This is a genomic window from Aliarcobacter faecis (assembly GCF_013201705.1).
Classification (GTDB): Bacteria; Campylobacterota; Campylobacteria; order Campylobacterales; family Arcobacteraceae; genus Aliarcobacter; species Aliarcobacter faecis.
In genome coordinates this window covers 1557133-1672475 of the sequence record NZ_CP053837.1, presented here as the reverse complement: position 1 = coordinate 1672475, position 115343 = coordinate 1557133, and the positions used below count along the sequence as shown (strand labels likewise).

Annotated in this window: 114 protein-coding genes and 6 pseudogenes (2 of these 120 only partly in view); 80 read left to right on the top strand and 40 right to left on the bottom strand. The window is 27.5% G+C overall.

Going from position 1 to position 115343, the window contains the following annotated elements; genetic code table 11:
* From AFAEC_RS08455 to AFAEC_RS08430, 6 genes are all read left to right on the top strand, one after another.
* On the top strand, window positions 1-157 hold the 3' portion of the coding sequence (locus AFAEC_RS08455; RefSeq protein ID WP_148294539.1) for a hypothetical protein. 242 nt of this gene lie to the left of the window's left edge; the window shows 157 of its 399 coding nt (coding positions 243-399); its start codon lies off the left edge, out of view; the stop codon is at window positions 155-157.
* Window positions 154-528: a hypothetical protein gene (locus AFAEC_RS08450; protein ID WP_026806210.1), complete on the top strand. Its 375-nt coding sequence runs from the start codon at window positions 154-156 to the stop codon at window positions 526-528. The genes AFAEC_RS08455 and AFAEC_RS08450 overlap by 4 nt, the downstream gene beginning before the upstream one ends.
* A 19-nt stretch (window positions 529-547) precedes the next feature.
* Complete coding sequence (locus AFAEC_RS08445) at window positions 548-946, top strand: lysozyme inhibitor LprI family protein (RefSeq protein WP_051487592.1); 399 nt, start codon at window positions 548-550, stop codon at window positions 944-946.
* Between the two features lie 59 nt (window positions 947-1005).
* Entirely contained in the window at window positions 1006-1254 is a 249-nt protein-coding gene (locus tag AFAEC_RS08440) for a flagellin (RefSeq protein WP_081754522.1), read from the top strand.
* A gap of 134 nt (window positions 1255-1388) precedes the next feature.
* Complete coding sequence (locus tag AFAEC_RS08435; RefSeq protein WP_051487591.1) at window positions 1389-2687, top strand: polysaccharide deacetylase family protein; 1299 nt, start codon at window positions 1389-1391, stop codon at window positions 2685-2687.
* Window positions 2688-2704: 17 nt separating this feature from the next.
* Entirely contained in the window at window positions 2705-3385 is a 681-nt protein-coding gene (locus AFAEC_RS08430; RefSeq protein ID WP_051487589.1) for an N-acetylmuramoyl-L-alanine amidase, read from the top strand.
* A 167-nt stretch (window positions 3386-3552) separates the two neighbouring features.
* Here the strand turns inward: AFAEC_RS08430 and AFAEC_RS08425 are convergent, their stop codons facing one another.
* The gene (locus tag AFAEC_RS08425; protein WP_034216575.1) at window positions 3553-4014 is read right to left on the bottom strand and encodes a lysozyme inhibitor LprI family protein; all 462 of its coding nucleotides are present in this window, start codon (window positions 4012-4014) and stop codon (window positions 3553-3555) included.
* A 99-nt stretch (window positions 4015-4113) separates the two neighbouring features.
* On the opposite strand from AFAEC_RS08425, the gene AFAEC_RS08420 reads away from it, so the two are divergent.
* Complete coding sequence (locus AFAEC_RS08420; RefSeq protein WP_051487588.1) at window positions 4114-5115, top strand: L,D-transpeptidase; 1002 nt, start codon at window positions 4114-4116, stop codon at window positions 5113-5115.
* Window positions 5116-5238: 123 nt separating this feature from the next.
* Here AFAEC_RS08420 and AFAEC_RS08415 read toward each other — a convergent pair whose 3' ends face one another.
* From AFAEC_RS08415 to AFAEC_RS08395, 5 genes are read right to left on the bottom strand one after another with little or no spacing between them, the layout of a single operon-like run.
* Window positions 5239-7893: a phosphoethanolamine transferase gene (locus AFAEC_RS08415; protein WP_026806207.1), complete on the bottom strand. Its 2655-nt coding sequence runs from the start codon at window positions 7891-7893 to the stop codon at window positions 5239-5241.
* A gap of 9 nt (window positions 7894-7902) precedes the next feature.
* On the bottom strand, window positions 7903-8655 hold the full coding sequence (locus AFAEC_RS08410; protein ID WP_026806286.1) for a M15 family metallopeptidase: 753 nt from the start codon (window positions 8653-8655) through the stop codon (window positions 7903-7905).
* On the bottom strand, window positions 8645-9721 hold the full coding sequence (aroC, locus tag AFAEC_RS08405; protein WP_026806206.1) for a chorismate synthase: 1077 nt from the start codon (window positions 9719-9721) through the stop codon (window positions 8645-8647). The genes AFAEC_RS08410 and aroC overlap by 11 nt, the downstream gene beginning before the upstream one ends.
* Window positions 9718-10398, bottom strand: coding sequence for a ribonuclease III (rnc, locus tag AFAEC_RS08400; protein ID WP_026806205.1), 681 nt, complete (start codon window positions 10396-10398; stop codon window positions 9718-9720). The genes aroC and rnc overlap by 4 nt, the downstream gene beginning before the upstream one ends.
* A gap of 52 nt (window positions 10399-10450) precedes the next feature.
* Window positions 10451-11500 carry a tetratricopeptide repeat protein gene (locus AFAEC_RS08395; RefSeq protein WP_026806204.1) on the bottom strand — a complete coding sequence of 350 codons (1050 nt, stop codon included), beginning with the start codon at window positions 11498-11500 and terminating at the stop codon, window positions 10451-10453.
* 79 nt (window positions 11501-11579) lie between these two features.
* On the opposite strand from AFAEC_RS08395, the gene dnaG reads away from it, so the two are divergent.
* From dnaG to fmt, 6 genes are all read left to right on the top strand, one after another.
* Window positions 11580-13214 (top strand): DNA primase, encoded by a 1635-nt coding sequence (dnaG, locus tag AFAEC_RS08390; RefSeq protein ID WP_026806203.1) that lies wholly within the window; start codon window positions 11580-11582, stop codon window positions 13212-13214.
* 107 nt (window positions 13215-13321) lie between these two features.
* Entirely contained in the window at window positions 13322-13639 is a 318-nt protein-coding gene (gene rplU, locus AFAEC_RS08385) for a 50S ribosomal protein L21 (RefSeq protein WP_026806202.1), read from the top strand.
* Between the two features lie 29 nt (window positions 13640-13668).
* A complete protein-coding gene (gene rpmA / locus AFAEC_RS08380) occupies window positions 13669-13926 on the top strand; it encodes a 50S ribosomal protein L27 (RefSeq protein WP_026806201.1) in 258 nt (85 codons plus the stop codon).
* Window positions 13927-14054: 128 nt separating this feature from the next.
* The gene (gene obgE / locus AFAEC_RS08375) at window positions 14055-15140 is read left to right on the top strand and encodes a GTPase ObgE (protein WP_026806200.1); all 1086 of its coding nucleotides are present in this window, start codon (window positions 14055-14057) and stop codon (window positions 15138-15140) included.
* Entirely contained in the window at window positions 15141-15902 is a 762-nt protein-coding gene (proB, locus tag AFAEC_RS08370; protein WP_026806199.1) for a glutamate 5-kinase, read from the top strand.
* Window positions 15903-15913: 11 nt separating this feature from the next.
* The gene (gene fmt / locus AFAEC_RS08365; protein WP_026806198.1) at window positions 15914-16834 is read left to right on the top strand and encodes a methionyl-tRNA formyltransferase; all 921 of its coding nucleotides are present in this window, start codon (window positions 15914-15916) and stop codon (window positions 16832-16834) included.
* Between the two features lie 9 nt (window positions 16835-16843).
* On the opposite strand, the gene AFAEC_RS08360 is transcribed toward fmt, so the two are convergent.
* Window positions 16844-17737 carry an AEC family transporter gene (locus AFAEC_RS08360; RefSeq protein ID WP_026806197.1) on the bottom strand — a complete coding sequence of 298 codons (894 nt, stop codon included), beginning with the start codon at window positions 17735-17737 and terminating at the stop codon, window positions 16844-16846.
* Window positions 17738-17810: 73 nt separating this feature from the next.
* On the opposite strand from AFAEC_RS08360, the gene AFAEC_RS08355 reads away from it, so the two are divergent.
* From AFAEC_RS08355 to AFAEC_RS08250, 22 genes are all read left to right on the top strand, one after another.
* Window positions 17811-18446, top strand: coding sequence for a biotin--[acetyl-CoA-carboxylase] ligase (locus tag AFAEC_RS08355; RefSeq protein ID WP_026806196.1), 636 nt, complete (start codon window positions 17811-17813; stop codon window positions 18444-18446).
* Window positions 18443-19219 carry a ParA family protein gene (locus AFAEC_RS08350; RefSeq protein ID WP_026806195.1) on the top strand — a complete coding sequence of 259 codons (777 nt, stop codon included), beginning with the start codon at window positions 18443-18445 and terminating at the stop codon, window positions 19217-19219. The genes AFAEC_RS08355 and AFAEC_RS08350 overlap by 4 nt, the downstream gene beginning before the upstream one ends.
* A gap of 21 nt (window positions 19220-19240) precedes the next feature.
* The gene (locus tag AFAEC_RS08345) at window positions 19241-20095 is read left to right on the top strand and encodes a ParB/RepB/Spo0J family partition protein (protein WP_026806194.1); all 855 of its coding nucleotides are present in this window, start codon (window positions 19241-19243) and stop codon (window positions 20093-20095) included.
* A 116-nt stretch (window positions 20096-20211) separates the two neighbouring features.
* Window positions 20212-20634, top strand: a complete 423-nt coding sequence (locus AFAEC_RS08340) for a F0F1 ATP synthase subunit B family protein (RefSeq protein WP_026806193.1) — start codon at window positions 20212-20214, stop codon at window positions 20632-20634.
* A gap of 15 nt (window positions 20635-20649) precedes the next feature.
* A complete protein-coding gene (locus AFAEC_RS08335; RefSeq protein ID WP_026806192.1) occupies window positions 20650-21162 on the top strand; it encodes a F0F1 ATP synthase subunit B in 513 nt (170 codons plus the stop codon).
* On the top strand, window positions 21162-21692 hold the full coding sequence (locus AFAEC_RS08330; protein WP_026806191.1) for a F0F1 ATP synthase subunit delta: 531 nt from the start codon (window positions 21162-21164) through the stop codon (window positions 21690-21692). Before AFAEC_RS08335 ends, AFAEC_RS08330 begins: the two co-directional genes overlap by 1 nt.
* 21 nt (window positions 21693-21713) lie before the next feature.
* The gene (gene atpA, locus AFAEC_RS08325; RefSeq protein ID WP_026806190.1) at window positions 21714-23231 is read left to right on the top strand and encodes a F0F1 ATP synthase subunit alpha; all 1518 of its coding nucleotides are present in this window, start codon (window positions 21714-21716) and stop codon (window positions 23229-23231) included.
* Between the two features lie 10 nt (window positions 23232-23241).
* A complete protein-coding gene (atpG, locus tag AFAEC_RS08320) occupies window positions 23242-24126 on the top strand; it encodes an ATP synthase F1 subunit gamma (RefSeq protein ID WP_026806189.1) in 885 nt (294 codons plus the stop codon).
* A 21-nt stretch (window positions 24127-24147) separates the two neighbouring features.
* The gene (gene atpD / locus AFAEC_RS08315; RefSeq protein ID WP_024775907.1) at window positions 24148-25542 is read left to right on the top strand and encodes a F0F1 ATP synthase subunit beta; all 1395 of its coding nucleotides are present in this window, start codon (window positions 24148-24150) and stop codon (window positions 25540-25542) included.
* 20 nt (window positions 25543-25562) lie between these two features.
* The gene (atpC, locus tag AFAEC_RS08310; protein ID WP_026806188.1) at window positions 25563-25940 is read left to right on the top strand and encodes an ATP synthase F1 subunit epsilon; all 378 of its coding nucleotides are present in this window, start codon (window positions 25563-25565) and stop codon (window positions 25938-25940) included.
* Between the two features lie 6 nt (window positions 25941-25946).
* Window positions 25947-26510, top strand: coding sequence for a MotA/TolQ/ExbB proton channel family protein (locus AFAEC_RS08305; protein WP_026806187.1), 564 nt, complete (start codon window positions 25947-25949; stop codon window positions 26508-26510).
* A 5-nt stretch (window positions 26511-26515) separates the two neighbouring features.
* Window positions 26516-26905, top strand: a complete 390-nt coding sequence (locus tag AFAEC_RS08300) for a biopolymer transporter ExbD (protein ID WP_026806186.1) — start codon at window positions 26516-26518, stop codon at window positions 26903-26905.
* A 2-nt stretch (window positions 26906-26907) separates the two neighbouring features.
* Entirely contained in the window at window positions 26908-27639 is a 732-nt protein-coding gene (locus AFAEC_RS08295) for a TonB C-terminal domain-containing protein (RefSeq protein WP_026806185.1), read from the top strand.
* Between the two features lie 6 nt (window positions 27640-27645).
* On the top strand, window positions 27646-28920 hold the full coding sequence (gene tolB, locus AFAEC_RS08290; protein WP_026806184.1) for a Tol-Pal system protein TolB: 1275 nt from the start codon (window positions 27646-27648) through the stop codon (window positions 28918-28920).
* A 168-nt stretch (window positions 28921-29088) separates the two neighbouring features.
* A complete protein-coding gene (locus AFAEC_RS08285) occupies window positions 29089-29631 on the top strand; it encodes an OmpA family protein (RefSeq protein ID WP_026806183.1) in 543 nt (180 codons plus the stop codon).
* A gap of 3 nt (window positions 29632-29634) precedes the next feature.
* Window positions 29635-30612 carry a tetratricopeptide repeat protein gene (locus AFAEC_RS08280; RefSeq protein ID WP_026806182.1) on the top strand — a complete coding sequence of 326 codons (978 nt, stop codon included), beginning with the start codon at window positions 29635-29637 and terminating at the stop codon, window positions 30610-30612.
* Window positions 30613-30635: 23 nt separating this feature from the next.
* On the top strand, window positions 30636-31277 hold the full coding sequence (locus AFAEC_RS08275) for an FKBP-type peptidyl-prolyl cis-trans isomerase (RefSeq protein WP_026806181.1): 642 nt from the start codon (window positions 30636-30638) through the stop codon (window positions 31275-31277).
* An 89-nt stretch (window positions 31278-31366) separates the two neighbouring features.
* Window positions 31367-32296, top strand: a complete 930-nt coding sequence (gene fabD, locus AFAEC_RS08270) for an ACP S-malonyltransferase (RefSeq protein ID WP_026806180.1) — start codon at window positions 31367-31369, stop codon at window positions 32294-32296.
* A complete protein-coding gene (locus tag AFAEC_RS08265) occupies window positions 32289-32990 on the top strand; it encodes a 5'-methylthioadenosine/adenosylhomocysteine nucleosidase (protein WP_026806179.1) in 702 nt (233 codons plus the stop codon). The genes fabD and AFAEC_RS08265 overlap by 8 nt, the downstream gene beginning before the upstream one ends.
* A gap of 56 nt (window positions 32991-33046) precedes the next feature.
* Window positions 33047-34453 carry an aspartate ammonia-lyase gene (gene aspA / locus AFAEC_RS08260; RefSeq protein WP_026806178.1) on the top strand — a complete coding sequence of 469 codons (1407 nt, stop codon included), beginning with the start codon at window positions 33047-33049 and terminating at the stop codon, window positions 34451-34453.
* Window positions 34440-34940: an asparaginase domain-containing protein gene (locus AFAEC_RS08255; protein ID WP_034216573.1), complete on the top strand. Its 501-nt coding sequence runs from the start codon at window positions 34440-34442 to the stop codon at window positions 34938-34940. Before aspA ends, AFAEC_RS08255 begins: the two co-directional genes overlap by 14 nt.
* A 72-nt stretch (window positions 34941-35012) precedes the next feature.
* Entirely contained in the window at window positions 35013-35504 is a 492-nt protein-coding gene (locus tag AFAEC_RS08250; protein ID WP_026806176.1) for a hypothetical protein, read from the top strand.
* An 8-nt stretch (window positions 35505-35512) separates the two neighbouring features.
* On the opposite strand, the gene AFAEC_RS08245 is transcribed toward AFAEC_RS08250, so the two are convergent.
* On the bottom strand, window positions 35513-35905 hold the full coding sequence (locus AFAEC_RS08245; protein ID WP_034216571.1) for a hypothetical protein: 393 nt from the start codon (window positions 35903-35905) through the stop codon (window positions 35513-35515).
* Between the two features lie 9 nt (window positions 35906-35914).
* A complete protein-coding gene (gene ahbA / locus AFAEC_RS08240; RefSeq protein WP_026806174.1) occupies window positions 35915-36937 on the bottom strand; it encodes a siroheme decarboxylase subunit alpha in 1023 nt (340 codons plus the stop codon).
* A 121-nt stretch (window positions 36938-37058) separates the two neighbouring features.
* On the opposite strand from ahbA, the gene AFAEC_RS08235 reads away from it, so the two are divergent.
* The gene (locus AFAEC_RS08235) at window positions 37059-37628 is read left to right on the top strand and encodes a precorrin-2 dehydrogenase/sirohydrochlorin ferrochelatase family protein (protein ID WP_026806173.1); all 570 of its coding nucleotides are present in this window, start codon (window positions 37059-37061) and stop codon (window positions 37626-37628) included.
* A gap of 1 nt (window position 37629) precedes the next feature.
* On the top strand, window positions 37630-38010 hold the full coding sequence (locus tag AFAEC_RS08230) for a hypothetical protein (protein WP_034216570.1): 381 nt from the start codon (window positions 37630-37632) through the stop codon (window positions 38008-38010).
* A gap of 76 nt (window positions 38011-38086) precedes the next feature.
* On the opposite strand, the gene AFAEC_RS08225 is transcribed toward AFAEC_RS08230, so the two are convergent.
* Window positions 38087-38413 carry a cupin domain-containing protein gene (locus AFAEC_RS08225; RefSeq protein ID WP_026806171.1) on the bottom strand — a complete coding sequence of 109 codons (327 nt, stop codon included), beginning with the start codon at window positions 38411-38413 and terminating at the stop codon, window positions 38087-38089.
* 129 nt (window positions 38414-38542) lie between these two features.
* Here AFAEC_RS08225 and AFAEC_RS08220 point away from each other — a divergent pair, with 129 nt between their 5' ends.
* A complete protein-coding gene (locus AFAEC_RS08220; RefSeq protein WP_026806170.1) occupies window positions 38543-38974 on the top strand; it encodes a MarR family winged helix-turn-helix transcriptional regulator in 432 nt (143 codons plus the stop codon).
* Between the two features lie 45 nt (window positions 38975-39019).
* On the opposite strand, the gene AFAEC_RS08215 is transcribed toward AFAEC_RS08220, so the two are convergent.
* A complete protein-coding gene (locus AFAEC_RS08215; RefSeq protein WP_026806169.1) occupies window positions 39020-41635 on the bottom strand; it encodes a valine--tRNA ligase in 2616 nt (871 codons plus the stop codon).
* A gap of 130 nt (window positions 41636-41765) precedes the next feature.
* Here AFAEC_RS08215 and AFAEC_RS08210 point away from each other — a divergent pair, with 130 nt between their 5' ends.
* On the top strand, window positions 41766-42431 hold the full coding sequence (locus AFAEC_RS08210) for a rhodanese-like domain-containing protein (protein WP_026806168.1): 666 nt from the start codon (window positions 41766-41768) through the stop codon (window positions 42429-42431).
* 38 nt (window positions 42432-42469) lie between these two features.
* Here the strand turns inward: AFAEC_RS08210 and AFAEC_RS08205 are convergent, their stop codons facing one another.
* Entirely contained in the window at window positions 42470-43477 is a 1008-nt protein-coding gene (locus tag AFAEC_RS08205) for an HD-GYP domain-containing protein (RefSeq protein WP_026806167.1), read from the bottom strand.
* A gap of 88 nt (window positions 43478-43565) precedes the next feature.
* Between AFAEC_RS08205 and AFAEC_RS08200 the strand changes: the two genes are divergently transcribed.
* Window positions 43566-44483, top strand: coding sequence for an MBL fold metallo-hydrolase (locus AFAEC_RS08200; protein WP_026806166.1), 918 nt, complete (start codon window positions 43566-43568; stop codon window positions 44481-44483).
* 21 nt (window positions 44484-44504) lie between these two features.
* On the opposite strand, the gene AFAEC_RS08195 is transcribed toward AFAEC_RS08200, so the two are convergent.
* Genes AFAEC_RS08195 through AFAEC_RS08180 form a run of 4 tightly spaced genes read right to left on the bottom strand, consistent with a single transcriptional unit; the run spans window position 44505 to window position 49505 of the window.
* Window positions 44505-45260, bottom strand: a complete 756-nt coding sequence (locus AFAEC_RS08195; RefSeq protein WP_026806165.1) for an ElyC/SanA/YdcF family protein — start codon at window positions 45258-45260, stop codon at window positions 44505-44507.
* Window positions 45261-45290: 30 nt separating this feature from the next.
* On the bottom strand, window positions 45291-47507 hold the full coding sequence (locus tag AFAEC_RS08190) for an EAL domain-containing protein (RefSeq protein WP_026806164.1): 2217 nt from the start codon (window positions 47505-47507) through the stop codon (window positions 45291-45293).
* Between the two features lie 13 nt (window positions 47508-47520).
* On the bottom strand, window positions 47521-48162 hold the full coding sequence (locus tag AFAEC_RS08185; protein ID WP_026806163.1) for a transglutaminase-like cysteine peptidase: 642 nt from the start codon (window positions 48160-48162) through the stop codon (window positions 47521-47523).
* Between the two features lie 32 nt (window positions 48163-48194).
* Window positions 48195-49505, bottom strand: coding sequence for an MFS transporter (locus AFAEC_RS08180; protein ID WP_026806162.1), 1311 nt, complete (start codon window positions 49503-49505; stop codon window positions 48195-48197).
* 75 nt (window positions 49506-49580) lie between these two features.
* Between AFAEC_RS08180 and AFAEC_RS08175 the strand changes: the two genes are divergently transcribed.
* Window positions 49581-50180: a non-canonical purine NTP pyrophosphatase gene (locus AFAEC_RS08175; protein ID WP_026806161.1), complete on the top strand. Its 600-nt coding sequence runs from the start codon at window positions 49581-49583 to the stop codon at window positions 50178-50180.
* Window positions 50181-50336: 156 nt separating this feature from the next.
* Here the strand turns inward: AFAEC_RS08175 and AFAEC_RS08170 are convergent, their stop codons facing one another.
* From AFAEC_RS08170 to AFAEC_RS08155, 4 genes are read right to left on the bottom strand one after another with little or no spacing between them, the layout of a single operon-like run.
* Complete coding sequence (locus tag AFAEC_RS08170; RefSeq protein WP_154656344.1) at window positions 50337-50504, bottom strand: hypothetical protein; 168 nt, start codon at window positions 50502-50504, stop codon at window positions 50337-50339.
* On the bottom strand, window positions 50501-50866 hold the full coding sequence (locus AFAEC_RS08165; RefSeq protein ID WP_172658645.1) for a hypothetical protein: 366 nt from the start codon (window positions 50864-50866) through the stop codon (window positions 50501-50503). Before AFAEC_RS08165 ends, AFAEC_RS08170 begins: the two co-directional genes overlap by 4 nt.
* Window positions 50832-51119, bottom strand: a complete 288-nt coding sequence (locus AFAEC_RS08160) for a pilus assembly FimT family protein (protein WP_026806159.1) — start codon at window positions 51117-51119, stop codon at window positions 50832-50834. Before AFAEC_RS08160 ends, AFAEC_RS08165 begins: the two co-directional genes overlap by 35 nt.
* Window positions 51106-51870: a pyrroline-5-carboxylate reductase gene (locus tag AFAEC_RS08155; RefSeq protein WP_026806158.1), complete on the bottom strand. Its 765-nt coding sequence runs from the start codon at window positions 51868-51870 to the stop codon at window positions 51106-51108. The genes AFAEC_RS08160 and AFAEC_RS08155 overlap by 14 nt, the downstream gene beginning before the upstream one ends.
* A gap of 111 nt (window positions 51871-51981) precedes the next feature.
* Between AFAEC_RS08155 and AFAEC_RS08150 the strand changes: the two genes are divergently transcribed.
* The 14 genes from AFAEC_RS08150 (at window position 51982) to cobA (ending at window position 65869) form a co-directional block, all read left to right on the top strand.
* Window positions 51982-52635, top strand: a complete 654-nt coding sequence (locus tag AFAEC_RS08150) for an outer membrane protein assembly factor BamD (protein ID WP_026806157.1) — start codon at window positions 51982-51984, stop codon at window positions 52633-52635.
* A gap of 57 nt (window positions 52636-52692) precedes the next feature.
* The gene (lon, locus tag AFAEC_RS08145) at window positions 52693-55110 is read left to right on the top strand and encodes an endopeptidase La (protein WP_026806156.1); all 2418 of its coding nucleotides are present in this window, start codon (window positions 52693-52695) and stop codon (window positions 55108-55110) included.
* Window positions 55110-55673, top strand: a complete 564-nt coding sequence (locus AFAEC_RS08140; protein ID WP_026806155.1) for a rhomboid family intramembrane serine protease — start codon at window positions 55110-55112, stop codon at window positions 55671-55673. Before lon ends, AFAEC_RS08140 begins: the two co-directional genes overlap by 1 nt.
* Window positions 55674-55794: 121 nt before the next feature.
* Window positions 55795-56124, top strand: coding sequence for a hypothetical protein (locus AFAEC_RS08135; RefSeq protein WP_026806154.1), 330 nt, complete (start codon window positions 55795-55797; stop codon window positions 56122-56124).
* A gap of 24 nt (window positions 56125-56148) precedes the next feature.
* Window positions 56149-56820: a c-type cytochrome gene (locus AFAEC_RS08130; protein ID WP_026806153.1), complete on the top strand. Its 672-nt coding sequence runs from the start codon at window positions 56149-56151 to the stop codon at window positions 56818-56820.
* The gene (locus AFAEC_RS08125; RefSeq protein WP_026806152.1) at window positions 56810-58231 is read left to right on the top strand and encodes a cbb3-type cytochrome c oxidase subunit I; all 1422 of its coding nucleotides are present in this window, start codon (window positions 56810-56812) and stop codon (window positions 58229-58231) included. The genes AFAEC_RS08130 and AFAEC_RS08125 overlap by 11 nt, the downstream gene beginning before the upstream one ends.
* A gap of 12 nt (window positions 58232-58243) precedes the next feature.
* Window positions 58244-58408: a hypothetical protein gene (locus AFAEC_RS08120; RefSeq protein ID WP_164467006.1), complete on the top strand. Its 165-nt coding sequence runs from the start codon at window positions 58244-58246 to the stop codon at window positions 58406-58408.
* A gap of 84 nt (window positions 58409-58492) precedes the next feature.
* Complete coding sequence (locus AFAEC_RS08115) at window positions 58493-60145, top strand: nitrite reductase (protein WP_026806151.1); 1653 nt, start codon at window positions 58493-58495, stop codon at window positions 60143-60145.
* A gap of 59 nt (window positions 60146-60204) precedes the next feature.
* Window positions 60205-61779, top strand: a complete 1575-nt coding sequence (locus tag AFAEC_RS08110) for a nitrite reductase (protein WP_051487586.1) — start codon at window positions 60205-60207, stop codon at window positions 61777-61779.
* Window positions 61780-61788: 9 nt separating this feature from the next.
* A complete protein-coding gene (locus AFAEC_RS08105; protein WP_026806150.1) occupies window positions 61789-62589 on the top strand; it encodes a peptidylprolyl isomerase in 801 nt (266 codons plus the stop codon).
* Window positions 62590-62613: 24 nt separating this feature from the next.
* Window positions 62614-62922 (top strand): c-type cytochrome, encoded by a 309-nt coding sequence (locus AFAEC_RS08100; RefSeq protein ID WP_026806149.1) that lies wholly within the window; start codon window positions 62614-62616, stop codon window positions 62920-62922.
* Window positions 62922-64043 carry a radical SAM/SPASM domain-containing protein gene (locus AFAEC_RS08095; RefSeq protein WP_026806148.1) on the top strand — a complete coding sequence of 374 codons (1122 nt, stop codon included), beginning with the start codon at window positions 62922-62924 and terminating at the stop codon, window positions 64041-64043. Before AFAEC_RS08100 ends, AFAEC_RS08095 begins: the two co-directional genes overlap by 1 nt.
* Window positions 64044-64045: 2 nt before the next feature.
* Window positions 64046-65131, top strand: a complete 1086-nt coding sequence (locus tag AFAEC_RS08090; protein WP_026806147.1) for a cytochrome D1 domain-containing protein — start codon at window positions 64046-64048, stop codon at window positions 65129-65131.
* A complete protein-coding gene (gene cobA, locus AFAEC_RS08085) occupies window positions 65132-65869 on the top strand; it encodes a uroporphyrinogen-III C-methyltransferase (protein WP_026806146.1) in 738 nt (245 codons plus the stop codon).
* A 26-nt stretch (window positions 65870-65895) separates the two neighbouring features.
* Here cobA and AFAEC_RS08080 read toward each other — a convergent pair whose 3' ends face one another.
* Window positions 65896-67434, bottom strand: a complete 1539-nt coding sequence (locus tag AFAEC_RS08080) for a methyl-accepting chemotaxis protein (RefSeq protein WP_026806145.1) — start codon at window positions 67432-67434, stop codon at window positions 65896-65898.
* Between the two features lie 152 nt (window positions 67435-67586).
* Here AFAEC_RS08080 and AFAEC_RS08075 point away from each other — a divergent pair, with 152 nt between their 5' ends.
* From AFAEC_RS08075 to AFAEC_RS08065, 3 genes and pseudogenes are all read left to right on the top strand, one after another.
* A complete protein-coding gene (locus AFAEC_RS08075) occupies window positions 67587-67961 on the top strand; it encodes a PAS domain-containing protein (protein ID WP_051487584.1) in 375 nt (124 codons plus the stop codon).
* A gap of 642 nt (window positions 67962-68603) precedes the next feature.
* Window positions 68604-69239, top strand: a pseudogene (locus tag AFAEC_RS12430) (methyl-accepting chemotaxis protein); the annotation flags it as partial.
* Entirely contained in the window at window positions 69229-70683 is a 1455-nt protein-coding gene (locus tag AFAEC_RS08065; protein ID WP_026806143.1) for a protein adenylyltransferase SelO, read from the top strand. The pseudogene AFAEC_RS12430 and the gene AFAEC_RS08065, both read left to right, overlap by 11 nt.
* A gap of 56 nt (window positions 70684-70739) precedes the next feature.
* Here AFAEC_RS08065 and AFAEC_RS08060 read toward each other — a convergent pair whose 3' ends face one another.
* Window positions 70740-70976, bottom strand: coding sequence for a helix-turn-helix domain-containing protein (locus AFAEC_RS08060; RefSeq protein WP_026806142.1), 237 nt, complete (start codon window positions 70974-70976; stop codon window positions 70740-70742).
* Between the two features lie 134 nt (window positions 70977-71110).
* Here AFAEC_RS08060 and AFAEC_RS08055 point away from each other — a divergent pair, with 134 nt between their 5' ends.
* The 5 genes and pseudogenes from AFAEC_RS08055 to AFAEC_RS08035 all read left to right on the top strand — a co-directional run bounded on the left by AFAEC_RS08055 (window position 71111) and on the right by AFAEC_RS08035 (window position 75238).
* Window positions 71111-71509 (top strand): PAS domain-containing protein, encoded by a 399-nt coding sequence (locus tag AFAEC_RS08055; RefSeq protein ID WP_172658644.1) that lies wholly within the window; start codon window positions 71111-71113, stop codon window positions 71507-71509.
* A gap of 292 nt (window positions 71510-71801) precedes the next feature.
* Window positions 71802-72761 (top strand): annotated as a pseudogene (locus AFAEC_RS08050) (methyl-accepting chemotaxis protein); the annotation flags it as partial.
* Between the two features lie 10 nt (window positions 72762-72771).
* Window positions 72772-73998 carry a GGDEF domain-containing response regulator gene (locus tag AFAEC_RS08045; RefSeq protein WP_051487461.1) on the top strand — a complete coding sequence of 409 codons (1227 nt, stop codon included), beginning with the start codon at window positions 72772-72774 and terminating at the stop codon, window positions 73996-73998.
* Window positions 73999-74041: 43 nt separating this feature from the next.
* Complete coding sequence (locus AFAEC_RS08040) at window positions 74042-74266, top strand: DUF2798 domain-containing protein (RefSeq protein ID WP_026805266.1); 225 nt, start codon at window positions 74042-74044, stop codon at window positions 74264-74266.
* 99 nt (window positions 74267-74365) lie between these two features.
* On the top strand, window positions 74366-75238 hold the full coding sequence (locus AFAEC_RS08035) for a DMT family transporter (RefSeq protein ID WP_026805267.1): 873 nt from the start codon (window positions 74366-74368) through the stop codon (window positions 75236-75238).
* Window positions 75239-75275: 37 nt separating this feature from the next.
* Here AFAEC_RS08035 and AFAEC_RS08030 read toward each other — a convergent pair whose 3' ends face one another.
* From AFAEC_RS08030 to AFAEC_RS08020, 3 genes are all read right to left on the bottom strand, one after another.
* A complete protein-coding gene (locus tag AFAEC_RS08030; protein ID WP_026805268.1) occupies window positions 75276-76727 on the bottom strand; it encodes an acetyl-CoA carboxylase biotin carboxylase subunit in 1452 nt (483 codons plus the stop codon).
* Between the two features lie 136 nt (window positions 76728-76863).
* Window positions 76864-77685, bottom strand: coding sequence for an HDOD domain-containing protein (locus AFAEC_RS08025; RefSeq protein ID WP_172658642.1), 822 nt, complete (start codon window positions 77683-77685; stop codon window positions 76864-76866).
* A 168-nt stretch (window positions 77686-77853) separates the two neighbouring features.
* Window positions 77854-78678, bottom strand: coding sequence for an HDOD domain-containing protein (locus AFAEC_RS08020; RefSeq protein ID WP_172658641.1), 825 nt, complete (start codon window positions 78676-78678; stop codon window positions 77854-77856).
* A gap of 92 nt (window positions 78679-78770) precedes the next feature.
* Between AFAEC_RS08020 and AFAEC_RS08015 the strand changes: the two genes are divergently transcribed.
* Window positions 78771-79028 carry a helix-turn-helix domain-containing protein gene (locus AFAEC_RS08015; protein WP_026805271.1) on the top strand — a complete coding sequence of 86 codons (258 nt, stop codon included), beginning with the start codon at window positions 78771-78773 and terminating at the stop codon, window positions 79026-79028.
* Window positions 79029-79106: 78 nt separating this feature from the next.
* On the opposite strand, the gene AFAEC_RS08010 is transcribed toward AFAEC_RS08015, so the two are convergent.
* The 6 genes from AFAEC_RS08010 to sufB are packed head-to-tail and all read right to left on the bottom strand — an operon-like array spanning window position 79107 to window position 84296.
* Window positions 79107-79457, bottom strand: a complete 351-nt coding sequence (locus AFAEC_RS08010) for a metal-sulfur cluster assembly factor (protein WP_026805272.1) — start codon at window positions 79455-79457, stop codon at window positions 79107-79109.
* Between the two features lie 9 nt (window positions 79458-79466).
* A complete protein-coding gene (locus AFAEC_RS08005) occupies window positions 79467-79874 on the bottom strand; it encodes a SufE family protein (protein ID WP_026805273.1) in 408 nt (135 codons plus the stop codon).
* Between the two features lies 1 nt (window position 79875).
* Window positions 79876-81063 (bottom strand): aminotransferase class V-fold PLP-dependent enzyme, encoded by a 1188-nt coding sequence (locus AFAEC_RS08000; RefSeq protein ID WP_026805274.1) that lies wholly within the window; start codon window positions 81061-81063, stop codon window positions 79876-79878.
* Between the two features lie 2 nt (window positions 81064-81065).
* A complete protein-coding gene (locus AFAEC_RS07995) occupies window positions 81066-82097 on the bottom strand; it encodes a SufD family Fe-S cluster assembly protein (RefSeq protein ID WP_026805275.1) in 1032 nt (343 codons plus the stop codon).
* Window positions 82084-82857, bottom strand: a complete 774-nt coding sequence (gene sufC / locus AFAEC_RS07990; protein WP_034216132.1) for a Fe-S cluster assembly ATPase SufC — start codon at window positions 82855-82857, stop codon at window positions 82084-82086. Before sufC ends, AFAEC_RS07995 begins: the two co-directional genes overlap by 14 nt.
* Window positions 82858-82859: 2 nt before the next feature.
* Complete coding sequence (gene sufB / locus AFAEC_RS07985) at window positions 82860-84296, bottom strand: Fe-S cluster assembly protein SufB (protein WP_026805277.1); 1437 nt, start codon at window positions 84294-84296, stop codon at window positions 82860-82862.
* A gap of 224 nt (window positions 84297-84520) precedes the next feature.
* Between sufB and AFAEC_RS07980 the strand changes: the two genes are divergently transcribed.
* Together AFAEC_RS07980 and AFAEC_RS07975 are read left to right on the top strand one after the other, a co-directional pair.
* Window positions 84521-85465: a NifU family protein gene (locus AFAEC_RS07980; RefSeq protein WP_034216135.1), complete on the top strand. Its 945-nt coding sequence runs from the start codon at window positions 84521-84523 to the stop codon at window positions 85463-85465.
* Window positions 85466-85543: 78 nt separating this feature from the next.
* Window positions 85544-86179 (top strand): CBS domain-containing protein, encoded by a 636-nt coding sequence (locus tag AFAEC_RS07975; RefSeq protein ID WP_026805279.1) that lies wholly within the window; start codon window positions 85544-85546, stop codon window positions 86177-86179.
* 15 nt (window positions 86180-86194) lie between these two features.
* Here the strand turns inward: AFAEC_RS07975 and AFAEC_RS07970 are convergent, their stop codons facing one another.
* Complete coding sequence (locus tag AFAEC_RS07970) at window positions 86195-87442, bottom strand: GGDEF domain-containing protein (protein ID WP_026805280.1); 1248 nt, start codon at window positions 87440-87442, stop codon at window positions 86195-86197.
* Window positions 87443-87539: 97 nt separating this feature from the next.
* On the opposite strand from AFAEC_RS07970, the gene argH reads away from it, so the two are divergent.
* Entirely contained in the window at window positions 87540-88934 is a 1395-nt protein-coding gene (argH, locus tag AFAEC_RS07965; RefSeq protein ID WP_026805281.1) for an argininosuccinate lyase, read from the top strand.
* Between the two features lie 40 nt (window positions 88935-88974).
* Here argH and AFAEC_RS07960 read toward each other — a convergent pair whose 3' ends face one another.
* On the bottom strand, window positions 88975-89883 hold the full coding sequence (locus tag AFAEC_RS07960) for a chemotaxis protein CheV (protein WP_026805282.1): 909 nt from the start codon (window positions 89881-89883) through the stop codon (window positions 88975-88977).
* A 63-nt stretch (window positions 89884-89946) separates the two neighbouring features.
* Window positions 89947-90597, bottom strand: a complete 651-nt coding sequence (locus AFAEC_RS07955) for a tRNA threonylcarbamoyladenosine dehydratase (RefSeq protein ID WP_026805283.1) — start codon at window positions 90595-90597, stop codon at window positions 89947-89949.
* Between the two features lie 61 nt (window positions 90598-90658).
* Between AFAEC_RS07955 and greA the strand changes: the two genes are divergently transcribed.
* Both greA and AFAEC_RS07945 read left to right on the top strand, forming a co-directional pair.
* Complete coding sequence (greA, locus tag AFAEC_RS07950) at window positions 90659-91144, top strand: transcription elongation factor GreA (protein ID WP_026805284.1); 486 nt, start codon at window positions 90659-90661, stop codon at window positions 91142-91144.
* 1 nt (window position 91145) lies between these two features.
* Window positions 91146-91844 carry a UDP-2,3-diacylglucosamine diphosphatase gene (locus AFAEC_RS07945; RefSeq protein WP_026805285.1) on the top strand — a complete coding sequence of 233 codons (699 nt, stop codon included), beginning with the start codon at window positions 91146-91148 and terminating at the stop codon, window positions 91842-91844.
* Between the two features lie 4 nt (window positions 91845-91848).
* On the opposite strand, the gene AFAEC_RS07940 is transcribed toward AFAEC_RS07945, so the two are convergent.
* Complete coding sequence (locus AFAEC_RS07940) at window positions 91849-92250, bottom strand: cell division protein SepF (protein WP_026805286.1); 402 nt, start codon at window positions 92248-92250, stop codon at window positions 91849-91851.
* An 85-nt stretch (window positions 92251-92335) separates the two neighbouring features.
* Here AFAEC_RS07940 and uvrB point away from each other — a divergent pair, with 85 nt between their 5' ends.
* Window positions 92336-94309 (top strand): excinuclease ABC subunit UvrB, encoded by a 1974-nt coding sequence (uvrB, locus tag AFAEC_RS07935; protein ID WP_026805287.1) that lies wholly within the window; start codon window positions 92336-92338, stop codon window positions 94307-94309.
* A 4-nt stretch (window positions 94310-94313) separates the two neighbouring features.
* On the top strand, window positions 94314-94964 hold the full coding sequence (nth, locus tag AFAEC_RS07930) for an endonuclease III (protein WP_034216139.1): 651 nt from the start codon (window positions 94314-94316) through the stop codon (window positions 94962-94964).
* 18 nt (window positions 94965-94982) lie between these two features.
* On the opposite strand, the gene AFAEC_RS07925 is transcribed toward nth, so the two are convergent.
* Together AFAEC_RS07925 and AFAEC_RS07920 are read right to left on the bottom strand one after the other, a co-directional pair.
* The gene (locus tag AFAEC_RS07925) at window positions 94983-95393 is read right to left on the bottom strand and encodes a hypothetical protein (RefSeq protein WP_026805289.1); all 411 of its coding nucleotides are present in this window, start codon (window positions 95391-95393) and stop codon (window positions 94983-94985) included.
* A 67-nt stretch (window positions 95394-95460) separates the two neighbouring features.
* Window positions 95461-96456: a helix-turn-helix transcriptional regulator gene (locus AFAEC_RS07920; RefSeq protein WP_026805290.1), complete on the bottom strand. Its 996-nt coding sequence runs from the start codon at window positions 96454-96456 to the stop codon at window positions 95461-95463.
* Window positions 96457-96619: 163 nt separating this feature from the next.
* Between AFAEC_RS07920 and AFAEC_RS07915 the strand changes: the two genes are divergently transcribed.
* From AFAEC_RS07915 to AFAEC_RS12420, 9 genes and pseudogenes are all read left to right on the top strand, one after another.
* Complete coding sequence (locus AFAEC_RS07915) at window positions 96620-100294, top strand: GLUG motif-containing protein (RefSeq protein WP_034216144.1); 3675 nt, start codon at window positions 96620-96622, stop codon at window positions 100292-100294.
* 8 nt (window positions 100295-100302) lie between these two features.
* Window positions 100303-101979 carry a ShlB/FhaC/HecB family hemolysin secretion/activation protein gene (locus AFAEC_RS07910; protein WP_051487463.1) on the top strand — a complete coding sequence of 559 codons (1677 nt, stop codon included), beginning with the start codon at window positions 100303-100305 and terminating at the stop codon, window positions 101977-101979.
* A 102-nt stretch (window positions 101980-102081) separates the two neighbouring features.
* Window positions 102082-104025, top strand: a complete 1944-nt coding sequence (locus AFAEC_RS07905) for a TonB-dependent receptor plug domain-containing protein (RefSeq protein WP_119173157.1) — start codon at window positions 102082-102084, stop codon at window positions 104023-104025.
* Window positions 104026-104246: 221 nt separating this feature from the next.
* Window positions 104247-105695: a methyl-accepting chemotaxis protein gene (locus AFAEC_RS07900; RefSeq protein WP_051487464.1), complete on the top strand. Its 1449-nt coding sequence runs from the start codon at window positions 104247-104249 to the stop codon at window positions 105693-105695.
* A gap of 328 nt (window positions 105696-106023) precedes the next feature.
* A pseudogene (locus AFAEC_RS12495) lies at window positions 106024-106530 on the top strand (MCP four helix bundle domain-containing protein); the annotation flags it as partial.
* 168 nt (window positions 106531-106698) lie between these two features.
* A pseudogene (locus tag AFAEC_RS07895) lies at window positions 106699-108000 on the top strand (methyl-accepting chemotaxis protein); the annotation flags it as partial.
* Between the two features lie 170 nt (window positions 108001-108170).
* Window positions 108171-110495 (top strand): methyl-accepting chemotaxis protein, encoded by a 2325-nt coding sequence (locus tag AFAEC_RS07890; protein WP_225442369.1) that lies wholly within the window; start codon window positions 108171-108173, stop codon window positions 110493-110495.
* A gap of 246 nt (window positions 110496-110741) precedes the next feature.
* Window positions 110742-111134: pseudogene (locus tag AFAEC_RS12425) on the top strand (MCP four helix bundle domain-containing protein); the annotation flags it as partial.
* A 978-nt stretch (window positions 111135-112112) separates the two neighbouring features.
* Window positions 112113-113063, top strand: a pseudogene (locus AFAEC_RS12420) (methyl-accepting chemotaxis protein); the annotation flags it as partial.
* Window positions 113064-113077: 14 nt separating this feature from the next.
* Here the strand turns inward: AFAEC_RS12420 and AFAEC_RS07880 are convergent.
* The 3 genes from AFAEC_RS07880 to lepB form a co-directional block, all read right to left on the bottom strand.
* Complete coding sequence (locus tag AFAEC_RS07880) at window positions 113078-114307, bottom strand: HD domain-containing protein (protein WP_026805293.1); 1230 nt, start codon at window positions 114305-114307, stop codon at window positions 113078-113080.
* 135 nt (window positions 114308-114442) lie between these two features.
* Entirely contained in the window at window positions 114443-114898 is a 456-nt protein-coding gene (rpiB, locus tag AFAEC_RS07875) for a ribose 5-phosphate isomerase B (RefSeq protein WP_026805294.1), read from the bottom strand.
* A protein-coding gene (gene lepB, locus AFAEC_RS07870) for a signal peptidase I (protein ID WP_026805295.1) crosses the window boundary here: on the bottom strand, window positions 114899-115343 show its 3' portion. Its footprint extends 338 nt past the window's final position; 445 of the gene's 783 nt are visible here — the last part of the coding sequence; the start codon falls outside the window, past its right edge — the gene reads right to left on this strand; its stop codon occupies window positions 114899-114901.

The following is a 115343-nucleotide window of genomic DNA, read 5'->3' as shown; positions in this document are numbered from 1 at the left end:
AACTCTTTACACACAAAATCAAAATGAAGCTAAATATGTTGAGAGTTTGAAAACTGGTGATATGATAACAATAAAAGGGACTATAAATGGAATAGCTGGTATTAGAAGTATAAATATTGAACCAGCAATATTAATTTTAAATAGGAGAAATAAATGAAAAAAAATAGATGGTTTTTAGTAGGTACTTTATTGAGTTTATCACTGTTTGGGAATTTGTATGCAAATAATGAGATGCCATTTAAACTAACTTATGAACGACAAATTGAAAAATATAGTAGTTTTTATAGAATGGTTTCTTTAGTTGATAACTTAGTAGTAAATAATATACTCATAAATAAAGGTAAATGTATAACAGACCTTGCATTTTCTGATAAAATGACAAAAAGTAAAAGTTTTCCCTTTAAACTTTCTGAATATGATGTAAAAAATTTCCAACCAGCTTATGCAGTTGGTATAGTTTGTGAAAGTGTTATGAGAATAGATATTGAAACAAATTTTGGTACATACTCTTTTGATGTAGAACATTAATTTAAAATTAGGAGGAAAAATGAAAAAAAAAGTTGTATTTATAGTAACTTTATTTGCAACAATCTCTTTTGCAACTTCTCAACATTCATTAAGTTTTGAAAAATGTCTGGAAGGAAAGTGGAGAGATGCAGAAATGGCAGCGTGTACATATGAGGAAACAAAACTTGAAGATAAAAGATTAAATCAAGCTTATAAGAAAGCTATGCAAACTATAAAAAAAGATAAAAGAGATGAATTAAAAGAGGTTCAGAGAGCTTGGATAAAATATAGAGATTTGAATTGTAATTTTAATTCTTATATAACAGGTGGAACAATGGATCAACTATTTGTGGCAGAATGTTTTTTGTCTATGACAAAAGAAAGGGCTAATGAGTTAGAGTTTATAGCAGAAATCTCTAATGGTGATTTAGAAGATTAAACAATTTATTATTAAAAAAAGCAACCCTTGACCAAAGAGTTGCTTTAAGTCGGTATTTTATTCAAAAATATTTTACTATACTCTTAATCAAAGTTGGTTTAACTCAAAACCAATTAGAATCAAGTGTGAGAAATAGTATGATAAGTTATGTAAATCTTAAAAATGCAGAGAGTGTGATAAGAGATGTTGATTATGCACTTGAAAGTGCAAATTTTAATAAACTAAATTTTATTGCACGAGCTGGTTCTTTTGTTCAATCTCAAGCAAATGAAATTGAAAAAAATTTTGTAATTTCTATTTTGAAGTAAGCAATTGACAGCAGGTTATTTTAAATCTTATCAATTAAATTTAACAATTGTGAATACAAATTAACTTAAGATAGTTTATGCTAGAGTGAAAATTATATTTTAAATAATTACTTGTTTTTTAGGGGAAATCACTAATGTTTAAATACATTTTATTTATTATTTTATTTGCTTTTATAAAATTATTTGCAGATAATAATTTTTATACTATTTCTATTTGTAGTGATGAAAAATATGAGAGTTCGCTATATTGTAAAGACAATATCATAAAAGAGACTGAATTAGATATTATTATTACTAAATCAAAAGATACTTTATATAGAACAAATTATGGTAAATTTGGAACTAAAAAAGAGGCTTATTTACAGATGAAGAAATTGAGCAGAAGCACTAAGCAGTTTGGTGTTTTTGTAGTAAATATTGATAAAAACAATACAGAGTTTGAACTATTTGAAGTTCATAAAAAGAGTAATAATTTAAATAAAATATCTTCTTATAATGATAATAGTATTATAGATTTAAACCTAATAAAAAAGAATATGGAAAATTCAGAAAAGAGTGATAAATCTGAATTCTACAAAGAAAAAGTTATTAAAAAACTAGAAAAAGAAGATATTACAGAAAATGATAAGGTTGATTTTGAAACAGAGTTTAAAAAAATAGTTGAATTTGAAAATGTAGTAAAAAAAGTTTTATTAGAACACCCTGCAAAAGATGTAAAGTCGGAAAATAGTGAATCTAAACGAGATTTAGGTGTTGAAACAAAAAAAATTGCATATTTGACATTTGATGATGGGCCAATAGGTGCAACAAAAAATATTCTAAATGTTTTTGAAGAAGAAAATATTCCTGCAACACTATTTTTTATAGGTTATCAGATTAAAAACAATCCAATTATCTATGAAGATGCTTTGAATAGTAAAAATATAACTGTAGCAAATCATACATACTCTCATGCTTCAGGTGGATACCAAAGATTCTACTCAAATAGTGATGGAGTTTTAGCCGATATTGATAAAAATCAAAGACTTTTAGATAAATATATAGACAATAGCTTAAAGCCACTAAGATTTGCTGGAAGAAATGTATTTAGACTAAAAGATATAAAAACGAATGATGTTGCACTTTCTAAAGAACATACACAAAATGAACTATTAAGTTATGATAAAGTGCATAATAGTGGATATAGTATTTATGGTTGGGATGTTGAGTGGGAATTTGATGAAAATGGAAAACCAGTTCAATCTCCTGAACAAGTTCTTCAATATATGGAAACATCTTACAAAAATAGCAAAACAAAGAAAATGAATAAAGTAATTCTTTTAACTCACGATATAATGTTTAGTAATCACTATAATGGAAAAGCAAACTTAAAAAAACTAATAAAACTTCTAAAAGAAAATAATTGGAGCTTTGAGAGTATAAATCACTATTAAAATTTAAAGAAGAGTAATTGAGAACAAAACTAAAATATTTTTTACCACTACTTTTTATAAATAATCTTTTTGGATTTGATTTACTAATAGATACTGGGCATACACCAAAGAAAAATGGTGCTACAAGTTCAACTTGTATAAAAGAATATGAGTATAATAAAAGTTTGACTTACTCTATATTAGACATTTTAAAAGATGAAAATAGTTTAAATATAACTTTGAGTTCAAAGAATGAAAGTCAAGAGATAAGTTTTGAACAAAGATATGAATCTAGTAAAAATAAAGATTTATTTTTCTCTATTCATCATGATTCTGTTCAAGAACAATTTATAAAGTACAATGAAAAACCTTGTCCTCAAACAGACTATGCAAAAGGTTTTTCTATATTTGTATCTAAAAAGAATGTTGATTTTGAGAAATCTTTAATCTATGCAAAAATTTTTGCACAAGAGTTAATTAATTCTGGATTAACTCCATCTTTACACCATAATGAAAATATAAAAGGTGAGAATAGAGAACTGGTTGATGAAAAACTTGGAATTTATTATTTTGATAATTTAAAAGTTTTAAGAAATGCGAACTCACCTGCAATTTTGTTTGAAGCTGGAGTTATTGTAAATCCAGAAGATGAAAAATTTGTACAAACTAAAGAGTTTAAAAATATTGTTGCAAATGCACTAAAAAGGCTTAAAGATTAAATTAAGCCTATTTTACTTTATAATATTCACCCTCATCAAAATAGGTATTATAACCACACCATTTAAAACATCCGTCACTTTCAACTGATAAAAAAACGGTATTATTATTTATTTTGATTAGACTCATTTTACAAACTTTTTCATCCACACCAATATCATTTGTATCATCAGAATATAGTATTATTTATATTTCTGAACTTACCATCAGTAGTGCAAGTTCTTAGATTATGAGGATCAACTTTTACTATCATAAAATCATAGTTATTCTCTATAGTTAAGACTGAGTAATTTACTCTATATTCACCTTCAAATGGATTATTAAAAATCTTTTTATCATCATATTGTTTTAAAAATTCAATTCTTTTTGAATATACCTCTTTTAAGCATTGAACATTTTTGCAAGATGCTCTATCATTCTTTAGCCATGCAAATTGTATCTTTTTTAGATTTTCTTTATTTGAAACTTTAGACATAGTTTGTTTGTAAGTTGTTGCTAATATATCATCTAGTTTTGATAGTTCTGCATTATTACAAATTGTATGTTCTATAAAAGTATTTGCTGTTTTACAATTAAAACTAGCAGAGTGCAGTGATAATATAAAAACAGATATAAAAAAAATTATTTTCATAACTATTTCTTGTGAAATTTAGGATAAAATTATAGCCAAATAACCTTGTTCTTATTTAAATTTAGTAAAATATACTTAAATTTTCTAGGGGAGCTTTTTTTGAAGAAATTATTATTTTTTTCACTATTTGTAAATTCATTGTATGCAACTAATCAACACTATTCTATAGAAGTTTGTGTTACTAAAAATTTAGAAAATGCAGAGTATTGTAAGAATCATATAAAAAAAAGTATGGAAGGTGATGTTTATATTGTAGAAGAAAATAATAGATTTTATACATATTTAAATCTATTTGATGATAAAAATTTAGCATACAAAGAGTTAAGATATGTATCGGAGTTTGTGAAAAAACAGAAACCTTATGTAAAAGCTATCTCAAATTATCAATATTTAGCAATAAAATCAAATGAAAATAAAATAAATCCAAAACCTATAGAAAAAGTAGAAATAAAACCAAATATAGTTGAAGAGCTTATAGATAATGCACAATTAAATCATATCCCAACAGATGAAAATATAAACGAAGAGATTGTTGAATCTAATGGAAAATCTAATCTAGCTTTAGAAATAATAGAATCTGATACTGATAAAATAGAAGAAAATTTACCAAAAGCATTTGTTAGTAATGTTAATTTAAATGAGTTTGATAATATTCTAATAAAAGTAAATTCAAAGACAAATATTATGGAATTAAAAGGAGTAAAAAATAGTGTAGAAACACTAATTAGAACATATCTTGTAGCAACAGCAAGAGCTGGAGTAAAAAAACCTCAAGGAAAAGGAAATATCTCAGAGTTATCTTTAAATCCATATTGGTATCCAACTTCTTCAATTAGAAAAAGCTTTGCAAGAAAAGGTATAAATTTGCCTAATGTTGTTCCACCAAATCATAAATATAACTATATGGGTGCTGCTAAATTAAATCTTACTCATAGTGTAAATGGAGATACTTCATATAGAATACATGGAACTCTAAATGAGAGTACTTTAGGAAAAAATGTAAGTGCTGGATGTATTAGAATGAAGAACTCTGAAATTGTTGAATTAACAAAAGCATTTCAAAAAATTGATTTAAAGAAAATTATTGTTTATCTTTTTTAAACTATCTAGGAGTGTTAGAAATTAGATCTATTTGATAAAAGAATATCAATGATAAAAAAAGCAACCCTTGACCAAAGAGTTGCTTTAAGTTGATATTGTAGTTAAAAACTCTTTATTGCTTTCTTAATCAAAGTTTGATTTGTACTCAACTAAATAAAATTTCTTACTAAATCTAGTTATATTATTATTTTTTATCTCTTTTATAAAATTTTTATTATCAAGAGAAGTTTTGATTTTTACTATTTCACTACTATCTAAAATTAGTTTTGATTTTATATCAAATTTAGAAGATGAATTTTCAATCTCTTTTAAAATATCTTTGCTGTTTTGTGTTTCTATATATATTTTATCGATATTTCCTAAATTTATACTATTTAAAATATCTTCAAATGATAGAGAGTTATTATCTTTTATCACTAATTTATTATCGCTATCTAAAGTTAGTTTTAGTCCAAAAGATTTAAATCCAAAATATAAAACCTCACTTAGTTTTCCCAAGCTATTTATACCATTTACAATAAAATTATCACTAATATATGTATTGTTTATATAATCAAAATTTCTTTTTTGCCAATAAAAGAAGTTGTCATTTTGTGTAAATTTTATTTTTCCATGAAGTGTTGAAGCATCTTTTTCATTTATAAAATAGTTATTTGAACTCAAATCAAAATCACTTTTATATAGAGGTGTTTTAATATCTGTAAGACCTATTAAAGTATCGTACAATCTATCATTTGAGAAATATTGTTTTTGATTTTTCAAAATATTTTCATATTTAGTAGAATATTTATTTTTATAATTTTGTGAAAACCAGAATAAAAAAGGAATTTGAGTCATATTAAAGGTAAATTTCCCAGGATCATGAGCATAAGCTTTAAATACCTCTTCTGCATGGTCTGGCATATAAATCAAAGCATTAACACCTTCTTGTTTTTTAATACTTTCAATAAAAGAAGAAACTACAAAATCGTTGTAAAGTACACTATTATCATAACAATTTACAAAATTCTTAATATCTTTTTTTGAAGCTAGATTTTTTCCAAATGTTTTTTCATCTAAGTCATCATTAAAAACTCTATACTCTTGTGGAAATCTTTGGCAATATGCAAGATGGCTTCCCATTAAGTGAATAAAAATTGCTCTATTTTTTGAAGTTTTTGTCTCTAAAAATTTGTTTAGATATTTTATAAGTTCTCCATCATAGTTTTGTGTTCTTGTAGTTGTTCCTATTGAGTTATTTATACTTATTGTTTGATCTGCATTTGAAGCAATTATCGATACAAGATTATCCCAAGCTCCCAATAAATTTTGGTTTGTTAGCCAAATTGTTTCAAAATCTGCTTTTTTCAAAATATCAACAATAGATGCTGAATCAAAATATTTTTTGCTACTTCCTATATAAGCTTCTGTAAGAGCTAAAGATAGGGTACTCATAGTTAAAACATGGTTTGAAAGTACATTATCAAGTTTTAAAATCTCACCATCATTATAGAGTTTTTGCAAATTTGGAGTAGTTTGTCTTGTATAACCGTATAGTTGCATATGTCTTTTATTTAGAGATTCTCCAATCACAAAAATATAAGTCTCTCCAATTTCCTCTTTTGAAGCTTCAAAATTTGAATCAAAATTTTTCTTATTTTGAATATCTTTAAACTTTTCAAGCTCTTCTATATAAGTATTGTAATGCTCTTTTATAAAATTTGGAAGTTTCATATTATCAATATATGAAATAGCAATAATTGAAGTGCTTACAATTAAAATAAATATTGTTGTAAAATCAAAACTTTTAACTTTACTATTTCTATGCCACCAAGAGATATAAAATAAAAATAGTAGAGAGAAAATAATAAATAGTAGCGAACCAATAGGTACAAAACTAGTTATAAACTCTAAACTTTCACTTGTATTTGATTGAAAAATAGAGTATAAAGCCTCTTTTTCTAAAGGGATATTAAATGCTAATTTATATGAGATAAACATCAATGGAACAGATGCTAAAACAAAAAATAATAAAGCTGTAAATAGTGCTATGATATTTGCTATTTTTATATTTTTTGAGAAATTAAAAATTAGTGCTAAAAGTAGGCTAATTGCTATTAAAATCCCACTATTTGCTAGAAGAGATTTTATATCTATTTGATTAAATGTTGTATTTTCTGCATAAATTGATAGTAAAAATATGCTATAAACACCTAAAATTATTGCAGCTTGATTTTTTCTAAATGTTAAAAATAGAACTAAAAGCCAAAAAAATAGTGAAAATATTAGTAAAAATATATCACTAATTGCTATTTTGCCAATTCTAAGTTTTGCCCAAGCTTGATTTTCCCCATTTATTGAAGCAACAATTTTTATTTTATCATTTGGTGTAAAATAACTTTTTATTACTAGTGGTTTTTCGCCTGTTTTTATAATCTCTTTTTCTAAAAGTTTATCATTTTTAAATATTTCAAATAAAATATCTCCATCAATATAATCTTCTTGAGCAAAAAATTCTAGCTGTATAAAAGAGCTTTTTAAAAAGTTTAGATTTAAACTAACTGCTTCTTTCTCTCCAGCTTTGATATTGAAAAGTTCATCTTTTACTTGAGAAATATTTGAGTTTGTATTATCTTCATTTACTCCAAAAATCTCAAATTTGATATCATTTTTCTCAATAGTTCTAAAAGTCGTTGGACTAGTAACAAAAATAAATGTAAAAAAGATAAAAAAACTCCAAAACCCTATCCACTGCTTTGAGTATTTTTTACCTCTAGGAATATTCATATTAACTATCATTTACCTTACCTAATTTAAGAGTTCTGGTCTATATTCAAAGTGCATAGTATCGTAGTGATACCATCTACCACCCCAAATAAAACCATATTTTTCAAAAATTCTTATAATCTCTTTGGGAATTTGATTTTTATAATTTGCAATTTTATCACTTTTTTTCTCCCAAAGCCAATAATTTGAATATTTTGCATTTAAATCTATTGATATTGCAAAGCTATGAGAACTTAATCTTTGAGTTTTACTTATTTTTCTATAATTATATGTTCCTTCAATATTTGTAATATATTTTTTATACTCTTTTGGGAGGTTATCAAGTTCAAGGCTGATTTTTTCAAGTTTTTTATCAACTCCATTGATTTTATTAACTAAAATTGTTCTATTTTCTGTTTTTGGTAGCCATTTTATTTTTACTAAATTTTTCTCTATCTCTTTTTGATTTTCTCCATACATTTTTTTGAAAAAATTTTCATTCCTAAATCTTCCAGAGTCTTCATTTAGACTTGGCATATAGTTTAGATTTTCATCTATTTTAATATATTTAATACTTAGTTGCTCTTCTAATGAAGCATTATTTAGCTTCTCTTCATAAGGTCTATTTTTAATTTCACTAAAAAATGGCATTTTTGTACCATCTTTAAAAAATATGAAATTATCTTCATATTTTTCTAAAAAATCAGGATAAGCAATAATTAACTTATTTGCCATATCTTCATTGGCAAAAAGGTTTAAAGAGAGAAAAAGTAGAGATAAAAATCTATTTAGCATAGATTTTTTTGATATTTTCTACTTTTGAAGAGATATTTAAAAGCAACATATCTGCAAGAACTATTGCCATCATAGACTCTGCAACAACTGAACCTCTTACAGCTACACAAGGGTCATGTCTTCCTTTTAGTTTACAAACTACTTCTTGATTGTATATATCAATAGTCTCTTGTTCTATAAAAATAGATGGAGTTGCTTTGAAATAAACTTTTACATTTATATCATCACCATTTGAAATTCCACCTAATATTCCACCACTATGGTTTGTTTTAAATCCAGAGTTTCTTATTTGGTCATTATTATCAAACCCTAAAACTCTTGAAGCTAAGATACCATCTCCTATTTCTACAGCTTTTACAGCATTTATACTCATCATAGCATTTGCTATTTGAGCATCTAGTTTATGATAAATTGGTTCACCAAGTCCAATAGGGCAATTTTTTACATTTATAAGTGCTACACCACCAACACTATTATGAGAGTTTTTTGCAGTTAATATCGCTTTTTTTTGCTCCTCTTCTACATTTTTATCTAAAGCATAAATAGGACTATTTTTTACATTCTCAAAATCAAAGGATTTGGCTTCAATCCCATTTATTTCACAAATTCCACTTTTTATATCAATATTTAACTCTTTTAAAAGAAGTTTTGCAATAGCACCTGCTGCAACTCTTGCTGCTGTTTCTCTAGCACTACTTCTTCCTCCACCTCTATAATCTCTTAATCCATATTTATTAAAATATGTAAAATCAGCATGACCTGGACGAAACAGATCTTTTATATTTGAGTAATCACTTGATTTTTGATTTTCATTGAAAATTATCATAGCTATACTTGTTCCTGTTGTAACTCCTTCAAAAACACCACTTAATATTTCAACTACATCGCCTTCATTTCTCTTTGTTGCAAACTCATTTTGACCAGGTTTTCTTCTATTCATTTCAGCTTGAATAAACTCTTCATCTATTTTTAACCCTGCTGGAACTCCATCAACTATACAACCTAATGCTTTTCCGTGAGATTCTCCAAATGTTGTAAATCTAAATCTATGTCCAAAACTATTCAAATCTCTTCCTCTCTTAGTTTTTCTATTGCAATTTTTGCAACTGCTTGTTGTGCTAGTTTTTTACTTTTCCCACTGGCTCTTCCATAAGTTTTTCCATCTATTTTTATAGATACTTCAAACTCTTTTTTATGATCTGGTCCATAAGAGCCTTCAATGATATATTCAGGAATTGATGCAAATCTAGCTTGTGTTATCTCTTGTAAAGCAGTTTTATAATCGCTAAATAAAACATCAAGATTTATTTTGTCATAAGAGTCTTCAAGAAGTTTTAGAATAATCGGTTTTAGAGTCTCTAAACCACTTTCAAGATAGATTGCACCCATAATTGCTTCAAAAGCATCAGATAGAATAGATGATTTTGTTCTTCCTTTATTTCTCTCTTCCGCATTTGAGATAAAAATATAATCACCTAGTTTTATCTCATTTGCTAATTTAGTAAATCCTGTTTCATTTACTAAACTAGCTCTAATTTTACTTAGTTCACCCTCATTTGATTTTGGAAATTTTGTATATAAGTATTCTCCAACAATTAAGTTTAAAACAGCATCTCCTAAAAATTCTAATCTTTCATTGTTGTAAGGTTTTTTGAAACTTTTATGTGTAAGTGCTTCGATTATCAGATTTTTGTTTGTAAACTGATAATCCAAACACTTTTCTAGTTTTGAATAATCACTCAATTTTTATCCTTTATTATTTTTTACAAGATTATATCACAAAATATATTTTATCTTATTGTAAAGAGTTGTTTGAAAGTTCAAAGCCTTTTGTTATATGATGTTTTACTTCTAAACTTAAAACCGTATGACAGTTTGGACATCTTGATTCAAAAAATGGAATAGAGTGTTTACAAGAGTTACAAATAAATTCAAAATTTAGGTTTGTTTTTATCTCTTTGTTATGGTTATTTATTAAAATTAAGATATTTAAATCAAAATCACTACTAGAATTAACACTATTTATGTAACCTTTTGCACTATAGAGTTCATTTAAAAATTGGTTATTTCTTATTTTTTCAAAATCTATATCCTCTTTTCTTTGATACCATAAAATATCAATTAGTTTTTTACAATCAAACATATCAAGATGATTAAATAAAAACTCTTTGTTAAATTGAATTAAAAAAGTAGCAAAAATTCTTTGGATAATTATATTTTCTTTAAATATTTCATATAAAAGTTGAGTTCTTTTTTCATTTGATAAAACAGAATCATTTAGTATTAAAAGTGTTTCAAAATATATTTTATCTACTTTTACATCAACATTTAGTTCATATAAAGCTTCTGTTATCTCTTTTGCTTTTTTGTAATCTTTTAGCTTTTCACATACAATCATAAGGCTTTTCAAGGCATTTTTATTTCGTGGAGAGAATTTTAAAATTTTTAAAAAGATATCTTTTGATCTTTGTAAGAAACCACCCTTAAAATAAGTATTTCCTAAAAGTTCAAGTAATTCTTCTTTTTTTACTCTATCTTGAACTACTTCTAAAAGAGATAAATATACACTAATTGCTTTATTATAATCACCTTTATGTAAAAAAGTTGAAGCTAAAAGAAGTATAGAATCAAATGGAAGATTGTAAGTTTTATATAAATTTACATAGTCTGTCTCTTTTAATTTTCCAAGTTCAAATCTTAAAGATAGTTTTCTATACTCTTTTCTTGCTGTTTTTTCTTTATATAAACTATAAGAGTAAGTAATAAAAGAGATGAAAAACACAAGAAAGACAACTAAAATAACTCCTAAAAGAGGGTCTCTATATTGCAAAACCAAATTATCCAAAGACAAGCCTTTTTGATTTAATAAAATATTATCCTAACATAAAAGTTCATATAAAATAATAAAATAGTATAATCAAACTATGATAAAAAAAGAGTCAATTGAAAATTTAAAAAACTATTTAGATGTTGTAGATGTAATTTCACAATTCTTAGATTTAAAAAAATCTGGAGCAAATTTTAAAGCTTGTTGTCCTTTTCATGGAGAGGATACACCATCTTTTGTAGTAAGTCCAAGTAAACAAATCTATCACTGTTTTGGTTGTGGAGTTGGTGGAGATAGTATTAAGTTTTTGATGGAGTATGAAAAGCTTTCTTATCCTGAAACTATTGAAAAATTAGCAAGTATGTATAATTTTACTTTAGATTATGAAGCTTCTAGCGAAAAAAAAAGAGATACTAAAGTTTTAGATGATGTAAAAAGATTTTTTCAAAATAGTTTTGTTATTAATAACTCTATGAAAGAGTATATCAAAAATAGGGGAATTTCAGATTTTTCAGCAGAAAAATTTGAGATAGGATATGCTAGTAGTTCAAATGATACGATTAATTTTATAAAATCAAATCACTATAATATAAATGATGCAATAGAATTTGGAATTATAGATAATGGAGAAAATGGGTTATATTCAAGATTTATAGATAGAATAATTTTCCCTATTTACTCAATTACAGGAAAGTTAGTTGGTTTTGGTGGAAGAACAACTACAAATCATAATGCAAAATATGTAAACTCTCCACAAACTCCAATATTTAATAAATCAAAGCTTTTATATGGTTATCACTTAGCAAAAGAGAAAATTTATAAAACAAAACAAATTATAGTTTGTGAGGGATATTTAGATGTAATTATGCTTCATCAAGCACGATTTAATAATGCAGTTGCAACATTGGGAACAGCTTTAACAAAAGAGCATTTACCTCTTCTAAGAAGAGGAGAGCCAAAGGTAATTTTAGCTTATGATGGAGATAAAGCAGGACTTAATGCTGCTTTTAAAGCTTCTGTTATGCTAAGTCAAAGTGAGTTTGATGGAGGAGTTGTTATTTTTAAAGATGGGCTCGATCCTGCTGATATGGTAAAAGAGCAAAGAGTTGAAGAACTAAATAATATGTTTTTAGAACCAATTCCTTTTATACCTTTTACAATAGATTATATAGTTGAAAAATATAATATAAATGAACCAATACAAAAACAAAAAGCTTTGAATGAAGCAAATGAGTATTTACAAAGTTTATCTTTACTAAATCAAGATGAGTATAAAAGATATATTGCACAAAAACTAAATATTAGAGAAAATCTGATAAAAACAGTTCATACAAAACAAAGAGTAAATGATAAAAACAGTATAAAAATAGATATTGCAGAACTTTGTATTATAAAAGCTATTTTGGAAAATCCAAAAAGATTGGATAGAGTTTTAGATATAGTTGATGCTTCGATGTTTGAATACCATAAAGATGAGTTTAATCTACTTTTAACAGATATAAATAATACAAAATTAAATCAAATATCTTTAAATGATAAATTAGAAAATTATGATGATGAGAGATTAAATAAAGAGTTACTTATCCTTTTACATAAGTTTTATTCAAATAAGTTAATTTCATTGACATATAATAAAGATTTAGATTTTAATCAAAAAATTATGAAAATAAAAATAATAAAAGATAACCTTAAACAGTTAAAAGATGGGAAACTTGTAAGCTTTAATCTTTGACTTAAAGAAAGTTTAATAAAGTCTTGGATATTATTCCCGTTCGAAAAATGCAAATTAGTATAAAAACTAACCCTAGTTATGCTTATAAACAAGAAGAGGATGAAAAGATGTACGCAATTATCAAATGTGGTGGGAAACAATATAAAGTATCAGAAGGTGATATTATAGATATTGATTACACTGGTAAGGCTGCTAAAGAGACTTTAGAAATTACTGATGTACTTGCAGTTAATAATGGTGAATTAAAAACAGGAACTGCTGTAGCAAATGCAAAAGTTGAAGCAGTTGTTGTTTTAGATGGAACAGGTGTAAATAGAGCAAAAAAAGTTGTAATTTACAAAAAAAGAAGAAGAAAAGATTCTAAATTAAAAAGAGGTTTTAGAAAAAGCTTCACAAAAGTTAGAATTACAAAAATTGCTGCTTAAGCATTAATTAAAATTTAAGGAGAAACAAAATGGCTCACAAAAAAGGTCAGGGTAGTACTCAGAATAATAGAGATTCAGCTGGTAGAAGACTTGGTGTTAAAAAATATGGTGGTGAAGTTGTAACTGCTGGAAATATCATTATTAGACAAAGAGGAACAAGAGTTCACTTAGGAAATAATGTTGGTATGGGAAAAGATCATACAATCTACTCTTTAATTGATGGTGTTGTTAAATTTGAAATTAAAGATAAAAATAGAAAAAAAGTTTCTGTTTACGCAGCTTCGTAAATTAGAGATTTAATTTCTTTATTTAAAAGGGTGTATGCTTTTTGCATCACCCTTTTTTTATTTTAAGTGTATATATTTTAAAGTTAAATAGTTTTTGATTTTTAAATATCTATTTTATAGGAAAAATTATGTTTATTGATAGTGCAAGATTTAGTGTAAGTAGTGGAAAAGGTGGACAAGGTTGTGCATCTTTTAGAAGAGAGAAGTTTGTTGTTCAAGGTGGTCCTGATGGTGGAGATGGAGGAAAAGGAGGAGATGTTTATTTTGTTGTAGATAGTAATACAGATACTCTATCTTTTTATAAAGGGAAAAGAGTTTTTAAAGCTGATAAAGGACAACCAGGAATGGGAAGACAAAAAACAGGAAAAAGTGGTGAACATCTTGTTTTAATCGTACCACCTGGAACACAAATCATTGATGATGAGACAAATGAAGTTTTATATGACCTTTTAGAAGATGGTGAAAAGTTTTTGTTTCTTGAAGGTGGAAAAGGTGGACTTGGAAATGTTCATTTTAAAAATTCAAGAAATCAAAGACCTACATATTTTCAACCAGGACTTCCAGGTATTACAAAAAATATAAGATTAGAACTTAAACTTATTGCCGATGTTGGTCTTGTAGGGTATCCAAATGTTGGAAAATCTACTTTAATCTCGGTAACTTCAAATGCAAGTCCAGAAATAGCAAATTATGAATTTACAACTTTAACTCCAAAATTAGGGGTTGTAAATGTAGGAGAATATAACTCTTTTGTAATGGCTGATATCCCTGGTATAATTGATGGTGCAAGTGATGGAAGAGGTTTAGGATTAGAGTTTTTAAAACATATTGAAAGAACAAAAACACTTTTATTTGTAATTGATGTTGCAAATTATAGAACTATGATTGACCAATATAATGTTTTAAAAGAGGAGCTTCTTAAATTCTCACTTGAATTATCAAAAAGAGATTACGCAATAGTTTTAAGTAAAATTGATGCATATTATGGAGAAAATTTACAAACAGATATAGAAGAGTTTTTAAAAGCTTTAAACCTTGAAATTTCAAAATCAAATGAGTATAAATTTAATACAAATTTACCATATTTTGTGCAAGATTTAATTTTTGGAAAATTAGATAATAGTAAACCATATTTTGTTTTACCAATATCTTCGCTAGATAAAACAAATATTTCTCCATTAAAATATGCGCTTTATACAATGCTAGGAAAGTAGATGAAACGAATAGTAATAAAAGTAGGAACTGCTGTTTTAACACAAGGTGAAGAGTTAGCATTTGAGAGAATGAGAAATTTAGTAAAACTAATATCTACATTAAAAAATGAGAAAAATTTAGATGTTATTTTGGTAAGTTCAGGTGCTGTTGGAGCTGGATATACATCTTTAAAACTTGATAAATCAATTTTAGCAAATAAACAAACTTTAGCAGCTATTGGACAACCAAAACTTATGAAAACTTATCAAGAGATGTTTGAGGAGTTTGATATAACAGTTGCTCAAATGCTATTTATTGCGGATGATTTTGATTCAAGAAAAAGATCTAAAAATGCAAAAAATGTTATGGAAATATTACTTCAAAATAAGGTTTTACCTATAATAAATGAAAATGATGTAATTGCAACTGAGGAATTAATAGGAGATAATGACCAATTAGCAGCTTTTATAACACACTATTTTAAAGCTGATATGCTGGTTATTTTAACTGATATTGATGGATATTATGACAAAAATCCAAGGGAGTTTGCAGAGGCAAAACTTCAAAAAGTTGTAAATGAAATTAAAGAGGATGAACTTGATAAAAAACCTAGTGCAAACTCAAAATTTGCAACAGGAGGAATTGTAACAAAGCTAAAAGCAGCAGATTTTTTAATGCAAAAAAATATTCCTATGTACTTAACGAGTGGTTTTGATTTAACAAATGCTTATGATTTTTTAGTTGAAAATAGTCATAAAAGTGGAACAATTTTTAAAAAATAGAGGAAATAGTTGTGAAAAAACGAGTTTTATTTATGGGAACACCATCTTATGCTACAGAGATTTTAAAAGAGTTATTAAATAGTGCTTATGAGGTTGTAGGAATTTTTACTCAAGAGGATAAACCTGTTGGAAGAAAACAGACTTTAACTCCACCACATATAAAACAATATTGCCTTGAAAACAGTCTTGATATTCCAATTTTACAGCCAAAAAAACTAAAGGATAATTTAGTAGCATATATTACTATAAAAGAGCTAGAACCAGATTTTATAGTTGTTGCTGCTTATGGACAAATTTTGCCAAAGGAGATTTTAAATATAGCTCCTTGTATAAATCTTCATGCTTCAATTTTACCAAATTATAGGGGAGCAAGTCCTATTCAAGAAGGGCTTTTAAATAATGATGAGTATTTAGGCGTAACTTCAATGTTTATGGAAGAGGGGCTTGATTGTGGAGATATATTAGGATTTTCATATTTAAAAAATGAGGAAAATATGTTAGTTAGTGAAGCTTTTGAAAAATTATCACTTCTTGCCGCAAAACTTACGATTACAACTTTAGATAATTTTGAAAAGATAAAACCTATAAAACAAGATAACTCAAGTGCTAGTTTTTGTAAAAAGATAAAGAAAGAAGATGGTTTAGTTGATTTTTCAAATGCAAAGAAACTATTTTTAAAATATAAAGCATACTCATTTTGGCCTACTATTTTTCTAAATTCAGAGCTAAAACTAAAAGATATTGAACTTTTAGAAGAATATTCAACTAATATAGCTGGAGAGATTTTACAAATAGATAGAGATTTTATAGTTATTGGGTGTGAAAAAGGGAGTTTAAAAATAAAAACTTTACAAGCTCCTTCAAAAAAAGAGATAAACTCAGTTGAATATATAAGAGGTCAAAGATTAGAAGTTGGAGATATTTTAGCTTAAGATTTATTCTTAAGCTAAATATTGAACAAATAGAGTAATTGTAAATAAGCTTGCAATTACTCCTAAAACTAAAGAGTTTATAGCAATTTTTTCATCTAATCCACCTTTTATTGCTATTACAGCAGCCATAGTCATAGGTGGCATTGCAACTTCAATAATTGTTACTTTTACCCAAGTTTGATCTATTCCATAAAAATATTTGAAAGTAAAAAGTACGATAATTGGTACAACAACCATTTTTAAAATAACTGCTATTGAAACTATGTGTAGTCTTGCAAATATATGTTTTAATTCCAATTTCATTCCAATAGCAATCATAGCAATAGGTACAAGAGTTGAACCTAGATTTTGGCTTGTATAGATTAGAAATTTTGGTATTTCAAAATTTTTCAATAATATTGTAAGAAAAAACATAATCATAGGTGGAAATAAAAAGATAGATTTTGAAATATTACTAACACTATTTTTCTTTCCACTACCCCAAGTTATAATTAACATACCAATAGAAACTAAAAGTAAAAATGAGCCAAAAATATCATAAATTAATCCATAAACTATAAAGTCTTGACCATAAAAAGCATCAATATATGAAAAACCTATAAATGAAGTATTTCCAAAAGTTGCCATAATCATAAAAGTTGCTAAATAAAGTCTATTTAATCGTAAAATTTTACCAATTAAATATGATAAAAATAGGTTAAATAAGATAATTCCTATAAACATAAAAATTAATCCAATAACTCTTGAATCTAAAGTTAATGGATAAATTTTTGAAAATACAATAGCTGGAAGTGAAAAATAGATTATAAAATCAACTAACTGTTTTGAATTATCTTGAAATATAATTTTGAATAGATATCCAAAAATCAGATAAATTGCTATTGGTAAAACTGGGTCAAGCATTCTTTTTCCTTAATAAATAAAGCTTTGATTATAATTAATATTATCTTCTACTTTAATTATATATAATCTACAAATGAAAATTATAAGATTAAATGAAGTTGATTCAACTCAAACTTACTTAAAAAACTATATTTTAGAGTTGGGATATAAAAATCCTTTATGTATTGTCACAGATTTTCAAACTGCTGGAATAGGGAGTCGTGGAAATTCTTGGATAGGAAAAAAAGGAAATCTTTTTTTCTCTTTTGTTTTAGAGAAAAATTTACTTCCTAAAGATTTACCAATTCAAAGTGCTAGTATATATTTTACATATATTTTAAAGTTGATTTTACAAAAGAATGGTTCAAATGTTTGGGTAAAATGGCCAAATGATTTTTATATAAAAGAGTCTAAGATAGGTGGTACTATCACTACTTTAAGTAAAGACTTACTTTATTGTGGAATAGGTATTAATTTACAAGAAGTATCCGATGAATACGGTGTTTTAGATATAAGAATAGACCAAGATTTAATACTTTTTGAATATTTTAAAGAGATAGAAAAAATTATTTCATGGAAGCAAATTTTTAGTCTATTTAAGATAGAATTTCAAAATAGTAAAAAATACAAGACAACTGTGAATAATCAAAAAATATCATTAGAATATGCAACATTAAATGATGACGGTTCAATACATATAGAAAATAAAAAGGTATTTAGTTTAAGATGACAGAAATTATTTCAATCGCAAATCAAAAAGGTGGAGTAGGTAAAACTACAACAGCCGTAAATCTTAGTGCAGCACTTGCACTTGAAGGTAAAAAAGTCCTTTTAATAGATGCAGATCCACAAGCAAATGCAACAACTTCTTTAGGTTTTCATAGAGATACATATGAGTACAATATTTACCATGTGATGTTAGGAACTAAAGAACTTAGTGAAATTATTTTAGATTCTGAAATTGAAAACTTAAAAGTTGCACCTTCGAATATTGGACTTGTAGGGATAGAAAAAGAGTTCTATAAAAATACAAAAGAGAGAGAACTTGTATTAAAAAGGAAAATTGATACAGTAAAAGCTGATTATGATTATGTGATTATCGATTCACCTCCTGCATTAGGACCAATTACAATAAATACTTTAAGTGCTTCAACTTCTGTTTTAATACCAATTCAGTGCGAGTTTTTTGCACTAGAAGGTTTAGCACAGTTATTAAATACTATAAAATTGGTTAAACAAACAATTAATCAAAACCTTCAAATAAGAGGTTTTTTACCAACTATGTATAGTTCTCAAAATAACTTATCTAAACAAGTCTTTGCAGATTTAGCACAACATTTTGAGAATAAATTATTTAAAATAGATGATGAATCTTATGTGGTAATTCCAAGAAATATAAAATTAGCTGAAAGTCCTAGTTTTGGTAAGCCAATTATGCTTTACGATACAAATTCAGTTGGAACAAAAGCTTATACAAATTTAGCAAGAGCAATTGCTGGATAATTTTAATAATTAGGAAATAATATGGCACTAGGAAGAGGATTGGGTGAACTTTTAGGAGAGGTTGAAATTGCTTATGAAAATTCAACTTCTGGTGTTAATCAAGGAATTAGAAAAATTGATCTCTCTTTAATAAAACCAAATCCAAATCAACCTAGAAAAATATTTGATGAAGAGAAACTTCAAGAATTAAGTGAATCTATAAAAGAACATGGTCTTTTACAACCAATAGTTGTTATTGAAAATAGTGAAGGAACATTTACACTAATTGCAGGAGAAAGAAGATTAAGAGCTCATAAATTGGCAAATTTAGAGCAGATAAAAGCTATTGTTGTAGATGAAGATGAGTTAAAATTAAGAGAACTTGCTCTTATTGAAAATATTCAAAGAGATGATTTAAATATTATTGAATTAGCATTTTGCTATGCACAACTTTTAAATGAACATAATATTACTCATGAAGAGTTATCAAAAAAAGTTTTTAAAAGTAGAACTTCTATTACAAATACTTTAAGACTCTTACAACTATCTGCTTATGTTCAACAAGCAATAGCGAGTGATAAAATTAGCGCAGGACATGGAAAAATTATGTTAGGTTTAACTGTTGATGAACAAAAAATGGTTTGTGATTCTATTGTTGGACAAAAATTATCAGTTAGAGAGACTGAGAAATTGGTAAAAGAGATAAAAGAGAAAGATTTAGAAAAACCAAAGAAAGAGAAAATTACAACAAATTTTAATTTTAGTTCACTAAATGGATTAGTTGGACAATTAAAAGAGAGTAATTTAAAAGTAAAATTAGAAAAAAATTATTTTAAAATTGAGTTTAATTCTCAAGAGGATATTGAAAAAATATCTAGCTACTTTAATCTACAATAAAATAAAAAAACATAAAATTAAGAGTTTAATATTCCTATTTAATAAAAATTTATAGATAATTTTGCTAAAATATTAGCGTTTTAGTTAAACTAAACTGTAAAAATATGGAGGAATGAATGTTAGACATAAGTCCTGTACTATTGCTTAGCTCAGGTATTATCTTTCTTTTAGTTGTTGCTAGACTAAATAGTTGTCTATTCAAGCCTATATTAAAGCATATGGATGAAAGATCTGCATCTATCAAAAAAGATATGGAAGATGCAAAATCAAATAGTTCAGATGTTGATGGGCTTTTAGCTGAAGCTAATGATATCATTGCAAAAGCTAAAAAAGAGGCAGCTATTATTAGAGAACAAGCTTATAAAGAAGCAAAAGATAGTGCTGATGTTAAACTTGCAAGTGCTAAATTAAATTTAGAAGCAAAATCTGCTGAATTTGCTAAAAACTTACAAGAAGAGACTCAAGCATTAAGGGACTCTTTATTATCATCAATGCCTCAATTTAATGAGAGCTTAAAAAATAAGCTTAGCTCAATTTAAAGGGGAATGGTGAATATGAAAAGAGTTTTATTACTTGGGTTGGTACTAGCCCCTGTTGCAATATTTGCAAGTGAAGGTGCGGTTGAAACAGATATTGTTCAAAGAACCGTTAACTTTATAATATTTGCTGCAATTTTATGGTATTTACTTGCTGATAAAATTAAAGCATTTTTTGCTAGTAGAACTTTAGGAATTCAAGCTGAGCTTGATAAAGTTCAAGATACTTTAAAAGCTTCTCAAGATAAAGTTGCTAATGCACAAAAAAAACTTGTAGAGGCTAAAAAACTAGCTGCTGAGATTGTTGATGGTGCGAAAGCAGACGTTGATTCTATTAAACAAAAAGTTTTAAATGCAATAGATGCTGATATTGCAAACTTAAACAAAAATTTGGAAGAATCAAACAAAGTTGAGATTTCAAAAGCTAAAAAACAAGTTGTTGGTGAAGTTCTTAATGAGCTATTAAGTTCTGAAAATATTAAACTTTCTCAAAACGAGTTAGTAAATATTATTCTTAAAAAGGTAGCATAATGAAAGATTTAGTAGCAAAACGATATGTAAAAGCTTTAATTGCTGGTAGAAGTAAAGATGAGATTACTGCTATTAGTAGTAAATTAAACCAAATAGCTTCAGCATTTTCTAGTGAAAAATTTAACTCAATTATTACATCTGCTGATGTAAATAATAGTAAAAAAGTTGAATTAATAGTTTCATTAGTAGATAATGTTGATAATACATTGAAAAATTTTATTAATCTTCTAGCTGAAAAAAGAAGATTTGATATATTACCATTTGTTGCAAAGGATTTAAATACTGAAATTGCAAAAATGAATAATAATTATATTGGTATTGTATATACAAATGAAGCATTATCTTCTGATTTTGTTTCTTCAATAGAACAACAATTTAGTAAAAAATTTGATGTTAAATTATCATTATCACAAAATGTTGGTGATTATGATGGAATTAAAGTAGATATAGATGGGCTAGGTGTTGAGATATCTTTTTCTAAAGATAGATTAAAAACTCAGTTAATCGATCATATTTTAAAAGCAGTTTAGAACTTATAAAGGAGAAATTGAATGGGTGCAAAAATTCAAGCAGATGAAATCAGTTCAATTATAAAAGAAAGAATTGATAACTTTGAATTAAATGTAGATGTAAATGAAACAGGTAAGATTGTATCTTATGCTGATGGTATTGCTCAAGTTTATGGTCTTAAAAATGTTATGGCTGGTGAGCTTGTAGAGTTTGAAAATGGTGAAAAAGGTCTTGCTTCTAACTTAGAAGAGTCTTCTGTTGGTATCGTTGTTCTTGGAAAAGGAGAAGGATTAAGAGAAGGTACATCTTGTAAAAGATTAGGGAAACTTCTTGAAGTTCCAGTTGGAGAAGGTTTAGTTGGAAGAGTTGTAAATGCTTTAGGTGAACCAATTGATGGGAAAGGTGCTATTAATTCTACTGAAACTAGATATGTTGAAGAGAAAGCTCCTGGAATTATGTCAAGAAAATCTGTTCATGAGCCATTACAAACAGGTATTAAAGCTATTGATGCACTTGTTCCAATTGGAAGAGGACAAAGAGAGCTTATTATTGGAGATAGACAAACAGGTAAAACAACAGTTGCTATTGATACAATCTTAAACCAAAAAGGTGAAAATGTAGTTTGTATTTATGTTGCAATTGGTCAAAAATCATCTTCAGTAGCTTCAGTTGTAAGAACACTACAAGAAGCAGGGGCAATGGATTATACAATTGTTGTAAATGCTTCGGCTGCTGATTCTTCAACTTTACAATTCTTAGCACCATATGCAGGTGTTACAATGGGTGAGTACTTTAGAGATAATGGTAAACATGCATTAATTATTTATGATGATTTATCTAAACATGCAGTTGCATATAGAGAGATGTCATTAATTTTAAGAAGACCTCCAGGAAGAGAAGCATATCCAGGGGATGTATTCTATCTACATTCAAGATTACTTGAAAGAGCTGCTAAAATGAGTGATGAAAAAGGTGCTGGTTCTATGACTGCATTACCTATTATTGAAACTCAAGCAGGAGATGTTGCTGCTTATATTCCAACAAACGTAATTTCTATTACAGATGGACAAATATTCTTAGAAACTAACCTTTTTAACTCAGGAATTAGACCTGCTATTAATGTTGGTTTATCAGTTTCAAGAGTTGGAGGAGCTGCTCAAATTAAAGCTACAAAACAAGTTGCTGGAACATTAAAACTTTCACTTGCTCAATATAGAGAGTTAGAGGCATTTGCTCAATTTGCTTCAGATCTTGATGAAGCTACAAGAAGAGAGCTTGAACTTGGTCAAAGAATGGTTGAAGTTTTAAAACAGGGTGTTAATAAACCACTTGTTATTGAAAAACAAATTGTAATTATTTATGCAGGTACTAAAGGGTACTTAAATGATATTGCGGTTAAAGATGTTGTAAGATTTGAAAATGAGTTACATGCATTTATTGAGCAAAAATACTCAAATATTTTAGATGCAATTAAATCAAGTCAAAAAATTGATGACAATACAGAAGCTTCACTAAAAGCTGCATTAGAAGAGTTTAAAACTGTATTTAATGCAAAATAAGGATTAGCAAATGGCTAACTTAAAAGAGATAAAATTAAAAATAGGTAGTGTTAAGAATACTCAGAAAACTACAAAAGCTATGAAGCTTGTATCTTCTGCAAAACTAACTCGTACAAGACAATTGTCTGAACAAGCTAGAAGTTATGCAATTAAGATAAATGAAGTCCTTTCTGATATTGCTGCTAGAGTTAGCAAAGTTCAAGACGAAGGAAATATTGGTAGAGCATTTGTACAAAATGATAAACCAAAAACAGTTGATATTGTTTTTGTTACTGCTGATAAAGGACTTTGCGGTGGTTTTAATATGTCAACAATTAAAACAGTTAGTAAGCTAATTGCTGATTATGAATCAAAAGGTACTAAGGTTAGACTTAGAGCTGCTGGAAGAAAAGGTGTTGATTTCTTTAGTTTCCAAGGTAAAACTTTGGAGCAAAGAGTAAGTGATTTATCATCAGCACCTGATTATGAAAGAGCTTCTAGTTTTATTCATAGTGCAGTTGAAGATTTTAAAAATGAACTTACTGATAAAGTTATTGTTGTTTATAATGGTTTTTTAAATATGTTAACACAAGAGATTAAAATAAGAGAACTTTTACCAGTTAGTTTGGAAAAAGTTGAAATTAGTGAATCTTCTTCAATGTTAAATATTGAACCAGATGACGATGATGAAGTTTTAAGAGAATTAACTGATAAATATATCGATTTTAATATGTATTATGCATTAATAGACTCTCTTGCTGCTGAACATAGTGCTAGAATGCAAGCTATGGAAGCTGCTACAAAAAATGCAAAAGAGAAAGTTGATAGTTTAACAGTTGAATACAACAAAGCAAGACAAGCTGCAATTACAACAGAGCTGATAGAGATTATCAGTGGTGTTGAAGCATTAAAATAATTTAATAAGGAGAAGGCCTATATGAAAGGTAAAGTTATTCAGGTAATGGGTCCAGTAGTTGATGTTGAATTTGACGGATACTTACCAGAAATTAATGAAGCTATTGATGTTACTTTAGCTGATAAAACTAAAGATAGATTAGTATTAGAAGTTGCTGCTCACATCGGTGATGGAAGAGTTAGAACAATTGCTATGGATATGACTGAAGGATTAATCAGAGGTCAAGAGTGTATAGCTACTGGTGGACCAATCAAAGTTCCAGTTGGAGAGGCTGTTTTAGGAAGAATTTTCAATGTTATTGGAGATCCAGTTGATGAGGGTGCTGCTATTCCAGCTGATGTTGAAAGATGGTCAATTCATAGATCTGCTCCAACATTTGAAGAGCAATCAACAAAAACAGAGATGTTTGAAACAGGTATTAAAGTTGTAGATTTACTTGCTCCTTATTCAAAAGGTGGTAAAGTAGGACTATTTGGAGGTGCTGGAGTTGGTAAAACGGTTATTATTATGGAATTAATCCATAATGTTGCGTTTAAACACTCTGGATATTCTGTATTTGCAGGAGTTGGTGAAAGAACAAGAGAAGGAAATGACCTTTATCATGAGATGAAAGATTCAAACGTTCTTGATAAAGTTGCTTTATGTTATGGACAAATGAGTGAACCACCAGGTGCAAGAAATAGAATTGCATTAACAGGTCTTACAATGGCTGAGTACTTTAGAGATGAAAAAGGTCTTGATGTTCTTATGTTTATTGATAATATCTTTAGATTTGCACAATCAGGTTCAGAGATGTCAGCTCTTTTAGGAAGAATTCCTTCAGCGGTTGGATACCAACCAACACTTGCAAGTGAGATGGGAAAATTACAAGAGAGAATTACATCAACATCAAAAGGATCTATTACTTCTGTTCAAGCAGTATATGTACCAGCGGATGACTTAACTGACCCTGCTCCAGCTTCTGTTTTTGCTCACTTAGATGCAACTACAGTTTTAAATAGAAAAATTGCAGAAAAAGGTATCTATCCAGCAGTTGATCCACTAGATTCTACTTCAAGAATTTTAAGTGCTGATATTATTGGACAAGAACATTATAATACTGCAAGAGGTGTTCAATCAGTTCTTCAAAAATATAAAGATTTACAAGATATTATTGCAATTCTTGGTATGGATGAGTTATCAGAATCAGATAAACTTGTTGTTGCAAGAGCTAGAAAAATTGAGAGATTCTTATCTCAACCATTCTTCGTTGCTGAAGTATTTACAGGAAGCCCAGGTAAATATGTTGAATTAAAAGATACTATTGCAGGATTCCAAGGAATTTTAGATGGTAAATATGACAACATTCCAGAAATGGCATTCTATATGGTTGGTGGAATTGACGAGGTTCTAGCTAAAGCTGAGAAAATGAAATAATAGACCAATTAAGGCTTAATATGGATACAATTAAATTATCAATAGTTACACCAAATGGTACGATATTTAATGGTGATGTAAAAACAGTAACTCTTCCTGGAAAAGAGGGAGAGTTTGGTGTTCTACCTGGACACTCATCATTAGTATCGACTTTAACAGTTGGTGTTATTATTATTGAAAAAGAGAATTCTACTGAAGCAGTTGCTATTAACTGGGGACATGTTAAAGTAGATGAAAAAACAGTTGATGTTTTAGCAGATGGAGCTATAGCATTAACTTCTGGAAAAGATTCAGAAATAGCTAAGAATATTGAAGCTGCAAAAGAGTTAGTAAATTCTGTAAAAGATTCTAATATTTCTGTGGCAGCAGTTGAAGCAAAAATCAACTCATTTGCATAAAAGCACATGATAACTACATTACTAAATTATTTGGCAAATAGTAGCGCTATAACTTATATAGTTCTAGCGCTATTGTCAATTTATCTAATAGTTACTTTCTGGATTTTTCTTTATAGAAATAGTGCAATAAATGCATTAATAAATAATGAAAAAAAATCTTTAGAATCTTTAACATCAAGAGATACAATATTCTCACCATTATCTGCACTAAATAAATGCTCAAATAACTCAACTTCTAAAGAGTTATTACATGCTTGTGAAATAAATATAATAAAAGATGCAAGTGTTGGTATATCATGGCTAGCGATTATATCTTCAACTTCTCCATTTATCGGATTATTTGGTACAGTTGTAGGAATTTTGGAGTCATTTGCAAAATTTGCAAATCAATCAAAAGTGGCATTTTCTATTATTGCTCCAGCAATTAGTGAAGCATTAGTAGCTACAGCAGCAGGTATTTTAGTGGCAATATTTGCTTATACATTCCATCAAATATTATCAAGAAAAATTTATGAATTAAATATTTTCTTAAAAGCTCAATCAGAAATTATAATAGCAGCTAAAGGGTAAAAAAAGTGTATGATATTAATCAAAAACCAGATTTAAATATTACTCCTTTAGTTGATATTATGCTAGTTCTTCTAGCGATTTTAATGGTTACAGCTCCCGTTATTGAGTTTGAAGAAACATTAAATCTTCCAACAGGAAGTAAATCACAACAAGCACAAGATGTTGCTAAAATAGATATTATTATTACAAAAGATAGAGTAGTTACACTAAATAAAAATAAAGTTGAAATATCAAATTTTGCAGATAATTTTTTACTGTTTTCAAAAGGTAAAGATCAAAATACACCAATTTATATAAGAGCTGATAAAGATTTGAAATATGATGATATAGTGTTTGTTTTAAAATCAGTAAAAGAGGCAGGTTTTTTTAAAGTTGCTTTGGTTACAGATGGGTAAAGATGCGAAATAGTTCTTCATTTCTAATTTCAGGTATTGTTGCTTTTTCTATATATTTTTCTTTCTGTTTTTTGGTACTTTTATATATATATTCACCAATAAATCAAGCAATAAATATTACACCAACTACTACAGCTATTGAACTTGATATGATTGAAGAGATAGCTGAAAAAAAGATGGTTGAGAAAAAAGTTGAAAAAATTGTAGAAGAAAAACAACCAGTTGAAAAAGCAACATCAAACTCAAATGAGAAAAGACCTGATTTAAAATCTCTTTTTGCAAATGTTAAAGAGACATCGAATAAAGTTGTTAAAGAAGAGGTTAATAATGTTGAAAAATCTATTGACCCAAAACGATTTAAATCTAAATTTGAAAAAGAGAAAAAGTCAAATAATGTTAAAATAGATAAGTTGCTTGAAGATGAAAAAACTGCAACTAATACAAAAACTAAAAGTTCATCAAAAGGTGATAAAAATGATGATTATGGTAGCAAAATATATGAAATGCTATATTCAAAAGCACCTATCAGTGAAGATAGAAGTTTAGTTATAACTGTAATGGTTTCAATTTCAGCAAATGGTAACTTTGATTATAAATTTGTTAAAAAATCAAGTAGTGAACCTTATAATACAGCAATAAGATTATATCTTGATGAACAAAAAGATATTGCTTATCCAGTACCACCTAATGGTCAAGGGGTAAAATATACAGTTGATTTTAAATTTGAAGGGTAGGAAATTATGTTTAAAATAGTTTTATTTATATCATTAATGTTTAGCTCTATTTTTGCTAATGTTGATGGACACATTGATATTGTTAAGAAGGCAAATTCAATTCCAAAAATTGCAATAGCAATGGCTAGTGATTCAAGTAGTGATTTCACTTTAAGTAGATTGAAAAAAAGTTTAGAAGATGATTTAAATGTAAGTGGGCACTTTGATTTAGCAAATGTTACTCTTCCACAATCTTCTTATGATAGTACTCCAGATTTACTTGCATTATCAAATCAAGGAGTATCAATATTCGTAAATTTAGCTTCTCTAAGAGAATCTAATGGTGGTTATACTTTAAAAGTAAAACTTTTCGATGTGAATCAAAGAGCTTTAGTTTTAGAAAAAAACTTTACAACTTCACAATTAGATAGGTCTGTATTTTTAGCACATAAAGCAGCAATTTCTATAAATGATTTTTTCAAAGCACCAAGTATTGCATGGATGGAAAAATTTGTAGTTTTTGCAGTTTATAAAAATGCTGGAAATGCTGATATTATGATAGGTGATTATACTTTAACATATAAGCAAACTGTTGTATCTGGTGGATTGAATATCTTTCCTAAATGGGCAGATAAGGAACAAAAAAGTATCTATTATACATCTTATAACTATAAAAAACCAACTTTGGTTAAGTTAAATATTTATAATAGAAGTAAAGATATTATTATGGATTCAGATGGAATGCTTGCTTGTTCAGATGTAAATGCTGATGGAAGTAAAATTCTTGTAACAGCTTCTCCAACAGGACAACCAGATATTTTCTTATATAATACGAAAAGTAAGAGTAAAACTCAAATTACAAAATATAGTGGAATTGATGTTGGAGGACAATTTGTAGAAAATGATTCAAAAATTGTTTTTGTTTCAGATAGATTAGGGAATCCTAATATTTTTTCTCAATCTATTGGTTCGACAGCAGTTGAAAGAATGGTTTACCATAGTAATAATAACTCATCAGTTACTTCAAATAAAAATAATATAGTTTTCTCTAGTAAAGATTCAGATAATGAGTTAGGTGGGAAAAGTTTTAATCTATATTTAATTAATAGTAAAACTGATAATATGACTAGACTTACAAGTAGTGGAGTAAATCAATTTCCAAAATTTTCTCCAGATGGAGAGACACTTTTATTTATTAAAAATTATGCAGGTGTTAGCTCTTTAGGAATTATTAGACTAGAGTTTAATAAATCATTCTTATTCCCTTTAAAAGGGGAAAGAATTCAATCTATAGATTGGTAAATAATAAGATTAAAGGCTAATTTTTTAGTCTTTAATCTACTTTTTCTGTAAACTTCTATAAATCCGTTCTAAATTAATATAAAAATCATTAAAAAATAAAAAAATATAAACAATAATTAAGGTTTAATTTAATAATATTTCACAAATATTAACTTTCAAGGATAAAATATGAAAAAATTAGGTCTTTACTCTGTTTTAGTTTCAGCTTTATTATTTACTACAGGTTGTAGTGAAAAAAATGCTGAGTTAGAAACTGATAACTCTGTTGTAGCAACAGATAACTCTGGTGTATCTGATAGATCAGGTATTGAAGATGGAAGCTTTTCAGCTTTAGAAAAAGCTGGAAATGGTAATTATTATATGATTAATGGTCAAAAAGTTTTAATTGAGCATATCTATTTTGGATTTGACAAATATAACTTAACTGCTGATAATAAAGAAAAAGCAACAAATAATGCTTCTAAATTATCTCCATTAAAAGCTGATACTACTGTAAAAGTATTCGGTAACACAGATGAGTGGGGAAGTGACGAGTATAACTATGCTTTAGGTTTAAAAAGAGCAAATGCTGTTAAAGATGTTTTAGTATCAAATGGTGTTTCTGCTAATATCTCTTTAATCTCTTTAGGTGAAAGTAATCCAGTTTGTACTGAAAAAACAAAAGATTGCTGGGCAAAAAACAGAAGAGTTGAGCACGAGTTAAGCAAATAATTTATGACTAAATACTTTCTATCTTTATTAGTAGTATCTTCTATTTCCGTAGCTGAAGAAGTTTCAGTTTACGGAAATTCTAGCAATTCATCTTATGGTCTTAGTTCAACTGAGAAGCATATTATGAAAAATCAATCAAATATTAGTGAATTGTCTACAAAAGTTGGTGATTTAAAAAGTTTAATTGATAGTATTAATAATAGATTAGAGGGTTTAGAGTCTACATCTGAGGGTGATTCTAAAAGATTAAATGCAACAAGTAAAAAAGTTGATGATTTAATAAGCAGAGTAAACTCTTCATCTTTAGATATGGATTCTTCAAATACTGCTTCAAATCAATCTGCAGATGCAGATTTAACTACAACAATCAATAATTTAAAAGCTTCTGTTAGCAAACTTACAACACTTGTAAATAAAATTAATTCAGAGTATGTTTCTTCTAATGAATTAGAAAAAAATATGAAGCAATTTATTACAAGAGAGGAGTTTGAAGCTCTAAAAAAGTCATTAGGCGTTAAGACGCAATCAGTAACTCCAACAAAAACTAGTGATAAAAAAGATTCAAGTTTAGAAGTTGAGATAGCTTCTCAAAATATCATAGAGCCAAAAACTGCTGAAGAAAAAGCAAAATTCATGGTTGAAGCAAAAAAAGATTATGATGCAAAAAATTTTAATGTAGCAATTCCAAAATATCAAAAGCTTGTTGATATAAATTATAAACCAGCTGAAAATAATTTCTATTTGGCTGAAATGTGGTATATAAGAAAAAAATATGATGTTGCAATAAATCATTTTAAAAAATCTGCTATGTTGAATGACAAGGCAGCTTATATGCCAACACTATTATTGCACAGTGCTATTTCATTTGAGAGTATAAAAGATAAAGAAAATGCAAAAAACTTTTATGGTACTTTGATAGACCTTTATCCTAATAGTTCTGAAGCGAAAGAAGCAAAGAATAGATTATCTAAAATAAAATAAATTTTATAAACTAAGGAATTAAAATGTCAAACAAAGTAATAGGGATAGAATATACACTAAAAGATGCAAAAACTGGTGAACAATTAGATACAAACGTAGGACAAGCTCCTTTAGAGTTTGTTTCTGGAAAAGGTCAAATTATTCAAGGTCTTGAAGATAAATTAGTTAAAATGTCTGCAAATGAAGAGGCTGATGTTTTAGTTGAACCAAAAGATGGATATGGTGAGTACAATAATGAAGCAGTTCAAACTTTACCAAAAGAGCAATTTGCAGGTATTGAATTAGTTGAGGGTATGTCTTTATATGGTTCAGGTGAGCATGGAGAGACTATTCAAGTTGTAGTAAAATCTTTTGATGATAAAGAAGTAACAATTGATTACAATCATCCAATGGCTGGAAGAACTTTAATGTTTACAGTATCAATTTTAAGTTTAAGAGATGCGACTGATGAAGAGGTTCAAACAGGTGTTGTAGGTGGATTTGCTGCTATGGGTGGTGGATGTTGTGGAGGTGGTGGACATAGTCACTCTCACGGTGGTGGATGTGGAACTGGTGGAGGTTGTGGATGTGCAGGTGAAGATGACGACCACGATCATGACCATGGGCATTCACATGGTGGTGGATGCGGAACTGGTGGTGGACACGGTGGATGTGGTTGCCATTAATTAAATTTTACTAATATTAAGAACTATAAATATTGCCCGAGTGTAGTGATACATTTGGGCAATTTAATTTTAAATAAAGAGGTTACATTATGAAAAAAGTTGCTTTTATTTTTCCTGGTCAAGGAAGCCAAGCTATTGGTATGGGAAGAGATTTTTTTGAGAATAGTGATATTGCAAAAGAGATGGTAAAAAATGCAAGTGAAAGATTAAATATAGATTTTGAAAAGCTTTTATTTGAAGAGAACGATAATTTAGGAAAAACAGAATTTACACAACCAGCTATTTTATTGGTAAGCTGTATAGCTTTAGCAGTTTTTAAAGAGAAGATAGATATTCAACCAGAGTTTGTAATGGGACACTCTTTAGGAGAATTTTCAGCATTAGTTGCAGCAGGTGCTATAGATTATTTAGATGCTATTGAACTTGTAAATAAAAGAGGAACTTTTATGGCAGAAGCTTGTAGTGGAGCAGGAGCTGGAATGATGGCACTAGTTGGAATAGATGATGAAAAAGTTGAAACTATTTGTGAGCAAGAGAGAGAAAAAGGTCTAAAAGTTTGGGCTGCAAATTATAATATGGATGGACAACTTGTTCTTGCAGGATTAAAAGCCGATTTAGAATCTTTAGTTGATACTTTTAAAAGTGCAGGAGCTAAAAGAGCTTTAGTTTTAGATATGAGTGTAGCTTCACATTGTGAATTACTTGAAAGTGCAGTTGAAAATTTAAAACCATATTTAATTGAGTTTTTAAATGATGAGTTTTTAAATGTTGTTTCTAATGTAAGTGCAAATATTTATTCAACAAAAGATGAAGCTGTTGATCTTCTTTCATCACAATTAATTTGTCCTGTAAAATATAAACAATCAATTAAAGCATTTGCTAATGAAATTGATTATTTTATTGAGTTTGGACAAGGGGCTGTTTTAAAAGGTTTAAACAAAAAAATTACAGATAAACCAACTTTAAATGTATCTGATATGAAAACTTTAAATGAAACATTAGAGGTTTTAAATGACTAAATTAGCAATTATGGGGGCTATGCAAGAGGAGATTGATCCTCTTTTAGAGTTTTTTAAAGAGTATAAAACTATTGAATATGCAGATAATAAGTATTATGAAGTAAATTATAAAGGGCTTGATATTGTTATAGCTCATTCAAAAATTGGAAAAGTTTTTGCCTCTTTAACAGCTTCAACACTTATTCAAAAATTTTCTTGTGATACCCTTCTTTTTTCAGGTGTTGCAGGAGCTATTAACCCAACTTTGAATATCGGAGATTTGATTGTAGCAACAAAACTTTGCCAACATGATTTGGATATTACAGCTTTTGGGCATCCAAATGGATATGTTCCTGGTGGAAAAGTTTTTGTTGAGAGTTCAAAAAAACTTTTAGAACTTGCTAAAAAAGTTGCAACAAATAATAATTTAAAAGTAATTGAAGGAATTATAGCAACTGGTGATCAGTTTATTCACTCTAATGATACAAAAGAGTTTATAGAAAAAACTTTTAATGCTGATGCTTTAGAGATGGAAGGTGCAAGTGTTGCTGTTGTTTGTGATGCTTTAAATATTCCATTTTTTATTTTAAGAGCAATTAGTGATAGTGCAAATATGGAAGCTGGTTTTGATTTTGATGAATTTTTAGATAGTAGTGCAAAAATTTCAAGTAACTATTTAATTAAAATAGTTGATGAGCTAATAAAAAATAGATAAGCTTTTTTTGTGTAGGATTGTCCTATACTTTCTTTAAATTATTTTAAAGGATTTATATGGATAATTTACATAGAATGGAAAAAGATTTCTTAGGTGAAAAAGAGATAGAAAATGATAAATATTATGGTATTCAAACCCTAAGAGCAAAAGAGAATTTTAATATTACTACAATTGGGATTTCAATATTCCCAAACTTCATAATATCTTTAGCAAAAGTAAAAAAAGCTTGTGCCTTAACAAATTTTGAATTAGGTGATTTAAGTGAAGCTCAAAAAAATGCAATAGTAAAAGCTTGTGACTTAATAATAGATGGACAATATCATGATCAGTTTATAGTTGATCCAATTCAAGGAGGAGCGGGAACTTCTACAAATATGAATGCAAATGAAGTAATAGCAAATATTGCTTTAGAAATTTTGGGTGAAAAAAAAGGCTCATATAATATAATTCATCCAAATAATCATGTAAATATGAGTCAATCAACAAATGATGCTTATCCAACTGCTATTAAAATTACACTTTATGAACTTATATTTAAACTTCAAGATAGTCTTAAAATTTTAAGAGATAGTTTTAAACAGAAAGCTTTTGAATTTAAAGATATTTTAAAAATGGGTAGAACTCAACTTCAAGATGCTGTTCCTATGACTTTAGGACAAGAGTTTAAAACATTTGCAACAATGATTGACGATGATATTTTTAGGCTTACAACAGCTCAAAATCTATTAAAAGAGGTAAATCTCGGAGCAACAGCAATTGGAACTGGAATAAATACAAAACCAGAGTATCAAGCGCTTGTAGTTAAAAATTTAAAATATGTTACAGGAACTGATTATTATAAAGCTAGAGATATGATTGAAGCTACTCAAGATACTGGTTCATTTGTTCAAATCTCAGCAATGTTAAAATCTATTGCTATAAAGATATCAAAGATTTGCAATGATTTAAGACTTTTGAGTTCTGGACCAAGAGCTGGATTAAATGAGATAAATCTTCCTCCTATGCAACCAGGAAGTTCTATTATGCCAGGAAAAGTAAATCCTGTTATGCCTGAAGTTGTAAATCAAGTTGCATTTGATGTAATTGGTGCTGATGCAACAATTTCAATTGCTAGTGAACATGGGCAACTTCAATTAAATGTATTTGAACCAATAATTGCTTATAAATTATTTATCTCTATAAATATGATGAGAAGAGCTTTTGAAAGTTTAGCTGAAAAGTGTATCAAAGGAATTACTGCGAATCCTGAAGTGTGTATGAATAATGTTTTAAATTCTGCAACATTAGTAACTTCATTAAATCCAATTTTAGGGTATGAAAAAAGTTCAGCTGTTGCAAAAGAGGCTTTAAGAACAGGAAAAAGAGTTTATGACATTTTACTTGAAGAGAAACTTTTTACAAAAGAGGAGTTAGAGGAGTTATTACAACCAAAAAATATGGTTCAAAACTATGACAAAATCTAAGATTACAGTTATAAATACAGGTGGAACTTTTAATAAGATTTATAATCCATTAAATGGAGAATTAGAAGTTCCAAAAGATGGTAAAGCTTTGGAAGAGATTCTAAGCTTTTGCCATAATATAGATTTTGAAGTTATAAATATTATCTCTAAAGATAGTTTACAGATGAATGAAGATGATAGAAAAATAATTGTAAAAACTATAAAAGAGTGTAAAAATCAAAATATAATAGTTATTCATGGAACAGATACTATGGATTTAACAGCATCTTTTCTAGATGAATTTATAAAAAATAAAAGAATTATTTTAGTAGGTGCTATGTTACCTATATCAATAAATAAGATTGAAGCTACATTGAATTTTGCTATGGCTATGGGATTTTTAAATGCAAATATTGAAAATAGTATTTATATTTCAATGCATGGAAGTGTTAGAAACTATAAAAATATTATGAAAAATAGAGAATTAGGAAAATTCTTAAATTGTTAAAATGTAGTACCTTTTTTTATGTTTTTTTGTGATACTATTCGCAAAAATAACTAGGTTAGGAAAAAATTAAAAATGCAAAAGGAAGAAAAAAAGAGTTTTATAGAAAGATTATTTATAAAAGTAAATAATATTGATAAAGTTTTAGAAAATAGAGTTGATACAATACTTTTAAGATTTATTAATATGCTTAAATACTTTTTTATAATAATAATGATTGTTTATTTGGCAATTTGTTTATTAAGTCTAGGTCATAAAATTATCTCTTTTACCTTGGAACAAGGAGCTTTAGACTTTACCTCTATTAAAACTATTTTAACTGATGGTTTGTTTACTTTAATTGTAATAGCAATTGTAAAAACTCTTTTTATTAAAAATGGCTTTGATTACTCTTTAACATTTTTAGAAATAGCCTTTGTTGTAATTATAAGAAAATTAATTTTACTTGATACAATACCAAGTGAAACTAGTCTTTTAATAGCATTAGGAATAACTTCTTCTATGTTTTTTATATTAATAATTTATATTCATAATTTAAAAAGGAAATGGTTAAAAGAAAAAGAGTAAAAATTTATTTAATTTTTATCTCTTTTCTCAAGGTTTTCAAGCATTTTTACACATCTTGCACTATGAAAACCTTTGAAATATTCAGGATTTGTAAAAACATTATCTTTTAAATTCCAACCTCTATTATCATTTATCATAATAGATTTTGAAAACTCTTTTTTTGTTCTATTTTCACAAATTATAGTTTCACCTTTTAAAAAAGCTCCTTCAACTTCTGCCATTCTAGTAGTTGTCATATTGTAATGAAAAGTTATTAAGATAGCTAAAATTATAAAAACAACGGGAAAAATCTTTTTAAAGCTATTTTTTGGTGAAAATTTTCTAGTTGTTACAATAGTTGTAATAATTAAAATAAATATGGCAATTACAATATATGCAGCTTCAAGTTCTAAAAATTTCATAAAAATCCTTTAATTATTATTTGTTTTTTCCCAAGTTTCAAACTCATCACTAAAGTAAATAATTCTTACTTTTTTAAACTCTCTACTTGAATAAAGCTCCATTCTATCTTTATACTCTATAACTTTTGCAATGTCATCTATAGTATCTTTTGTATCTTGCGTTGTTTTTCCGTGAATCATTGTAAAAAGATTATAGTTCCAATTTGGATATTTTGGTCTTAAATAGCAATGGCTAACAGCACTAAATGAGGCTGCTTTTTCTCCAAACTCTTGAGAATTTGACTCATCTATTTCCCAAACAACCATTGCATTTGCACTAAATCCAGCTTTTCTATGATTTAATATTGAAGCAAATCTTCTCATGACACCAGAATTTATAAAATCTTTTATAACATTAAAAAGTTCATCATAGTTAATTTTTAGTTCATCAACTATAAATTTAAAAGGTTCACTAACAAATTTTATATCCATTTGAAGAAGTTTGATAAATTTATAGTGATAAGGTGTTAATTCAAGTTCTGTAAAACTTCTTTTAGCTAATTCCTCTTGTTTTTCCTCTTTATTTGTAGTATCAAGTTTTACAGAGATTTTAAATAGTTTTAAAGTAGGAAGGATTATAAAACCTTTTGCTTTTGTTTTTTTAGCTAAAATTTCGATAGTTTTTTCCAAACCTAAAGCTGAATTTGGAGCAACTGCTATTGTAAACCAGATATTAAATGTATGATTTCTCTCATAATTATGAGAGATTCCAGGATGTGTATTTAATATATCAACTGTATTATCAATATCTTCACTAGCTATTTCAAATGCTACTAAAGAGGAGCTATATCCTAGTTTTTTGGTATCAAATATTGCAGATGTTTGTCTTATTATATTCTCCTCTTTTGCTTTATTTAAAATATTCAAAACTTCTTCTTCTGTTGTATGAAGTTCATTTGCAATAGCAAGAAAAGGTTTTTTTGCAAGTGGAAAATTCTTTTGAATTCTAAGTAATACTTCATTTTTTAGCTCAAGATGTGGAATTTGAGTCATATTTCTCTCCTAATTGAAATTAAAAAAATTGTAACTTAATATACTTCTTTAAATATTGACTTGTATTAAGATAGCCTAATCTAATATTTGTTAGAATGAATTTAAATAAAAAAGGATATTTATGGCATATTTTCCAGCTTTTCTAAAATTTGATGATAAAAGTATTTTAATAGTTGGAGGAGGAAATATAGCTTTAGAAAAGTTAGAACATCTTTTAAATTTTTCTTCAAATATTACTTTGATTTCAAAAGAATTTAATACACAGATTAAGAACTTAATAGAAGAAAACTCTTTAGAATTTTTTGTAAAAGCTTATGAAAATGGTGATGCAAAAGGCTTTGATATTGTTATTGCTGCAATTGATGATTTCTCTTTACAAGAACAGATATATTTTGAAACAAGAGATTATAATAATACTCTTTGTAATTGTGTAGATTTACAAAAATATTGTGATTTTATATTTCCATCTTATATAAAAAAAGGTGATTTAACTATTGCAATTTCTACAAGTGGAAGTTCTCCTGCATTTGCAAAAAATTTTAAAGAGTATTTAAAAAATTTAATTCCAAATGGTATTGAAGATTTTTTAAAAGAGTTAAAAGAGCTAAGAAATACTATGCCAAAGGGAAGAGAAAGAATGCAATTTTTAGATAAAAAAGTGAAAGATTATATTAAATCGTGGGAGAAATAGTTTGAGTAAAAATAGTAAAAATCTACTTTTAATTGGGTTTGTTGTTATATTTTTTATTGTTGGATTTATTGGTTTTAAGGATGCTTTACCAGAGAATAAAAATCATAGAGTTTATACAATTTTACAAGAGTATTTTCCTTATAATTTAGAAAAAAGAACAGGTGGTTTAGCAATAGTTTATAAAGATGGTAGGGAAAAAGAGAAACCATCTAATGCTGAAATTTTTCATATTACTGATAAGCTTGAAAAAGAGTGGGGAAAAGAGTATTTGAAACTTGAGAATAGCGTTCTTATTATTTTAGATAAAGATAAAAAAGAGTTAAGAAAAATAGAGTTAAGTTCTGATGAAATTATTTGGATTAAACAATTTTTTGGGATTTAAATAGAGCTTATTTTGATGTAAATGTAGAGTTTACAATCCCTTTTAAATAAAAATATAGCCTTTTTTAAGGCTATATTTATTGGTTTGTTACTAAAATCATACAACCTTCTTGTGATTGTGGTAAATGAGCTGTACCTTTAGGATTTATTATATAAGCTCCTTTTTCATAGTCATTAATACCATCATTAAAAATTCCAGAGATTACATAAATATGTTCATCAAAAATATCGTGAGAATCTATAAAAGGGAGCTTACTATTTGGCTTGAATTCATAAATAGCTGTAGATTTTCCATCTTTATTTTCCCAAAGGATATATTGATTTATTCCTTTTGCAACCTCTTTTGAAGGTAAATTATTTAACAATACTGATGTTATACCATCATAATTTAAAACTTGATTCATTTTATTCCTTTAGATTTTATCTTGCTAGCAAATATTTTGTATACAAAGTAATATTAACAGAAAAAAATATTTTTGTCAATAAGTTTGTACACAAGATATATTTTGCTATAATTAATAAAAAGGAAAAAAATGAATAGTCAAGAGTTCAATTTTTCAAAAATGATTTGTTTTTTATTAAATTCTACATCAAATGCTATGATAAGGGATTATAGACCTGATTTAGAAGAGTTTCATTTAACATACCCACAATATTTAGTTATGATGACACTTTGGAATAACGATAATATTTTAATAAAAGATATAAGTAAAGAGACTTTTTTTGATTCAGCTACATTGACACCTATTTTAAAAAGATTAGAAGAAAAATCATATATAACAAGGATTCAATCACAAAAAGATGAGAGAGGAAAATTGATAAAATTGACTCAATTAGGTAAAGATTTAAAAGATAAAACAGCTCATATTTTTAAAAATATGGAGTGTAAAATTGAACTAAGTAGCGAAGAACAAGAGGAAATTATTAGAATTTGTAACAAAATTATGTATAAATTAAATGGTTAAATAAAAAGGCTTATTTTTAATAAGTCTTTTTATAGTTTTAAATTCTTAACTTAAACTTTTAAGTTCAGCTTCAATTTTTTCTAACCTAGTTTTTACCTCTTCAAGAGCTTTTTTATTTTCTTCTATCACATTTGCAGGAGCATTTGCTACGAATCTTTCATTTGATAACATACCATTTAATTTATCAAACTCTTTTTGAGCTTTCTCTTTTTGTTTCTCTAGCTTTTCAATGATTGGTTTCATATCTATCTCTTGTGTTGGAAGATATACTTCAAGACTATTTGAAACATCTGTTATAGAGGTTTCAACTTTTGTACTTACAAACTCTATATTTTCAACTTTTGCTAACTTCTCAATAAATGGTTTAGCTATATTTTCATCTATCTTTTTATCTAGTTTTATATATGCTTTTGCTATTTTTGAATTTCCCATATCAATAATAACTTTTGCTCTTCGTATAGCAATAATAGCCTCTTCGATAATTGCAAACATAGCTTCAATATTTTCATCTTTTTTAATATCTTTTGGAAAATTCATAATCATTAAAGAACTTCCATTTTCTAAGCTTGTACCACTAAGTTTATGATATAAATAATCTGAAATAAATGGCATAAATGGACTTACCATTTTAAGTGTCTCTTTAAAAATAGCTCCAAGTTCTACAATACTATCTTTAGAAGCTTTTGAGTACTCTATTCCCCAATCACAAAATTCAGTCCATACAAATTTATAAAGTGTACTTGCTGCTTCATTGAATTTATAGCTTTCTAAATTTGCTCTTACTTCATCAACTGCACTACTTAATCGGCTTTGCATATAAAGTCCAAGTGGAGTTTTTATAGTAATATCTTTTAAATCAGGGAAAGTTTCTACATTTAAACTTAAAAAATTACTAGCATTGTAAAGTTTATTTGTAAAGTTTCTAAACTGCTCTAAATTTTTTGCACCTAGCTTAATATCTCTTCCTTGAACAGCTAAATATGCTAAAGTAAATCTGATAATATCAGCACTATGTTCTTCAACCATATCTAGTGGGTCTATTACATTCCCTTTACTTTTTGACATTTTTGCACCAAATTCATCTCTTACAAGAGCGTGCATATAGATATCTTTAAATGGTAAACTACCCATAAAATGTTCACCCATCATCATCATTCTAGCTACCCAGAAAAACATAATATCAAATCCAGTAATTAGTAGTGAGTTTGGATAAAAATCTTTTAAATCATTCTCAGTAAAAGTATTTTTCATCTGTTTATTATTTCCCCAACCAAGTGGTGAAAATGCCCATAAAGCAGAACTAAACCAAGTATCTAATACATCTGGGTCTTGATGAATAGTTTTTGAAGTACATTTTGGACACTCTTTTGGCTCATCCTCTTTTGTAGCCCATTGATGATTACAGTTATCGCAATAAAATACTGGAATTCTATGCCCCCACCAAAGTTGTCTTGAAATACACCAATCTCTAAGCTCATCCATCCAAGCTCTATATGAGTTTAACCAATGTGGTGGGTGGAATTTTGCTTCACCTGCATAAGTTTTTTCTATTGATTTTTTTGCTACTTCTTTACTTACAAACCACTGTTTAGAGATATATGGTTCAACAATATTTTTACATCTATAACAGTGTCCTACTTGATGATTATGTTCTTCAATTTTTACTATAAAGCCTTCATCTTGAAGTTTTTGTACTATAATTGGTCTTGCTTTTAATCGCTCTAAACCTGTAAATTCACCACATTCACTATTTAAAATACCTTTTTCATCAAAACATTTTATAAACTCTAAATTGTGTCTTTTCCCAACCTCGTAGTCATTTGTATCGTGTGCTGGAGTTACTTTTACCACACCTGTTCCAAACTCCATATCTACATGAGAATCTGTAATTATTTTTATTTTTCTATTTATTAGTGGTAAAAGAACTTCTTTTCCAATTATATCTTTATATCTTTCATCATCTGGATTTACCATAACTGCACTATCACCAAAATATGTCTCTGGTCTTGTTGTTGCAACTGTTACAAAACCTGAGCCATCAGTAAAATGGTAGTTCATATGATAAAATTTACCATTTATCTCTTCGTGCTCAACTTCAATATCACTTAAAGCTCCATCGTGTGTACACCAATTTACCATATAGTTATTTTGAGTTAGCATTCCCTCATCATAAAGCTTTACAAAGGCTTCTTTAACGGCTTCTTTTAAGCCTTCATCCATAGTAAATCGCTCTCTTGACCAAGCTGGACTAACTCCTAATTTTCTCATTTGGTGAACAATCGTTCCCCCACTAAACTCTTTCCATTTCCAAACTCTCTCTAAAAACTTTTCTCTTCCTAAAGCTTCTTTTGTAGTACCTTCAGCTAAAAGTTGTTTTTCTACTACATTTTGAGTTGCAATTCCTGCATGGTCAGTTCCTGGTTGCCAAAGAGTTTTAAAGCCATCCATTCTTTTGTATCTTGTGATAATATCTTGTAGTGTAAATGTAAGTGCATGACCTATATGTAAACTTCCTGTTACATTTGGTGGTGGCATCATAATAGCAAAATTTTTGTTTGGTTCTTGAATAGATTCATTTCCATCTATTTCAAAATAACCTCTGCTTTCCCAAATTTTATAAAAACTATCTTCTACCTTTGATGGTTCATATTTATCGCTCATTAAAAATCCTAATATGTTACTAAAATAGGCTAGATTTTATCTAAAAATTACTTAGTATCGAATAACTTGCTCTTTTTAGTGCTTTTTGTTAAAATTGATTTTTATCATATTTTAAAATTAAGGAGAGCAAATGTTTAAGATATTTTTAGGAAGTGCTGTTGTTGCAAGTTCGATTTTTGCAGCTGATTTACAAATAAGTGGAGTTGAGGTAACTCTTGATGATGGTAAAAAAACTACTATAAAAAGAGAAGTAAAACCAAAAGAGTGTGAAAATGTAGCTTTTGATCCAAAAGATATTTTTGGCGGAAATCATCAAGCAGCATTAAATGTAAATGAAAATTGTAAAAGAAGTTTTGTAACATATTTTGGAAAGATTTCACCTATGAAAGCTGCTCCAAATATTGATACTTATGGAGAAGTAGAGGTTTTAGAGTTTATTGAAAAGGCAAAAACAGATAAAAATCTTTTATTAATAGACTCAAGAACTGAAAATTGGTATAACCATGAAACAATTGCTAGTGCAATAAATGTTCCATATATTTATACAAAAAAATCTCAATATCCAGATGAATTTAAAGAGGTTTTAGAAACTTTTGGAGTAGTTGAAAAAGATGGAAAGTATGATTTCTCAAATGCAAAAACTCTTTTAATGTTTTGTAATGGTATTTGGTGTGGACAATCTCCAGAAGCTATGAAAGAGTTAATAGCTATTGGTTATCCACAAGAGAAAATGAAGTGGTATAGAGGCGGAATGCAATCTTGGTTAAGTGTTGGTTTGACAACTATTAAACCATAATATAAAAAAGTTTGGATTTTTTCCAAACTTTTATTTTTTTAAATTTCTTCAAAAATCTTATCAAAAATATCAACTATGCTTTCATCAATTTTCCCATTTTTAGCATCATTTTTCATAATATCTATTGCTTCTTTATGAGAAAAATCTCCTCTATAAGCTCTTTTTTCTCTTAAAGCATTATAAATAACTAGACAAATTAAAAGTCTATCTTTAAAACTTAAATCTTTTGCTTCTAAACCAAAGCTTCCACTACTATCTAATCTTTCTTGAACTTTAAAAGCAAGATTAGAAATATCAGTAAAGCCCATAATAGAGTTTAAAACTCTTTTTGTATGGTATGGATAAGATTTTATAATCTCTTTTTCTTCAATTGTAAGAGCTTGTTTTTTTTCTAAAATCTCTTTAGAAATATTTAGTTTTCCAATATTTTGCAAAGTTGAAGCTATCAAAAATAGTTGTTTGTCTTTATGCTCAAATTCAAAAAAATCTGTTATAACTTCTGCTTTTTCAATGATTTCTGATTTCTGATTTATAAATAAGTTAATCTCTTTTGTCATTTTTAAAATCTCTTCAAAATCTAAAACCTTTGTAAAATCACTTAAGTTTGAATAGATGAAAAGTACTATTTCATTCTCATTTTCTAAATCAAGCCAAAAAGATAATTTACTTGAAATTTCAAAAAAACTATTTTTTATAGTTTCATCAATATTCTGTTTTTCTACAAACTTTTTAATTTCTATCTTTTGCTCTAAGCTATTTTTTGAAAAATCAAACTTTTTAGCTAAATCTTGTGAAAATTCGCAAATAGCTAAAAATAAGCTATCTTCTAAATGATTTTTATCTAAAAAATTAAAATTATTTAAAGACTTTTTACCTAGAGGATATGCCAAAGAGTAAGAGCATAAATCAGACAATTTTTCAGCACTAAATCCAAGTTTTAATCCTAAATTAATAGCTATATAAGTAGCTTTTTTAGTATTTAAACTATCACTAAAAGCTAATAAAAAGTTATTTAAATTAAATACCATTTGTCGTTTTTTATCCATAAATTTCCTTATTTTCTTAAAATTAATTATATAAAAGCGATATTAATATATAATCTAAAATTATAATATAAAAATAGGAGAACCTAAAATGTTTAAAAAGATTTCCCTCTCATTTCTTTTAGCTATCTATGCTTTTGGATTTGATTATAACTTAAAACCGCAAAAAGTAAGTGAAGATATTTGGTGTTTTTTTGGAAAAACTGAAGTTCCATCAAAAGATAATGGTGGTTTCATGGCAAACTCTTGTTATATAAATGCAAAAGATAGTTATATTTTAATAGATAGTGGAACTAGCTATAACTTTGCCAAACAAACCTATGAAGCTATGAAAAAAATTGAAGATTTAAAAGTTAGTACAATTATTGTTACTCATGAACACGATGACCATTGGATGGGGAATAGCTTTTATAAAGATAAATTTAATTCAAAAATTTATGCTCCAAAATCTATAAATGAGAATTATACTGCTGAGTCAAAACCAAGAATTTTTGAGATTTTAGATAGTAAAGATATGGAAAATACAAAGATTATTAAAGCTGATGAAATTGTAGTTGATGAGACAAATATACAAGTTGGAAATAAAGATTTAAAGATTATTGCAATGAAAGAAAAAGCTCATACAAGTGATGATTTAATAGTATATCTACCAAATGAAAAAGTTATGTTTACGGGTGATATTGTAATGAATGGGCGAATTACATCAAATAGAGATGGTTCAATAATTGGAACTTTAAAGGCTCTTGAAAAAATAGAGAGTTATGATTGGAATACTTTAGTTGCAGGGCATGGAACAAATACTACAAAAACAGCATTGGACCATACTAAAAACTATTTCTCACTTTTAAAAACAAGGATTTTAGAGGCTATCGAAGCAGGGACTATGGCTGATGATATTACAAAAATTGTAACAATGGATGATTTTAAAGATATTGCTATGTTTGAAGAGCTAAATAGTAGGAATGTTTTTGATGCTTTTAGAGAGTTAGAGTTTTATGATGAGGATTAATCTTTTTTTAATAGAGGTGAATTAAAATTCACCTTTTATTTTAGAATAGATTATTCCTAAATATTCGTGAAAAGCTAATTCGACTTTTTTTATATTATTTGAGTTGAAATATGAACTAGGATAAGTATCTCTATATGCTTTATGTTCTGTTGGACTTGGAATAATATTTAAGCCTTTTTGTTCAAATAGTTTTACTGCTCTTTTCATATGACTAGCACTTGTAACTAAAATTATTTTCTCATCATTTACTATTTTTTTTGTCTCAATAGCTTCTTCAACTGTATCTTTTGGAGTATCAAGAGTAATAATATCATTTTCATTTACACCTAAACTTATAGCTAATATTTTTTGCATTTTTGCATGAGAATTTATATCATCAAAACTATATCCAGAAACTATTAATTTACTTTTTTGTCCACTATTTTCTAGATTTTTATAGTGTCTAATTCCCTCAACAAGCCTATTTATAGCAGTTGATTTTACTTGAGAACTTATACTTAAATTTTTATCACTTTTATGAGCATTTCCCAAAACTAAGATATAGTTTACTTTTGGAGTATTTATTAGTGCAGGATAAGTATTTTCAAGTGGAGATAAAATAGCATTTGAAATAGTTTGATTAGATATTAGAAGAAACCATAAAATAGCTATAAAGAGGAATATCTTTGCTTTTTTATAGGAGTTTCTTAATAAAAAAATAGAAGCTAAAATAAGTATAAAGATTCCAATTGGAATTGGTAGTAAAAATGCTGAGATGATTTTTTTTAAAATAAACATTATATTTTAAATCAAGTCAAAAGACTTGATTTACCTGCTTGCAGCAAAAAGATTTAAGTTTTTAATATATTTAAAATCTTCATCTTTTTGTACATTTTCTGCTAGAACTTTAATATTTAGAAGATTTGAAATTTCAGCAATAGATTCAATAAAACTTTGTTTAGAAATATCAATACAAACATCATTTGTGTACTCTCTTGCTAATCTTAAGTAGTCTAAATTTAACTCTTTTATATCATTTAATGAGATAAATTTTATCTCATATCTTTTTATAATAACTTTTGCTCCTAAAGATTGAATCTCTTCTGCGAAGAATTTAAATTTTTCGATATCTTTTGCAACAGCATAAGCAGTAACAGAGAAAACAAGTTTTGAAACAATATTTTTATTTTCTATTAGTTTTTGTTTAATCCAAGCTATAAATGCTGTATTATTAATAGATTCCAAAGATAAGTTTATTGCAATATCATATTGTGTATCGTTGATTAGAATATAATCTATTACTTTTTCAATAACTTTTTTGTCAAAATCAACAACTTTTTCATATTTCTCAGCAATAGATACAAATGTCCCTATTGGAATATCGTTATTATCTTTATCTTTTATTGATGTAAATGCTTCTTGCATTATTATTTCATCTTTATCACATTTTGTGAAATTTCCTATATATTTTACTGTGAAATTTGAATTTTCAATTGTGTCATTTACAAACTCTCTCCAGCTTTCCATATCTTTTACAAGTTCATTTTCTTCACTTATAAAAATCTCATTTTGTCCAATAATGGTAGCTTTTTCATAAGCTTGATTTGCACTTTGTAAAATTTGAGCTGTTGTACTAAATGGGTTAAAAATAGCCGCTCCAATATGTGCAACATCTTTTTTAGCAAATTTCTCTCCCAATTTCTCAAATTTATCTTTCAATATTTTTGCAAATTTTTTAATATCTTCATTTGTAAAATCTTTTGCAATAATTGCAAACTCTGAACCAAAAAATCTATAAGCAAAAGTTTTTTTATTATCCTCTAATTTCGTACTCTCTAAAATATTTGCAAACTCTTTTATGAAATTATTTACTTCATTTGAAGTGTGAGATTTTGCAAAATCTCCTAAATTAGCTATTTTTATACTTAAAATATAACCTTTTGATTTATCAATAAAAAGTTGTTTCATATCTGTTTCAAAAGTTTGTCTTATAGCTAAAGTTGTTAATTCATCACTTGATAGTTTTTTAGACATATTTTCTATATTTGTATTTAATCTATCTATAGTTGCTTTTATTTTAGTTGACATATCATTGAAAGCATTTGATAAAGCAATTATCTCTGTTGTATTTGATTTTTTATCTATTTTTGTAAAATTACCTTGAGCTATTGCTTTTGCAGAGTTTTCAAGACTTTTAAGTGGCTTTAAAAGATATTGAACAAAAAAGTATAGAATTAAAATAGAGATTACAAAAGCGATAATTGAGTAAAAAATTGAACTTTTTACTTGACTATATAGTTTATTATAAGCTTCACCAGGATTTGCACTTACAAATAAAACTGCACTTGTTCTCCAACCATCACTTATCTCAGTATATTGCTCACTTAAATCAATAGGAATTAGATTTATAAACCATTGTGGAACAGAGTCAAATTTTATATCTCTATTTACTTGAACTAAAATTTTATCTAAATTTAAAACAGCACTTGTATTTATTACTTTACCCTCTTGATTTGTAGCTGTAAATTTAACTTCTAAAGATATTTTCCCACTACTTTTGGAATTAGGAATAAAAGTATAAATATCTTCACTAGGAGTTATATTTTTATTATCATCATTTGGAGTTGCACCATTTAGAGTAATTAACTCTTGCATAAAATCATCACTTTGAGTTAAAGTTTCTAAAATTCCTATTTTTGGGTCAATTTCGATATTTGATACTTCCCAAATAGAAGTTTCTAAATCCTTTGAAGCTTTTACTAAATCGCTCTCTTTTATTGTAAAAAGAGCATCTTCAAGTCTAATTTCTTTATAAAAACCACTATTTGAAACAGCATTTATTGTTGTTTCTATTTCTGGATTATTTTTATTGCTAATTAAAGTTTTTAGATTAAACCCCAATGTTGTTGCTGTATCTTGAGCTTTTGAAATTGATTCAGTCTCTAAATACTCTTTTGTATTTTTTACACTAATTATAAAATTACCTGTAAAAATCATAAAAAATATCAATGATATTATTAGATAAAGTTGTTTTGATAAAGACATTTTTTTCTCCTAATTAAAATCGGTTCATTAAATCTTTCCAAGATTTAAGATTGTTGTCTCCAGCTCTTGTTTCACCTTTTGTTTGTGCTTGCCATAGACCACTTGCATTAAAACTATAAACTGGTGTTAAATCTGTTCTTTTTGATGCTGGTTGTAGAGATTTATTAATATTATCCAAAATTACTGGTTCTCCACCAGCTTTATGGTAATATGATAATACCATATGAGCTTGATCATATTTACTATTTGCTTTTGAGTAAGATACATAAGTAATTCTAAGTTTGCTATCTGGAACTCCTAATTTTATTAGTGAAAAATATTTTGCAATTGCATAATCTTCACAATCTCCACCATTTGTTCCCATAAATTCAATAGGAGTTGCCCAATAATCTTTCTTTTTCCAGTGAGCTAAATCTGTTTTATATGGAATTTTATTAAAAAAATCATTTACCATTTGAAGTTGGTTTAATATAGATTGATTTTTTGCAGATTCAATCATAGAATCCCAATCTTCAACTTTTTGTCTGCCTGCTGTTCCATATTTTTGCTCAATTTTTACTAAATCAGAACTACTTATATGAAAGCTTTTTTGAGCATTTGTATTTAGGGATAAAAGTAAAAAAAGAGTAAATTTAACTAGAAAAAACTTTTTCACTTCTTATCCTTTTTTATATTTTTTGGCATTTCTTATCTTAAAAGAGATTTAATTTCATCTTCACTAATATTTTTTTCATCAAACTTAATAGCTACAATATTCTCACTGTTATTAATATACCACTCTTCAATTTTTGAAGTATCATTTAAAACTATTTGATTTAATTTATACTCATTTAAATCTAAATATATAGATTTTGTTTTAGATGGGTTTGGCATAGTTACTATTAATATTAACCATAAAATACAAATTACTGCAATAATGATAGAAAAAGATGATAAATCAATACTATCAAGCATAATACCACCTAAAATTCCACCTATAAATGTTCCTAAATAACCAAATGAGTTAAATACACCTAAAACACTCCCTCTTTGGTGAACTTTTGCAAATTTTGAAGTAAGTGATTGCATAATTGGTTCGTGCATATTAAATCCAATGAAAAATATAACAACTCCAATAGAAAAAACTAAAGCACTAGAACTAAATCCAATTACTAAATAAGAGATTATAAAAAATAGAATTCCTAAAGCTAGAATCTCTTTAAATTTACCTTTCTTTTCTGCAATAATTGCTGCTGGTGCCATAGATAAAAGTCCAAAAATCATAGCAGGAAGATATACATACCAAAGCTCTTTTTTCTCCCAACCATAAGTTTTTGTTAGAAGAATTGGAATTACTAAAAATGCAAAAGTCATTAAAGCTTTTTGTAGAAAATTTGTAATATGCATTCTATTTATATTTGCATTTCCTAAAACATCTTTTAAGTTTAATTTTTCATTATATGTATGAGTGATTTTTGGAGGATTTGGAACTTTTTTTACTAAAATATAGATAGAAATTAATGCTAAAGCCATAGTTATATAAAATAGAACAGGAACTCCAATAAATCCACCAATAAGTGGTCCTGAAATCATAGCAATAGCAAAAGCAAGACCTATAAACATTCCCATTAATGCCATAGCTTTCGGTCTTTCGTGTTCTTTTACAATATCACTAATCATAGCTGTAACAACAGCACCAATAGCTCCTGATCCTTGTAAAAGACGACCTAGCATTAAAGTGTAAATATCTGTTGCAATTGCACAAATTAGTGAACCAATAGCAAAAAGAAAAAGACCCATAATAATAGTTCCTTTTCTTCCTAATTTATCACTCATTATTCCAAAAGGAACTTGGAAAATAACTTGAGTTAAGGCATACCCACCAACAACGATTCCAACTAAAGTTGCATTTGAACCTTCAAGGCTTAGTGCATAAACTGAGATAACTGGAAGAACTATAAAAAGCCCAAAAAACCTAAGAGCAATAATAAAGCTCAAAGGCATAACTGATTTAATCATACATAATCCTAAATATATTATAATTTTTGTTCAGATTATATATAAAAATCGATAATACTAATATAAAGGCTAATAATGAAGATAGTTTTGGCATCAAATAACCAAGGTAAAATAAAAGAGTTTAAAAAACTTTTACCAAATGATGAGGTATTTGCCTTTAGTGAAATTTTAGGAAAACTTGAAATTGAAGAAGATAAAGATACATTTAAAGGAAATGCTATAAAAAAAGCACAAACAATATATGATGAACTTCAAAAAATTGGGTTTGGTGAAGTTTTAGTAATCTCTGATGATTCTGGTATTAGTGTACCTATACTAAATAATGCACCAGGAGTTTATAGTGCTAGGTATGCTGGACTTAAAGCAAGTGATAAAGAGAATAATTTAAAATTAATAGATGAATTAAATAAATTAGGAGTAGATAAAACAGCTGCTTTTTATACAGCTTGTATAGCTATGGTTTATAAAAATGAGGTTTATACAGTACATGGCTTTATGTATGGAGAAGTTTTAAATAAAGAGTTAGGAGAAAATGGTTTTGGATATGACCCACTTTTTATTCCAAAAGGTTTTTCTAAGACATTGGGACAGCTTGAATTTGAAGTAAAGCAAGAGTTTTCTCACAGAAACAATGCTTTAAAATTAGCAAAAAAAGTTTTGGATGTTATTTTATAGATTTATTCAATAGAAATAATTTTTGTAACTCTCACATTGTAATCAAATGATTTTACATATAAATTTATATGTTTTAAATCCTTTGATTTTATTGCTTTTATTTCAAAAAAATCATCATCTATTTTTAAAGAGTCAATCTCTTTTAAATCTATACTTTTAAGATACTCTTCCCAAAAAAGATAGATGATTTTTTGCTTGTATATATAAAAACTGATTTTTTATATTTTCACTTTTTATGGCTTTTGTTTGTAAAATTTGAAGAGAAACATAGCTAAAGATAGTAAGGAGCAATATAGTAAGAAGTAGGGTATATGCCTTTTTCATAGTAGAAATTCCCAAGTTTGTACTATTTTATCATCATAATTTATATGTATCTCAATATTTTTACTATTTTTTACTATTTTAAAATCTTTTATTTGATTTAATAATTTAGAATTTTCAAAATATAGATTACCATTTGAAAAGCTTATTTTATCTATGTTTTGTATATTCTTTTCAATAAATATTTTTGTACTTCTTAAATCAATTTTTGCTTTTTCAATAGTTTGTACATTTTGATTTTCTAAAAAAATCTCTTTTATATATTGACTTGAAAATATTATTATAATAGAAGAGATGACTAAAGTTAAGATTAATTCAAATATAGAAAAGCTATTTTTCATATTTAAAAATTTTGATATTTTCATCTTTATATGTATAAACATTGATATTTATACTCTCAATAATATTTTCATTTTTTATTATATTTATGTTTTTAGAAGATTTTTGTAAATTTGAGTAGTTTTTAAGTTCAAAACTATTTTCTAAACTGTTTAAAAGATTGAAAATTTTATCTTCTTCCAAATTGTCTTTGCTAATTTGATTGAAAATAGCTAAGACAATAAGTAAAATAGTAAGGCTAATTAGAGTTTCTATTAAAGTGAAACTATTTTTTTGCAAGTTCACAAGCTTTTTTATAAGCTTCATCAACAGCTTTAATCATAGCATTTCTAACTCCACACTCTTCAAGTGTAGCATACCCAGCAGCAGTTGTACCACCTGGACTCATAACAGAATCTTTTATAAATGATGGATGAGAGTGTCTTAAAAGTGCTGATGTTCCGCTAAACAATCCTTGTACTAATTGAGTACTTAAATGTCTATCAAGACCAGCTTTAACTGCACCATCAGCTAAAGATTCAGCAACTAGAGATAAAAATGCAGGTCCACTTCCAGCAACTGCTGTTGCGATATCTAACTGATATTCTGTGTGAACCCAAACACATTGACCAATAGTTGAAAAAAGTTTCATAGCTATCTCTTTTGTCTCTAAATCACCTGTTATTGTTGTCATTGATTGCAATACACTAGCAGCAATATTTGGCATAGCTCTTACATAATTTTTTGCTTTTACCTGTTTTCTTAAAAAATCTAATCTAGTTCCAGCTAAAATGGATATTAAAATATTTGCAGTTCCTATAAGCCTAACTGAGACACTTTCAAGAGCAAATGGTTTTACACAAAAAAGAATATTTTTACCATTTATATCCTCTTTATCATCTAACTGTTTTATCTCTATTTGAGGGATTTTCTCTTTTATAGCTTTTAATTTATTTATATCTCTACCTATCATTTCAACTTCATAATTTTTTACTAAGCCCATAGCTAAAGATTGAGCCATAACTCCATTTCCAATAATTGTTAGTTTCATATTTTTTACCTTTATAAAAGTTTCTTTTATTATATCAAATATTGTGAATAATCTTTCTATAAAGTAATTTTTAGATAATATAATGCTTTTATACAAAATAAGGATGAAATAATGGTAAAAAATCTTAGGTTTAAAAGTTTACTATTGGCAATTTGTGTAGTGTTTACATTTAGTGCTTGTTCTTCAAAAAGTGAACAAGAGTACAACAAACCAGCACTTTATTGGTACAATAAAATGATGAAACAAATAGGGATGAATGATTTAGATGAGGCTGATGATACTTATACATCTCTTGAAAGTGAACATAGAAACTCACCATATATTCCAACTGCGCTTTTGATTTTAGTAAATGCACATATGGATGAAGAGGAGTATGCTTTAGCAAACTTCTATTTAGATGAATATGTAAAAAGATTTAGTTTAAGTAAAGATATTGATTATGTAAGATATTTAAAAATTAAAGCAAATTTTATGGGATTTAAGAACCAATATAGAAATCAACAACTTTTAGATGATACTATTACTCAAATAGAGGATTTTAAAAATAAGTATAAAAACTCTCCATATATGCCACTTGTGGATACAATAAATGCAAGAATTTATATGGCAAAAGCTTCAATTGATAAAGAGATTTCAGATCTTTATGAAAGAAGAGGAAAAACAGAGGCTTCAAAGATTTATCAACAAAAAGTAGAAGAATCTTGGGTTGATCATGCAGAAATAGAAAAAGTAGATGTACCATTTTATAGGTCATTATTTGAATAAAAATTTATATATTTTAATTTAAATAAATATGAATATTTTTTAGGAGTTAATAAAATTATGAAATTAGAAAATTATGAAAATTTTCCACAAACAATACCATTAATTATAGAAGATGAACTATTTTTATACCCTTTTATGATAGCTCCAATTTTTTTAAATGATGAGCAAAATATAAAAGCAGTTGAAAATGCAATAGAGTTTAACAAGCTTGTGCTTGTTACTGTTTCAAAAACTGCAAATGAAAAAAATAGAGAAAAAGACTCTTTTTATGATATAGGAGTTATTGGAAATATTATGAGAAAAGTATCTTTACCAGATGGTAAAATAAAGGTACTTTTTCAAGGTTTAGCAAAAGGGAAGATTATTGATTTTAATGAGGCTAGACCACTTTTAGCAACTGTTGAAAAGATAGAAAATGAGCCTTTTAAAGAAGATAGTATTAAATCTTTAATAGAAGTTGTTATTGAGAGTATTAAAAAATTATCAAGATTAAATAGCAAATTCCCTATGGATTTAATAAAAACTATTGAAGAGAATGATGATGCTTCAAGAGTTGCTGATTTAATCTCTTCTGTTTTAAATCTTAAGAGAGATGAAGCTTTTAAACTATTTTCACAAACAAATTTAGAACAAAGACTTTTAGATATTGTTGAGGTTATAAATAAAGAGATTGAATCATATAAAATACAAAAAGAGATAACTCAAAAAGTAAACTCAAAAATAGAGAAAACACATAAAGATTATTTTTTAAAAGAGCAAATTAAAGCTATTCAAAAAGAGCTTGGCGTTGATAATCAAAAAGAAGAAGATATTAAATCTTACAAAAAAAAGCTAAAAGCTAAAAAACCTTTTATGGGTAAAGATGCTTATAAAGAGACAAAAAGACAAATTGAAAAACTTAGTCGTATGAATCCTGATTCTCCTGATGCTTCACTTTTACAAACTTATGTTGAATTAGTTTTAGATATTCCTTTTGGAGAGTATTCAAATGAAAAAATTTCGGTTTCAAGTGTTGAAAAACAGTTAAATAAAGATCACTATTCACTAGAAAAAGCAAAAGAGAGAATTAGTGAATATTTTGCAGTAAAACAACTACTTGAGCAAAGAAAAATAGAAGATTTAAAATCTAAAGGTACAGTTTTATGTTTTGTAGGACCTCCTGGTGTTGGTAAAACTTCATTGGCAAATTCTATTTCACAAGCATTAAAAAGACCGCTAATAAGAGTCGCTTTAGGTGGAATGGAAGATGTAAATGAGCTTAGAGGACATAGAAGAACTTATGTTGGAGCAATGCCAGGAAGATTAATTAAGGGTTTAATTGATGCTAAAAAAATGAATCCAGTTATGGTTTTAGATGAGATTGATAAATTGGGTTCTAGCCATAGAGGTGACCCAACAGCTGTTATGCTTGAAGTTTTAGATCCTGAGCAAAATCATGAATTTAGAGATTTATATCTTAATTTCCCTGTTGATTTATCACAAGTTATTTTTGTATCAACTGCAAATGATATTAGAAATATTCCAGCACCACTTAGAGATAGAATGGAGTTTATAGAGATTAGCTCTTATACTCCAAATGAAAAATATCATATTGCAAAAGATTATTTAATTCCTCAAGAGCTTGAAAAACACGGGCTTTCTAAAAGTGAAGTAAGTATAAGTAAAATAACAATTGACGCAATAATCTCTAAATATACAAGAGAAGCAGGGGTGAGAAATTTAAGAAGGGTTTTTTCTAAACTATTTAGAAAAGTGGTAAAACAGATTTTAGAAAATCCAGAATTACAAAAAGTAACAATAAGCCAAAAAGATTTAAAAGAGTATTTAGATAATCCTATTTTTGAAATTGACCCAGCGGATAAAGAGAATTTTGTAGGAATTACAAATGGATTAGCATGGACAAGTGTTGGTGGAGATATTTTAAAAATTGAAGCTATAAAATTAAAAGGGAAAGGGGAGTTAAAAGTAACAGGAAGTTTAGGTGATGTTATGAAAGAGTCTTCAATTATCTCTTACTCTGTTGTAAAACTTTTAATTGATGAAGGTAGTTTAAAAATTGATGAAAGTTTAGTACCTAAAACATTTAAAGAGCAAGAAGAAAATACAAAACTAGATGTTAGTGAAATCTATAAAAGATATGATATTCATCTTCATGTTCCTGCAGGTGCAACACCAAAAGATGGACCAAGTGCTGGAATAACTATGGCATTAGCAATTGCTTCAGTTTTAAGTAATAGAAAAATAAAAGCAGATATTGCAATGACTGGAGAGCTTACACTTTCAGGAAAAGTTCTTCCTATTGGTGGATTAAAAGAGAAATTAATTGCAGCATTTAAAGCAAAAATGACAAAAGTTTTAATCCCTAGAAAGAATTTTGAAAGAGATTTAGATGATTTACCACAAGAGGTAAAGGATACTTTAGAGATAAAAGCTGTTGATAGAATAGAAGAAGTTTTAAAAGAGGCTCTAATCTAATGCAAAAATTCTCAAAAAGTGATTTTACAGCCACAAATATTATTATTTTTATAACTGTATTGGCCTATATTGTTCAAATAAATATTGAACAAGGCTCACTTTTTATGGGATTAAATCTCTATTTTTTAGTTGGTGGTTTTTTTTGGCAACCATTAACATCTATATTTTCTCATGGTGGAATTGCTCATTTAGGAATGAATATGTTTGTTCTTTGGCAATTTGGAAACCTAATAGAAAAATCAAGAGGGGCTAAAAGTTTTGTTACTTTATATTTAGTAACTGGGATTTTGACTTCTCTTTTATCCTTTTTATATATTTTTTATGTAGATATTAGAGTAAATCTAGTAGGTGCAAGTGGAGCTATTTGTGCAATTTTGGGTTATATAGCATACTTTGATAAAACTCAAAGAAGCGGAATAATAACTTGGATTCTATTAATCTCTGTTGCCCCACTTTTAATTGGACTCCCAATAGCTTGGTATGCACACTTTATAGGGCTTTTTGTAGGATTTATCTATGCTATTATAGATAAACAAATTTTACAAAGAAAACTAAAACGATAACTATTTCTTACAAAACAAATTAAATTCATTAACTTTTCATTTATTTTATTGATATTAATCAATATTAACTTTTTTCATTCTTATATAATGACATCAGATAAAAGTATAAAGGAGTCACAAAGTGTTGGACGAAGTTATAAGAACTAGACCTGAAATTGCATTGGATGATTTTTTACCTATATTTTTATCATCATCTTTAGTACTTGTATTTGGTGCTTTTTTTGTAGGTATTTATACCTTAGTAAAAATGGGATATTTGAAAAAGTTTTATATGCCTTTTGCATATCTTTTTTGGGTGCTTCAAGCTTACTGTATGTATTTTATGGCTACAAAACTTCAAGTAGGACCTTTTGTTGGAAAAGTCTTAATAATCATTATGATTGCATATTTTACTTTGCCTCATTTGTATTACTACTTGACAAGTAAAGCTGAAGAAGAGTATGAAAAATAATAATAAAAAAGGGGGAAAGTAGCAATGTCTAAAAAAGTGTCTGTTTGGACAGATAATCGTTTTTGGCAAAGATCAGCTGCTTGGGTTACTGGTGTAGCTGCCATTCTTTTAATTTGGTTAACGTTTGACTCAATGAGTCAAATTCAAATGGGAACACAAGCAGATCTTGATAGTGGTATAACAAAAAGAGTTCCATCTCCTACAGTTATTAATCATAAAATCTCTTATGAAATGAATGATAAAAGAGGTCATGAAACACCAAAAATAGGTGAAAAAGAGAAGTTCTTTGGTAGAGATGATTATAGTGAGGAAGAGGCTATGGCTCTTCTTAATTTAGGTAAGTTAGCTTCTCAAGCTAAAAACTGTATGAACTGTCATACACTTTTAGGAAATGGTGCATATTATGCTCCAGATTTGACAAAAGCTTGGCTAGATCCTAAATGGGATTCTTATATAGCAAGAATGGGTAAAGAGACTAAAGAGGAAGCTATTGCTGAATTTTTACAACATCCATCTGATAATCCATCAAATGCTAGAATGATGCCAAATTTAGGAATTACAGCCGAAGAAGCAAAAGGTTTAGTAGCATTTTTAAAACATATGTCATCTATTGATACAAATGGTTTCCCAAGAAATTTCGGAAGAATGACTGAAAATAAAGATGGGAAAATAGAAGGAGGAATCCATGGTAGATAATGTAAGATCTGAGTCTAAAAAATTAGGAATAATGTATTTTTGTGTAGCAGCTGCTTTATTTGGTGCACAAATTTTATTTGGATTAATTGCTGGAACTCAATTTGTATTTAGTGGATTTTTATTTGAAATATTGGATTTCAATGTTGCTAGAATGGTGCATATTAATGCTTTAGTTGTTTGGCTTTTATATGCAATGATTGGTTCAGTTTACTATCTACTTCCAGATGAAACAAAAGTTGAAACTGTTGGTATAGCTTTAGGAAAACTTGGATTTTATGTATTGACTTTAGCTGTTACTATTGTGGTTGTTGTATATATTTTTATACAAGTTGGACCTGCAAATGAGACAACTTTATGGTTAATCAATGAAGGAAGAGAGTATATTGAAGCTCCAAGATGGGCTGATATTGGAATAGTTGTTGTTGTATTAATTTTCTTAGCAAATGTTTATTTAACAGCTATGAAAGGTGAAAGAACAGGGATTATTACAGTTTTAATGGCTGATTTACTTGCACTTGCAGGTTTATACTTAGCTGGTATGTTTTATACAAATAATATCTCAATTGACCAATATTGGTGGTGGTGGGTAATTCACTTATGGGTTGAAGCTACTTGGGAAGTATTTGTTGCTGCTGTTATTGGTTGGGCATTAATTAAAATTATTGGTGCAAATAGACAAATTGTTGAAATGTGGTTATGGATTGAAGTAGCAATGCTATTTGGATCTGGTATTTTAGGAATTGGACACCACTATTTTTGGATAGGAACACCTGAATATTGGTGGGAAATTGGAGCTTTATTCTCTGCATTAGAACCTGTGCCATTGGTTGCTATGTTTGTGCATGTAATGTATGACTGGGGAAAAGAGCAAGGATTACAAAAAGGTGCTGGAGAAAAAGCTCAAATGAACAATACTCCTGCATTTCTATGGTTTTGTGCAAGTGCGTTTGGTAACTTCTTAGGTGCTGGTATTTGGGGATTCTTCCATACTTTACCACAAATGAATATCTATACACACGGTACACAATTTACATCAGCTCACGGACACTTAGCATTCTTTGGAGCATTTGCAATGGCTATGATAGCAATGTTTTATATGGGTGTTCAAGGGAAAGCTGGTCTTAAGGAGCTTAAGATGACAAAACTTACAAAATATGGTTTTGCTCTAATTACTCTTGGAGTTGTTGGAATGACAGTTGCTTTAACAATTGCTGGTTATGGTCAAGTTATGATTGAAAGAGCACAATTTGGTGCAACTTGGGATGCATACTTTATAGGACAAAGTAGTCCTTGGTATATGCAAGCTATGGGATGGAGGCTTGCTATGGGTCTTGTTACTTTTGTTGGTTTTGTTTGTTTAGTAATGGATTTATTAACAATTAAAAATGCAAAAATTAATCAAGAATCATAAAAGGAGGTTATTATGTTTTCAGAATTTACGGACATTGTTCCTAGTTTCTTTGGATGGCTAAATCAAGGTCCTATGACTTTGACACTGTTTTTACATACAGCTATTGTTCTTCCGATGTTTTTTATATATAAACAAGAGAAGAAAAGATTGGAAGAGGAGTCTAAAAAGGGTAAGTAATTGAATATAGTGGCTTTTTGCCACTATTAAATTGGCTAGAAATTAAAATATGAATTATTAATCTTATATAAAAGGGAGAAGGTTATGAAATTATCAAAAGTTTTAAGTATGGTAGCAATTGCTAGTTTAGGGATTACAAGTGTTTCTATGGCGGAAGAGATTAAGTTATCTGCTGAACAGATGAAAGAAGCAAATCAAGTATATTTTGATAGATGTGCAGGTTGCCATGGTATGCTTAGAAAAGGTGCTTTAGGACCAACTTTAGAAGCTAAAGAGATGCAAGCAAGAGGGACTGATTATTTAAAAACAATTATTCATGAAGGAACTCCAGGTGGAATGCCTGATTGGGGAAAATCTGGTGAATTAACAGCTGCTCAAACTGAGTTAATGGCTAAATATATTCAAGTAGATGCACAAACTCCACCTGAAAAATCAATTGATGATATGAAAAAATCTCATAAAGTTTTAGTTCCAGTAAAAGATAGACCAACAAAACCAGAAGCAGGTGCTGAGAATTGGAAAGATTATTTCTCAATAATCTTACGAGATGTTGGGCAAATTGCTATTATTGATGGAAAAACTAAAGAGATTAAATCTGTTGTTCCATCTGGATTTGCAACACATATTACAAGAACAGGTGCATCTGGAAGATATATGTATGTTATTGGTAGAGATGGAAAAGCATCTATGATTGATATGTGGATGAAAGAGCCTAAAAATGTTGCTGAAATTCAAGTGTGTAACGATGCTAGAGCAATTGATACATCAAAACATAAAGACTACTTAGATAAATATGCGGTTGTTGGTTGTTATTGGCCACCATCAATTGTAACTTTAGAAGCAGATACTTTAGAACCACTTAAAATTGTTTCAACTGCAAGTTATACTTATGATAAAAATGAGTATCTAAGAGAGGCTAGAGTTGCAGCTATTATTGCATCGCATGATAAACCAGAGTGGGTTATTAATATTAAAGAGACAGGTCAAGTTTGGTTATATGACTACTCAAATATTAAAAATCCAAAAGTTACTATGGTTGAAGCTGAAAGATTTTTACATGATGGTGGATGGGATTTATCAAAAAGATATTTTATGACGGCAGCAAATGCTAGAGATATGATTTCTGTTATTGATACAAAAGAGGGAAAATTAGTTAAAAATATTCCATCTGAAGGTAATAAACCACACCCAGGAAGAGGAGTAAATGTTGATCATCCAACTTATGGACCACTATGGGGTTCAGGACATATTGGTTCAAATGATATAGTATTTATTGGAACAGATCCAGATAAACATCCTCAAAATGCTTGGAAAGTGGTTAAAAAAATCCAATTACCAGGTGAAGGAGGAGGAAATCTATTTGTAAAAGGTCATCCAAATTCACAATATATCTTTGCTGATAGACCTGTAAATCCAGATAGAAAATTACAAACATCATTTTATGTAATTGATAAAGATAAACTTGAAGTTGTAAAAACTATTGAGATTCCTGAAAAATATCTACCTTCAGTTAAAGTAAATGGTAAAACTATTGAGTCAAGAGGACCAGTTCACTTTGAATTTAATGCTGATGGTAGTGAAGTTTGGACAAGTATTTGGGGGAATAAAGAGGTTGCAACTGCAATTTTAATTTATGATTCAAAAACTTTAGAATTAAAAAAAGTAATTGAAGATCCAAGACTTAAAACTCCAACTGGTAAATTTAATGTTACAAATACAATGAACGATACTTACTAAAAAATTATATCAAGCCTTAGGGCTTGATATTTCTATTCAAATAATTTCAGGGGCTTTTTATGAAATTTCTAACAAAACTATCTATTATATGTGTAATCTTTTTTTTAAGTAATTCTAATGCTGCAGTTGATGGAGCTGCTGGACATATGGTTGAGGCATTGCCTAAAAAAGAGATAGGAAAAGAGTTGTATAACCAATACTGTGCTTCTTGTCATCATGAAAAAAGAGTAGGAATAGATGGTCCACCATTACTTCCTATAAATTTAAAAAAATATGATGAAAAAATTTTAGCACAAAAGATAAAAGATGGCTTTCCACAAACACTTATGCCAAAGTTTGATTTTTTATCTTTATATGAGTTACATCAAATAGCAAGATATATCCAAAGTGATGTAGAGGGTGTTTTTACATGGGATTTAAATGATATTAACAAATCTATTACTTCATTTAATGATCCAGTTAATCCTTTAAAAATAAAAGATATTGAGCAGGTTTTACCAGTAGTTGAGAGAGAGGGAAATCAGACTTGGATTATGGAAGATACAAGAGTTTTGAGTAAATTTCCATTAAATAATATTCATGGTGGAATAAAATTTACTATGGATGGGAAAAATATCTATGTTCCAACACGAGATGGATGGACTCAAAACTACTCTTTACAAACTGGTCAAAGAATGAATAAATCAAGAGCATGTATAAATTTAAGAAATATCTCTTTAAGTAGAGATGAGCAAAATTTATTTGCAACTTGTCTTTTACCAGAACAGTTAGTTGTGATGAATCCAAAAACTATGGAGGCAAAAGAAATTTTTAAAATAGATGGAAAAGTTTCAGCTTTATATGAACTTTATAGCAAAGATGAAGCAATTTTTACATTTAGAGATAAGCCAATTATTGGAAAATTGAATACAAAAACTTTTGAGATAACTTATAGTGAAATAAAAGAGCCAATAGAGGACTTTTTTATAGACCCTTTTGAAGATTTTTTGATAGGAACAGCAAGAGGAGGAGATGTTTTAAGAGTTTACAGTTTAAAAGATAATAGTGTAGTTTTTGAACATGAGATGAAAGGAATGCCACACCTTTTTTCAGCAACATATTGGTATGAAAATGGAAATTTCTATTTTGCAACACCACATATTAAAAAACCATATATAACTATTTGGAAAATGTATGATTGGGAGTTTGTAAAAAAAGTAGAGATAGGAGGAGATGGTTTTTTTGTAAAAACACATCCTTATACACCATATTTATGGGCTGATAATGGAAGTGATAAACTATTTTTAATAGATAAAAAAGATTATAGTATTAAAACTATAACTCCAAGAGAGGGGAAAAAATATATTCATACAGAGTATAGTGGAGATGGGAGATATGCCTATTTAAGTATTTATGAGTCAAATGGCGAAGTTATAGTTATTGATACTTTAAATTTTAAAGAGTTAGCTACATATAGTGCAAATGTACCTGTTGGTAAATATAACTTTATAAATAAAAATAGAGAATTTTACCCAAGGCTTTTTGGAATGGATATTTTTAAAGAAAAATGTAATAGCCAACTTACATGCGATACTTCAAAATTTAACTCTTATGAGAAGAAAAGTTTTGAAGATTTTAGTAAAACTATAAAATAAGGAAGATTTATGAAATTAATTGCAACTTTGTTTTTAGCTTCAGCTATTGGCTTAAATGCTCAAATTTTAGCAACAGTAAATAGTCAAGATATAACAAAAGAAGAGGTAAATAACTTTTTAAAATCTACAAATCAAGAAAAAAGTTATGAAAATTTGGATAAAAAAGCTCAAAATTTAGCCCTTCATCAAACAATAGAAAAAACTCTTTTGATTCAAGAGGCAAAAAAAGATAATCTTGATAAGAACAAAGAGTTTTTACAAACTTTAGAGGATTTTAAAAATTCTCTTTTAGTTGAATCATTTATGAAAAATGAGTTTTCTAAAATAAAAGTATCAAAAGATGAGGTTGAGAACTATTATAATGCACATCTTTATGAGTTTAAACAGGATAAAAAACTAAAAGCTAGACATATTTTAGTAGAAGATTTAAAAAAAGCTTTAGATATTGTAAAAGAGTTAGAAAGTGCTAAAAGTAAAGAGATAGCTTTTGTTGAACTAGCTAGTAAAAACTCTATTGATGGTTCAAGAGATAGTGGTGGAGATATTGGTTGGTTTGCTAAAGGGGATATGATAGATGAATTTTGGGAGGCAAGTATTAAACTAAAGCCACAAGAGTTTACAAAAGAACCTGTAAAATCAATGTTTGGTTACCATATCATTTTTTTAGATGAAATTCAAGAGCCTTTAACAATAAAATTAGAACAAGTTTATAGTAACATTGAAAATCAAATAAGGATGGAGAGATTCCAATCTATAATTGATGAGAGAATTAAGAATATAAAGAAAGATGCAAAGATTATAATTAAATAGTTTTTGTAAAAAAAGGGGGTTATTGTGAGATATTTTTTTATATTGATTTTACTGATTGGTATAAATCTACAAGCTTCACAAGAAGAGGGAGAGAGACTTTTTAAAAAGTATTGTTGGGGTTGTCATCATCAAACATCACTTGCTTTTGGACCATCATTTTCTGAAATTGCTTCATTAAGAGATAGTGGACAAATTATTGCTCATATTGTAAATCCTGAAGATAGTTATGAGAGCTTAGGATATAAAAGAAGTGCAATGCCAGCATTTCCTCAGTTAAATGCTGAAGAACTTCAAAATTTGGCAGATTATATTTTAAGTTTTAAGGATAAATAATGTTTAGATTATCAAACCTTATAAAATCAACTTTAGAAAATCAAAAAAGTAGAAGTTTAGATGGCTCAATTATTATTTGGAATATGACAAATCGCTGTAATTTACTCTGTCATCACTGTTATAGTAAGGCTAGTGCAAATGAAAAAGAGACTTTAGCTTTAGAAGATATTTTGGATACTATTCCAAAATTAAAAAAAGCTGGTGTAAATTTTGTTATTTTTAGTGGAGGGGAACCACTTTTAAGAAAAGATATATTTCAAATAGCACAATGTATGAAAGATAACAAAATTATGACCTACCTTTCAACAAATGGAACATATATTACGCAAAAAAATGCCCAAGAAATCATTGATACTTTCAATTATATAGGTATTTCAATAGATGGAATTGGTGAAGTCCATGACTATTTTAGAGGTCAAAAAGGCTCATTTGATAAAAGTATAAGTGCTATAAAAACTATTCAAAGTTTAGGTGGAAATGCTGGTATTAGATTTACAATTACAAAAGAGACAGAGAGTAGTTTTTATGATATTTTTAAACTTTCAGAAAGTTTAAATGTAAATAAAATCTATATTTCTCATCTTGTTTATTCAGGTAGGGGGAAAGAGAATCTTGAAATTGATATAAGCAAAGAAAAAAGAAAAGAGTATGTCTCTTTTATGATAAATAAAGCTTTTGAATATTATGAAAATGGTAAGGATATAGATATCGTTACAGGTAATATGGAGATGGATGCAATAATGCTCTTAAAAGAGTTTGAAAATAAATATCCAGATTTTGTAGAGCAACTTGAAAAAAGATTAAAATCTTGGGGTGGAAATAGTGCAGGGAAAAGACTTGGAAATATGGATTGGAATGGATTTGTAAAGCCAGACCCATTTTTCCCAAAATTTATTGGAAACTATTTACAAAAAGATTTTGATGAAGTTTGGTTAGATAAAGAAAATGAACTTTTAGTAAAGTTAAGAGAGTTTCCACGAGTTTTAAAAGGGAAATGTAGCTCTTGTAAATATATAGAGATTTGTAATGGTGGTTCAAGAAGTAGGGCTTATACGATAAGTGGGGATTTATGGGAAGAGGATCCCTCTTGTTATTTAAATGAAGATGAGATAAAGGGGTAAAAATGTTTAAAAAAATAGTTTTAAGTGCCATTTTAGCAAGTACTCTATTTGCTAGTGAAAAACTTTTTGTTGTTGAGAGAGAAAGTTCAAGTTTAGCTATCATTGAAAATGATAAGTTTAAAAATCGTATAGAGAACTTTAGAAATATGAATCATGGTGTTGTAAAGTTTTATAAAAATGATGGTTATGCAATTTCAAGAGATGGGTATGTAATAAAATTTGACCCAATAGGTGAAAAGATTTTAGCAGAGTATAAGACAAGTAAAAGTGCTATTGGTTTTGAAATTTCTGATTATTTTGTAGCTGTTGCAAACTATGATGATAAAAGTGTTGATATTTTAACAAAAGATTTAAAACCTATTAAAAAAATAGTTACAGATTCAAGAAATGTGGGAATAAAATTATATAAAAACTATATGATTTTCTCACAAATGGATAGCGATAGAATATCTGTTTATAAAGATTTAAATGAAGGGAAAAAAGAGCCAAACTTTGTTTTAGAAAAAGAGTTTAAAGATGTTGGAGAGATTCCTTTTGATGCTATGATTCAAGATGAGACGTATATTATGGGGTTTTTCAATTCACCTCATTTTGGTGTTGTTGATTTAAATAAAATGGAATATAAAAAAATTGATGTATTTTTAGATGAAAAAAAACAACAAGTATTAAAAGTTCCTCATTTTGGATTTTGGAGTTTAAGTAAAAATGAGACATTTATTCCAGCAGTTGGAGATAATAAAGTTTTTGTATATGATAAGAATTTTAAATTTCTAAAAACTATAGAGACTAAAGGGATGCCAGTATTTACAAGTCTAAGTCCTAATAAAGATTTTATAGCTGTTACTTTTTCAGGTGAAGATTTCCCATATTTACAAATTTTTGATACTAAAACTTATAAAAAAGTAAAAGAGTATAAATTTGATGGTAAAGTTCTGCATGTAAGATGGTCAAATGAGAAAAATGAACTTTATGTAAGTGTAAATGATACAAATAAAGTGGAAGTACTAGATACGAAAACTTGGGAGAATATCAAGATTATAAATGATATTAAAAAACCATCTGGAATATTTATTTTTGAGGAGAGATAAATGGGAAAAGTATATTTAACTGGGGCAGGACCAGGTGATATTGAACTTATGACTTTAAAAGCCCATAGAGTTATAAAAGAGGCTGATGTAATAATTTATGATAAATTAGCAAATCCAGAGATTTTAGAGTTTGCAAAAGATGGAGCAGAGTTCATCTTTGTAGGAAAAGAGTTTGGAAAACATCTAATTCCTCAAGATGAGATAAATGAGATAATCTATCAAGCTTCTTTAAAGTATGAAAATGTTGTAAGATTAAAAGGAGGTGATCCTTTTGTATTTGGAAGAGGTGGAGAAGAAGCACTTTATCTAAAGCAAAGAGGAATAAAATTTGAGATAATTCCAGGTATTACTTCAAGTATTAGTGTTCCCGCATATGCTGGAATTCCTGTAACAAATAGGGGATATACTTGTTCTTTTAGAGTAGTAACTGGTCATGAGGCCCCAAATAAAAAAGATAGTCAAATAAATTGGGATAGTTTTATTGCTGATGAAACAATAGTTTTTTTAATGGGGATTCATAATATAAGACTTATTTCAAAAAAATTAATTAAAATTGGAAAAGCCTGTACCACTCCTTGTGCTGTTATATCAAAAGGTACAACAAAAGAGCAAAGTGTTGTTGTAGGAACATTAGAAGATATAGTTGATAAAGCAAAAGATATTCCAACACCTGCAATAATTGTTGTTGGTGAAGTTGTAAAGTTAAGAGATGATTTAAAGTGGTTTGAAGAGATGTAGCATTCGCTACACTCTATCTTAGAAGATTACTTTAAGTTTTTTAGAGTCTCAATTAATCTATTTGAAACTTTTATTAAATCATTTGAACTATTTTTTGTAACTTCTGCTTCTTTTTGTGTTTCTTCTACTGAAAGAGATACTTTTTGCATAGTTTGTGAAACTTCATTTAAACTTTGGCTACTTTGTTTTGCACTATTTGAGAGGTCAAAAGAGGTTTCTCTTTGCTCACTCATAGAGTGTGAAATATCTTTTGACATATTATTTATCTCTTCAATAGTATCATCAATACTATGAATTGAATTAAGAGACTCTTTTACTAAAGATTGAATAAACTCAATAACACTAGTTATATTTTTTGCAGCTTCATTTGATCTAGTTGCTAGGTTTCTTACCTCTTGAGCTACAACTGCAAATCCTTTTCCTGCTTCTCCTGCTGTTGCTGCTTCAACTGCTGCATTAAGGGAAAGAATATTTGTTTGAAATGCAATTTGAGAAATAATGTTTATTGTTTGGCTAATTTTTGTAGATTCTTCATTTAATCTAACCATTGCTTTAGCACTCTCTTTTGATTGCTCTTGAGCTTTCATAGCGATTTTTTCACTATTTGCTGCATTTTGAGAGATAGTTGTAATAGATTTTACCATCTCATCTATCTTTTTACTTAAATCTAGAATTATATTATTTAAATCTTGTGTAGCATTTGCAACACTATAAGCACTTTCCATAGAGAATTTTGATTCTTCAAGCATATTACTAGAAGCTACTGAAAGTTTATTTAATGATGAACTTAATTCTTGAATCTCTTTTTGAATTTCAAGCATTGTATTTTTTTTATCAGTTATATCAACAGCATATTTTACAACTTTAAAAGGATCTCCTTCTAAGTCAAGAATAGGATTGTAACTAGCTTGTATAAAAACTTTTTTACCATTCTTACCAATTCTTAAATACTCTCCACTATCAAACTCTCCACTATTTAGTTTTTTCCAAAACTCTTTGTAATCATTTGAATTTTTATAAGTTTCTTCACAAAAAATTGAGTGATGTTTTCCTACAATTTCATCTTTAGTGTAACCAACAGCATTTAAAAAATTATCATTTGCATTTAGAATATTTCCATTCATATCAAACTCAATAACAGCATTTGATTTATTTATAGCTTTTACTTGACCAATATAAAAAAGGTTTCTTAATCTATTTTTTGTAATATCTTGAGCTAATTTTACAATTTTAGTTACTTTTCCATTTTCAATTATTGGCATATAAGAGGCTCTTAAAAATATTAAATCACCATCTTTTTTTACTCTTTGAAACTCTGCGGTTATACTTTTCCCTTCTCTTAAGTTTTCCCAACTTTCTTTGTACTCTTTTGTAGTGCGAAACTTCTCTTCACAGAACATACTGTGTGGTTTTGTAACAATTTCATTTAAACTATATCCCATAGTATCTAAAAAGTATTTATTTGCTTTAATGATTGTAGAATCGGGCTTGAAGTAGATTACTGCATAATTTGTATCTATAGCTTCTGTTAAAAGTTTATCCTCTTTATATGTATTAAAAAACATAGAAACTCCTTTGTTCTAGAGAAAAATTATATTAAAAGTTAAATTTTATTTAGCTTTAAAAGTTATTATTTGAAATAATGTATTAATAATATATTAAGTAAATAAAAGTCAATGTATTAAAGTTAGAAAAAAATTGTTCAAGGGGGTTTCGAATGAGTAAAGAAGTTTTTTTGGAACAAGAAACTATTATAGTTTCACAAACAAATGAAAAAGGTATTATTATTTTTGCAAATGCAGATTTTTGTACGATTTCAGGGTATGAGTTAGAAGAGTTAGTTGGTAATCCTCATAATATGGTAAGACATAAAGATATGCCAAAATGGGCTTTTGAAGATTTATGGAAAACCATAAAATCTGGAAAAATTTGGAAAGGAATAGTAAAAAATAGAACAAAAGATGGTGGATATTATTGGGTAAATGCAACCGTATTTCCTTCAAAAAGTGTTGATGGGTCTATTAGATATATCTCTGTTAGGGTAAAACCAACAAAAGAAGAGATAGAAAATGCAGAAAATCTTTATAAATAGGGGAAAGATATGTTTTTTAATAATTCAAATAGAGAAATTCTAGAGACGCTAGATAAAATAGAGCAATATTTAAATAGTAAGATAAACTATATAGAGATAAAAGGTTTAAATAAAGAAAATGAGATATGTAAAAAGTTAGAGAATATTTGTAAAACTATAAATGCAAAAAATGATGAAGAACTACAAATCTTTGGAGAGATAATGCTAGTTTCAGAAAAGTTAGCAAGTGGGATTGTGAGTGATAAAATAAACTTTATAAATAGTTCAAATTTTAAATTAAACTATATAGCAAAAACTATAAATAATCTAGCTAGTGATTTGAAAAGAAGTATTACTTTAATAAAAGAGACTCTTCTTCTTTATGGACAATATAATTATCTAAATAAATTAGATGAAAATTTAGTGAAGAATGATTTTAGAATTTTGTTTAAAGAGATAAATACATTAAGGGACACTATTACAAATATGCTAATTGAAGATAAATCAAATGGATTAACTTTAGAAAATAGTTCAAAAATACTCTTAGAAAATGTAGATAAATTAAATATTTCATCTTCAAAGGTAGCCACAAGTCTTGAAGAAACGGCAGCATTTTTAGATGAGGTTACAACAGCTATTAGAAATAATACAAATAATATATTAAAAGTCTCTGCATTATCAGAAGATATAATCTCACAAGCTCATATGGGTGAAGAGTTAGCTTTAAAGACAACAAACTCTATGCAGGATATTGTAAAAGAGGTAAACTTAGTAAATACAGCAATTTCTATAATAGACCAAATAGCATTTCAAACAAATATTTTGTCACTTAATGCAGCAGTAGAAGCAGCAACGGCAGGAGAAGCTGGAAAGGGGTTTGCAGTTGTAGCACAAGAGGTAAGAAATTTAGCTTCGCGAAGTGCAGAAGCAGCAAAAGAGATAAAAAATATTGTACAAAATGCAACAAAAAAAGCAAATGAAGGGGAAGAGATATCAAGCCACATGATAAATGGATATCAACAGTTATATTCAAGTATAAATGAAGAGATACTTTTAATAAATGATGTTGAAAGTTCAAGTAAAGAGCAATTAAAAGCAGTTGAACAGATAAATAGGGCTGTATCAACAATAGATTCTCAAACTCAAGGAAATGCAAATATAGCTTTAGAATCATATGATGTTGCTATTATGACAGATACAATATCAAAAATAGTTGTTAAAAATGTAAATGCAAAAGAGTTTGAAGGTAAAGATAGTATTGAAGCAAAAAATATAGGAAAAGAGTTTATTGAAAATTGATGAATTAGAAATAGAAAATGATTTTTTTAGGTTTGATAGTAGTTTTTATGAGTTAGTTAAAGCAACTCCACTAAAAGAGCCTAGATTAATCTCTTTTAGTAAGAGTGCATGTGATTTAATAGGACTTGATTATAGTGAGTGTGAAAAAAAAGAGTTTATTGATTTTTTAAATGGTAAAAAATTATTAAAAAACTCCACTCCTTATGCCACTGTTTATGCAGGACATCAATTTGGACATTTTGTTGCACAATTAGGTGATGGACGAGCTATAAATTTGGGTATTTTAAATGGCTATCATCTTCAAACAAAAGGTTCTGGAGTTACAAGATACTCAAGACAAGGAGATGGACGAGCTATTTTAAGGTCAAGTATTAGAGAGTATTTATTAAGTGAAGCAATGCAAGGTTTAAATATTCCTACAACAAGAGCATTAGCAATAATAAGCTCAAAAACAGAAGTTTCAAGAGATTGGAAACTTGAATCTTGTGCCATTGTTTTAAGGCTTAGTCCTAGTTTTATTAGAGTAGGAACTTTTGAATATTTTGCTAGAACAAAAGATGCAAAAAATAATATTTTGAAACTTGCTGATTTACTAATAGAACAAGTATATAAAGATTTAAAAGATAAAGATAATAAATATGAATTGATGTTTTTTGAATTAGTTGATAGAAGTGCAAAACTTTTAGCACTTTGGCAAAGTTATGGATTTTGTCATGGAGTTTTAAATACAGATAATTTTAGTGTTGCTGGACTTACTATTGATTATGGACCTTATGCTTTTATGGACTATTTTGAACATGACTATATATGTAATCATACAGATTATGAAGGGCGATACTCTTATAAAAATCAGCCTTATATTGCAAGATGGAATTTGTTGGTTTTAGCAGATAGTTTAACAGAAATTTGTAACTATGAAAATTTGAAAAATTATATGAAAAACTTTTTGCCAATTTTTGAAAAAGAGTTTTTAAGTTTTATGAGTAAAAGAGTTGGTTTGGATTGTAATAAAAGTGCAGACTCCAATTTTACACTTATTTTTGAGCTTCAAAATGCTTTACAAAGTTCAAAAATAGATTATAATTACTTCTTTTATTGTTTGACAAACCTTAAATCATTTTCAAATATCAATGAAATTTTAGAATTTTGTAAAAATCCAACTGCTTTAAAATCTTGGTTTTCAAAGTATGAAAAGGTATGTTTAGAACAAAATAGTAGTTTTGATGCTAGATTAGAGATTATGAAAAAAGTAAATCCTAAATATATTTTGAAAAACTACATAATTGAAGAGGCTATAAAAAAAGCACAAAATAATGATTTCTCTTTAGTTAATGATTTACTAAAGATTGCACAAAATCCTTTTGATGAGCATAAAGATTTTGAAAGATATTCAAAACCAACTCCACAACAATTTTCAAATATAAAACTTAGTTGCTTATCATAAATTTTATAAAAAATAGTAATGGTAAATATATAAATTATATATATTGGAAAAATAAATTATTTTTTTGGAAGTAAATCAACAACTTCCAAATTAAAAGCTTTTGCTATTTTACATAAGTGAACTAAATTATATGTAACACCATGTTTTCTGGTCTCTATTTTAGCTATATAATTTGGTGAAGAGAAATCTAATATATTTGCCAATTTTAGCTGACTAATATTTCTTGAAATTCTCTCTTTTTTAACATTATTTACTACTTCATCTAAAAATATTTCTGGATTTTCTTCAAACACTCAAACACCTATAAGTACCTTATTATATTTGATTATAGTAGTAATAACTTAGTACAAACAAACACTTATAAGTGTTTATAAAGTTGTATAATAATATTATTTAAAAGATAAAAAATATTAGGGATACAATAGACATGGAAATAGAAATAGAGTTATCAAAAGATACAATTATAGTAACACAAACCAATGAAAAAGGAATAATAGAATTTGCCAATGAGGATTTTTGTAAGATTTCAGGTTATACATTAAATGAACTTGTTGGAAATCCACATAATATGATTAGGCATAAAGATATGCCAAAGTGGGCTTTTGAAGATTTATGGAAAACTATAAAATCTGGAAGAATGTGGAAAGGGATAGTAAAAAATAGAACTAAAAATGGTGGATATTATTGGGTAAAAGCGAATGTATATTCTTCAAAAAATAGTGATGGTTCTCTTAGGTATATATCTGCTAGGGCAAAACCAACAAAAGATGAGATTAATAAAGCAATTTTAGCATATCAAAATATAGTGGGTAAAAATGCTTTTTAAATCAAATAATAGAAGACAGATTTTAAATATCTTAGAAAATATGGAAAAATACTTAAAAGAAGAGATAAGTAGTTTAGAAATAGAAGAGTTTTCTTGTACAGGTTTTGAAAAAGAGCTTAAAACTAGAATAGATTCACTATGTAAAATTTTAATGAAAAATAGTGATGAAGAGTTACAAATCTTTGGAGAGATAATATTAGTTTCAGAAAAGTTAGCTAGTGGAATTGTAAGTGATAGAATAAGTTTCACAAATAGTTCAAATTTTAAATTAAACTATATAGCAAAAACTATAAATAATCTAGCTAGTGATTTGAAAAAAACTATTAGCTTAATAAAAGATACACTTTTACTTTATGGAGAATATAACTATTTAAATAAACTAGATGAAGCTTTAGTAGGAAATGATTTTAGAGTTTTGTTTCAAGAGATAAATACTTTAAGAGATACTATTACAAATATGCTTATTGAAAATAAATCAAATGGATTAACATTAGAGAATAGTTCAAGAATACTTTTAGAAAATGTAGATAGATTGAATATAAGTTCAAATGAGGCAGCAGCAAGTTTAGAAGAGACAGCAGCAGCATTGGAAGAGATAACAAGTAACATAAGAAATAATACACAAAGTATAGCAAAGATGTCTAACTTGTCAAATAATGTAACAAAATCCGTAAAAGAAGGAGAAGAGTTAGCAAATCAAACAACAACTGCAATGGATGAGATAAATACTCAGGTAAATTTAGTAAATGAAGCAATAGGGGTTATTGATAATATAGCATTCCAAACAAATATTTTATCATTAAATGCAGCCGTAGAAGCAGCAACAGCAGGAGAGGCAGGAAAAGGGTTTGCTGTAGTTGCACAAGAAGTAAGGAATTTGGCTTCACGAAGTGCAGAAGCAGCAAAAGAGATAAAAAATATAGTAGAGAATGCAACACAAAAAGCAAATGAAGGTAAAAATATAGCTTCAAATATGATAAAAGGGTATGGAGAGTTAAATTTAAATATATCACAAACAGTAACATTGATTTCAGATATAGAGATGGCAAGTAAAGAGCAATTAATGGGGATAGAGCAGATAAATGATGCAGTAAATCAGCTAGACCAACAAACTCAACAAAATGCTATGATAGCTTCACAGTCACATGATGTAGCAATTACAACAGATGCTATTTCAAAATTAATTGTAAAAAATGCTAATGCAAAAGAGTTTGAAGGTAAAGATTTGGTAAAAATAAAAACTAATATTTAAAGAAGATGAGATGAATATACTATTTGTTGAAGAAGATTTAAAAATAATAAATCAAATAAATAGAGAGTTCAATCAATCAAATCATAGTTTTATTTTATTAAATAATCATAAAAAGCTAAAAGTTTTATTAAAAAATTCAAAATATATTGATTTGATTATTACTAGTTTAGATTTCACAGATTTAAATTGTTTTGAATATTTAAAAATGATTAGAGATATAAATAAGGATATTTCTATTGTTGTTTTATCTTCAAATGATTTTACTTTTTCAGTTAAAAGTATAGTAGATTTAAAAATAGATTGTTATATAGATAAAAATAATTTTTTAGGAAAATTAAAATCTATCTTAAATTTGCTAGATTATAAAATACAGAGTGAAAGATTAAATAAGACATTTAAAGAGTTCTCTTTTTATTCAGAAACAGATTTGAATGGGAATATTATAGAGGTTAGCGACTCTTTATGTGAACTTACAGGATATCGTAAAGAACAATTAATTGGACAAAAACACTCTATTTTAAAACATCCAAATGATGAATATATTAAATATCAAGATTTATGGAAAACTATAATAAGTGGAAACTCTTGGTGTGGTGAATTACAAATAAATGATAAAAGTGGTAATTCAATTTGGTATAGAACTATAATATTCCCCAAAATGGATAGTTGTGGAAAAATTGTAGCATATGGTGCAAAAAGACAAGATATTACTGATAAAATAGAGTTTGAACGATTAAGTATGACGGATAGTTTAACTGGTTTACATAATAGAAGATATTTTGATAAGATATTTAAAAATGAGATAAATAGAGCAAAAAGAATAAAAGAAGATTTGATTCTTATGATAATTGATATAGATAAATTCAAGTTATATAATGACTATTATGGTCATTTAAATGCTGATGAAGTTTTAAAAAAGATAGCAAATATCTTGCAAATGAATTATAATAGAGCAAACGATTTTATTTTTAGATTATGCAAAGAAGAGTTTGCGATTTTAACTAGTAGTGATAACTCTGAAAAGGCTCTTTTATATGTAGAAAAGATGAGAAAAGAGATAGAAAATACAAAAATTAATCATATTAAAACAGAAAATAAGATTTTAACAATATCAATAGGAATCTTTGTATTGAGGCCTGAAGATAATTTTACAGAAAATGAGATATATGATTTTGCAGATATTGCTTTATATAAAGCAAAAAAGGCTTTAGGAAATAAAGTAATTATCTATAAATAGTTATAATACTGCTTTTTTAAAATTATTTTTATATAGGATTGAAATGATAGATAAAAAGTATGAGAGATATGTTTTTGCTTTTCTTATGGGGACAATTATGAGTTTTATAATGAGTTTTATAATTTCATTTATAAATTTAGGTTTGATTGATGGATTTTTTGTAAAATGGATGGAAGCATTTTTTAAAGCTGCTGTTTGTGCTATACCTATTATTTCTATTGTTGCACCAAGAGTAAAAAGAGTTGTTGAAAGAATAGTAAGAGATTAAATTAATATAACTTTTTTTTTGATAGTTTTCAAAATTAAACTAAATTTCAAGTTTGTGATACATTTATGTATAATTAACCTTTTAATATAAAGGTGCTCTATGAAAAGTTTTAGTTTTGATTTAAAATTACTAAGTTTAATTTTTATAGTTTTACTATTTTTCGCCTCAAACTCAATTTTAGCTAGAATGGCTATAGCTACACAAAATATTGATGCTTTTACTTTTACATTTTTACGAACCATATCAGCTATGTTTGTTCTTTTAGCAATATTTTTTTATAAAAATAGAAATTTAAGAATATCATTAAAAACAAACTATCTTAGCGGTTTTATGTTCTTTTTATATGCAATTTGTTTCTCTTATTCATATATAAATATGCTTGCAGGTATTGGAACTTTGATCCTATTTACAGTTGTTCAGCTAACTATGATTATTTTAGCACTACTTTCTCAAGAAAAACTAACTTTAAATAAAAGTTTGGGAATAATCATAGCTTTTGTTGGATTAGTCTATCTTTTATACCCAAAAGATGATTTTACTCTCTCATATTTTCACACTTTTTTGATGTTCCTATCTGGAATTGCTTGGGCTATTTTTAGTGTACTTGGTAAAAAATCACAAAATGCAACCTTAGATACAGCAGATAGTTTTTTTAAAGCTACTATTTTTACTCTAATATTTGGAATTTTTTATATATTTATTTTTGAAAGTAGTTTTAAAATAAATTTTACTACTTTTATTATGGCAACTATTTCTGGTTCAATAACTACTGCTTTTGGAGTATTCCTTTGGTATAAGATTTTACCAAAAATGCAGATTATTACTGCAAGTTTAGTTCAATTAGTAGTTCCTATATTAGCCATATTTTTAAGTGTTATATTTTTAAAAGAATCTATTACATTAGAGCTTATTATATCAACTTTTATAATTCTTTTTGGAATATTTTTGGCTTTATATAAAAAAAGAGTTTAATTTTATATTTGCTAAGAACTAAAAGTTCTTAGCAATATTAATGTCTTGTAGCTATATTTTTTGAGTTAATTGTAGCTATTAGTTTTTTAAGATTTTCGATTTTTTCTTCTTCTTCTTGAATATTATCTTGGCTATTAAGAGTGAAAATATCCATTTTTGTATCAAGATAGTTTGTTGTAAATTTTCCATCTTTAAAATCTTGGTCTCTTACAATTTCTCTATGAAGTGGAATATTTGTAGGGAAACCTTCAATATAGAACTCATCTAAAGCTCTTTTTGCTTTTTTAACACAACCTTCCCAGTCAATTGCCCAAACGATAAGTTTTCCAACCATTGAGTCATAATTTGGTGGAACTTTGTATCCTGTATAAAGTGCAGAATCAAGTCTTACACCAGGTCCTCCTGGAGTTAAGTATTTACTTACAGTTCCAACAGATGGCATAAATCCTTTTAATGGATTTTCAGCATTTATTCTAAACTCTATTGAATATCCTCTAAAGTTAATCTCTTCTTGCAAGAATATCATTTTATCACCTTCAGCAATTTGTATCATTCTTTGAATAATATCAACACCAGTGATAGTTTCAGTTACAGGATGCTCAACTTGAACTCTTGTATTCATCTCAATAAAATAGATATTGTCATTTGGGTCTAGTAAAAACTCAACTGTTCCAACGCTTTCATATCCTAGTTTAAACATAGCTTTTGTAGCGATTCTATAAAGCTCTTTTCTAGCTTCATTGTTTAATCTAGGGCTTGGAGCTATTTCGATAACTTTTTGATGTCTTCTTTGGATAGAACAATCTCTCTCTCCTAAGTGTAATACATTTCCATATTTATCAGCAATAATTTGAATTTCTATATGTCTTGGATTTTCAACATATTTTTCAATAAATGTTTCCCCTCTACCAAAATATTTTAAAGCTTCATTTGAGGCACTCTCATATAGTTCTTTAAAGTCTTTCTCTTCTCTTACTATTCTCATACCTCTTCCACCACCACCAAATGCAGCTTTGATGATAACAGGGAAACCTATCTCTTTTGCAATTTTAGCAGCTTCATTTGGATCACTAATTGGTTCATCTGTTCCTTCAAGTACTGGAACTCCAACTTTTTTCATAGCTACTTTTGAAGCCATTTTATCACCAAAAAGTTCTATATGTTCTGGTTTTGGACCAATGAAAATTAAGCCATTTTGTTCACAAGCTCTAGCAAAATCAGCATTTTCACTTAAAAATCCATATCCTGGGTGAATTGCATCGCAATCAGATTTTTTTGCAATAGATATAATTTTTTCATAATCTAAATAAGCTTGAACAACATCTCCTAAAATTGGGTAGCACTCATCTGCTTTTCTAACCCAAACACCTTCAATATCAACTTCAGAGAATATTGCAACACTTTTAATTTCAAGCTCTTTACAAGCTCTTATGATTCTTAAAGCAATCTCTCCACGATTTGCTATAAGTACTTTATTAATCTTTTTCATATACTCACCTTTTAAAAAATTATTAATGAAATTTTAGGGTATTTTTTTGTTTTATTCTTCTTAATTTTTGTTAAATAAATTGTTGAATATTGCTAAAATATATTTAATAGCAAATAGTTTAGAGGAAATAAATCTTTTAATTTACTCCTCTAATTTTATCTCTAACAAAAATAATTGATTCAGCTAAAAGTTTTTTATCAAAATTATATTTATCAGATTTAAATAGGGCTTTTTCTATACTTTTTTCTGTAAATAACTCTTTTGGATTACAAACAGTTTTAATAATATTTAATATTTGAGCTTTTTGTTTATACTCTTCTTCACAATTTTCTATATCATCAACAAATTCAATCATTTTTACTAAGTTTGAACTTAATTTCCAATGTTTAAAAATTTCTGCTGTTGTTTTAGAGGTAGTTGTTTCTAAAATTTCTTGTTCAATTTTTGTTAAATCTTCTCCACTATTAATTAAATCTATAAACTCTTTTGTTTTGTTATTTGAAATTATTAACTCTGCTAAGATAAATTTTCCCGTCTCTTGTAGTAAAGAGGCTAATATCATCTCTTCTTTTGACTCATTATCTATTTTTGATAACCAAACATTTGCAAAAATTGATGCTATATTAGAAGCTTCCATAAAATCATCAGCAGTAATTTGGTAAGGTTCTAAGTCTGTTTTTAAAATATTTTGTATAGTTTCATTTATTGTAATATAAATTGTAAAATTTATTCCTAATAAATTTATTATTCTACTTGGAGTTTCAACTTTAGAACGAAAACCGAACATTGCAGAGTTTGCAATTTTTAGTAAAGTTGAGACAATTAAAGCATCTTTTTCAATTATTTTTAGTAGCTCTTCTGAATCTTTTTCAGGTTTTTTCCTAAATTCTTCAATTTTTATTATGGTTTGAGGTAGAGGTGGTAGATTATCTATCTTTTTAATTATTTTATTTAACAAAAGTCTTCCTTGTGTAATTTTGTATAGTTATTTATATATAGAACTATATTAAAAATAGGCTTGAATAAAAATAAATTATTATAGTAAAATTTCTTATAAAATATTATTTTTATGTTAAAGATAGAAGAAATTTATAAATTAGTAAAACTTTTTAAACTATATCTTTAATTAATAGTTAACTTTGTTAATTCTATCTCTAACAAAAATAATTGATTCAGCTAAAAGTTTTTTATCAAAATTATATTTATCAGATTTAAATAGGGCTTTTTCTATACTTTTTTCTGTAAATAACTCTTTTGGATTACAAATAGTTTTAATAATATTTAATATTTGAGCTTTTTGTTTATACTCTTCTTCACAATTTTCTATATCATCAACAAATTCAATCATTTTTACTAAGTTTGAACTTAATTTCCAATGTTTAAAAATTTCTGCTGTTGTTTTAGAGGTAGTTGTTTCTAAAATTTCTTGTTCAATTTTTGTTAAATCTTCTCCACTATTAATTAAATCTATAAACTCTTTTGTTTTGTTATTTGAAATTATTAACTCTGCTAAGATAAATTTTCCCGTCTCTTGTAGTAAAGAGGCTAATATCATCTCTTCTTTTGACTCATTATCTATTTTTGATAACCAAACATTTGCAAAAATTGATGCTATATTAGAAGCTTCCATAAAATCATCAGCAGTAATTTGATAAGGTTCTAAGTCTGTTTTTAAAAGATTTTGTATAGTCTCATTTATTGTAATATAAATTGTAAAATTTATTCCTAATAAATTTATTATTCTACTTGGAGTTTCAACTTTAGAGCGAAAACCAAACATTGCAGAGTTTGCAATTTTTAGTAAAGTTGAGACAATTAAAGCATCTTTTTCAATTATTTTTAGTAACTCTTCTGAATCTTTTTCGGGCTTTTTTCTAAATTCTTCAATTTTTGTTATGGTTTGAGGTAGAGGTGGTAAATTATCTATCTTCTTAATTATTTTATTTAACATAAATGCTCCTTATGAAACTACTATAGTGGTTTGTGGTAGAACTATATTAAAAATAGACTTAGATAAAAATAAATTACTATAGTGGGTTTTTTGTGACAAAATATGATTTTTCGGGCGAAGAAATAGAAGAATTTTATAAAATTGTTGGAAAAAATGTAAGAAAATATAGGCTTTTAAGAGGTTTAACTCAATTAGATTTATCTTTTGAGATGGGGAATAAATCTGTTAGTTTAGTTTCTGCTTGTGAACCTTGTACAAACGGAAAGCATTTTAATATCGAACATTTATATAAAATTAGTAAAATTCTTGATATTAAAATAGAGAAATTTTTTGAAATAAATGATAATTAATTTAAATATTTTAAGAGAATTTGTATTTTTTGGTATATTTTAGATTAATATACCAAAGAAATAGAAGTCGTTCTTATTTTACCAAGAGATAGCAGCTCCACTTGCTCCCATAATCTCTTTTGCATCTTCACTCATCATAAATGGTTCCCACACAGGTTCAAAAACTAAATTTACTTTAGCTTCATCGACTTCATCAACTGCCATAGCTACATATCTTACTTGCTCAAGTAAACTATCTGCAACTGGACAAGCAGGGCTTGTAAGCGTCATATCTATCTCACAAAAGAGATAATTTTCTCTCTCTTCAAGCTCAATATTATATATAAGTCCTAAATTATAAATATCTACAGGAATTTCTGGGTCATAAACCTTTTTTAAATTCTCTATAATTTTCTCTTTTATCTCTTCTTTATTAAAAATCTCATTCATAATTTTTCCTTAATATTTTAAAGCATACTCTTTTATTTTTTTTATCATCCCAATAACTCCACTTTGTCTATTTGGAGTTATAACCTCACTTAAATTTAACTCTTTTACTATATCCATATCAACTTTCTTTAACTCTTCTATTGAAGAATTAGAAAAAATATCTAAAATGATATAAACTAAACCTTTTACTATAATTGCATCACTTGTACCATAAAAAAATAGTTTATCATCTTTTTTTTCACAAATTAACCAAACTTGAGAAGTACAACCATGAACTATATTTTCAGGAATTTGATTTTTTTCATCAAAAGGAGGAAGTTTTTTCCCTAAATCAATAATATATTCATATTTAGCTAACTCTTCATCAAAAAACTCTAAATCCTCTTTTATATTTGCGACTCTTTTTTCTATACTCATTTTAATCCTTTAGCATACTCATTGCTCTTTTTAAACTTGAAATTAGTTTATCTATATCTTCAAAATCATTATAAAAAGCTAAACTAACTCTAATAGTACCTTTAATTCCAAGTTTTTTCATAATTGGTTGAGCACAATGATGACCAACTCTTACAGCTATCCCCATTTTATCAAGTAAAATAGATATATCATCATGCATAATTTCTTTGAAGTTAAAACTTCTAGTTCCGCTACAATCTTCTAAATCGTTGTAAAAAATTATATCTGGTAGTTTTTTTAGTTCACTATCAAGATATTTTATAAGTTCATCTTTTCTTTTTTGTATAGTTTCATAACCAATAAGTTCTATATACTCTAAAGATTTAGCAAATGCTATAACTCCAGCAATATTTTGAGTTCCAGCTTCAAATTTATAAGGGCTTGGTAAAAAAGTGCTTCCTTTTTCTAAATCAACTATATTTATAGTTGCTCCACCTGTTTGGTAAGGATCTACTAAATTGTGGAATTTCTCTTTTATATAAATAGCTCCAACTCCAGTTGGTCCAAAAGTTTTATGTCCTGAAATAGCAAAAAAATCACAATCAAGTTCTTGTACATCTATTTTAAAACTACTTAAACTTTGAGCTCCATCAATCATAACTGGGCACTCATATTTATGTGCTAATGAGATAATTTTTTTTATATCATGAACTTTTCCAAAAGCATTTGTAACATGTGCAATACTTACAAATGAGTTTGGATTTGCTTTTAAAAGTTCTTCAAAATGTATAAAATCAAAATCAAAATTTTTATTACAATTTACAACTTCAAGTCCTTTACCTAAAACTCGTCCTTGCATATGCCAAGGTACAATATTTGCATGGTGTTCAAGACTTGAAATAATGATATTTTTAAATTTCTTTCCAAAAGAAGAGGCTATAAAATTTATACTTTGTGTAACACCACTTGTAAAAATAATCTCCTCTTTTTTATTTGCATTTATAAATTTTTGTAAAACTTCTCTTGTATTTTCAAACTGAGTTGTTGCTTTATTTGCATCACCAAAACTACTTCTATGAGTGTTTGAACAATAAATTGAGTAGTAATCAACTGTTGCATCAATTACACTTTGAGGTTTTTGAGTAGTTGATCCATTATCTAAATATACACTTTTTGAGTTAGCAAAATATGGAAAATCTTTTTTATACATTTTTAAATATAGCTCTCTTTTTTATACTCTTCTAAAAATTGTTTAATTTTTTCATCTTTTATATTATCTTTTATAGAGTTTTCAAATGCTTCTAAAAGCATCTCATATGCTCTTTCTTTACTTATCCCTCTAGCTTGAAGATATAAAAGTTGGTCTTTATTTAGTGTTCCTGTTGTTGTTCCATGACTAGCTTCTAATTCATCAATAAAAATTTCTAAAAATGGTTGAGCAAAAATAACTGCATCATCACTTAAAAGTATTGAGTTACAGTTTTGAAATGCTTTTGAATAAAGTCCATTTTGAGTAACTATTGATTTTATTTTTACAACGGCTCGACTAGAAGCAAGAAGTGAATTTTTATAGTTTATATTACTTCTTGAACTTTGATTATTATGTGTAGTTTTTACTAAAGTTGAAACTGAAGTACTATTTCTTAACTTATTTAATCCATTTAATTCATAGTTTACTTCTAATGAGTCAATTTTATTTTCAAAACTATTTACACAAAATCCATCCCCAAACTCAAAATTTGAAATTTCTAAATTTGATTTATCATCTTGAACTACTTTACAAGAGTAAATAAGCGAATTTTCTGTTGCTATATCTTGAACTTTTATATACTCTAAACTTGCATCTTTTTCAACTTTGATAGTTCTATTTGCCAAAATTGATGAGTTTTTTGAAGAGTTTATAAAAATTTCAATAATAGATGCTTTTACTCCATTTTTAATTTCAATTAAAAGATTATTTGAAAATAGTGTTTCATTATCTTTTATATGGTTTATTAAAACTAGTGGTTCATCTATATCTTTTTCAATAGTTAAAACTTTTTTAGTATCATCAAATCTATTTGCAATAGAAAATAGTTTTGATTCATAATCTTCATCATCTTTTATAGTTTTTAAATCAAGAGTAAAATTTAAAGTTTTATGCTCTTTAAAATCGAAATTAAAAAGTGGTGCAAAATCTATTTTTAAAAACTCTTCCTCTCTTTTTTGTGGAAGGTTTAGATTTTCTATATTAGCTATTTGCATTATTTATTCCTAATGCTTCAAAACCTTTCTCATCTAGCTCTAGTGCTAGACTATAATCTCCAGTTTTAGCTATTTTCCCATCACTTAAAATATGTACAAAATCAGGTTTTATCAGCTCTAAAAGTCTATCATAGTGTGTAATCATTAAAACAGATTTTTTCCCATCTAGCATAGAGTTTATAACATTTGCCACTATTTTTATAGCATCAACATCAAGTCCACTATCAATCTCATCAAGCATAATTAAATCTGGTTGAAGCATTAAAAGTTGAACTAACTCATTTCTTTTTTTCTCACCACCACTAAAGCCATCATTTAAATCTCTTTGTAAAAGTTTTCTATCTATATCAAACTTTGAAGTTTCCTCTTTTACAAGTTTTAAAAATTGCATTGCATCGAGCTCTTCTTTTCCTTGATAGGCTCTTTTTGCATTCATAGCTGTTCTTAAAAAGTAGCTATTATTTACACCAGCAACTTCAACAGGGCTTTGAAAACTCATAAAAATACCTTCATTTGCTCTTTCTGATACATCTAACTCTAATAAATCTTTATTTTTAAAAGTAACTTTTCCATCTGTTACATTACAGTCATAATGTGCAGCAAGAGTTTTAACTAAAGTTGATTTTCCTGCACCATTTACACCCATTAAAGCATGAACTTCACCCTCTTTTATCTCTAAATTTAGCCCTTTTAAAATCTCATTATCATTTATACTTACTTTTAAATCTTCAATTTTTAATAATGTTTTATTTGTACTCATAATTAACCTACACTTCCTTCTAGTGAAATATTTAATAACTCTTTTGCTTCAGCAGCAAACTCCATTGGTAACTCTTTTAAAACCTCTTTACAAAAACCATTTACAATCATAGCAATAGCGTCTTCTTCATCTATTCCTCTTTGATTTAAGTAGAATAGTTGCTCATCAGAGATTTTTGATGTAGTAGCTTCATGTTCTATATTTGCACTACTATTTCTTATCTCATGGTATGGATATGTATGTGCTTGACACTTATGTCCAATTAAAAGTGAATCACACTCAGAGATATTTCTAGCATTGTGTGCATTTTTCCCAACTCGAACCAATCCTCTATACGCATTTACACCTTTCATAGCAGAAATACCTTTTGAGATGATTGTAGATTTTGTATTTTTTCCTAAGTGTATCATTTTTGTACCAGTATCAGCTTGTTGAGCTCGTGAAGTAACTGCAACAGAGTAGAACTCTCCTACACTATTATCTCCTTGAAGTACACAAGATGGATATTTCCATGTAATTGATGAACCAGTCTCTACTTGAGTCCAAGATACTTTTGAGTTATCACCTTTACATAAGGCTCTTTTTGTAACAAAATTTAGTATTCCACCTTTTCCTGTGTCATCTCCAGGATACCAGTTTTGAATAGTTGAATATTTTATATGACCATTTTTAAGTGCAACTAATTCAACAACGGCAGCATGAAGTTGTCTATCGTCTCTGCTTGGAGCAGAACAACCTTCATTATAAGATACATAACTTCCTTCATCACAGATAATTAAAGTTCTTTCAAATTGTCCAGTATTTAAAGCATTTATTCTAAAATATGTTGATAATTCCATTGGACATCTTGTATTTTTTGGAATATATACAAAACTTCCATCTGTAAATACTGCACTATTTAGTGCTGCAAAATAGTTATCAGTTACAGGAACAACACTTGCTAAATAAGTTTTTACAAGTTCTGGGAATCTATGTGATGCTTCACTAATAGAGCAAAATATAATTCCTAATTTTTCAAGCTCTTCTTGATATGTAGTTTTTATTGAAACAGAGTCAAAGACAGCATCAACAGCAACTCCAGCTAACATTTTTTGCTCTTCAAGTGGAATCCCTAGTTTCTCATAAGTTTTAAGAATTTCAGGATCTACTTCATCTAAAGAACCAAGAGGTTTTTTAGGTGCTGAATAGTAAGCATAATCTTGATAATCAATCTTTGGGTATTGTAAGTTTGTCCAAGCAGGTTCTTCCATTTTTAGCCATTTTTCATAGGCTTTAAGTCTAAAATCTAGTAAAAACTCTGGCTCTTCTTTTTTTGCACTAATAGCTCTTATCACATCTTCATTTAAACCTTTAGCAAAGGTATCACTTTGAACTAAAGTTTCAAAGCCAAGTTTATAATCTTTGTTTATAATGTCATGTAATTCTTGATTGTCACTCATGACTTCTCCGTAAAATTTATTTGATTTTAAATTAGGACTAAAATTATCCTGATTTGAATAATATCAAAATAAGTATATAATGTAAAGACATAAAATCTAATAAATGAAGAAAATATTAGATTTTAATTTAAAAAGTTGCGAAATTATCGGGATTTAAAATTAAGACAAATTTTATCCCATTTTTTATAAAATATTAGAAAGATAAAATAAATAATGGAATTTTTATGATAAATGATATAGAAGAGATTTACTCAAAAAAGATAGAAAGTAGAATTAATGACCCAAAAAATATTGGTGAAATTACAAGACTTGAAGCAAAAGAGTTAGGCTGTAGGCTTGTTGTTGCTGATTTTGAAACAAATGGAGCTGATACAATTAGAATGTATTGGGCAGTAAATAAAGATAATATTATTGTAAGGGCAAAGTTTAAATCATTTACAGGTGGTTTATTACTTGCTTTAAATGATATGATGACAGAACTATGTATCTTTAAAAGTGTTGAAAAAGTAGCAAATTTATTTAAGACTGATGTTGAATTTGCCCTAAGAGATGAACCACAAATACCAGCTCTTAGTATAATTGAATTACACGAAAAATTTACAAATTTTGTTGTGCTTAAAAAAGCTGCTTTGAACTCAGAAAAAAGAGATATGAATGATTTTGAAGATGATTATATTGTTTGTGAGTGTGCTAGAGTTACTTTAGGAGTTATAAAACAAGCAATAAAAGATTTTTCGATAACTACAGTTGAGGAAATAGGTAATATTACAAAAGCTGGAATTTTCTGTAAATCCTGTAAAAATGAGGGTGGCTTGGAAGATAAAGAGATTTATTTAAATGATATTTTAGAACAAACTTTAGAAGAGATAAAAGAGCAGAGTAAAGAAGAACCAAGTTATAGTAACTCTACTTTTGAAAATATGACAAAAGAGCAAAGAATAGAGTTAATTGAAGATATTTTAGATGAAGATGTAAGACCTATGCTTATTATGGATGGTGGGAATATGGAGATTTTAGATATTGTTGAATCAGCACCACATTATGATTTATATATTAGATATTTAGGTGCTTGTAGTGGTTGTAGTGCAGGAAGTATGGGAACACTTTATGCGATTGAGTCGATTCTACAAAGAAAAATTGATGAAAATATAAGAGTCTTACCTATATAAATTTCTCTTTTAATAATATTTAATAGTAAAAGAAGCAATTTTTTACTATTATTTATAAAACTGCTAAAAGGAGTTAATATGTTTACAATATATAATAATGGAATAGTAGATTATAAAAGTTCAACAGAAAATTTATATAATGTAAAAAATATTAATGAAACTACGAAATTTACATTTGATCCTAAAGAGGATTCAGTAAAAGATTTTCAAAATAAACAAGATCAAAATGGTGAAAAAAAGAAGCAAGAGCAATTTTTATCATCATATAAAAAGATATCACAAATAAATCAAGGTAATCAGTTTTTTTTTGTAAGAGATATAATGAGCCAAGATCTCTTATATATAGATAATAGTCATACTATAAAAGAGGCTTATGAACTTTTAAAAGATAAAAAAACTGCACAAATTCCAGTGACAACAATAGATAAAAAGATTGTTGGTTTAATAGATGCAAAATTTATCTTATCTTTATTAATGCAAAATTTAGATGAGCCAAATTTACTTTTAAATAGAAGATTAAAGGATATTAGTTTTCCTGAAATTATTACAACAAATCCAGATTCTGAACTAAAAGATGTGATAAAAATAATGTTCGATTTTGAAATAGGCACTATGGCAGTTGTTAATGAAGAAGGACTTTTAAAAGGAATAATTTCAAAAAGTTATATTTTTAAAGCTATGTCTTGTATTCCACAGTTAGAGATTTGGAGCTAAAATTAGTTTTAAATTTTAAAGCTCTTCATTATTATCTAAAAAGATTATATCTCTACCTTGGTTTTTTGCTTTATAAAGTAGCTCATCAGCTCGTTTTTTTGCTTCAGAAAAAGTATCATATTTATTTCTAAAACTAATACCAGCTGAAAAAGTAAGTTTTATTTTATTATTACTATAGATAAAACTTGTATCTTTTATAGTATTTTTTACCCTTTTTACATATCTTGAAACTTCAATTTCATCTTGATAGTGAATTAAAGCTACAAACTCCTCACCACCATATCTTGCAATAACATCTTCTTTTCTAGTTAGCTCTTTTAGAATTTTTGCAAAACTTTTTAAAACAGCATCTCCACAAGCGTGACCATACTTGTCATTTATATCTTTAAAATGGTCAATATCATAAAATATAATTGCAAAATTTGAGTGAAATACTAGATATTTTCTCTCCATTTTTTCAACTTCATAATCATAAGCTCTTCTATTTAATAAAGATGTTAGATAATCAACTTGATGCTCTTCTTTTACTAAAATAAGCTCTTTTTGAAGCTCTTCAATTTGTTTGTTTAGATAATCAAATTTCTCTTTATTATCTACTAATATCTGTTTATTTTTATTTAGTGTAGCTTCAATTTTGAAAATTGTGTCTATTAATTTTTTTTGAACAATTCTTAGTTCTCTATGTGAAAATTTTGATATATCAAGAGATATTAGTTCATCTTTTATTTTTATGATTTCCTCATTTGAATTAACTCCATCAGTTAGAGTTTTATCAAAATATCTACTCATAAGTGAAGTTAATTTCATAATATCTTCAGTCTTCTCTTTTAAAACTTGTCTATCATTTGAAACTCTTCGTTTTGATAGCTTTTTAAGTGTTTTAATAGTTTCAGTTGAAGTTAAATCTTTTGGTTTTTCTAAAAGTTTTGATATAAATATTTCTATTTCTTCAATCATATCAAAGTTTACAGATGGTTTTAGTATATCATTTAAAGCAATTATTAGTTTTTTTAAATCTTCTGTTGGAACTCTTTTTTGAAGAATTTTTACAAGGTCATTATATGATTTTATCTCTATATCTTCTGTTTCATCTTCTGAAATAGAGTTTTTTAGGATTTCAAATAGATTTATCTCTTCGATATCTGTATTTAAGTCATAAGCTTGATCTTTAAACTCTATAAAATAATTTTCAGGAGTAGTTGATATTCCTTTTTTAGATAGATTTGCCAGTGTATTTTTTGTAATATCTTTAATATTTTTCAAACTAAAGCCTTGAATTTGTATAAAAGTCTAAGATTATAACCATTTATGATATAATTAAACCTTAATATTTTAATAAAAATTCGATAGGAATTATAATATGGTACAAAAAAATAACCAAATTTTGAAAAATACAAATGCTGAACTTTTAGACCAGTTTAATGCTTCAATTATGTTTGATAAGAAGTTATATTCTCAAGATATAAGAGGTTCAATTGCTCACTCAAAAATGTTAGCTTTACAAAATATTATTTCAAATGATGAACAAAAGTTGATAGAAAAAGGGCTTCTACAAGTTTTAGAAGAGATAGAAAATGGAAAGTTTAAATTTTCTTTAGAGTATGAAGATATTCATATGGCAGTTGAGAATAGACTTACGCAAATTATTGGAGATGCAGGGAAAAGACTTCATACTGCAAGAAGTAGAAATGACCAAGTTTGTACAGATTTTACTTTATATGTACAAGAGAAAACAAAATCTATAGAGAAACAACTTTTAACTCTTATTGAAACTTTTGTCAATTTAGCTTCAAAACATACAAAAACTATAATGCCAGGAATGACTCACTTACAACATGCTCAACCAATTAATTTTGGATACCATATGATGGCTTATGCAAATATGTTTAAAAGGGATTTTGAAAGATTTAATTCTTCTTATGAGAGGAATAATTTTTCACCACTAGGAAGTGCTGCATTAGCTGGAACACCACATAATATTGATAGATTTAAAACAGCAGAACTTTTAGGATTTTGTGCTCCTACACAAAATGCTATGGATACAGTCTCTAATAGAGATTTTGCTTTGGAGCTTTTATTTAATATCTCTACAACTATGATGCATATTAGTCGTATTTCAGAAGAGCTTATTTTATGGTCATCTTATGAGTTCAGATTTATAAGAATGAGTGATATGTATGCAACAACAAGTTCTATTATGCCACAAAAGAAAAATCCAGATGTTCCTGAACTTCTAAGAGGAAAAACTGGAAGAGTTTATGGAAATTTAATCTCTTTATTAACTGTTATGAAATCACTTCCATTAGCATATAATAAAGATACACAAGAGGATAAAGAGGGTGTTTTTGACTCGGTTGAGACTATTGAGATTTCACTTTCTATTTTAAATGAAGTTATAAAAACTATGACTATACTTGAAGATAATATGTTAGAAGCCTCTAAAATAGGGCATTTAACAGCAACAGATTTAGCTGATTATTTAGTACAAAAACAAAATATGCCATTTCGTGAAGCTTATTATCTTACAAAAGAGGTTGTACAAAAAGCAAATAGTTTGAATAAAGATATTAGTGAATTAACTATTACAGAGATTAGAAATTCATCAAAAGAGCTTGAAAATATTGATGAAGAGATAGTTTCATATTTAAGTTTAGAAAATTCAATGAATAGTAGAAACTCTTTTGGTGGAACATCTACAAAACAAACAGAAATTCAAATTGATAGTTTTAATAATTGGTTAAAAGAAGTATTATAAACTAAGGATTTTTTCCTTAGTTTATAAATTTTAAAAGATTTTATTTTAAAAGGAATTTTTTTGTTAAATCATATAAAGAGTTGATATCTGTTTTCCCTACGAACCCTTCAACTCCAATTTGACTCATCTTTCCTCTTACTGCATCTGTTGTCATAGATGAGTTTACAATCACTGGAATATGCTCATATTTTTTACTATTTTTTACAAATGATGCAACTTGATAACCATCAGTTCCTGGCATTTCTATATCAGTTAAAATCATACCTATTTGCTCAGGATTTAACTCTTCAATTCTTTGTAAAAGTAGAGTTCCATTTGTATAAACTTCATATCTAACTCCAGTTTGTTTAAAGAATTTAGTTAAAACTTCTCTTGCAACGCCTGAATCTTCAGCAGCTAAAATAACTTTTGAAGAGTCGATTTTTCCAACAACATATTTTCTAACATCATCTTCACCATCATCTGTCCATTTAATATCTCTTAAAAGTTGTTCAGCATTAAATACTGTACAAAGTTCATCTTTATTATTTACTTTTACATATGTTGTATAAGTTATTTTTGAATTTGTCTCTTCAGTGTGTCTTAAATCTTGAGTTGTTTTTTCTACGATATCGAGCATATCTTTTATTAAGAAACCAATTTTTTTATGATTAAATTCACAAAAAATTATAAGTTTATACTCTTTTATATCTAATGGTGTTTGTCCAAGCCAAGCATCAAGATTGATTAAAGTTACAGGCTCACCTCTAATTGTAGCAATTCCAGCAATAATATTTGTATCTCTTGGAGTATCATTTATTGCAACTTCCTCAGTTATTATAAAAGCTTTAACTTTTGCTATATTGATTGCGTAAATATTATTATGACCAGTGTAAAATACTGCTAATTGTTGAACATTTCGCAAATGCCCTTGTGTCATTTGCTCAACACTACCACTAATACCGCTCATGTAAATCCTTTTTAATGTATAAGTAAAATATTATATAAATTTTAAACTTTGAGTAACTTTAAGTTATTTTTGCAATTTCTTAACTATTTTTTGAATAGTAACAGATGCCATCATTAATCCAAAAGATGCTGTAACACCTTCAAAACTACCTTTTTCTACACAAAGAGGAACTTCTGTTGAAAAAATTACTTTGAATTTTTTCTTGAAACCTTGTTTTTTTAACTCTTCTCTTACTTTTTTTATAAATTTATCATTATAAGTTTCCCAAATTGATTTATACTCTATTTTTGTTGGGTCTATTCTTTTTGCTCCACCACCAGTGCTTATTATTTTTGTAAAATGTTTTTTTATTAAGTGAACTTTTGGTGTAATATCATCAATTGCATCTAAAATATAATCATAAGATGAAAAATCAAAATTATCTATCCACTCTGGTGTAACTTTTACACAAATTGGAGTAACTTCTGGATATCTTTCTTTTAAAACTTCAACTTTAACTCTTCCAATATTTCCATGGCTTCCTAGTTGTCTATTTTGATTTGAAGCTTCATAGGTATCAAAATCAACTATTGTTATATTTGTAATTCCTGTATTATATAAGGCATCAAGAGCAAAACTTCCAATTCCTCCAACTCCAAAAAGTATTATTTTTGTCTCTTGGAATTTTTTTAAAGCCTCTTCTCCAAAAAGCATTTTTGTTCTACTATATTGCATATTTAAATCTTCTTTACTAAATTTTGGATATTATAACACAAAAATATTTATTGGAGATGTGATGGATAAAGAGCCAATGACACTTGCTGGATATAATAAAGTAACAAGTGAATTAGAGTTTTTAAAAAGTAGTGAAAGACCAGAAACTGTAATTGCACTTGATGAAGCAAGGCAATTAGGGGATTTAAAAGAGAATGCTGAGTATCACTCTGCTAAAGAAAAGTTAAAACTTATAGATGTACAAATTGCAGAACTTAGTAATACTATTTCAAAAGCAGTTATAGTTGATCCTTCTATCTTACCACATGATAGGGTTAGTTTTGGTTCAACAATAAATTTAATAGATGTTGATAGTGAAGATGAGTTTACTTATACTATTGTTGGTGGAGTTGAATCAAATGTTGAAAAAGGTTTAATCTCTTTTAACTCTCCATTAGCAAAACAACTTATGGGAAAAGTTGAAGGTGATGAATTTACAGCAACACTTCCTGGTGGGAAAAAAACTTTTGAAGTTTTAAAAGTATATTTTAAAGAGTTAGAGCTATAAATTGAGTCTTATTTTAAAAGAGAATGCTATTTTTATAGCAGACTCTCATTACAATGAAAAAAATCAAGAATTTAAAACTATTTTAGAGGGATTAGAAAAAAAAGAGATTAATGCTTCTCAAATATTTTTAATGGGTGATAATTTTGATTTTTTATCTTGTGAATGCAAATATTTTATAAAACAAAATATTGAAGTTATAAATCTTTTAAATAAATTATCTACGAATTTGGAAATTGTTTATTTAGAAGGAAATCATGATTTTAATTTACAAAAACTATTTCCCAATATAAAGGTCTTAAAAAGAGAAAATCAGCCTTTTTTTGTAGAAATAGAAGAGAAAAAAGTAGCTTTATCGCATGGAGATAATTTTTTGGATTGGAAATATGAACTATTTTGTAAGATTATAAGAAATAGTTCTTTTTTAAAATTTATGAATTTTATAGATATAAACTTTTTTATTTCAAAAAAACTTGAAAAAGCTTTATTGAGTAAAAATATTTGTCATAATATTTTAGATTTTGAAAAAATTGTGGAAAAAAGATTAGATAACTATGAGAGTAATATAGTTATAGAAGGGCATTATCATCAAGGGAATAGATATGCTTTTAAAAATAAAGAGTATATAAATGTTCCATCTTTATGTTGTCAGAAAAGTTATACAGTTTTTAAAAATGGACTATTTCTAAATAAAGATATTTGAAAATTTAATGTAAACTATTTTCCACAAAGTTTGCAAAAGCATTTTCAATACTTGGAATAGTTTTATATGAAGTTTTTGTTAGATGTACATTTCTTGTCTTTAAATTACAAATAGCGATTCTAAAATTTGCACCAATATTTGGCTCAACTACACAAACAATATTATCTTCAATTTGTCTTGTGGCATAAATAGTACCTTGTAAATCTTTGAAAAAATATTTTGGATAAGTAAGTGGAGTAATCTCAACTATATCTATATTTCTAGGATTTTCAAGGGTTTTTACTATTTGCATAGCATCTTCATAATTGCTAAATTGTATGCACCAATCATCAAATTTTTTATTAAAATGTACTAAATCTTCATCTAAAAATCCACCAGCATGAGATTGTAAAGCAAAAATAGACACACAAAACCTTTTTATAAATTTTAATATATTTTAAGCTTATTTTGATAAATTCAAGCTTTTAATTTAGATTTTATAGGAATATATTTTGGCAAAATTTGAAGTAGTAAGTGATTATAGTCCAGCAGGAGATCAACCAAAAGCAATAGAGGCTTTAAGTAGTTCAATAGAAGCTGGAAATCAGTATAACACACTTTTAGGAGTTACAGGAAGTGGAAAAACTTATACTATTGCAAAAGTGATAGAGAAGGTACAAAAACCAACACTTATTATGACTCATAATAAAACTTTAGCTGCTCAACTTTATAGTGAATTTAAACAGTTTTTTCCAAATAATCATGTGGAGTATTTTATCTCTTATTATGACTACTACCAGCCAGAAGCTTATATTCCTAGAAGTGATTTGTTTATAGAAAAAGATAGTTCTATAAATGAAGAACTAGAAAGGCTAAGACTTAGTGCCACTGCTTCACTTTTATCTTTTGATGATGTTATTGTAATTGCTTCAGTTTCAGCAAATTATGGTTTAGGAAATCCAAGTGAATATAAAGCGATGGTTCAGAGAATTGAAGTGGGTTTTGAGTATTCACAAAAGACATTTTTATTAAAACTAATTGAAATGGGTTATAAACGAAATGATAAATTCTTCGATAGAGCTGATTTTAGAGTAAATGGTGATGTCATAGATATCTTTCCTGCATATTTTGAAGATGAGTTTATTAGAGTTGAATTTTTTGGTGATGAGGTTGAAAGTATCACAAAATATGAATATATAACAAATGCAAAAGTAAAAGATTTAAAAGAGGCGATTATTTATTCAGTAAATCCCTTTGTTGTAACTTCTGAAAATTTGGCAACAGCTGTTAAGCAAATAGAAGAAGAGCTTGAAGATAGATTAAATTTCTATCAAAAAGAGAATAAGCTTGTAGAGTATCAAAGACTAAAACAAAGAGTTGAGTTTGATTTAGAGATGATTGAAGCAACAGGAATGTGTAAGGGAATAGAAAACTATGCAAGGCATTTAACAGGATTAAAACCAGGTGAAACTCCATACTCTTTACTTGATTATTTTGCTCAAATGGATAAAGATTTTTTGCTTGTTGTTGATGAGTCTCATGTATCTTTGAGTCAATTTAGAGGAATGCATGTCGCTGATAGAAGTAGAAAAGAGGTTTTAGTTGAGTATGGATTTAGACTGCCATCTGCACTTGATAACAGACCACTTAAATTTGATGAGTTTATAAAAAAAGCTCCAAATTATGTATTTGTTAGTGCAACTCCAAATGAATTAGAATTGGAATTAAGTAGTGTTGTAGCTGAGCAAATAATACGACCAACTGGGTTACTTGACCCAATTATTGAGATAATGGATAGTCAATTTCAAGTTGAAAAACTTCATGATGAGATTAAAAAAACTATCGCAAAAAATGAGAGAGTTTTAGTTACAGTTTTGACAAAAAAGATGGCTGAAGAGTTAGCTAGTTATTATGCTGATTTGGGAATAAAAGTAAAATATATGCATAGTGAAATTGATGCTATTGAGAGAAATCAAATTATAAGAGAGCTTAGACTTGGAACTTTTGATGTACTTATAGGAATAAATCTTTTAAGAGAAGGTTTAGATATTCCTGAAACTTCACTTGTTGCTATACTTGATGCCGATAAAGAAGGTTTTTTAAGAAGTAAGACTTCACTTATTCAAACTATTGGAAGAGCTGCTAGAAATGAAAATGGAAGGGTTATTTTATTTGCTCAAAAGATTACAGCTTCTATGCAGTTTGCAATTGATGAGACAAATAGAAGAAGAAAACTTCAAGAAGAGTTTAACAAAGAGCATAATATCACTCCAAAATCAACTACAAGAAAACTTGACCAAAACTTAAAACTTGAAGAGTATGATACAGTAGCACTTAAAAAACAAAGAGTTGAAAAAATGCCAGCAAGTGAGCGAAAAAAACTTCTTTTAGAGTTAAATAAACAGATGAAAAAAGCAGCAAGTGATTTGAACTTTGAAGAGGCTATACGACTTAGAGATGAGATAGCAAAGATTAAGGATATATAAAATTATGGTAAAAAAAGCAACAAAACAAGATATAGAGATAATAAAACAAGCATTTTTAGAAAATTATAGTAATGCTGTAACAGAGCTTAATTATAGAAATGATTATGAGTTATTAATAGCTATTATTCTTTCAGCTCAATGTACAGATAAAAGAGTAAATATCATAACTCCAGCACTTTTTGAAAAATACCCAAGTGTTCATGAGTTAGCTTTTGCAAATCTTGAAGATGTTAAAAAGATTATAAACTCTTGCTCTTTTTTTAATAATAAAGCACAAAATATTATAAAAATGGCTCAAAGTGTAATAGAAAATTATGAAGGGAAAATCCCACATAATCAAAAAGAGTTGATGAAATTAGCAGGTGTTGGAAATAAGACAGCTAATGTTTTTATGATAGAGTATAAGCAAGAAAATCTTATGGCGGTTGATACCCATGTTTTTAGAGTTTCTCATAGATTAGGGCTTAGTGATGCTAAAAATGTAACTTTAACTGAAGCAGATTTGGTGAAAAAGTTAAAAGGTAATGATTTACATATTTTTCATCAAGCTATGGTTTTATTTGGAAGATATATTTGTAAAGCAGTAAAACCAGAGTGTGATAAGTGTTATTTTCCTCAAGTTTGTAAAAGTAAAAGCGGTTTTAAACCAGCTTAAACTAATAAAAAAAATGAGTTATCTTTTCAGACACTCCTCTTTTAGTTGTGAAAAGTTTACAAAAATATACTCATTTTTTATTTTGTGTATTTCAACATTATTTAAAGTACATAAAAATTCACTATTTTCTTTTAAAATTGTATATGTAAATTTATAGATGAATTTATCTTTACTTGATACTACTTTATTATTTAAAAGTTCATAATCTAAGCTTTTAATTGTTGTGTTATACTCTTTTTCATACTTTTTTATAAATAGATTTGGAAGGTAGTTTTCACTTTTGTTTTCATAAAATAAAAATCCAATAGTTGCAATTAAAATAACTGCCAAAAAGATTATAAACTCTCTTTTTTCAAATTTATCATTTACTTTATAGATAATAATTGTAGCAACTATAAGTAAGATTGAAATAGTAATAATAATTTGCATTTTAAACCTTTTTTTGATTAATTCTTTCAAATAAATTTCGATTATATCAAAGCTTTGCAAAATGTTTTTAAAATTTCAGTTTTTTAAAATTTTTAATACTATCTTTTGGGTTTACTCCAAAATATGTTTTATAGTATTTTGAAAATAGTGAGAAGTTATAAAATCCTGTTTCAATAGCTAGTTTTGTAACATTTATATTTCCATCTGTTTCTCTTATAACTCTTGAAGCATATCTTAATTTTTGCTCTCTTAAAAATTGTGTAGGAGTGCAACCATAGTATTTATTAAAAATTAGTTGTAAGTTTCTTGTACTTTGGTCAAAAAATTTTTCTAAATCACTCAAAGTCATAAAAGCAAAAAAATCTTCATTTTTTAGTTCCTCTACAAGTTTACACATAGAAGTCGAGATTGTAGCTTTTTTTGTGCTGTAAATATCATCTTTATAAAACCTTTCTGGCATAAACATAAAAACCAAAGTTCTATATATTAGCTCATCAAATTTTGCTTTTTCAAGTATAGTAATATCCTCTAAATTACTATTTAAACTATAAAAGAGCTGTTTTAACATAGTATCAAATGAGATATTTTTATATAAAAGTGGTATTAAGCTTGGATTTTCAAAATTGTGTAAAAATTTATCACTTTGTTCACCTAACATAGTTTTTGAAGTTTCATGAAATCTTTGTATATCCAAATCTATCAAAACAAAATTTCTAGGAATTAAAGAGATACTTTTTGCTTCACATCTTGGTTTACAGTAAGCAAAACTTTTATTATCCCAAACAAAGTTTTTATTTTCTACTGTTGTTGTACATTTTCCTTTTATAGGTATCATCAAAGTATATTCACTACTTGAATTTGCACTTACTCTAAAAGGAGAGATATAATTTGCTGAGATTTTAAGACTATTTATAGAAGTAGAAAAAGTTTTTGAACTAAAACTTTTATCTGAAATAGCTTCAAAATATTGTAAAGATGGAACAATTTTGGATAGTTGTGTAGCAACAACTTGAGAGTTTGTATTTGTTGTTGCAAATTTATCCCCAAAGATTAATTTTTCCATATTCTCCAAAACTTTTCATAAAAATTTGCTCTATTATATATAAAAAATAAAAACTATTTTAGCAAAAAAACGAAATATATAAAATTTAAAAAAGTTCGTTTTCTTTATATCTAAAGTTTATAGTTTTTTCTAAAATTTGCCACAAAATCTTAAAGGAGAGAATGTGATAAATTATAAAAACAATTTTAGAATTCTAAAAGGTGGAAAAATAGCTTTAGTTATAAGTGGTATGATTACAACTACAACTCTTTTTGCAGCACCTAGTGGTGGAAATGTAGTAAATGGAACTGCCACTATAAATCAAAGTGGAAATACTACAAATATAAACCAATCGACTCAAAAAGCCACTATAAATTGGCAAAAGTTTGATATTTCAAAAAATGAAACTGTAAATTTTAATCAACCAAACTCTAGCTCTGTTACTCTAAATAGAGTTGTTGGAGCTACAAAGTCTATAATTGATGGTGCAATGAATGCAAATGGTCAAGTAATACTTGTAAATCCAAATGGTGTAGTTTTTAATCAAGGCTCACAAATAAATGTAGGTGGTTTAATAGCAACTACAAAAAATATCTCAAACAGCGACTTTGAAAACGATAACTATGTGTTTAGTGGAAATAGTACAAACTCTATAATAAATAAAGGTGAGATAAATGCTTCTTATGTAGTACTTTTGGGAAATGAAGTTGTAAATGAGGGAGTTATTCAAGTAAATTTAGGAAGAGTTGAACTTTCAAGTGGAGATAAAATAACTCTAAATCTAAATGGAAACTCACTTGTAAATCTTACTATTGATGAGGGTACTTTTAATGCTTTAGTAGAGAATAAAGGAGTTATAAAAGCAGATGGTGGAAAAGTATATCTTACAACAAAAGCTGTAAATAGTGTACTTGATGGAATGGTAAATAATAGTGGAGTAATAGAAGCAAAAACTTTAAGTGTAAATGAAAAAGGTGAGGTAATACTCTTTGCTCATGGTGGAACAGCAAATATAGATGGAGAGATAATCGCAGATGGAAGCTTTGTGGAGACTTCTGGAGATGTGGTAAATATAGCTGATAGTTTTAAGATAAAAGCAGATAAATATTTAATAGACCCAGCTGATTTTACAATAGCTTCAAGTGGTGGAAATATGACTGGAACTGCTGTATCTAATGCCTTAGTTAATACGGCTACTTTTATAATAGAGTCAACAAATGGAACAAGTGGTGGAAATGGTAATGTATATGTAAATGATAATATCACTTGGTCAAGTGGAAACCGTTTGTATCTAGTTGCTGACAATAATATCTATATAAATGCTACTATTGATGCCTCAAGTGGAGCTGGTGGAAAACTTGGACTTCACTATGGAAGAGATACAAATAATACAGATGCTAACTACTATTTTGGAGCAAACGGAAAGGTAAAGCTACAAGAATTAACAGATGTACCTAATGCTAATTTTGCTACAAAAAAAGGAAATGATACACAAAAGAATTATGCAGTTATAAATACAGATTCAACTTTACAAAGTTATATGAATGCTAATCTAGGTGGAAATATTGCTTTAGGTGATGATATTACTCTTGCAGATGTTGCATTAGGCTCGTCAAATTGGACTCCAATAGAAGATTTTAATGGAAATTTTGATGGTTTAGGACATACTATCTCAAATCTTACAATAGACAATGAATATGCTTATTACCAAGGATTTTTTGCTTGGACAGGATCTAGTTCACTTATAAAAAATATAGGTTTAATTAATGTAAATGTAAAAGGGTACAGATCAGTAGGAGGTTTAATTGGATATGGTGAAGGAGTAATTGAAAACTCTCATGTAACTGGAAATGTCGTAGGTCATTATAGAGTTGGAGGATTAGTTGGTTATAGTGAAGTAATAATTAAAAACTCTTATGCCACTGGAAATATAAATGGAAGTGAATATGTAGGGGGATTAGTTGGTTATACTAACAATGGAAATATTGAAAACTCTCATGCCTCTGGAAATATAAATGGAAGTGGCGATAGTATAGGAGGATTAGTTGGTTATGCTAAATATGGAAATATTGAAAACTCTTATGCCTCTGGAAATATAAATGGAAGTGGCAATAATATAGGAGGATTAGTTGGTTATGCTGAATATGGAAATATCGAAAACTCTTATGCTACTGGAAATGTAACAGCTAATGATAAAGTTGGAGGATTAGTTGGTTACAGCAACGAAAATGTAATTGAAAACTCTTATGCTACTGGAAATGTAACAGGTAATGATGAAGTTGGAGGATTAGTTGGGGAACTTAGTAATTATGATGGACAAACTAAAGACAATTATGCAACTGGAAATGTAACTGGAAATAGTTCTGTAGGAGGGCTTATTGGTTATGCTGAATATGGAGATATCGAAAACTCTTATGCAACTGGAGATGTAGAAGGTTCTATTCAAGTTGGAGGTTTGGTTGGAGTAAGTAAAGTTGAAATTAAAAACTCTTATGCCTCTGGAGATGTAACTGGGAATATAAGTATTGGAGGATTGATTGGATATGCTGAGGGAGATATCGAAAACTCTTATGCAACTGGAACTGTAACTGGAAGTGACCATAATACAGGAGGATTAGTTGGAAATATATTTGGTGGAACAATTTCAAACTCTTATGCAACTGGAACTGTAATTGGAAGTGAAAAGATAGGAGGATTTATTGGGCTTAATGTATTTGGAAATATCGAAAACTCTTATGCAACTGGAACTGTATATGGTGATGACCAAAATATAGGAGGGTTTATTGGATTTAATAATGGAAATATCAAAAACTCTTATGCAACTGGAACTGTGACTGGAAGTGAATATGTAGGGGGATTTGTTGGGCTTCATGTATCTGGAAGTATAGTAACTTCTTACTCAACTGGAAATGTAACTGGCAATAATCAAACTGGAGGATTAGTTGGGGGGAGTGCTGGAACAATTTCAAACTCTTATGCCTCTGGAGATGTACAGGGCAATGGTATAAATACAGGAGGATTAGTTGGGGGTAGTATGGGAATAATTGAAAATTCTTATGCCTCAGGAGAAGTATCTGGAGCTGAAAATGTAGGTGGATTAGTAGGAATGAATAATAATAACTTTGATGCAACAATCACAAACTCATTTTATGATAAAACAAAAAATCCAGATTTAACTGAAGATAGCAATAATGTAGGAAAAACAACTACCGAACTTCAAGATATAGATACTTTTTCTGCTTGGGATATAATTGGTGATAATAATATGGCATTAGATTATCCTATTCTTTCTTGGCAAGAAAATAGAAATGATTATGTATGGGTTATAGGTACAAATCCAAATACAGAGAACCCTGAAAACCCAAATACAGAGAACCCTGAAAATCCAAACCCAGAGAACCCTGAAAATCCAAACAATAGTGAACAAGTGGCAAATAATAGATTAAATAATCTTGTAGCAAGTATTATAAATGGTATAACTATTACAAATAGTGTGTCAAATGCCAATACAAACTCAAACTTTACAAATAATATTTTTGTAAATAACTCACTAAATAAAAACTCTTTGAGTAGTAGTGGATTAAATAGTTTTAATACTCAACTAAATAGTGCTATTAGAAATACAAACTCAAACTTAGATAGTAATGTTTCAAAAGATACTAAACTAACTTTAGTAGGACAAACAGGAGCAGAAACTCCACTATCATCGGTAGATTTAGCTACTTTGATGACTTCAAATTCACTAAGTGAAGTAAGAGTTGCTTTAAGTCCAGATAGTTTTGTACAACTTGTAAATGGTGGAGTATCTTTACCAAATGGTGTTAGTCAAGAACTTTATGTAGTAGAAGATAAAAAATAAGGAATAAAATGAATAAAATAGTTACACTCTCAATTATTGCAACAACTTTTGTATTAGGAGCAAATATTCCAAATGCTGGAGATATTTATAGACAAGTTGAAAAACCAAAGTTTGAAGAAGAAACAAAGGCTTTACCAGAAGTAAAATCTGATTATAAAGCACCTTTAGTAGCAACTGATAGTTTTACAACTTTGGTAAAAGATTTTACATTTAGTGGAAATAGTGCTATTTCAAGTGAAGTTTTAGCAAAACTTATAGAGCCATATAAAAATCAAGAGTTAGGTTTAAACAAACTAAAAGAGATAACTTCTGTTATCACAAAATATTATAGAGATAGTGGATATTTTGTGGCAAAAGCATATTTGCCAGAGCAAAAGATAAAAGATGGTATTGTGCAAATAGCTATTATAGAAGGAACTTATGGAAATTCTACTATAAAAAATAGCTCTTTGGTAAATGATGACAAAATCAAAGGTTATATGGATTATTTGAAAAATGGTCAAACAGTTTCATCAAGCTCTTTAGAAAGACAGATGTTACTTATAAATGATTTAAGTGGAGTTATCATCACTAGTGCAGAGGTTCAACCAGGAAGTGCTGTTGGAACTAGTGATTTTATTATCATGACTGAACCTACAAATAGACTTGGTGGCTATGCAGTTGCAGATAATTATGGAAGTAGATACACAGGACAATATAGACTTAGTGCAGGAGTTGATGTAAATAGTATAACTGGAAGTGGAGATAAACTAAGTGTTGCAGGGATTCTTTCAAATACAGCAAATTTAAAAAATGGCTATGTTGGATATGAAAGAGCTTTGGGATACTCTGGATTTATAGGAAATATTAGTTATTCAAAAACAAAATATAAGTTAGACCATATTTCAAACTATGATGCTTTTGGTTTGGTTGATAATGTTGTAGCAAGTTTACTCTATCCTATTGAGAAAACAAGAACTCTATCACAAAATATAGCACTTGATTATAGCTTTAGAAAATTAAGTGATTCTAGTGGTTTAAGTGGCAATACAACTAAAAATAACAAAAGTCTAAATTCTATAACTTTAAGATATGATGAAAAAAGAGGAACAAACTTTTTCTCAAAAAGTGGAAGACTATATACAAATGTTGGTTTAACTCTTGGTAGAGTAAGCCTTGATAATGACCAAGCAAAAATAGATGATGAGTTGATAAATACACAAGGAAATTATGCAAAATTAAATTTAGATATTATTCATAATCAACTAATAACTCAAAATCTATCTTTGAAAACTGCTCTTAGAACTCAAAAAAGTTTTGGTAAAAACTTAGATTCTAGTGAGGATTTAAGTGTTGGTGGAGCAAGTGGAGTTAGAGCTTATGAAGATAGTGAATTAAGTGGAGATCAAGGGTATGTACTTAGTTTAGATTTGATTTATGCACTTCCTAGTTCTATTTCATATAACCACCATACTTCAATTTTTATAGACAATGCAAGAGTTTGGAAAAATGAAGATAGATTTAATGATGAAAAAAATGATAGAACTATAAATGATGTTGGTATTGGATATGATTTAAACTACAAAAACTTTAGTTTTAGAACTACTTATGCTTATGGTTTTGGTAAAGACTCAACTCCACAAACTGAAGCAGAATTCTCTACAAATAAAAGTAAAATCTTAGCACAAGCATTTTATAGATTTTAACCTACATAAAAAACTAGAATTTATATTCTAGTTTTTTGCTTAACATAAAATTAACACCTCTTTGTAATACTTTTATAATTTAGAAAAAGGGAATACAAGAATATGAAAGTGGGAAAAATTACTCTGTTATCATTTGTAGTTGCTACTATTTTAAGTGCAGATGAGACTATAGCTTTAGAGAGTGTAAATATTGTTGAAAAATCAAATTCAAGACTTGTAAAAGATATTAGTAATGAAGAGTTAAAAAGTGCAGATTTAGCAGAAGCTTTGATGAAAAACTCTCCAAATATGTCAATTGTAAGAAGAAATGGTATAGCAAATGATATTATTTTAAGAGGGCAAAAAAAAGATAATATAAATATTTTAATTGATAATGCAAAAATTTATGGAGCCTGTCCAAATAGAATGGATCCACCAACTTCACATATGGTTACAAATAATATACAAAGTGTAAAAATCATAGAAGGTCCTTATGATGTAGAGAATTTTGGAACATTAAGTGGTCTTGTAAAAGTTGAAACTATTGAACCAAAAGAGGGATTTAATGGTGAAATAAATCTAAATGCAGGAAGTTTTGGATATAAAAAAGCTAGTACAACAATTAGTGGTGGAAATGATTTTGTTAAAGCTTTGATAACAGCTTCAACTGAAAAAGGTGAACAATATAAAGATGGAAATGGTGATAACTTTTTAGAACAACAGATAAAAAAAGGAGTTCCATATAATAATCAACTTAATAATGGAAATTTAGATGCTTTTGAAAAAAAGAGTATTTTATCAAAACTTCAATTTAACCTTACAGATGACCAAGATTTAAAACTTTCATATACAGCAAATAGAAGTGATGCTATTTTATATCCAGCAGGTTCAATGGATGCCAATTATGATGATAGTGATATTTATACTTTAGGATATACAATAAGAGATTTAGGAAGCTTATCAAAACAGCTTGATTTAGACTATTATTACTCAAAAGTGGATCATCCTATGAGTACAAATTTAAGAAATAGAAAAATGTTACCAACTTCTAATATGCCAATGCCTGTAATGGTAAGTAGATTGAAAACTTCAATTTGGGGAACAAAGCTTAAAAATAGTCTTGATATAAAAGATTATTTAGTAACATTTGGACTTGATACAAGTGTAAGAAATTGGAGAGCAGTTGATACTTCAAATCCAAGTATTCCTTCAACTGATACAACAAATAAAGCAATATTTACAAAAGTTGCTAAATCTTTTGGAGATTTGGAGTTAGAATTTGGTTCAAGATATGATTATACTACGGTTGATACAACAAAAACTTCAATTGAAGATAAAAAATATGTAGGATTTAATGCAAATATTTTTGCTACTTATAGTATAGATAAAGATATGAAATATTTTGCAGGTATTGGAAAATCTTCAAGAGTTCCAGATGCTAGAGAACTTTATCATTTAACTGCTGGAAATAAGAATTTAGAACAGACACAAAATTATGAGATTGATTTAGGATTTGATAAAACTATTGAGAATTTTAATATAAAACCAAAAGTATTTTATTCAAAATTAGAAAACTATATTTATAATAGTGGAAGTTTTGAAAATATTGATGCAAAAATTTATGGTTTTGATATTAGTGGATATTACTACTTTACTGATAATTTCTCTTTTGATTATGGAGTTGCTTACCAAAGAGGGAAAAAAGATGGAGATTATCAAGATAAAGATTTAGCTGAAGTTCCACCTTTAAAAGCAAATTTATCTTTAAATTATGAATATGCAAAATCTAAATTTAAAGCTGAGGTTATTGCAGTTGATAGATGGAATAGTTTTGATAAAAGTGCTAAAGAGCAAGAAATTGCTGGTTATGCTCTTACAAATTTGAAATATACTCAAGAGATATTTAAACATTTTGAAATTACTTTAGGTGTAGATAATATCTTTGATAAAGTTTATAATTCAACAAATACATATCAAGATATTAGTTATGTTACAGTTAATTCAGAAAGAGTTCTGTTTAATGACCCAGGTCGATATGGATATCTAAATCTAAAATATAGTTTTTAAAATAAGCTCTTTTACTTTCCTTATATTTAGAAATCATAACATTAAATTATAGGGAGAGTTTTTTATTCCTTCTTTCTTAAAATTGCTTAAGTATCCTGATTTATTTTTAGATAATAATTTTTAAATAATAATAGAGAATGGTTTTATAATGGGAAGATAAGATAAGATAAGATAAGATAATAATCTTAAAATAATTATAATAAAGAAGGAATAATAATACTATGTTTTTTAAAAAAGAGGAAGAAGAAAAAGGACGTTTAAATGCAATAGAGCAAAATTTTGCAATTATCTCATTTGAACCAAATGGTAAAATATTACATGCAAATAATAATTTCTTAAATACATTAGGTTATAAATTAGCTGAAATTGTTGGTAATCATCACAAAATATTTTGTGATAAAACATATATAAATACAAAAGCTTATAGTGATTTTTGGAATGGTTTATCTAAAGGAATATCTCAAATAAATGAATTTGAACGATTTAGAAAAGATGGTAGTTCGGTTTGGATTCAAGCCTCATACACTCCTGTAAAAAATAGACAAGGAAAAGTAGTAAGAGTTGTAAAATTTGCACAAGATATTACTAGTGCAAAAAAAGTAATAAATTCAGTTAAAAAATCAATTGATTTAGCAAAGCAGGGGTATTTTGAGCAAACTATAAATGAATCAACTCAAAATGAAGGAATTGAAGAACTTAAAAATGGTATTAATGAACTATTTAGAATAATATCTTCTAAAGTTGATGGAGATATAAATAAAATATTAGAGGCATTAACATCTTTTCAAAAGTTAAATTTTATTCATAGAATAAGTGGAGATAATTTAGGAGAAGTATCTAAGGGATTAAATAGTCTTGCAAATGTTATAAATGGAATATTAATAGAGAATAAATCAAATGGAATGACCTTAGATAGTAGTTCAAGAGAACTATTATCAAATGTTCATAAATTAAATTTAAGTTCAAATGAAGCAGCATCTTCTTTAGAAGAGACAGCCGCTGTATTGGAACAAATTACTTCAAATATTAGAAATAATACTTCGAATATTGCAAAAATGTCAAATCTTTCAAGTAATATTACTAAATCTGTATATCAAGGTGAAATTTTAGCAAATCAAACAACAACAGCAATGGATGAGATAAATGCACAAGTAACAACTATTAATGAAGCAATAGGAGTAATAGACCAAATAGCATTTCAAACAAATATATTATCTCTTAATGCAGCAGTAGAAGCAGCAACAGCAGGAGAGGCAGGTAAAGGGTTTGCAGTTGTAGCACAAGAAGTAAGGAATTTGGCAAGCAGAAGTGCCCAAGCAGCAAAAGAGATAAAAAATATAGTAGAGAATGCAACACAAAAAGCGAATGAAGGTAAACAAATAGCAACAAATATGATAAATGGTTATGTTGATTTAAGTAAGAATATAGAAGAGAGTATAACTTTAATACAAGATATAGAGATGTCAAGTAAAGAGCAACTTTTAGGAATTGAACAGATAAATGATACTGTAAATCAGCTAGACCAACAAACCCAACAAAATGCGATGATAGCTAGTAAAACAAATGATATTGCAAAAATAACAGATGAAATAGCAAGATTAATTGTAGAAGATGCAAATACAAAAGAGTTTATAGGTAAAAATGAGGTAAAGGCTAAAAATATTGAATAATCAAAAATAAAAATAGTTCAAAGCTAAATTTAAATATTGCCCCAATTTATATAAAATTCTTCATATTACTTTATGATTTTTAATAGTAGTAAAAACTAAACAGTTTTAATTAAATTATATTCATTTATTATATTAAATTATAAGAAAATAAATATAGTTTAAGTTTTATTTTTAAGCCCAAAAAAACCTCTCTAATAAAAAATAATTATATAAATACCATATTAATAGACAATAATTAATAAAATAATTAAATGGAATTGGTTTTATAATAGAAAGATAAGATAAGATAAGATAATCATATTTTATTAAAAAAAAAGGGGTAGCGTAAATGAGAATTTCTCAAAAGTTATATTTGAGTTTTGGTTTAATGATTTTATTAATCATAATATTAACAGTTATTGGCGTTAATAGAGTTTCTATTATTGATAATACTTTACAAAAAGAAGTAGAGCTTACTTCAAATAAACAAAGGTATGCTATTAATTTTAGAGGTAGTGTTCATGATAGAGCAATCTCTATAAGAGATGTTGTTTTATCTGAGAGTAAAGATTCTACTTTATTTAAGAAATCTATTGAAGATATTAAAAAATTAGCTGAGTTTTATAGTTTATCAGCTAAATCTATGGAGGAAATTTTTTCTAATAAAAATAATTTTAATGAACAAGAGTTAGTTATTCTTAATAAAATCAAAAGTGTAGAAAGTAAGACTGTACCATTGGTTGAGGAGATTATAAAACTCAAATTAGCACAAGATGACTCTAGTGCTTTAAGTTTACTATTAAATGAGGCAAGTCCTTCTTTTACAAATTGGTTAAAAGTAATTAATGAATTTATTGATTATCAAGAACATAAAAATCTTACTTTCTTTTCTGAAATAAGAGAAGTTGCAAGTGGATTCTCTTATATAATGATTGTTTTTTTAGTAATAGCTATAATTTTAGCATCTGCAATAGCTTATTTTGTATCAAAACAAATAATAGATTTGGTAAATAAGATACAAATTGGTTTACAAAGTTTCTTTAAATTCTTAAATAAAGAGACATCTACAATTACTTTGTTAGATATAAATTCTAATGAAGAGTTTGGACAGATGGCTAAAATAGTCAATGAGAATATTTTAAAAACACAAAAAGGAATAGAAGAAGATAAATCAATTATAGATGAAACAATACAGGTTTTAAGTGAATTTGAAAAAGGTGCTATGCAAAAAAGAATTACTTTAAATGTATCAAATCCAGCTTTAATGCAATTAAAATCAGTTTTAAATAATATGGGAGATGTTTTAGAACAAAATATAAATAATATTCTAAATATTCTTGAATTATATGCCCAATATGATTATAGAAAAAGTGTAAATTCAAATGGTTTAAAAGAGCATCTTTTAAGATTAGCTAATAGTGTAAATCAATTAGGAAACTCTGTAACAAATATGCTTATTGAAAATAAATCAAATGGATTAACACTAGAGAATAGTTCAAATATTCTTTTAAGTAATGTTAATAAATTAAACTTAAGTTCAAACGAAGCAGCAACTTCTTTAGAAGAGACAGCAGCAGCATTAGAAGAGATAACATCAAATATAAGAAATAATACAGAAAGTATTGCACAAATGGCAAAGTTATCAAATGGAGTAACAAAATCTGTAAACTATGGTGAAGAGTTAGCAAATCAAACAACTATTGCAATGGATGAGATAAATGTTCAAGTAAATTTAGTAAATGAAGCAATAGGAGTTATTGATAATATCGCTTTTCAAACAAATATTTTATCACTTAATGCAGCAGTAGAAGCAGCAACAGCAGGAGAAGCTGGAAAAGGGTTTGCAGTTGTTGCTCAAGAAGTAAGAAATCTAGCTTCACGAAGTGCAGAAGCAGCAAAAGAGATTAAAATAATAGTAGAACAAGCAACTATAAAAGCAAATGAAGGTAAAAATATTGCTTCAACAATGATAGAAGGGTATAAAGAGCTAAATTCAAATATTTCACAAACTATAAATTTAATCTCAGATATACAAAATGCTTCAAAAGAGCAATTAGTGGGTATAGAGCAGATAAATGATGCAGTAAATCAACTAGACCAACAAACTCAACAAAATGCTAGTATAGCAACTCAATCTGAAGATATTGCATTAAGTACAGATAATATTGCAAAAATAATAGTAAAAGATGCAAATGAAAAAGAGTTTATAGGTAAAAATGATGTAAAAGCTAAAAATAGTGAGCAATCAAAGAAATTAATTCAATCTCAAATAAAAAAGCCTATAACAAAAAATAGTTCTAACAATGATGAGTGGGAAAGCTTTTAAGCTTTTCTATTTAAATTATAAACTCTTTAAACTAATTTGATAAAAAATAATTAAATATATATCGTAATAATAGATAAAAATTATAAAAATAATAAAATAGAATTGGTTTTATAATAGAAAGATAAGATAAGATAAGATAATCACCTTATAAAATAAAAGGTGGTAAAAGTATGTTTAAGAACATATCAATAAAGTATAAGTTGTTAATGTTATTGGGAGTTCCTTTATTAACAGCTTTGGTTTTATTAGGATTAAATATTAACTCTTTAGTTAGTGAATACTCTTCATTAAAAGTTTCTAAAATTGATGAGGTAAAACTTATTAGTAACTTAATTCATGAACTCCAAGTAGAAAGAGGTTTATCTGCTGGGTATATTGCTTCAAATGGGAAAAACAATAAAGAGACATTAAATAATCAAAGAAAGAAATTAGATGAGGTTTTTGAAAAATTAGTACAATATCAAAAAGAGATAAATATTAATATAGCAAGTAATCTGCTATCTACTATAAATGAGAAAAGAGATTCTATAGATAAATTATCTTTGACTGCACTACAAAGTACTACTTATTATTCAAATTCAATTTTTAGTTTTTTTGAATATTATAGAAATCTTTTATTTAAAATAGAAGATTTTGATATAAAGAATCAGTTATTAGCTCACTATTGGCTTATTTTTGGAAAAGAGAATTTAGGGCAATTAAGAGCAAATCTAAATACAACATTTATATTAAATGAGTTTAAAGATGATAGTTTTGCAAAAGTTGGTGCAAATAAAACTATTTCTGAGACAGCATTTAAGAATTTTGAAATAGATGCAGATAAAAAAATTGTAGATTATTTTAAAGAAAAATATCAAGGAAGTGATGTTTTAGCTGTGAAAAATATGATAGATATTGCATTTGTAAAAAATAAAGAGGGAAATTTTGATATCTCTTCTTCTGAGTGGTTTACAAAAATGACAAATGTTATTAACATTTTAAAAGATATTGAAACTTTTAGTATTAATTTCATAGATAAGAATATTAATGAAAAAATCAATACTATTGAAAAAAATATATTAATATATTTAGTATCCATTTTGATTGTTTTTATATTAATTCTTGTATTGATGATAAAAATATCTTCTTACATAATAAATAGCCTAAATAGGTTTAAAGAGGGATTGTTAAACTTTTTCGGATATTTAAATAGAGAGCAAGATAATGTAAGAACTCTAGATGATAGTGGGAAAGATGAGTTTGCACAGATGTCAAAAGTAGTAAATGAGAATATAATAAAAACACAAAAAGCAATAGAAGAAGATAGAAGATTAATAGATGAGACAATAACAGTTTTAAGTGAATTTGAACAAGGTGATTTGTGTCAAAGACTAAATTTGAGTGTTAATAATCCAGCACTAATGGAATTAAAATCAGTTTTAAATAAGATGGCAGATAATTTAGAGAATAATATAGATAATGTATTAAAAATATTAGAACAATATAGTAACTATAACTATTTAAATAAGATAGATCAAAAAGGTTTAAAAGAGCATCTATTAAAACTAGCAAGAGGAGTAAATCATTTAGGAGACTCAATAACATCAATGCTAGTAGAGAATAAATCAAATGGGATGACATTAGATAGTAGCTCAAAAATACTTTTAGAGAATGTAGATAAATTAAATTTAAGTTCAAACGAAGCAGCATCAAGTTTAGAAGAGACAGCAGCAGCATTAGAAGAGATAACAAGTAATATAAGAAATAATACAGAGAGTATAGCAAAGATGGCATCATACTCAAAAAGTGTTACAACATCAGCAACAAATGGAGAGAGATTAGCGAATCAAACAAATGTATCAATGGATGAGATAAATGCACAAGTAACAGCAATAAATGAAGCAATAGGAGTAATAGACCAAATAGCATTCCAAACAAATATATTAAGCTTAAATGCAGCAGTAGAAGCAGCAACAGCAGGAGAGGCAGGAAAAGGGTTCGCAGTTGTTGCTCAAGAAGTAAGGAATCTGGCAAGTAGAAGTGCAGAAGCAGCAAGAGAGATAAAAAATATAGTAGAGAATGCTACACAAAAGGCAAACGAAGGGAAAGAGATAGCAAATAGTATGATAGAAGGGTATAAAGAGTTAAATTTAAATATCTCACAAACAATGGATTTAATATCAGATATACAAAATGCATCAAAAGAGCAATTAATGGGGATAGAGCAGATAAATGATGCAGTAAATCAGCTAGACCAACAAACACAACAAAACGCTATGATAGCTTCACAAACTCATGATATTGCAATAGTAACAGATAGTATTTCAAAATTAGTAGTAAGTAATGCAAATGCAAAAGAGTTTATAGGTAAGAATGAAGTAAAAGCTAAAAATATAGTAAATAAAACTCAAGGAAAAGAAGATAAACCAATAATAAGTAGTAAAAAAGTATCAACTTCTCAATCTTCAAAACCAATAGTTATGAATAATAGTGATGATCAGTGGGAGAGCTTTTAAGCTTCCCCTCTCTTTTTCTATTTAACTTATAAACTCTTCAAACCAATTTAATAAAAAATAATTAAATATATATTGTAAAAATGGATATAAATTATAAAAATAATAAAATAGAATTGGTTTTATAATAGAAAGATAAGATAAGATAAGATAATCACCTTATAAAAATTAAATATAGGGAAGATATATGGGAAATATTAGTATAAAGAGTAAGTTATTATTAATGTTATTAATAATAGGGGGATTTGAATGTTAAATAATTTAACAATAAAGAAGAAGTTAATTTTTTCTTTTTCTATAATAATTATATTAATTCTTGGATTTGTTCTTTTTGCAACAAAATCTATAAATGAAACGAGTGATGGTTTTTCTGAATATAGAAGAATAGCAAAAAATGCGAAGACTATAGCAAATATTGATATCTCTTTATTAAAAATGAATAGTACTATTTTAGAGTATATAAAATCTCATCAAAAAAGTAGTATAGATGAGTTTAATAAGGAGTTTGTAGAAATAAAAGCTCTTGTAAATTTAGGAATTGAGAATTTAAAAAATCCTACAATAAAAGCTCAAATGCAAGATGTAGATAAATCTTTAGATAATTATAAAAACTCTTTTTCTAAAGTTATAAATTATATGCAAACAAGAGATAATATTTTAAATGAGAATTTATACAAAAACGGTAAAAAAGTAGAGCAAATTTTATCTTCAGTTGTAGTAAAAGAGTCTGAAAGTAGAAATTATGAAAGTAGTTTTGAAGTTTCAAAACTACTAAATGATGTTTTGATTATGCAAATTTATGTTTTAAAATTTATGGAAACAAATAGTAATGATGACTTTGAAGTGGTTAAAAAAAATATTTCATTAATAACAAATGAACTTAAAATTATTAAATCTATTTTTGGGCAAAGAAATGCAACAGAGATAAAAGAGTTTGAAACTACTTTAAAAAACTATGAAGATGGTGTTATTCAACTTTATGAAGCAGTTAATGCAAGAAATAGTGTAATTAAAGATGAGTTAAATGTATTAACAAAAAAGATTCAAGACTTAGGACACGAGATTTTAGTTTCTCAAGGTAAAATCCAAGATGATATTGGTTCAAATGTTGATGGTTTAAATAGCTTTATAAAAGTTGTAATATTAATTGTAGGTTTGATAATACTAATTGTAGGTGTTATAGTATCAATAGCTATTTCAAGAAATATTTCAAATTTACTAAAAACTTTTGAAGATGGATTATTAGGGTTTTTTGCTTACTTAAATAGAGATAAATTAACAGTAGATTTAATAAAAATAAATGGTAACTGTGAATTTGGACAAATGAGTAAGATTGTAAATGAGAATATCTTAAAAACACAAAAAGGTGTAGAAGAAGATAGAAGATTAATAGATGAGACAATAGCAGTATTAGGGGAGTTTGAACAAGGAGATTTATGCCAAAGATTAAATACTCAAGTATCAAATCCAGCATTAATGCAATTAAAAAATGTATTAAATAATATGGGAGAGAATCTTGAATCAAATATAAATAATATATTAAATATATTAGAACAGTATGCAAGTTATAATTATTTAAATAAGATAGACCAAAAAGGGTTAAAAGAGCATCTATTAAAACTAGCAAATGGAGTAAATCATTTAGGAGACTCAATAACATCAATGTTAGTAGAGAATAAATCAAATGGATTAACATTAGAGAATAGTTCAAGAATACTTTTAGAGAATGTAGATAAATTGAATATAAGTTCAAATGAGGCAGCAGCAAGTTTAGAAGAGACAGCAGCAGCATTAGAAGAGATAACAAGTAATATAAGAAATAATACACAAAGTATAGCAAAGATGTCTAACTTGTCAAATAATGTAACAAAATCAGTAAAAGAGGGAGAAGAGTTAGCAAATCAAACAACAACAGCAATGGAAGAGATAAATACTCAGGTAAATTTAGTAAATGAAGCAATAGGAGTTATTGATAATATAGCATTCCAAACAAATATTCTCTCACTAAATGCAGCAGTAGAAGCAGCAACAGCAGGAGAGGCAGGAAAAGGGTTCGCTGTAGTAGCACAAGAAGTAAGAAACTTAGCAAGTAGAAGTGCAGAAGCAGCAAAAGAGATAAAAAATATAGTAGAGAATGCAACACAAAAAGCGAATGAAGGTAAAAATATAGCTTCAAATATGATAAAAGGGTATGGAGAGTTAAATTTAAATATATCACAAACAGTAACATTGATTTCAGATATAGAGATGGCAAGTAAAGAGCAATTGATGGGGATAGAGCAGATAAATGATGCAGTAAATCAACTAGACCAACAAACTCAACAAAATGCTATGGTAGCAACTCAATCTCATGATATTGCATTAAGTACAGATAAAATAGCAAAATTAGTAGTAAGTAATGCAAATGCAAAAGAGTTTATAGGTAAAAATGAAGTAAAAGCTAAAAATATAGTAAATCAAACTCAAGGAAGAGAAGATAAAGTAACAATAAATAGTAAAAAAGTATCAACTTTACAATCTTCAAAACCAATAGTTATGAAAAATAATAGTGATGAGTGGGAGAGCTTTTAAGCTCTCTTTTATAATTAATCAAAATCCATAGTAGTTTGAGTTTGCCCATTACTTCCAAATTCACTGTCTATTTCTAAAGCAATTTTCTTAAAATCTATTCCATTTATCTCTTTTAAGCCTTTTAAAATCTCTTTTTTCCCACTTATTAGCTCTTTTGATTTTATTCCATGAGAGATAGATAAAGAGGCTTCAACAAAAGCAGAGAGCTTATCACACTGTTTTAGAGCTTTTCCATCAATACCTTCGTATTTATCAAGGTTATATTTACTTATATCTTCAACCTCTTCAATCTTTCCATCAATTTTGATTTTATTTGCAAACTCCTCTTTTATCCCATTGTAAATTCCCAAGATATAAGAGAACTCTTCTTGGATATTTTCAGGGATATTTGGCAAAATATCATCTTCTATTTTTGCAACTTCATACTCTGCAATAATATCTGAAAGCTCATCTACACTATATTTAACTGGACTTATAATATCTCTTGTTAGAGCTTCTGGTAAATCATGAAATAGGGCTGTGAAGAAGTTATTTTGTAATCTTTTATCACAAGCTTTTACATTTAAACTATAAAAATATGAGAAAATAGCAACAGTTAGCATATGCCCTAGAACTGATGTTTCTGGAATTCTTGGAGTTTGAGCCCATCTTTTTTGAAATCTTAATCTTCCACTTAAATCAACTATCTTAGCAAGTTTTTTATTCATTGCTATTTTTCGAACTCCTATTAACTCATAATAGTCTTCAAGTTCAGCTTCAACTGCTTTTTTTACATCTTCAATATCACTTAAAAATTGACTTGTTTGATATACAATAGAAAATTCCCATCTAGTAGATAAATATGAAGCAGCTTTTAGTATAAATCTCTCTTTTTTATACATATTTGAATCATTTAAAAACTCTTCAAATTTTTGTAAAAAGTTTCCATTATCAATATCCTCAAGTGAAGTTTTAAGTTTTCCTACAACCCAAGAGTTTATCTCTCTTGATTTTTTTTGTAAAGCTTTTCTAAAAACATCAGGTCTTATATCTGTAACAACAACTCTTCTTAAAAATTCAAAGATACCAGCTTCTATTAGGTGAGTAAAATTTATATCATCTTCTAATTTTGCTATAAAGTAAGCAATTATAAATTTATGGGCTTGTTTATCAAGTTCAACAAGTTCAACCATTCGTGGATAGTCATTCCATCTTTGAATAGAAGCACTTGAAAATATATAGTCAATAATTTTTGGGTTAATCACTTATTCTTATCCTTATTTTTTTTGTTTTCATCAAAAAACATCATTTTTTTACCAAGTAACATAGCCCCAACAATTATTGTCATCATTAAATATACTTGCCAATCAGCCATATCTTCTCCTTATATTTGAAAATAATTAAGCTCTACAACTTCCTATTTTTCCTAAAGCATTAATTTTTTCTACTCTTTGAGTATGTCTTCCACCTTCAAATTCTGCTTTATCCCAAGCTTTTATAATTGCTTCAATTATACCTTCTCCACTAACTCTTTCTCCTAAACATATTATGTTAGCATCGTTATGTTTTCTAGCCATTCTTGCACTATATTCATTATGACATAAAGCTGCTCTTATTCCATCAAATTTATTTGCAGCCATACTCATTCCAAGACCTGAACCACAAATTAAAATTCCCATTGAGCCAATATCTTCTAAAACTTTTTTACAAACTTTAGAGGCATAATCTGGATAATCAACTCTATCTTTATTATATGGACCTAAATCTTCAACTTCGTGCCCTCTTTGTTCAAATAAATCTTTAACAAAAGCTTTTATCTCTATTCCTGCATGATCTGCTGCTATATAATATTTCATTTAGTAAATTCCCTCTTCATGTTTAAACTCTTTTGCTGTATCTATCTCTTTTTCTAAACTTTCAACTGTTCTAAAAACTCTATCCCATCTAATTTTATAATCACTATCCCAAGAAAAATAGATAAACCAAGGAGTTCCAACTATATATTTATATGGAACACTCCCCCAAAATCTTGAGTCATTAGAGTGGTCTCTATTATCTCCCATCATAAATGTTTCATCTTCAGGAATGATAATTGGGTGCATATCAAATAGCTCTTTAGGATTTGCTGTATCTCTTGTAACATTTGGGTCATTGTGAATTCCTTTATGCTCTTTTGAGTAAGGATTTACAACATAAAGTTTTCCATCAAATTCAATAGTTTCATAATCTTTAAAGTTCTCTTTTACAAACTCATTTCCTTCATTTGGATGAAGATATAAAATTTTATCTTTTAATGCAACT

Bases quoted from the DNA above. Each gene is read 5' to 3' on its own strand.
- AFAEC_RS08040 (WP_026805266.1), top strand. From the start codon at position 74,042: ATGATAGATAAAAAGTATGAGAGATATGTTTTTGCTTTTCTTATGGGG.
- AFAEC_RS08075 (WP_051487584.1), top strand. From the start codon at position 67,587: ATGAGTAAAGAAGTTTTTTTGGAACAAGAAACTATTATAGTTTCACAA.
- AFAEC_RS08105 (WP_026806150.1), top strand. From the start codon at position 61,789: ATGAAATTAATTGCAACTTTGTTTTTAGCTTCAGCTATTGGCTTAAAT.
- AFAEC_RS08030 (WP_026805268.1), bottom strand. From the start codon at position 76,727: ATGAAAAAGATTAATAAAGTACTTATAGCAAATCGTGGAGAGATTGCT.
- AFAEC_RS08435 (WP_051487591.1), top strand. From the start codon at position 1,389: ATGTTTAAATACATTTTATTTATTATTTTATTTGCTTTTATAAAATTA.
- AFAEC_RS07890 (WP_225442369.1), top strand. From the start codon at position 108,171: ATGTTTAAGAACATATCAATAAAGTATAAGTTGTTAATGTTATTGGGA.
- AFAEC_RS08275 (WP_026806181.1), top strand. From the start codon at position 30,636: ATGTCAAACAAAGTAATAGGGATAGAATATACACTAAAAGATGCAAAA.
- AFAEC_RS07960 (WP_026805282.1), bottom strand. From the start codon at position 89,883: ATGAGCGGTATTAGTGGTAGTGTTGAGCAAATGACACAAGGGCATTTG.
- AFAEC_RS08195 (WP_026806165.1), bottom strand. From the start codon at position 45,260: ATGTTTATTTTAAAAAAAATCATCTCAGCATTTTTACTACCAATTCCA.
- AFAEC_RS08285 (WP_026806183.1), top strand. From the start codon at position 29,089: ATGAAAAAATTAGGTCTTTACTCTGTTTTAGTTTCAGCTTTATTATTT.
- AFAEC_RS07975 (WP_026805279.1), top strand. From the start codon at position 85,544: ATGTTTACAATATATAATAATGGAATAGTAGATTATAAAAGTTCAACA.
- AFAEC_RS07955 (WP_026805283.1), bottom strand. From the start codon at position 90,597: ATGCAATATAGTAGAACAAAAATGCTTTTTGGAGAAGAGGCTTTAAAA.
- AFAEC_RS08345 (WP_026806194.1), top strand. From the start codon at position 19,241: ATGGCACTAGGAAGAGGATTGGGTGAACTTTTAGGAGAGGTTGAAATT.
- AFAEC_RS07980 (WP_034216135.1), top strand. From the start codon at position 84,521: ATGATAAATGATATAGAAGAGATTTACTCAAAAAAGATAGAAAGTAGA.
- AFAEC_RS08210 (WP_026806168.1), top strand. From the start codon at position 41,766: ATGTTTAAGATATTTTTAGGAAGTGCTGTTGTTGCAAGTTCGATTTTT.
- sufB (WP_026805277.1), bottom strand. From the start codon at position 84,296: ATGAGTGACAATCAAGAATTACATGACATTATAAACAAAGATTATAAA.
- AFAEC_RS08220 (WP_026806170.1), top strand. From the start codon at position 38,543: ATGAATAGTCAAGAGTTCAATTTTTCAAAAATGATTTGTTTTTTATTA.
- atpC (WP_026806188.1), top strand. From the start codon at position 25,563: ATGGATACAATTAAATTATCAATAGTTACACCAAATGGTACGATATTT.
- AFAEC_RS08245 (WP_034216571.1), bottom strand. From the start codon at position 35,905: ATGAAATTTTTAGAACTTGAAGCTGCATATATTGTAATTGCCATATTT.
- AFAEC_RS08000 (WP_026805274.1), bottom strand. From the start codon at position 81,063: ATGTATAAAAAAGATTTTCCATATTTTGCTAACTCAAAAAGTGTATAT.
- atpD (WP_024775907.1), top strand. From the start codon at position 24,148: ATGAAAGGTAAAGTTATTCAGGTAATGGGTCCAGTAGTTGATGTTGAA.
- AFAEC_RS08165 (WP_172658645.1), bottom strand. From the start codon at position 50,866: ATGAAAATATCAAAATTTTTAAATATGAAAAATAGCTTTTCTATATTT.
- argH (WP_026805281.1), top strand. From the start codon at position 87,540: ATGGTACAAAAAAATAACCAAATTTTGAAAAATACAAATGCTGAACTT.
- AFAEC_RS08045 (WP_051487461.1), top strand. From the start codon at position 72,772: ATGAATATACTATTTGTTGAAGAAGATTTAAAAATAATAAATCAAATA.
- AFAEC_RS08350 (WP_026806195.1), top strand. From the start codon at position 18,443: ATGACAGAAATTATTTCAATCGCAAATCAAAAAGGTGGAGTAGGTAAA.
- rplU (WP_026806202.1), top strand. From the start codon at position 13,322: ATGTACGCAATTATCAAATGTGGTGGGAAACAATATAAAGTATCAGAA.
- AFAEC_RS08020 (WP_172658641.1), bottom strand. From the start codon at position 78,678: ATGTTAAATAAAATAATTAAGAAGATAGATAATTTACCACCTCTACCT.
- AFAEC_RS08450 (WP_026806210.1), top strand. From the start codon at position 154: ATGAAAAAAAATAGATGGTTTTTAGTAGGTACTTTATTGAGTTTATCA.
- AFAEC_RS08180 (WP_026806162.1), bottom strand. From the start codon at position 49,505: ATGATTAAATCAGTTATGCCTTTGAGCTTTATTATTGCTCTTAGGTTT.
- AFAEC_RS08205 (WP_026806167.1), bottom strand. From the start codon at position 43,477: ATGGATAAAAAACGACAAATGGTATTTAATTTAAATAACTTTTTATTA.
- AFAEC_RS08305 (WP_026806187.1), top strand. From the start codon at position 25,947: ATGATAACTACATTACTAAATTATTTGGCAAATAGTAGCGCTATAACT.
- AFAEC_RS08155 (WP_026806158.1), bottom strand. From the start codon at position 51,870: ATGAAACTAACAATTATTGGAAATGGAGTTATGGCTCAATCTTTAGCT.
- AFAEC_RS07995 (WP_026805275.1), bottom strand. From the start codon at position 82,097: ATGCAAATAGCTAATATAGAAAATCTAAACCTTCCACAAAAAAGAGAG.
- AFAEC_RS08095 (WP_026806148.1), top strand. From the start codon at position 62,922: ATGTTTAGATTATCAAACCTTATAAAATCAACTTTAGAAAATCAAAAA.
- nth (WP_034216139.1), top strand. From the start codon at position 94,314: ATGGTAAAAAAAGCAACAAAACAAGATATAGAGATAATAAAACAAGCA.
- tolB (WP_026806184.1), top strand. From the start codon at position 27,646: ATGTTTAAAATAGTTTTATTTATATCATTAATGTTTAGCTCTATTTTT.
- AFAEC_RS08355 (WP_026806196.1), top strand. From the start codon at position 17,811: ATGAAAATTATAAGATTAAATGAAGTTGATTCAACTCAAACTTACTTA.
- AFAEC_RS08005 (WP_026805273.1), bottom strand. From the start codon at position 79,874: ATGAGTATAGAAAAAAGAGTCGCAAATATAAAAGAGGATTTAGAGTTT.
- AFAEC_RS08425 (WP_034216575.1), bottom strand. From the start codon at position 4,014: ATGAAAATAATTTTTTTTATATCTGTTTTTATATTATCACTGCACTCT.
- AFAEC_RS08150 (WP_026806157.1), top strand. From the start codon at position 51,982: ATGGTAAAAAATCTTAGGTTTAAAAGTTTACTATTGGCAATTTGTGTA.
- AFAEC_RS08235 (WP_026806173.1), top strand. From the start codon at position 37,059: ATGGCATATTTTCCAGCTTTTCTAAAATTTGATGATAAAAGTATTTTA.
- AFAEC_RS08255 (WP_034216573.1), top strand. From the start codon at position 34,440: ATGACAAAATCTAAGATTACAGTTATAAATACAGGTGGAACTTTTAAT.
- ahbA (WP_026806174.1), bottom strand. From the start codon at position 36,937: ATGACTCAAATTCCACATCTTGAGCTAAAAAATGAAGTATTACTTAGA.
- rpiB (WP_026805294.1), bottom strand. From the start codon at position 114,898: ATGAAATATTATATAGCAGCAGATCATGCAGGAATAGAGATAAAAGCT.
- AFAEC_RS08125 (WP_026806152.1), top strand. From the start codon at position 56,810: ATGGTAGATAATGTAAGATCTGAGTCTAAAAAATTAGGAATAATGTAT.
- AFAEC_RS08130 (WP_026806153.1), top strand. From the start codon at position 56,149: ATGTCTAAAAAAGTGTCTGTTTGGACAGATAATCGTTTTTGGCAAAGA.
- AFAEC_RS08115 (WP_026806151.1), top strand. From the start codon at position 58,493: ATGAAATTATCAAAAGTTTTAAGTATGGTAGCAATTGCTAGTTTAGGG.
- AFAEC_RS07910 (WP_051487463.1), top strand. From the start codon at position 100,303: ATGAATAAAATAGTTACACTCTCAATTATTGCAACAACTTTTGTATTA.
- AFAEC_RS08415 (WP_026806207.1), bottom strand. From the start codon at position 7,893: ATGATAGTTAATATGAATATTCCTAGAGGTAAAAAATACTCAAAGCAG.
- AFAEC_RS08360 (WP_026806197.1), bottom strand. From the start codon at position 17,737: ATGCTTGACCCAGTTTTACCAATAGCAATTTATCTGATTTTTGGATAT.
- obgE (WP_026806200.1), top strand. From the start codon at position 14,055: ATGTTTATTGATAGTGCAAGATTTAGTGTAAGTAGTGGAAAAGGTGGA.
- AFAEC_RS08175 (WP_026806161.1), top strand. From the start codon at position 49,581: ATGAAGATAGTTTTGGCATCAAATAACCAAGGTAAAATAAAAGAGTTT.
- aspA (WP_026806178.1), top strand. From the start codon at position 33,047: ATGGATAATTTACATAGAATGGAAAAAGATTTCTTAGGTGAAAAAGAG.
- AFAEC_RS08295 (WP_026806185.1), top strand. From the start codon at position 26,908: ATGCGAAATAGTTCTTCATTTCTAATTTCAGGTATTGTTGCTTTTTCT.
- AFAEC_RS08110 (WP_051487586.1), top strand. From the start codon at position 60,205: ATGAAATTTCTAACAAAACTATCTATTATATGTGTAATCTTTTTTTTA.
- AFAEC_RS08170 (WP_154656344.1), bottom strand. From the start codon at position 50,504: ATGAAAAAGGCATATACCCTACTTCTTACTATATTGCTCCTTACTATC.
- AFAEC_RS08215 (WP_026806169.1), bottom strand. From the start codon at position 41,635: ATGAGCGATAAATATGAACCATCAAAGGTAGAAGATAGTTTTTATAAA.
- AFAEC_RS08055 (WP_172658644.1), top strand. From the start codon at position 71,111: ATGGAAATAGAAATAGAGTTATCAAAAGATACAATTATAGTAACACAA.
- AFAEC_RS08445 (WP_051487592.1), top strand. From the start codon at position 548: ATGAAAAAAAAAGTTGTATTTATAGTAACTTTATTTGCAACAATCTCT.
- sufC (WP_034216132.1), bottom strand. From the start codon at position 82,857: ATGAGTACAAATAAAACATTATTAAAAATTGAAGATTTAAAAGTAAGT.
- AFAEC_RS07905 (WP_119173157.1), top strand. From the start codon at position 102,082: ATGAAAGTGGGAAAAATTACTCTGTTATCATTTGTAGTTGCTACTATT.
- lon (WP_026806156.1), top strand. From the start codon at position 52,693: ATGAAATTAGAAAATTATGAAAATTTTCCACAAACAATACCATTAATT.
- atpA (WP_026806190.1), top strand. From the start codon at position 21,714: ATGGGTGCAAAAATTCAAGCAGATGAAATCAGTTCAATTATAAAAGAA.
- AFAEC_RS07900 (WP_051487464.1), top strand. From the start codon at position 104,247: ATGTTTTTTAAAAAAGAGGAAGAAGAAAAAGGACGTTTAAATGCAATA.
- AFAEC_RS08090 (WP_026806147.1), top strand. From the start codon at position 64,046: ATGTTTAAAAAAATAGTTTTAAGTGCCATTTTAGCAAGTACTCTATTT.
- AFAEC_RS08080 (WP_026806145.1), bottom strand. From the start codon at position 67,434: ATGTTTTTTAATACATATAAAGAGGATAAACTTTTAACAGAAGCTATA.
- atpG (WP_026806189.1), top strand. From the start codon at position 23,242: ATGGCTAACTTAAAAGAGATAAAATTAAAAATAGGTAGTGTTAAGAAT.
- proB (WP_026806199.1), top strand. From the start codon at position 15,141: ATGAAACGAATAGTAATAAAAGTAGGAACTGCTGTTTTAACACAAGGT.
- AFAEC_RS08410 (WP_026806286.1), bottom strand. From the start codon at position 8,655: ATGCTAAATAGATTTTTATCTCTACTTTTTCTCTCTTTAAACCTTTTT.
- AFAEC_RS08120 (WP_164467006.1), top strand. From the start codon at position 58,244: ATGTTTTCAGAATTTACGGACATTGTTCCTAGTTTCTTTGGATGGCTA.
- cobA (WP_026806146.1), top strand. From the start codon at position 65,132: ATGGGAAAAGTATATTTAACTGGGGCAGGACCAGGTGATATTGAACTT.
- greA (WP_026805284.1), top strand. From the start codon at position 90,659: ATGGATAAAGAGCCAATGACACTTGCTGGATATAATAAAGTAACAAGT.
- AFAEC_RS08280 (WP_026806182.1), top strand. From the start codon at position 29,635: ATGACTAAATACTTTCTATCTTTATTAGTAGTATCTTCTATTTCCGTA.
- AFAEC_RS08265 (WP_026806179.1), top strand. From the start codon at position 32,289: ATGACTAAATTAGCAATTATGGGGGCTATGCAAGAGGAGATTGATCCT.
- AFAEC_RS08200 (WP_026806166.1), top strand. From the start codon at position 43,566: ATGTTTAAAAAGATTTCCCTCTCATTTCTTTTAGCTATCTATGCTTTT.
- rpmA (WP_026806201.1), top strand. From the start codon at position 13,669: ATGGCTCACAAAAAAGGTCAGGGTAGTACTCAGAATAATAGAGATTCA.
- AFAEC_RS08250 (WP_026806176.1), top strand. From the start codon at position 35,013: ATGCAAAAGGAAGAAAAAAAGAGTTTTATAGAAAGATTATTTATAAAA.
- fabD (WP_026806180.1), top strand. From the start codon at position 31,367: ATGAAAAAAGTTGCTTTTATTTTTCCTGGTCAAGGAAGCCAAGCTATT.
- AFAEC_RS08010 (WP_026805272.1), bottom strand. From the start codon at position 79,457: ATGAATGAGATTTTTAATAAAGAAGAGATAAAAGAGAAAATTATAGAG.
- AFAEC_RS08140 (WP_026806155.1), top strand. From the start codon at position 55,110: ATGCAAAAATTCTCAAAAAGTGATTTTACAGCCACAAATATTATTATT.
- AFAEC_RS07920 (WP_026805290.1), bottom strand. From the start codon at position 96,456: ATGGAAAAATTAATCTTTGGGGATAAATTTGCAACAACAAATACAAAC.
- dnaG (WP_026806203.1), top strand. From the start codon at position 11,580: ATGATAAAAAAAGAGTCAATTGAAAATTTAAAAAACTATTTAGATGTT.
- AFAEC_RS08340 (WP_026806193.1), top strand. From the start codon at position 20,212: ATGTTAGACATAAGTCCTGTACTATTGCTTAGCTCAGGTATTATCTTT.
- AFAEC_RS08225 (WP_026806171.1), bottom strand. From the start codon at position 38,413: ATGAATCAAGTTTTAAATTATGATGGTATAACATCAGTATTGTTAAAT.
- AFAEC_RS08035 (WP_026805267.1), top strand. From the start codon at position 74,366: ATGAAAAGTTTTAGTTTTGATTTAAAATTACTAAGTTTAATTTTTATA.
- AFAEC_RS08335 (WP_026806192.1), top strand. From the start codon at position 20,650: ATGAAAAGAGTTTTATTACTTGGGTTGGTACTAGCCCCTGTTGCAATA.
- AFAEC_RS07925 (WP_026805289.1), bottom strand. From the start codon at position 95,393: ATGCAAATTATTATTACTATTTCAATCTTACTTATAGTTGCTACAATT.
- AFAEC_RS08330 (WP_026806191.1), top strand. From the start codon at position 21,162: ATGAAAGATTTAGTAGCAAAACGATATGTAAAAGCTTTAATTGCTGGT.
- AFAEC_RS08190 (WP_026806164.1), bottom strand. From the start codon at position 47,507: ATGTCTTTATCAAAACAACTTTATCTAATAATATCATTGATATTTTTT.